96 protein-coding genes and 4 pseudogenes (2 of these 100 cut by a window edge) are annotated in these 115,343 nt (G+C 69.3%); 69 read left to right on the top strand and 31 right to left on the bottom strand.

Translation table 11 applies throughout. The annotated features are described in order from the left end of the window. Together PYR72_RS22705 and PYR72_RS22700 are read right to left on the bottom strand one after the other, a co-directional pair. A protein-coding gene (locus tag PYR72_RS22705; RefSeq protein ID WP_275457013.1) for a TrbC/VirB2 family protein crosses the window boundary here: on the bottom strand, positions 1 to 34 show its start. 242 nt of this gene lie to the left of the window's left edge; 34 of the gene's 276 nt are visible here — the first part of the coding sequence; it begins with the start codon at positions 32 to 34; its stop codon lies off the left edge, out of view. A gap of 52 nt (positions 35 to 86) precedes the next feature. After that, positions 87 to 1,778, bottom strand: a complete 1,692-nt coding sequence (locus PYR72_RS22700) for a conjugal transfer protein (protein WP_275457012.1) — start codon at positions 1,776 to 1,778, stop codon at positions 87 to 89. Positions 1,779 to 2,108: 330 nt separating this feature from the next. Here PYR72_RS22700 and PYR72_RS22695 point away from each other — a divergent pair, with 330 nt between their 5' ends. The 11 genes from PYR72_RS22695 (at position 2,109) to PYR72_RS22645 (ending at position 14,035) form a co-directional block, all read left to right on the top strand. Next, positions 2,109 to 2,639 carry a hypothetical protein gene (locus PYR72_RS22695; RefSeq protein ID WP_275457011.1) on the top strand — a complete coding sequence of 177 codons (531 nt, stop codon included), beginning with the start codon at positions 2,109 to 2,111 and terminating at the stop codon, positions 2,637 to 2,639. Between the two features lie 25 nt (positions 2,640 to 2,664). Further along, on the top strand, positions 2,665 to 3,027 hold the full coding sequence (locus PYR72_RS22690) for a DUF4913 domain-containing protein (protein WP_275457010.1): 363 nt from the start codon (positions 2,665 to 2,667) through the stop codon (positions 3,025 to 3,027). A 151-nt stretch (positions 3,028 to 3,178) separates the two neighbouring features. Continuing rightward, positions 3,179 to 3,850 (top strand): hypothetical protein, encoded by a 672-nt coding sequence (locus tag PYR72_RS22685; protein ID WP_275457009.1) that lies wholly within the window; start codon positions 3,179 to 3,181, stop codon positions 3,848 to 3,850. 7 nt (positions 3,851 to 3,857) lie between these two features. Beyond that, positions 3,858 to 5,960 carry a peptidoglycan DD-metalloendopeptidase family protein gene (locus PYR72_RS22680; RefSeq protein ID WP_275457008.1) on the top strand — a complete coding sequence of 701 codons (2,103 nt, stop codon included), beginning with the start codon at positions 3,858 to 3,860 and terminating at the stop codon, positions 5,958 to 5,960. Between the two features lie 64 nt (positions 5,961 to 6,024). Then, on the top strand, positions 6,025 to 7,425 hold the full coding sequence (locus PYR72_RS22675) for a PQQ-binding-like beta-propeller repeat protein (protein ID WP_275457007.1): 1,401 nt from the start codon (positions 6,025 to 6,027) through the stop codon (positions 7,423 to 7,425). Between the two features lie 49 nt (positions 7,426 to 7,474). Next, entirely contained in the window at positions 7,475 to 9,205 is a 1,731-nt protein-coding gene (locus tag PYR72_RS22670) for a type IV secretory system conjugative DNA transfer family protein (RefSeq protein ID WP_275457006.1), read from the top strand. Between the two features lie 11 nt (positions 9,206 to 9,216). After that, positions 9,217 to 10,011 carry a hypothetical protein gene (locus PYR72_RS22665; RefSeq protein WP_275457005.1) on the top strand — a complete coding sequence of 265 codons (795 nt, stop codon included), beginning with the start codon at positions 9,217 to 9,219 and terminating at the stop codon, positions 10,009 to 10,011. 64 nt (positions 10,012 to 10,075) lie between these two features. Continuing rightward, the gene (locus tag PYR72_RS22660; RefSeq protein WP_275457004.1) at positions 10,076 to 10,579 is read left to right on the top strand and encodes a hypothetical protein; all 504 of its coding nucleotides are present in this window, start codon (positions 10,076 to 10,078) and stop codon (positions 10,577 to 10,579) included. A gap of 153 nt (positions 10,580 to 10,732) precedes the next feature. After that, positions 10,733 to 11,128 (top strand): hypothetical protein, encoded by a 396-nt coding sequence (locus PYR72_RS22655; protein ID WP_275457003.1) that lies wholly within the window; start codon positions 10,733 to 10,735, stop codon positions 11,126 to 11,128. After that, positions 11,125 to 12,369 carry a zeta toxin family protein gene (locus tag PYR72_RS22650; protein ID WP_275457002.1) on the top strand — a complete coding sequence of 415 codons (1,245 nt, stop codon included), beginning with the start codon at positions 11,125 to 11,127 and terminating at the stop codon, positions 12,367 to 12,369. The genes PYR72_RS22655 and PYR72_RS22650 overlap by 4 nt, the downstream gene beginning before the upstream one ends. A 508-nt stretch (positions 12,370 to 12,877) precedes the next feature. After that, on the top strand, positions 12,878 to 14,035 hold the full coding sequence (locus PYR72_RS22645; protein WP_275457001.1) for a substrate-binding domain-containing protein: 1,158 nt from the start codon (positions 12,878 to 12,880) through the stop codon (positions 14,033 to 14,035). 114 nt (positions 14,036 to 14,149) lie between these two features. Here the strand turns inward: PYR72_RS22645 and PYR72_RS22640 are convergent, their stop codons facing one another. The 3 genes from PYR72_RS22640 to PYR72_RS22630 are packed head-to-tail and all read right to left on the bottom strand — an operon-like array spanning position 14,150 to position 17,504. Continuing rightward, positions 14,150 to 15,016, bottom strand: a complete 867-nt coding sequence (locus tag PYR72_RS22640) for a transglutaminase family protein (protein ID WP_275460490.1) — start codon at positions 15,014 to 15,016, stop codon at positions 14,150 to 14,152. Positions 15,017 to 15,021: 5 nt separating this feature from the next. Further along, positions 15,022 to 15,957, bottom strand: coding sequence for an alpha-E domain-containing protein (locus PYR72_RS22635; RefSeq protein WP_275457000.1), 936 nt, complete (start codon positions 15,955 to 15,957; stop codon positions 15,022 to 15,024). Then, positions 15,954 to 17,504 carry a circularly permuted type 2 ATP-grasp protein gene (locus tag PYR72_RS22630; RefSeq protein WP_275456999.1) on the bottom strand — a complete coding sequence of 517 codons (1,551 nt, stop codon included), beginning with the start codon at positions 17,502 to 17,504 and terminating at the stop codon, positions 15,954 to 15,956. The genes PYR72_RS22635 and PYR72_RS22630 overlap by 4 nt, the downstream gene beginning before the upstream one ends. 304 nt (positions 17,505 to 17,808) lie before the next feature. Here PYR72_RS22630 and PYR72_RS22625 point away from each other — a divergent pair, with 304 nt between their 5' ends. After that, entirely contained in the window at positions 17,809 to 18,870 is a 1,062-nt protein-coding gene (locus PYR72_RS22625; protein WP_275456998.1) for a LuxR C-terminal-related transcriptional regulator, read from the top strand. Here the strand turns inward: PYR72_RS22625 and PYR72_RS22620 are convergent. Genes PYR72_RS22620 through PYR72_RS22610 form a run of 3 tightly spaced genes read right to left on the bottom strand, consistent with a single transcriptional unit; the run spans position 18,827 to position 21,839 of the window. Continuing rightward, positions 18,827 to 19,828: a helix-turn-helix transcriptional regulator gene (locus PYR72_RS22620; RefSeq protein WP_275456997.1), complete on the bottom strand. Its 1,002-nt coding sequence runs from the start codon at positions 19,826 to 19,828 to the stop codon at positions 18,827 to 18,829. The two genes, PYR72_RS22625 and PYR72_RS22620, sit on opposite strands and share 44 nt — an antisense overlap. Beyond that, positions 19,825 to 20,820, bottom strand: a complete 996-nt coding sequence (locus tag PYR72_RS22615; protein ID WP_275456996.1) for a LuxR C-terminal-related transcriptional regulator — start codon at positions 20,818 to 20,820, stop codon at positions 19,825 to 19,827. The genes PYR72_RS22620 and PYR72_RS22615 overlap by 4 nt, the downstream gene beginning before the upstream one ends. After that, entirely contained in the window at positions 20,817 to 21,839 is a 1,023-nt protein-coding gene (locus PYR72_RS22610; RefSeq protein ID WP_275456995.1) for a helix-turn-helix transcriptional regulator, read from the bottom strand. Before PYR72_RS22610 ends, PYR72_RS22615 begins: the two co-directional genes overlap by 4 nt. Positions 21,840 to 21,943: 104 nt before the next feature. Between PYR72_RS22610 and PYR72_RS22605 the strand changes: the two genes are divergently transcribed. Together PYR72_RS22605 and PYR72_RS22600 are read left to right on the top strand one after the other, a co-directional pair. Beyond that, a complete protein-coding gene (locus PYR72_RS22605) occupies positions 21,944 to 22,138 on the top strand; it encodes a hypothetical protein (RefSeq protein WP_275456994.1) in 195 nt (64 codons plus the stop codon). 5 nt (positions 22,139 to 22,143) lie between these two features. Next, the gene (locus tag PYR72_RS22600) at positions 22,144 to 22,479 is read left to right on the top strand and encodes a hypothetical protein (RefSeq protein WP_013001918.1); all 336 of its coding nucleotides are present in this window, start codon (positions 22,144 to 22,146) and stop codon (positions 22,477 to 22,479) included. Positions 22,480 to 22,675: 196 nt separating this feature from the next. Here the strand turns inward: PYR72_RS22600 and PYR72_RS22595 are convergent, their stop codons facing one another. Next, entirely contained in the window at positions 22,676 to 23,089 is a 414-nt protein-coding gene (locus tag PYR72_RS22595) for a TIGR03618 family F420-dependent PPOX class oxidoreductase (protein ID WP_037727385.1), read from the bottom strand. Between the two features lie 178 nt (positions 23,090 to 23,267). Here PYR72_RS22595 and clpB point away from each other — a divergent pair, with 178 nt between their 5' ends. Both clpB and PYR72_RS22585 read left to right on the top strand, forming a co-directional pair. Beyond that, complete coding sequence (gene clpB / locus PYR72_RS22590) at positions 23,268 to 25,883, top strand: ATP-dependent chaperone ClpB (protein WP_275456993.1); 2,616 nt, start codon at positions 23,268 to 23,270, stop codon at positions 25,881 to 25,883. Between the two features lie 159 nt (positions 25,884 to 26,042). After that, the gene (locus tag PYR72_RS22585; protein WP_275456992.1) at positions 26,043 to 26,588 is read left to right on the top strand and encodes a YbjN domain-containing protein; all 546 of its coding nucleotides are present in this window, start codon (positions 26,043 to 26,045) and stop codon (positions 26,586 to 26,588) included. 145 nt (positions 26,589 to 26,733) lie between these two features. Here PYR72_RS22585 and PYR72_RS22580 read toward each other — a convergent pair. Further along, positions 26,734 to 27,162, bottom strand: a pseudogene (locus PYR72_RS22580) (aminotransferase class I/II-fold pyridoxal phosphate-dependent enzyme); the annotation flags it as partial. A gap of 181 nt (positions 27,163 to 27,343) precedes the next feature. On the opposite strand from PYR72_RS22580, the gene PYR72_RS22575 reads away from it, so the two are divergent. From PYR72_RS22575 to PYR72_RS22555, 5 genes are all read left to right on the top strand, one after another. Further along, positions 27,344 to 27,898 (top strand): Uma2 family endonuclease, encoded by a 555-nt coding sequence (locus PYR72_RS22575; RefSeq protein WP_275456991.1) that lies wholly within the window; start codon positions 27,344 to 27,346, stop codon positions 27,896 to 27,898. Positions 27,899 to 28,068: 170 nt separating this feature from the next. Then, a complete protein-coding gene (locus tag PYR72_RS22570) occupies positions 28,069 to 29,469 on the top strand; it encodes a hypothetical protein (protein WP_275456990.1) in 1,401 nt (466 codons plus the stop codon). 879 nt (positions 29,470 to 30,348) lie between these two features. Next, positions 30,349 to 31,803 carry a UPF0158 family protein gene (locus PYR72_RS22565; RefSeq protein ID WP_275456989.1) on the top strand — a complete coding sequence of 485 codons (1,455 nt, stop codon included), beginning with the start codon at positions 30,349 to 30,351 and terminating at the stop codon, positions 31,801 to 31,803. Then, on the top strand, positions 31,800 to 33,518 hold the full coding sequence (locus PYR72_RS22560; RefSeq protein WP_275456988.1) for a relaxase/mobilization nuclease domain-containing protein: 1,719 nt from the start codon (positions 31,800 to 31,802) through the stop codon (positions 33,516 to 33,518). The genes PYR72_RS22565 and PYR72_RS22560 overlap by 4 nt, the downstream gene beginning before the upstream one ends. A gap of 67 nt (positions 33,519 to 33,585) precedes the next feature. Next, the gene (locus PYR72_RS22555) at positions 33,586 to 34,587 is read left to right on the top strand and encodes a plasmid replication/partition related protein (protein ID WP_275456987.1); all 1,002 of its coding nucleotides are present in this window, start codon (positions 33,586 to 33,588) and stop codon (positions 34,585 to 34,587) included. 558 nt (positions 34,588 to 35,145) lie between these two features. Here PYR72_RS22555 and PYR72_RS22550 read toward each other — a convergent pair. Together PYR72_RS22550 and PYR72_RS22545 are read right to left on the bottom strand one after the other, a co-directional pair. Further along, positions 35,146 to 35,745, bottom strand: coding sequence for a hypothetical protein (locus PYR72_RS22550; RefSeq protein ID WP_275456986.1), 600 nt, complete (start codon positions 35,743 to 35,745; stop codon positions 35,146 to 35,148). Positions 35,746 to 35,755: 10 nt separating this feature from the next. Continuing rightward, positions 35,756 to 36,298, bottom strand: coding sequence for a sigma-70 family RNA polymerase sigma factor (locus PYR72_RS22545; RefSeq protein ID WP_275456985.1), 543 nt, complete (start codon positions 36,296 to 36,298; stop codon positions 35,756 to 35,758). A 333-nt stretch (positions 36,299 to 36,631) separates the two neighbouring features. On the opposite strand from PYR72_RS22545, the gene PYR72_RS22540 reads away from it, so the two are divergent. Continuing rightward, a complete protein-coding gene (locus tag PYR72_RS22540; RefSeq protein WP_275456984.1) occupies positions 36,632 to 37,258 on the top strand; it encodes a hypothetical protein in 627 nt (208 codons plus the stop codon). A 22-nt stretch (positions 37,259 to 37,280) separates the two neighbouring features. Continuing rightward, on the top strand, positions 37,281 to 38,024 hold the full coding sequence (locus PYR72_RS22535; RefSeq protein WP_275456983.1) for a hypothetical protein: 744 nt from the start codon (positions 37,281 to 37,283) through the stop codon (positions 38,022 to 38,024). A 679-nt stretch (positions 38,025 to 38,703) separates the two neighbouring features. Here PYR72_RS22535 and PYR72_RS22530 read toward each other — a convergent pair. Next, positions 38,704 to 39,386: pseudogene (locus PYR72_RS22530) on the bottom strand (DUF317 domain-containing protein). 426 nt (positions 39,387 to 39,812) lie between these two features. Between PYR72_RS22530 and PYR72_RS22525 the strand changes: the two are divergent. Then, positions 39,813 to 39,950, top strand: coding sequence for a hypothetical protein (locus PYR72_RS22525; RefSeq protein WP_275456982.1), 138 nt, complete (start codon positions 39,813 to 39,815; stop codon positions 39,948 to 39,950). A 16-nt stretch (positions 39,951 to 39,966) separates the two neighbouring features. After that, the gene (locus PYR72_RS22520; RefSeq protein ID WP_275456981.1) at positions 39,967 to 40,212 is read left to right on the top strand and encodes a hypothetical protein; all 246 of its coding nucleotides are present in this window, start codon (positions 39,967 to 39,969) and stop codon (positions 40,210 to 40,212) included. Between the two features lie 375 nt (positions 40,213 to 40,587). Here PYR72_RS22520 and istB read toward each other — a convergent pair whose 3' ends face one another. Further along, positions 40,588 to 41,379, bottom strand: coding sequence for an IS21-like element helper ATPase IstB (gene istB, locus PYR72_RS22515; RefSeq protein ID WP_137311230.1), 792 nt, complete (start codon positions 41,377 to 41,379; stop codon positions 40,588 to 40,590). Continuing rightward, positions 41,379 to 42,917: an IS21 family transposase gene (gene istA / locus PYR72_RS22510; protein ID WP_275454083.1), complete on the bottom strand. Its 1,539-nt coding sequence runs from the start codon at positions 42,915 to 42,917 to the stop codon at positions 41,379 to 41,381. The genes istB and istA overlap by 1 nt, the downstream gene beginning before the upstream one ends. 174 nt (positions 42,918 to 43,091) lie before the next feature. Here istA and PYR72_RS22505 point away from each other — a divergent pair, with 174 nt between their 5' ends. Next, entirely contained in the window at positions 43,092 to 44,045 is a 954-nt protein-coding gene (locus tag PYR72_RS22505; RefSeq protein WP_275456980.1) for a DUF6615 family protein, read from the top strand. 409 nt (positions 44,046 to 44,454) lie between these two features. Here the strand turns inward: PYR72_RS22505 and PYR72_RS22500 are convergent, their stop codons facing one another. After that, a complete protein-coding gene (locus tag PYR72_RS22500) occupies positions 44,455 to 45,678 on the bottom strand; it encodes a hypothetical protein (RefSeq protein ID WP_275456979.1) in 1,224 nt (407 codons plus the stop codon). A gap of 697 nt (positions 45,679 to 46,375) precedes the next feature. Here PYR72_RS22500 and PYR72_RS22495 point away from each other — a divergent pair. Continuing rightward, a complete protein-coding gene (locus PYR72_RS22495; protein ID WP_275456978.1) occupies positions 46,376 to 48,145 on the top strand; it encodes a hypothetical protein in 1,770 nt (589 codons plus the stop codon). A 98-nt stretch (positions 48,146 to 48,243) separates the two neighbouring features. On the opposite strand, the gene fxlM is transcribed toward PYR72_RS22495, so the two are convergent. The 7 genes from fxlM to PYR72_RS22460 form a co-directional block, all read right to left on the bottom strand. Beyond that, entirely contained in the window at positions 48,244 to 49,467 is a 1,224-nt protein-coding gene (gene fxlM / locus PYR72_RS22490; RefSeq protein WP_275456977.1) for a methyltransferase, FxLD system, read from the bottom strand. Positions 49,468 to 49,554: 87 nt separating this feature from the next. Further along, positions 49,555 to 50,730 (bottom strand): lanthionine synthetase C family protein, encoded by a 1,176-nt coding sequence (locus tag PYR72_RS22485; protein WP_275456976.1) that lies wholly within the window; start codon positions 50,728 to 50,730, stop codon positions 49,555 to 49,557. Further along, a complete protein-coding gene (locus tag PYR72_RS22480; protein WP_275456975.1) occupies positions 50,730 to 51,839 on the bottom strand; it encodes a lantibiotic dehydratase in 1,110 nt (369 codons plus the stop codon). Before PYR72_RS22480 ends, PYR72_RS22485 begins: the two co-directional genes overlap by 1 nt. Then, positions 51,794 to 53,698, bottom strand: coding sequence for a lantibiotic dehydratase family protein (locus PYR72_RS22475; protein ID WP_275456974.1), 1,905 nt, complete (start codon positions 53,696 to 53,698; stop codon positions 51,794 to 51,796). Before PYR72_RS22475 ends, PYR72_RS22480 begins: the two co-directional genes overlap by 46 nt. 87 nt (positions 53,699 to 53,785) lie before the next feature. Further along, a complete protein-coding gene (locus PYR72_RS22470) occupies positions 53,786 to 53,989 on the bottom strand; it encodes an FxLD family lanthipeptide (protein ID WP_275456973.1) in 204 nt (67 codons plus the stop codon). Between the two features lie 187 nt (positions 53,990 to 54,176). Then, positions 54,177 to 54,356, bottom strand: coding sequence for a hypothetical protein (locus PYR72_RS22465; RefSeq protein ID WP_275460680.1), 180 nt, complete (start codon positions 54,354 to 54,356; stop codon positions 54,177 to 54,179). Next, complete coding sequence (locus PYR72_RS22460; RefSeq protein ID WP_275456972.1) at positions 54,353 to 54,760, bottom strand: hypothetical protein; 408 nt, start codon at positions 54,758 to 54,760, stop codon at positions 54,353 to 54,355. The genes PYR72_RS22465 and PYR72_RS22460 overlap by 4 nt, the downstream gene beginning before the upstream one ends. Positions 54,761 to 54,971: 211 nt before the next feature. On the opposite strand from PYR72_RS22460, the pseudogene PYR72_RS42975 reads away from it, so the two are divergent. After that, positions 54,972 to 55,331, top strand: a pseudogene (locus tag PYR72_RS42975) (ATP-binding protein); the annotation flags it as partial. Positions 55,332 to 55,412: 81 nt separating this feature from the next. Here PYR72_RS42975 and PYR72_RS22455 read toward each other — a convergent pair. Further along, on the bottom strand, positions 55,413 to 56,117 hold the full coding sequence (locus tag PYR72_RS22455; RefSeq protein ID WP_275456971.1) for a 2'-5' RNA ligase family protein: 705 nt from the start codon (positions 56,115 to 56,117) through the stop codon (positions 55,413 to 55,415). Between the two features lie 55 nt (positions 56,118 to 56,172). Next, positions 56,173 to 57,513, bottom strand: coding sequence for a hypothetical protein (locus PYR72_RS22450; RefSeq protein ID WP_275456970.1), 1,341 nt, complete (start codon positions 57,511 to 57,513; stop codon positions 56,173 to 56,175). Between the two features lie 220 nt (positions 57,514 to 57,733). Here PYR72_RS22450 and PYR72_RS22445 point away from each other — a divergent pair, with 220 nt between their 5' ends. From PYR72_RS22445 to PYR72_RS22430, 4 genes are all read left to right on the top strand, one after another. Beyond that, a complete protein-coding gene (locus PYR72_RS22445) occupies positions 57,734 to 58,615 on the top strand; it encodes a Scr1 family TA system antitoxin-like transcriptional regulator (RefSeq protein WP_275456969.1) in 882 nt (293 codons plus the stop codon). Further along, the gene (locus PYR72_RS22440; RefSeq protein WP_275456968.1) at positions 58,612 to 58,869 is read left to right on the top strand and encodes a DUF397 domain-containing protein; all 258 of its coding nucleotides are present in this window, start codon (positions 58,612 to 58,614) and stop codon (positions 58,867 to 58,869) included. The genes PYR72_RS22445 and PYR72_RS22440 overlap by 4 nt, the downstream gene beginning before the upstream one ends. Positions 58,870 to 58,899: 30 nt before the next feature. Beyond that, entirely contained in the window at positions 58,900 to 59,034 is a 135-nt protein-coding gene (locus PYR72_RS22435) for a hypothetical protein (protein ID WP_275456967.1), read from the top strand. A 288-nt stretch (positions 59,035 to 59,322) separates the two neighbouring features. Continuing rightward, entirely contained in the window at positions 59,323 to 60,831 is a 1,509-nt protein-coding gene (locus PYR72_RS22430) for a DNA phosphorothioation-associated putative methyltransferase (RefSeq protein WP_275456966.1), read from the top strand. Here the strand turns inward: PYR72_RS22430 and dndA are convergent. Then, entirely contained in the window at positions 60,812 to 61,951 is a 1,140-nt protein-coding gene (gene dndA / locus PYR72_RS22425; RefSeq protein ID WP_275456965.1) for a cysteine desulfurase DndA, read from the bottom strand. The two genes, PYR72_RS22430 and dndA, sit on opposite strands and share 20 nt — an antisense overlap. A 58-nt stretch (positions 61,952 to 62,009) precedes the next feature. On the opposite strand from dndA, the gene dndB reads away from it, so the two are divergent. The 14 genes from dndB to PYR72_RS22355 all read left to right on the top strand — a co-directional run bounded on the left by dndB (position 62,010) and on the right by PYR72_RS22355 (position 83,151). Further along, complete coding sequence (gene dndB, locus PYR72_RS22420; RefSeq protein ID WP_275456964.1) at positions 62,010 to 63,140, top strand: DNA sulfur modification protein DndB; 1,131 nt, start codon at positions 62,010 to 62,012, stop codon at positions 63,138 to 63,140. Continuing rightward, positions 63,137 to 64,642, top strand: a complete 1,506-nt coding sequence (gene dndC / locus PYR72_RS22415) for a DNA phosphorothioation system sulfurtransferase DndC (protein ID WP_275456963.1) — start codon at positions 63,137 to 63,139, stop codon at positions 64,640 to 64,642. Before dndB ends, dndC begins: the two co-directional genes overlap by 4 nt. Further along, the gene (gene dndD / locus PYR72_RS22410) at positions 64,629 to 66,620 is read left to right on the top strand and encodes a DNA sulfur modification protein DndD (RefSeq protein ID WP_275456962.1); all 1,992 of its coding nucleotides are present in this window, start codon (positions 64,629 to 64,631) and stop codon (positions 66,618 to 66,620) included. Before dndC ends, dndD begins: the two co-directional genes overlap by 14 nt. Beyond that, positions 66,610 to 66,987: a DNA sulfur modification protein DndE gene (dndE, locus tag PYR72_RS22405; protein WP_190152734.1), complete on the top strand. Its 378-nt coding sequence runs from the start codon at positions 66,610 to 66,612 to the stop codon at positions 66,985 to 66,987. The genes dndD and dndE overlap by 11 nt, the downstream gene beginning before the upstream one ends. Positions 66,988 to 67,481: 494 nt before the next feature. After that, a complete protein-coding gene (locus PYR72_RS22400) occupies positions 67,482 to 68,222 on the top strand; it encodes a hypothetical protein (protein WP_275456961.1) in 741 nt (246 codons plus the stop codon). Between the two features lie 6 nt (positions 68,223 to 68,228). Then, positions 68,229 to 70,460, top strand: coding sequence for a DNA sulfur modification protein DndB (locus PYR72_RS22395; protein ID WP_275456960.1), 2,232 nt, complete (start codon positions 68,229 to 68,231; stop codon positions 70,458 to 70,460). Between the two features lie 83 nt (positions 70,461 to 70,543). Beyond that, a complete protein-coding gene (locus tag PYR72_RS22390) occupies positions 70,544 to 72,529 on the top strand; it encodes a hypothetical protein (RefSeq protein WP_275456959.1) in 1,986 nt (661 codons plus the stop codon). After that, the gene (locus PYR72_RS22385) at positions 72,529 to 74,679 is read left to right on the top strand and encodes a DEAD/DEAH box helicase family protein (protein ID WP_275456958.1); all 2,151 of its coding nucleotides are present in this window, start codon (positions 72,529 to 72,531) and stop codon (positions 74,677 to 74,679) included. Before PYR72_RS22390 ends, PYR72_RS22385 begins: the two co-directional genes overlap by 1 nt. 46 nt (positions 74,680 to 74,725) lie before the next feature. After that, entirely contained in the window at positions 74,726 to 74,890 is a 165-nt protein-coding gene (locus PYR72_RS22380; RefSeq protein WP_190152738.1) for a hypothetical protein, read from the top strand. After that, on the top strand, positions 74,887 to 76,944 hold the full coding sequence (locus PYR72_RS22375; RefSeq protein WP_275456957.1) for an AAA family ATPase: 2,058 nt from the start codon (positions 74,887 to 74,889) through the stop codon (positions 76,942 to 76,944). Before PYR72_RS22380 ends, PYR72_RS22375 begins: the two co-directional genes overlap by 4 nt. Further along, a complete protein-coding gene (locus PYR72_RS22370) occupies positions 76,944 to 77,408 on the top strand; it encodes a DNA phosphorothioation-associated protein 4 (RefSeq protein ID WP_275456956.1) in 465 nt (154 codons plus the stop codon). The genes PYR72_RS22375 and PYR72_RS22370 overlap by 1 nt, the downstream gene beginning before the upstream one ends. Positions 77,409 to 77,571: 163 nt before the next feature. After that, entirely contained in the window at positions 77,572 to 80,229 is a 2,658-nt protein-coding gene (locus PYR72_RS22365; protein WP_275456955.1) for a hypothetical protein, read from the top strand. Between the two features lie 53 nt (positions 80,230 to 80,282). Then, on the top strand, positions 80,283 to 82,679 hold the full coding sequence (locus PYR72_RS22360) for a UvrD-helicase domain-containing protein (protein WP_275456954.1): 2,397 nt from the start codon (positions 80,283 to 80,285) through the stop codon (positions 82,677 to 82,679). Between the two features lie 58 nt (positions 82,680 to 82,737). Further along, positions 82,738 to 83,151, top strand: a complete 414-nt coding sequence (locus PYR72_RS22355) for a hypothetical protein (protein ID WP_275456953.1) — start codon at positions 82,738 to 82,740, stop codon at positions 83,149 to 83,151. A 111-nt stretch (positions 83,152 to 83,262) separates the two neighbouring features. Here the strand turns inward: PYR72_RS22355 and PYR72_RS22350 are convergent, their stop codons facing one another. Then, on the bottom strand, positions 83,263 to 84,429 hold the full coding sequence (locus PYR72_RS22350) for a pyridoxal phosphate-dependent aminotransferase (protein ID WP_275456952.1): 1,167 nt from the start codon (positions 84,427 to 84,429) through the stop codon (positions 83,263 to 83,265). A gap of 110 nt (positions 84,430 to 84,539) precedes the next feature. Then, a pseudogene (locus PYR72_RS22345) lies at positions 84,540 to 85,355 on the bottom strand (aminotransferase class I/II-fold pyridoxal phosphate-dependent enzyme); the annotation flags it as partial. A gap of 267 nt (positions 85,356 to 85,622) precedes the next feature. Here PYR72_RS22345 and PYR72_RS22340 point away from each other — a divergent pair. The 3 genes from PYR72_RS22340 to PYR72_RS22330 all read left to right on the top strand — a co-directional run bounded on the left by PYR72_RS22340 (position 85,623) and on the right by PYR72_RS22330 (position 88,292). Beyond that, positions 85,623 to 85,970 carry a hypothetical protein gene (locus PYR72_RS22340; RefSeq protein ID WP_275456951.1) on the top strand — a complete coding sequence of 116 codons (348 nt, stop codon included), beginning with the start codon at positions 85,623 to 85,625 and terminating at the stop codon, positions 85,968 to 85,970. 145 nt (positions 85,971 to 86,115) lie between these two features. Beyond that, positions 86,116 to 86,808, top strand: coding sequence for a response regulator transcription factor (locus PYR72_RS22335; protein WP_275456950.1), 693 nt, complete (start codon positions 86,116 to 86,118; stop codon positions 86,806 to 86,808). Beyond that, positions 86,805 to 88,292 carry a HAMP domain-containing sensor histidine kinase gene (locus PYR72_RS22330; protein ID WP_275456949.1) on the top strand — a complete coding sequence of 496 codons (1,488 nt, stop codon included), beginning with the start codon at positions 86,805 to 86,807 and terminating at the stop codon, positions 88,290 to 88,292. Before PYR72_RS22335 ends, PYR72_RS22330 begins: the two co-directional genes overlap by 4 nt. A 114-nt stretch (positions 88,293 to 88,406) precedes the next feature. Here PYR72_RS22330 and PYR72_RS22325 read toward each other — a convergent pair whose 3' ends face one another. Beyond that, positions 88,407 to 90,575, bottom strand: coding sequence for an MMPL family transporter (locus PYR72_RS22325; protein WP_275456948.1), 2,169 nt, complete (start codon positions 90,573 to 90,575; stop codon positions 88,407 to 88,409). 406 nt (positions 90,576 to 90,981) lie between these two features. Here PYR72_RS22325 and PYR72_RS22320 point away from each other — a divergent pair, with 406 nt between their 5' ends. From PYR72_RS22320 to PYR72_RS22225, 20 genes are all read left to right on the top strand, one after another. Then, positions 90,982 to 92,139: an amidohydrolase family protein gene (locus PYR72_RS22320; RefSeq protein WP_275456947.1), complete on the top strand. Its 1,158-nt coding sequence runs from the start codon at positions 90,982 to 90,984 to the stop codon at positions 92,137 to 92,139. Positions 92,140 to 92,391: 252 nt separating this feature from the next. Next, a complete protein-coding gene (locus PYR72_RS22315) occupies positions 92,392 to 92,811 on the top strand; it encodes a hypothetical protein (RefSeq protein ID WP_275456946.1) in 420 nt (139 codons plus the stop codon). Positions 92,812 to 93,349: 538 nt separating this feature from the next. Continuing rightward, complete coding sequence (locus PYR72_RS22310; RefSeq protein ID WP_275456945.1) at positions 93,350 to 93,901, top strand: DUF2617 family protein; 552 nt, start codon at positions 93,350 to 93,352, stop codon at positions 93,899 to 93,901. Between the two features lie 253 nt (positions 93,902 to 94,154). Further along, a complete protein-coding gene (locus tag PYR72_RS22305) occupies positions 94,155 to 95,789 on the top strand; it encodes a polyamine aminopropyltransferase (protein WP_275456944.1) in 1,635 nt (544 codons plus the stop codon). Between the two features lie 66 nt (positions 95,790 to 95,855). Continuing rightward, complete coding sequence (locus tag PYR72_RS22300) at positions 95,856 to 96,668, top strand: SRPBCC family protein (RefSeq protein WP_275456943.1); 813 nt, start codon at positions 95,856 to 95,858, stop codon at positions 96,666 to 96,668. A gap of 56 nt (positions 96,669 to 96,724) precedes the next feature. Next, positions 96,725 to 97,519 carry an aldose 1-epimerase gene (locus PYR72_RS22295; RefSeq protein ID WP_275456942.1) on the top strand — a complete coding sequence of 265 codons (795 nt, stop codon included), beginning with the start codon at positions 96,725 to 96,727 and terminating at the stop codon, positions 97,517 to 97,519. Between the two features lie 61 nt (positions 97,520 to 97,580). Continuing rightward, positions 97,581 to 98,135, top strand: a complete 555-nt coding sequence (gene pyrE, locus PYR72_RS22290; protein WP_013001905.1) for an orotate phosphoribosyltransferase — start codon at positions 97,581 to 97,583, stop codon at positions 98,133 to 98,135. 180 nt (positions 98,136 to 98,315) lie between these two features. Next, positions 98,316 to 99,338 carry a class II fructose-bisphosphate aldolase gene (gene fbaA, locus PYR72_RS22285; protein ID WP_275456941.1) on the top strand — a complete coding sequence of 341 codons (1,023 nt, stop codon included), beginning with the start codon at positions 98,316 to 98,318 and terminating at the stop codon, positions 99,336 to 99,338. Between the two features lie 249 nt (positions 99,339 to 99,587). Then, a complete protein-coding gene (locus PYR72_RS22280) occupies positions 99,588 to 101,051 on the top strand; it encodes an MFS transporter (protein ID WP_275456940.1) in 1,464 nt (487 codons plus the stop codon). A gap of 138 nt (positions 101,052 to 101,189) precedes the next feature. Further along, a complete protein-coding gene (locus PYR72_RS22275; RefSeq protein WP_275456939.1) occupies positions 101,190 to 101,603 on the top strand; it encodes a DUF3151 domain-containing protein in 414 nt (137 codons plus the stop codon). 192 nt (positions 101,604 to 101,795) lie between these two features. Further along, complete coding sequence (locus tag PYR72_RS22270; protein WP_275456938.1) at positions 101,796 to 102,641, top strand: tryptophan 2,3-dioxygenase family protein; 846 nt, start codon at positions 101,796 to 101,798, stop codon at positions 102,639 to 102,641. Then, a complete protein-coding gene (gene kynU, locus PYR72_RS22265; protein WP_275456937.1) occupies positions 102,634 to 103,911 on the top strand; it encodes a kynureninase in 1,278 nt (425 codons plus the stop codon). Before PYR72_RS22270 ends, kynU begins: the two co-directional genes overlap by 8 nt. A 343-nt stretch (positions 103,912 to 104,254) precedes the next feature. Next, complete coding sequence (locus PYR72_RS22260; protein WP_275456936.1) at positions 104,255 to 105,154, top strand: alpha/beta hydrolase; 900 nt, start codon at positions 104,255 to 104,257, stop codon at positions 105,152 to 105,154. Positions 105,155 to 105,475: 321 nt separating this feature from the next. Further along, on the top strand, positions 105,476 to 106,405 hold the full coding sequence (locus tag PYR72_RS22255; protein ID WP_275460489.1) for an alpha/beta hydrolase: 930 nt from the start codon (positions 105,476 to 105,478) through the stop codon (positions 106,403 to 106,405). A gap of 163 nt (positions 106,406 to 106,568) precedes the next feature. Then, positions 106,569 to 107,801 carry an acyltransferase gene (locus PYR72_RS22250; protein WP_275460488.1) on the top strand — a complete coding sequence of 411 codons (1,233 nt, stop codon included), beginning with the start codon at positions 106,569 to 106,571 and terminating at the stop codon, positions 107,799 to 107,801. A gap of 10 nt (positions 107,802 to 107,811) precedes the next feature. Further along, entirely contained in the window at positions 107,812 to 109,254 is a 1,443-nt protein-coding gene (locus PYR72_RS22245; RefSeq protein ID WP_275456935.1) for a sensor histidine kinase, read from the top strand. After that, entirely contained in the window at positions 109,251 to 109,925 is a 675-nt protein-coding gene (locus PYR72_RS22240; RefSeq protein WP_275456934.1) for a response regulator transcription factor, read from the top strand. The genes PYR72_RS22245 and PYR72_RS22240 overlap by 4 nt, the downstream gene beginning before the upstream one ends. Before the next feature lie 126 nt (positions 109,926 to 110,051). Then, entirely contained in the window at positions 110,052 to 111,401 is a 1,350-nt protein-coding gene (locus PYR72_RS22235) for a histidine kinase (RefSeq protein ID WP_275456933.1), read from the top strand. Then, positions 111,398 to 112,063, top strand: coding sequence for a response regulator transcription factor (locus tag PYR72_RS22230; RefSeq protein WP_059084140.1), 666 nt, complete (start codon positions 111,398 to 111,400; stop codon positions 112,061 to 112,063). Before PYR72_RS22235 ends, PYR72_RS22230 begins: the two co-directional genes overlap by 4 nt. Positions 112,064 to 112,144: 81 nt before the next feature. Then, positions 112,145 to 113,362 carry a cytochrome P450 gene (locus PYR72_RS22225; RefSeq protein WP_275456932.1) on the top strand — a complete coding sequence of 406 codons (1,218 nt, stop codon included), beginning with the start codon at positions 112,145 to 112,147 and terminating at the stop codon, positions 113,360 to 113,362. A gap of 6 nt (positions 113,363 to 113,368) precedes the next feature. Here the strand turns inward: PYR72_RS22225 and PYR72_RS22220 are convergent, their stop codons facing one another. Both PYR72_RS22220 and PYR72_RS22215 read right to left on the bottom strand, forming a co-directional pair. Beyond that, a complete protein-coding gene (locus PYR72_RS22220) occupies positions 113,369 to 113,737 on the bottom strand; it encodes a hypothetical protein (protein WP_275456931.1) in 369 nt (122 codons plus the stop codon). 275 nt (positions 113,738 to 114,012) lie between these two features. Further along, positions 114,013 to 115,343, bottom strand: the 3' portion of a protein-coding gene (locus PYR72_RS22215) for an ABC transporter permease (RefSeq protein WP_275456930.1). The gene runs 298 nt beyond the window's last position; the window shows 1,331 of its 1,629 coding nt (coding positions 299–1,629); its start codon lies beyond the right edge, outside the window; it ends in the stop codon at positions 114,013 to 114,015.

Genomic DNA, 115,343 nt, shown 5'->3' with positions numbered 1-115,343 from the left:
TGTTGGTTCCGTCGCCGTCGGCGGCCAGGTACATGGTGGTTCCTCTCGGGTGGGAAAGAGTGAGGGGTGAGGGTGGGGCGCGGACGTCAGGGCTTCTTGGGCTTGTCGTCGCCGGACGCCTTGGACGTGGTGGGGGAGGGGGACGCCGAGTCGGAGGGGGACGCCGACGCGCCGTCGGTCCCCTCGGGCACGGTCTCCTCGTCGGAGTCGGCCCGGCCGCCCTCCGCGTCCAGCACACCGCCGCGGATGTCCTTGATGAACCAGCCCTGTGCCGTGTTCACCACCGTCATCCGGTACGAGCGGCTCACGGTCGCTTCCTTGGTCCCGCCCCAGGTGACGCTCACCCGGAGCTGTACGGCCTGGCCGTCGCGGTAGGTGTAGGTGTCGGCGCCCTGACGACTCTTGGGCACGAGCGCGACCACGTCCTCGACCGTCGGGTCCTTCAGCCGGCCGGCCAGGCCGGCGGTCGCCACCTGGGTGGCGCCGGGCGCGGCGAAGCGGGCCATGGCGGTGGCGTCCGACGCGCCCCATGCCTCGAAGTACCCCGGCAGCACCTTCTCCTGGAGCTGTGCCGCGAGGGCGTCGTCGACGACCTCGTCCCGGTCGATCTCGGGCACGTCCGCGCGGGCGGGCAGCGGCATCTGGCCGACGTCGCCGGCGACGCGCATGCCCTCGCCGGTCGCGAGGTCCTTCACGTACACGGGGACGGTGAGCGTGGTCAGGGAGCCGTCGTCGCTGCGGACCTGGATCCCGAGGTAGCGGCCGCGGTCGCCGTACTCGGGAAGCTCCTCCAGGGTGCCGTCCCAGACGGCGGACAGGGCGGTACTGGATCCCTCGCCGCTCCAGCCGCACTCGGAGTCGACACCGGAGGAGGCGTAGCGGGCCAGGTTCTCCCGGCGGTCCGCCTCCGTCTCCGGCGAGTACGTCATGCACAGCAGCGCGTACTGCTCGGCGAAGGTCGCCGCCTGCCGTGTCGGGAAGTCGGTGAGGCGGTACTTGGCCGCGTCGTCGGAGTCGATGCCCGCCGTCGAGGAACCCGAGGACGCGCCGACCACCATCCCCATCACGCCGCACGAGCCCAGCGCGAACACACAGGTGGTGATCAGCAGGGTGGCGCGCAGCGCGACATGGGTGCGACGGCCTCCGGCGGGCGTCCGGCCGCCGGGCCTGGGGACGTCGAAGTCGTGGGCGGGGCGGGCCCCGGAGGCCGTGGGGGCGGGTGCGGTGCCCGTGGCGGCGTCCCGCGAGGGCGTGGGAGCGCCGGCCGGGTGGCCGGGTCGGTTCCCCGGCGTCTGGGTCTGGTTGCCGGCGGGGGACGTCTGGGGCACGGTGGCGGCGGGAGGGGCGGTCGTCGCCGCTGTCGCGACGGGGGCCGTTGCCGAACCACCCCTCTTCCGCTGCTCCTTGGCCGCCTTCTTCTGCTCGTACGCGGCCTTGCGGGCAGCGCGTTCCCGTTCGCGCTTCTCCTTCTTCGACTCGCTCGCGGGGCGCGTCTCACGGGGCGGCAGCGCCGGTACGGCGGCCTGTCCGGCCTGGGGCGTGTTGCGCACCCAGGCGGCGGCGACCTGGGCGCGGGCCGCGTCGGAGGGCAGCTGCTGAGGCTGAGGGTGGGAGGGCTGCGGAGCGGAGGGCTGGGCCTGGTGCGGGGCCGGCGGCTGACCGTGGCCCTGTGCCTGCCACGCCTGCTGTTGCGGCTGCTGGGGAGGACCGAAGGACCCGGGCGGGCCGGAAGACTGGCCTCCGCCGACCGCGCCAGCAGGGCTGTTGTGGTCTGTCATCGAGTCGGTTACTCCAGTACTCCAGCGCGTCGGTTCCCCGTCCGCCTCGGCGGGCACGACCGCACCGCACGACGGGCCCTGGCCCAGCCAGGTGCGCAGGCAGTGTGACAAAGACCTGTCACTGGACCGCCGTCGATTTCCTCGCCGGGAAACGGGAAACTCCCGCGAGGGCGGAGTCCGGGAAAGTGCTCGGGAGAAGTGTCGGGGACAGGCCGGGAAGCCGTTCGGCCGTCCCGCACCGCACGGGGCCCACAATGCGCTGGGCGCGTCCGCCGTACGCATGACGTGCCCGGCACCACCTGGACCCGACGGACCGGCGAAGGACGACAGTTGACCGACCACAACGCGCACCCGCAGCCGCCGCAGCCCGCCCCGCGCCCCTGGGGTGCTCCCCAGCAGAATCCGCCGGTCCAGCAGGCACCCGCCCCCGCTGCAGCCGCCGTACCGGTGCCTCAGGTCTTCCAGGCCGACCGCGCCTGGGTCGACGGCTACGAGCCCGGCAACCCCTGGCAGGCACGGCTGTGCGTCGAGACGCCGTACGGCACCTTCGCCTACCCCCTCACCCCCCACACGATCCCCGAACTCCTCGAGCAGATGGTGCTGGTGGCCCAGGAACAGCAGGGCCTGCCGGTCGGTTTCGACACCGACCCCGAGGCCGAGCCCGCAACGGACCCGGCGAACCTCAAGGACACCGACGACGACGAGCAGGACCAGCCCGGCAACCTCCACAGCGGCCGCGCCGCGCGGCTGACCGGCTGGGCCCTCGTCCACGACCTGTGGGAACGCGAGGATCCGACGGCGCGGATCGTGATGGGCGCGATCGTCGTGGTGCTGTTGCTGCTCGGTATCGTCCTGTCCTGATCGCCCAACCCGCAGGAGTCGAACGATGACCGGTACCGAAGCCGCCGCCGAAGAGCCGGAGTTCTACTTCGCGGACGTCTACGTCTTCGTCTCCGACTACCTCGCCCAGATGGTGCGCCGCCGCGTCAACGGCTCGTCGGCGACCTGGTGCCCGCAGTGGTGGGAGCACCCGGAGGCCGGCGCCCGGCTCTCCGCCCTGTGGCTGGCCTGGGAACATCTGCGCCAGGACCCGGCGCTCGGCATGTCGACGTGGTGGCTGCACCACGCCGACCCTCATCTGCGGGTGCTGATGGACGCCGACTCCGGCCCGTTCGCGGCCTGTTCGCCCAAGGACGGGCACACCGCGTATCCCTTCGACCCGCTGCCGGTGGATCCGCGGCCGGAGTGACGGCCTTCGGCCGCTCCTCCACGCCCGCCCCCGTTTCCCGGCCCTTTCCCCGTCGGGAAAGACGAGGCTCCCCCGCCCCCACGTCCCCCTACCGTGTCCCGGTCAGCGCCCGACCGCCGTACCGGCACAGCACGAGGGAGACGCGGGAACCGTGGAGTTGCCTGCCGAGAACAAGCGCACGGCATTGCTGGCCCTGGCGGTGCTCGGCGCTCTGCTGGCGGTGGCGCTGACGATGTTCATCGCTTTCGACGGGGACGAGGACGGCAGCGGCGGCAACGCGGATGCGACCCCTGCCGCGGACGGCAAAGCGGGATCGGGCGGGGCGGACGAGGACTCCGGCTCGCAGGACGAGCCGCGCGGCGGCGACGCGACCCCCATCGTCGCGCTCACCGAAGTGGCCGACGCCCACCAGGTCATGACGACGTACATGGCCGGCATCAATACCTACGACCACCGCAGCCGTGCGGCCGCCTGGGTCCCTCCGCTGCTCGAACTCACCACCGACGACACCCGGATGAAGCAGCTGACCATCCTGCCCTCCGGCAAGACGTGGGCGGCCTGCGAGGCGGAGAAGTGCGAGTCCAAGGGCACGGCCGTCGTCGTACGGGACGCGGTGATCTCCGACGACCTGGTGCGTGACAGCGGCCGGACGATCTCCAGCCTGGTCAAGGCCACCTCCACGGTCACCTCCGGTGGGAAGTCGACGACGGAGTCCAACGAATGGCTCGTCACGGTGCAGGAGGAGGGCGGCAGGTGGGTCGTCTCCGGGTTCGACATCTTCGGCCTCGGTGACGTCGGCGCCTCCGACGAATCGGGGGAGTGAGCCCGCCATGGTGGCACCTGCCGTACTGGCGGCCGCGGCGAAGGCCGCGAAGGTCGCCAAGACCGCCAAGGCGGCCGGTCAGCTGGCCGCCGGCGCCCGCGGCTCCAAGGGCGGCGGCGGAGGTGGCGGGGGCAAGAAGAAGAGCACCTTCAAGTGGTGGATCTTCCTCGGCGGCGGCGGAGGTCTCGCCGTCGCGGGCGTCTGTCTCGTCCTGCTGCTCATCGGCAGCATGATCGGCGGCGTCGGCAACGGTGCCACGAATGCCGCCTGCGGCGACTACGCCGACAACGCCGAAGCCGGTAACACGGGCGACGCCGCGGCCACCAACCCGGTCATGCCGGCCGGCAAGATGTACATGCCGAGCGAGACCGCGCGCAACGAGATACCGCCGAAGATGATCCTCGCCTCGATGCGTGCCGCCGCCCGCTACGACGGCCTCGACTGGACGCTCATCGCCGGGCAGATGTACCAGGAGACCAAGTACGGCCAGGACCCCTCGGCCGCGCCCGGCGGCGCCAACTCCCTCGGTTACATGGGCATTCTGCAGTTCGGCAAGCCGGCCTGGACGGACTACGGGGACGACGGCAACGGCGACCGCGAGAAGGACCTGTACAACATCGACGACGCGGCCTACGCCGCGGCCAACTTCCTGCACGCGAAGAAGGCGGAGACCCAGCCCTTCAAGGCGCTGCAGATCTACTCGGGTTCGGTCGCCTCCAACACCATCTACCCTCGCGTCGTCCTCACCCAGGCGGCTCGCTACCGGGGCGCGCTCACCGGCGACAAGGACCTCATCAAGCGCTGGTACGTCCATCTCAAGGAAACGATCGAGAAGAACCCCGGCTTCCCCACCCTGGGCAAGCAGTCGGACATCCCGGAACCGGTCGGCAACGACGCCCAGCCCGACAAGGCTCTCAGCATCGCCGCCACCTCGCCCCGGTCCTGGTCGACTCCGCCTCTGAAGGGGGAGAGCGAGGAAGTCGTCTCCGCCATGGCGCCGGTCGCGCACACGGTCATGGGCGGCACGGACATGACGCCGGTCTCCTTCCCCGGCGCCAAGCCGCCCGCCACCACCGGCAAGGACTGGCAGTGGCCCATGAAACGGGGCACCTACCAGGTGGGCACGCCGTACCACAAGAACGGCAACATGTGGAGCCTCGGCTACCACACCGGTCTCGACCTGGTAGCCACCAGCGGCACGCCGATCTACGCCCCCGCCGACGGCAAGGTGGTGGCCGCGGGCCCCGGCGGCTCGTACGGCAACATGACGAAGCTGCGGCACGCCGACGGCGTCATCACGCTCTACGCCCACCAGACCTCGTTCAACGTGTCCGTCGGCGACTCCGTCGAGCGCGGCCAGCAGATCGGCACGGTCGGCGCGACCGGCAACGTCACCGGCCCCCACCTGCACTGGGAGGTCCTCGTCCCCGGCGTCGACAACCCCTTCGTCGGCGGCCAGGACCAGGGCCCCGGCATGGTCGACCCCGCGGAGTGGATGGCGGGCCGGGTCACGGCCAACCCCGACTACGGCACGGTTCCCGGATCCGACTCCGACGACAGGTCCAAGGACGCCGAGTACGCGGACTGCGCGAAGGGCGGCAGCGGCGCCGCCGTGGCACCCGACGGCGCGGGCGCCTCCGGCGTCCTCCCCGACTCCGACGACCCGGTGATCCGCGCGGTCCTCGGCTGGGCGCAGCGCGGCGTCGGTGTCCCGTACGTGTACGGCGCGCCGCGGCTCCAGGGCCAGAACCCGCGCAGCTTCGACTGCTCCAGCTTCACGCAGTGGGCGTACTACATGGCCAGTGACGGGAAGATCGACATCGGTGCCACCACCCACGTGCAGGAGCCCCGCCTGGAGAAGTACGAGGTGTCGCTCTCCGAGGCCCAGCCCGGTGACCTGATCTTCTTCCGGCCCGAGGGCGACGGACTGTCCGGGCACGTCGGCATCGTCTGGGACCCCAAGAGCAAGAAGATCATCCACGCCCCGCGGCCCGGCAAGAACGTCTCCTTCAGCACCTGGGACGTCCAGGACAAGATCACGGGCGTCTACCGCGTGCCGATCCCGGCGGGCACGAACGCGGTCGAGGGCGACGGCAAGGCAGAGGCGTAGAGCCCGGGGCAGCCCGTGGAATCCGCCCCGATTCTCCCCATCACCGTACGGAGCAAGGAAGTTGATGAAGATACGCACCGGTCTCGTCGTCGGAACCGTCCTGTCCCTGGGACTCGTGACCGGCTGCGGCGGCGGGGACGGCGACGGCGAGTCGGGTACGAAGGCCACCGGCCGCCCGAAGGCGTCCGCGTCGGCCTCCGGGGCCGGGCAGCCCGTCTACAAGGGTGAGCCGGTCCCGGGGCTGGCGGCGAAGCCGGCCTGGAGCCTGGCGCGGAAGGGCGGCAAGGCCTACGAATGCGGCGGCGACACCGCCTACGACAGGACCGACCACCTCTTTGGCACGGACCCTGAGCGGATCTGCCAGGTGGGGGACGCCTTCCTCCTGGTCCAGGACCTGACCGCGCCGGAGGACGAGTCCGAGGCGGAGACCCGGACGGCGCACTTCGTCGCCCACCTCTACGACGCGGCGACCGGCAAGGAGCGCAAGACCTTCACCGTGAAGTGCGACTACGACCCGGCCGACGGTGACGGTCCCTCCCTCAGCGGCCACGTGCAGGTCGGGCAGTGGAAGGACGGCTCCCCGGCCTTCCTGGTCCGCACGTGCGCGAACACGAAGGCGAGCGGCCTGAAGGCGGCCACCGTCAAGACCACCTACACCATGTACGACCCCAGCGGCGCCGAGCTGGGCAGCTCGACGTTCACGGGTGAGGACAGCGTCGGTCTGCCGGTGATCCGGGGACATGTGAAGACCGACGACAGGGTCACCTTCGTCCCGGTCGGCGGCGGCAAGGAGTTCGTGCTCGACAAGTACCTGGCCGAGAAGGAGATCTACGGCAGCGGCCAGGGCTACGTCGACGACGACCACGGGCTCTACACCCCCCTGCGGCTGATCGACCGCACCACGGGCAAGCGCGTCTGGAGCACGGGGGACGAGGTCGAGCAGCCCGACGAACTGCGCGACATGGACGGGGAGTACGAGGACGGGCGCAGGACTCTCTTCCCCCTTCGGGGTGACCAGGCGACGCTCGTCTGGTCACCGCGGACCAGCGGCGACGATCTGATCACCACGGTCGACCTGCCGACCGGACGCACCCTGGCGGTGGGGCCGGCCGTCGAGGTCGGCCTGGCCTCGATCGACCTGGCCGAGATCGTCGTGTCTCCCGACGGCGAGACGGCCGTCGCCAACTTCGGCGAGGGCGCCCTGGCCTGGAACACACAGACCGGCGCCGAGCTGTGGCGGCAGGAGGCGGACGACAAGGACATCAAGCCGCTGGTGATCACCCCCGGCGGCGTCCTGTACGCGACGCTCGACGACGGCGAGACCGCGGCCCTGGACGCCGGGACCAAAGAACTGCTCGGCATGGTCCCCGAGGAGGCCGAGGCGCCCGCGGCGTTCACGAGCAACGGCTACACGCTCGTCGACACCTCCGAGGGCCTGTTCGCCTTCGAGGCCGGGAAAGCCTGACCGCCATTCCCGAGCTTCGCCCCCACCCCCAGAAAGGACGGACCCGCGGGTGACCGCAGAACAGCAGAAGAAGCCCCGCGCCGAGGACGACTGGACGATCGAGATCGTCATCGTGGTCGCGATCGTGCTCCTGGGGGTCGTCGGGGCCTGGCTCGCGGCGAAGATCGGTGCCCCCTTCGCGGACGCGCCGGCCCCGGCCTCGAACCCGTTGACGTTCCTCGTCGCCCTGGTCAAGGGCGACTACAGCTGGCCGGGGTCCCCGGCCAGTGCGGTGGCCGCCGCGGAGGCTCTCCTGCTCGGCGTTCTCGGGACCGCCGTGTACCGCGTGGTGCGTCGGTTCAGGAAGAAGCCCAAGGTGGACGGGGCGGCCCAACACCTGGCCAAGGGCGAGGAGTTGGGCAAGCTCACCATGAAGGGCGCGGCGGCCACGGCCGAGCGGCTCGGCGTGCGGGCGCGGACACCGGGCGTGTTCATCGGACGGTCGGTCAAGGGCAGGCAGCCGCTGTTCGGTTCGTACGAGGACATGCACGTCGACATCTGGGGCCCGCGCACCGGAAAGACGACCCGACGGGCGGTTCCGGCGATCCTCGACGGGCCCGGCGCGGTCCTCGTCACCTCCAACAAGCGGGACATCGTGGACTCCACCCGGGGCCCCCGCGCCGCGCGCGGCCCCGTGTGGGTCTTCGACCCGCAGCAGGTCGCCGCCGAGGCGCCCAGCTGGTGGTGGAACCCGCTGTCGTACGTCACCGACGTGGCCAAGGCACGCAAGATGGCGGACCACTTCGCCAGCGGCTCGCGCGACGCCAACGCCTCCACGGACGCCTTCTTCGACCCGGCCGGCCAGGACCTGCTCGCCAACCTCCTCCTCGCCGCCGCCTGCGGCAAGATGCCGATCACGCAGATCTACACCTGGCTGTCCAACCCCAAGGACGACACCCCGGAGCGGATCCTGCGCGGCTCGGGGCACACCATGGCCGCCGACGGGCTGAACGGTGTCCTCACCGCCCCCGACAAGCAGCGCAGCGGCATCTACGGCGTCGCCCAGCAGATGGCGTCCTGCCTGATCAACCCCGAGGTCAACCGCTGGGTGACCCCGCCGGCCGACCCGAACGCCCCCGAGTTCGACCCGCACGCCTTCGTCCGCACCACCGGCACGCTCTACTCCCTGTCCCGCGAGGGCCGGGACTCCGCCGGACCGCTCGTCACCGCGCTCACCGTCGCCGTCGTCGAGGCGGCCGAGGAGTACGCCACCACCCAGCGCGGCGGCCGGCTGGCGCTGCCCCTGGTCGGCGTCCTCGACGAGGCCGCCAACGTCTGCCGCTGGCGCACCCTGCCCGACCTGTACTCCCACTACGGCTCGCGCGGCATCATCCTCATGACCATCCTCCAGTCCTGGGCCCAGGGCATCGAGGTCTGGGGCGAGCGCGGCATGGAGAAGCTGTGGTCCGCCGCGAACATCCGCGTCTACGGCGGCGGCGTCTCCGACACGCGCTTCCTGGGCGACCTGAGCGAGCTGGCCGGCGAGTACGACCAGCGCGAGTACCAGGCGAGCCGTGAGTCGGAGTTCGGCGGCTGGAGCGGCAACCGCACGGTCAGCGAGTCGGTCAGCCGCCAACGCGTCCTCGGTGTCTCCGACCTCGGCGCGATGCCCCCGGGCCGTGCCCTCGTCCTCGCCTCCGGCACCAAGCCGGTCCTCGTCGAGACGATCCCGTGGTGGGAGGGGCCCCACGCCCAGGAGGTCCAGGCGTCCCTGCGGAAGTACGACCCCGGGGCGCGCTGATGGGGGCGGTCATGGGCATCGCGATGGGCGGTGTGCTCGGGCTGACCGTTCCGAACCGGCCCGATCTCATCAGGGACCAGGTCATCACCTGGCTCCAGCGCGCCCGTACGACGCTGGGCCTGCTGGCCACCGTGTGGCTGGTGATGGCCTACCCGCTGCGGAAGGGGCGCGAGGAGTTCGTCCTGGACAAACTGGAGAACCTGGCGGCGGGCTGCGCGATCATGCTCGGCGCCGGGGCCGTCGGGGTCACGCTCTTCATCCTCGCGGCGCGCTCACCGCTGGGGAGCGTGTACACACGGCGCCTCGTCGGACCGTTGACCGTGATAGGGCTCATCGTCCTCGGGATCGGCCTGTGCTGGCTCGCGGTCCTGGGGCTGCGCGGCGACATCGTCTCCGACGCGGACATCGGCCGGTTCGACATCACGTTCGGCTTCTTCGGCGAGACGGCCGGCACGGCGATCACCGGTCTGGTCGTGCTGGCGCTGCTGTTCGTGGGAGCCATCACGTGTGTCGTCGTCCTGCTCGTCTCCGTCGTCACCACGCTGCTGGTCACGTTCATGGCGCTGAACTCCTGCTTCCGCACCGCCGACGTCCACGAGCTGCTCCCCGCCCTTCTCTCCCCGCTCCTGGTCTGGTCCCTCTTCGCCCTCAGCCTCTCCGACACCCCGGACGTGGCCGCCCCGCCCGCCGTGATCCTTTCCTTCCTCCTGGGCGGCCCGCTGACGGTGACGGCCCTGTCCGTATGGGAGGTACGGCGGCTGCGCGTCCGCTACGGAGTGACGTTGCGGACGGCGCTCGGCCGCTGAACCATTCGTCGTGGGGCAACGTCTCACCAGGGGAAACGCAGAAGTCGCCGAAGGGGAGGCACGCATGGCCATGGTCGGGCTGTTCTGGATCGCCGAGGACGGTGGGGTGTACGTCGGGGCGCAGCCGGAGGGGTTCGGGCCCGGGGTGCGGCTCACGCGGGACTGGGTGGAGGGGCTCGGGACCGGGCAGAGCGCGGTGTGGGGCTGGTCGGAGATCCGGTCGATGGCCGTGCGGTACGTACGGGTCCGCTCCAGCGCCCGGCTGCTCGCCACCTCGGCCGTCGACCTCGTCACCAACGCCGTCGTGGGCGGCGGGGACGCCGCGGCCACGTTCGAGGTGCACCTGGAGACCGCCGACCGGACGGTCGAGCTGAACACCCAGTCGGCGGCCGCCCTCGGCGGCTACGTCCAGTCCGAGTACGACCTCTCCGTCACGTTGCTGGAGCGCATCGTGGCCGGTACGGCGGAGGTGGAGACCTTGGCGGACTGGGGCCGCGCCCACGCCGCCGAGGGCACCCCGCGACGCGAGGACCGGGAGGCCCTGCTGCGGGAGTGGAGCGGCGGCTGAGCCGTGGGGGCGGTGCGTCGGACCGCCGGTGGGCGTCCCACCGCCGGCGGGGCGTCACACGGCGGTGGGCGCGGGGAAGTTGCCGGGAACCCGGTCCCGGCCGCCCGCCGTCCCCCATCATGACCACGGGACACCGGGACACCGGAGGGACACATGACCGCACGGGACACACCGCACGACGCTCCACGGGACGACGCCCGCGACACGGCAGACGGCACCACGGACGGCACGGCACGCGGCACGGCACGCGGCCACGGCATCTCCGTGACCCACGACCTGGAGGCGCACGACTGGTCGAACGAGGAGACGGCCGCGTACGAGGCGGCGATCGAGGCCGTCAACGGAGCGGTCGGCGCGTACAGCGCGCAAATTGCGGCGGAGGAGGCCAAGAGCACCCCCGACGCCGCCGTCATCGAGGCCGCGCGCGCCGCGCAGGGGCGGCTGGCGAAGGAGCGCGAGCGGCTGCGCTCGGCGGACCGTGAGCAGATCGCCGAGGCCCGCGCACGCTACGCCCGGCTCGCCCGCGAGGTCCTGGCGAGCCTGGCATGACCGATCCCGCCGAGCGCACGACCCGTCCGGGCGCCGCGGTGCCCGAGCCGCCCACGCGCGCGATCGATCCCGCGGAGGTGGAGCGGTACCGGCTGTCCGACGCCGAGAACCGGCGGATTTTCCGCGAGCGGATCGTCCCCGACCTCCTGGCGGGCCGCGCCGGGCAGGCGACGCCCACCGTGGTGTTCCTGATCGGCCAGCCCGGCGCCGGCAAGAGCCGGGTCACCGAGATGGTGGCCGGCGCCCTGAACCGGCACGGCGGCTTCGCGGACGTCGACAGCGACCTCTACAAGCCGTACCACCCGGCGTACGCCCGGCTGATGGCCGAGGACGACACGCTCATGGCCGCCTACACCCGGGCCGACGGGCGGGCCTGGATGGCCCAGGCGGAGGCGTACGTCCGTGAGCACGGTCTGCACGCGATCATCCAGGAGACCTCGCAGAACGCGGCGGCCGTGGAGGGGAAGATGCGGGCGTACCGGGACTCCGGCGCGCGCGTGGAGGCCCTGTTCATGGGTGTGCCGCAGGCGATGAGCAACCAGGGCATCGTCAACCGGTACTTCGAGCAGCTCGCCGACCGGGGGCAGGGGCGGCTGACCGTGCAGTCCAATGCCGACGAGTCCTACGCCGGCATCCTCGAACTCGCCGACCGTGTCGACCGGGGTGCCCTCGCCGACCTCGCGAGCGTCTACCGCCGGGGCGAGAGCAAGCCCCGCTACGGCAACGCGCTCGACGGCGCCGGCCACTGGACCGGCCCGCCGGAACTGCGCCAGGCGCTCGCCGCGGAACGGGCCCGCCCCTGGACGCCGGCCGAGAGCGACTCGTTCGTCGCCACGCAACTGCGCCTGCGGGAGACCGCCCGGGCACTGGGCCCCGAGTGGCCGGGGCGCCTCACCCGCATCGAGGACCAGGCCCGCCCCCTCCTCACGGCACCGGCCGCGGCACGTCTGCCCGCACCGACGGCACCGCCCGGACCGACGGCCGCGACTTCACCGACGGCGTCTCCCGCCTCGCCCTCGCCGTCTCCCTCGCCCTCTCCCTCGTCCTCGCCGACGGCCGCCGCCGCGCGCTCCCGCAGCACCCCTCGACCCGGCGCCCCCGGCACCCCGCAGCCCCCGAGCCAGGGCCAGGGCGGTCAGGGCCCGCGACCGGCCCCCGGCGTCGGCCCCGGCTCCGCTTCCGGCCGGGCGACGCCACCGCAGGGACCGAGCGGCCCCGACCCCGGCCGACGCGGCAGATAGCAACCCCCGGCCACGACCACACCTGCCCCCACCCTCGCCCGGCGTGAGGTCCGCCACCCCCACCCTCCGCCCCCTCCGCCCCCTCGCCCGGACCGGCCCCCGGCACTCCGCCGGCCGACCCGGCGTACCGGCCCGGCTCCCCGTGCCGGGGCGGTCGGCCGGGACCGTCCCGAACCCGTGGCCCCCCACCCCGCTGACCTGCCACCCCATCCCCGACGCCCCGCGGAACCCCCCGCCCGCCCCCACCGCGTACCCTCTCCGCCCCCAACGCCCGCCCGCACGGAAGCCGTTCATCGAGAGCGACATTTCGCCCCTACCGTGGACCCGCGCCCCGTGAAGGGCGGGCGGCGACAGCGGAAGCCCTTTGCTTTACCCTCTTCACACCGAGACCACACAAGGCTGTTGTCATCTCGTTAAGTGATGGGTCCTTGACGCTGAGGTGGTCACCGCGTTGGCTTTCAGCCACATGGGTCGCAGGTGCTGCACCCACGCCCGGAAGGCCCTTGATGTGAACGCCCGTACCACCCGCAACACCCCCGGCACTCGTATACGTCGTCGCACCACCGCATTGCGCCGCACCGCCACCGCCCTCGCCGCCTCCGCGGCGGCCGTCTCCCTCGCCGCCTGCGGGGTCGTGGACGTCGGGGGCAGCGCGGAGGCCAGCCCCACGAAGGGCGACGACATCACGGTGGGCGTGCTGTTCCCCGACAAGGACACCAAGCGGTACGAGCAGTTCGACTACCCCAACATCAAGAAGAAGATCGCCGAGCTCACCGACAACAAGGGCATCACCAAGTACGCCAACGCGGAGAAGGACCCGGAGACCCAGACCGGGCAGATGAAGCAGATGGTCGAGGACAAGGTCGACATCATCATCGTCGACGCCGTGGACTCCAAGGCCATCGCTCCCGCCGTGCAGTCCGCCCACGACGCCGGCATCCCCGTCATCGCCTACGACCGCCTGGCGCAGGGCCCGATCGACGGTTACGTCTCCTTCGACAACGAGCTGGTCGGGCAGGTGCAGGGCCGCTCGCTGGTGGAGGACCTGGGCGACAGCGCCGCCAACAAGATCGTCATGATGAACGGGTCGCCCACCGACCCCAACGCCGCCATGTTCAAGGAGGGCGCGCTCTCCGAGCTGCAGGACAAGGTGACGATCTCCGAGACGTTCGACACCAAGGACTGGGACCCGGTCGTCGCGAAGGCGAACATGGAGAAGGCCGTCGCCAAGCTGGGCGCCGACAACATCGACGCCGTCTACGCCGCGAACGACGGCATCGCCGGCGCCGTCATCGACGTCCTGAAGACCGCCGGTGTCGCCAAGGTGCCGCCGGTCACCGGACAGGACGCCGACCTGGACGCCGTGCAGCGGATCCTCACGGGCGACCAGTACATGACCGTGTACAAGTCGTTCCCGACGCAGGCCGCGGCCGCCGCCGAGATGGCCGTCGCCAAGGTCCAGGGCCGCTCCATCGAGTTCGACGCCCTCGCCAAGGACAGCATCGACTCCCCGACCACCAAGAAGATCCCGGCCCAGCTGGTGCCCCCGGTGGCGCTGACCAAGGCGAACATCAAGGACACGGTCGTCGCCGACGGCATCTACACGGTCAAGCAGATCTGCACCTCGGCCTTCAAGGCCAGGTGCCAAGCGGCCGGCCTGGAGTAACCCCCGACGGGCCGGGGCCCGACGGACCGGAAGCCCGACGAGCCGGGGGCCCTGCCCCCGGCCACCGGAACCCCGTACAGGTCCCTCCCTGCCCTCCCTGCCCTCCTTGCCCTCTCAGGCCACCCGCGTGAACTCGATCGTCACCTCCGGCGGCCCCCCGGCCACCCCCCGGTAGACGCCCTTGTGCGGGGTCACGTCGTCGTAGTCGCGGCCCCGGCCGACGACGACGTGGGACTCGTCGGCGGGGACGCGGTTGGTGGGGTCGTAACCGGTCCAGTCGCCCGCCCAGTACTCGATCCAGGCGTGGCTCTGCCCCGCGACGGGCCGGTGCAGCTCGGCCTCGCGTTCGGGGTGGAGGTAGCCGGAGACATAGCGGGCGGGCAGGCCGAGGGCGCGGAGCATGCCGAGGGTGAGGTGGGCGATGTCCTGGCAGACACCGGCCCCCTGCTCCCACGCCTGGGCCGCGCTGGTGTGCACCCCGGTCGCGCCGGGCACATAGGCCACCTGGTCGGCGACCATCGCCGACACCGCCGTCGCCGTCCCGTGCACGTCGAGGCCGGCGGACACCTCCCGGGCTTGGTCCAGCAGCGCGGCCGGCAGGGTCGTACGGCCGGTCGCGGCCAGGTACTCCAGCAGACGGGAGTCCGCGCTCGCCCGGTGGACCTCCGCCCACCCGGGCGCGTCCGGCAGCGGCTCCGGCGGGGCCGTCTCCACCAGGCTGGTCGCGGTGATCGTCAGGTCGGAGTGGGGCTCGATGAGGTCGAAGCCGGTGACCTGGGTGCCCCAGTAGTCCCAGTACGACCAGGTCGGCGTCGAGGGGTTCACCAGCACCCGGGCGTCCAGGGTGGTCTGGCCCGGCAGGGTCAGCGGGGTCATGCGGACCTCGTTGTGGGAGGAGGCCGCGGGCTGCGCGTACGCGACGCGGGTGATGTGCCGGATGCGCAGGCGCCGGGTGGCGTGCGTCGCGGGGGGCGGGGTCATCGTGCTCACGCGCCTTCCTGGGCCCATTCGACGGGCCCCTGGTACGGGAAGAACTTCTCGGCCACCGCCTCCGCCGAGGCCATGCACGCCTGCTGCAGATCCCGCAGCAGCGTCGGCAGGCCCGCCTCCAGGGACTCGGAGTCGAGGTATTCGAGGTGGGTGCGCAGGGCGCCGATCGGACGGCGGGCCGGGTCCTGGCGGGGGCGGCCGAGCGCGGCCAGGCACTCCTCCGCCGTGGTCAGCGCGTGCAGCGCCGAGCGCGGGAAGTCCCGGTCGAGGAGCAGGAACTCGGCGACCTTGGGGCTGTCGCCGAAACCGCCGTGCACCCGCGCGTACGCCTCGTCGGCGCCGCTCGCGCTCAGCAGGGTCGGCCAGTCGGGCGCGTGCGCCGCGTCCAGCACCCGTACCGACAGCAGCCGTACCGTCATGTCCACCCGCTCCAGGCTGCGGCCCAGCACCACGAACCGCCAGCTGTCGTCGCGGCTCATCGTGGAGTCCGCGAGCCCGAAGAAGAGGGCCGCGCGACGCCGTACCAGCTCCAGATAGGCGTACGGGCCGCCCGTGCGGCGCGCGGCGGTGCGCTGGTCGGCGAGGGCGTGCCAGGTGGAGTTCAGGCACTCCCACATCTCCGACGACACCGCCTCGCGGGCGCTGCGCGCGTTCAGCCGGGCCGCCCCGAGCGCGCCCTCGATGGAGCCGGTCGAGCGGGCGTCGAAGGCCAGCCGGTCCAGGACCTGCTGCATGTCGCAGGGCCGGCGGGGCGCGTCCACGCCGAGGATCGCGTACAGCGAGCGGCACGCCGCGTCCTCGTCGCGCCAGGGGTCTTCCAGGAGGCGGTGGAGGTAGGCGTCGAGGATGCGGCCCGTCGCGTCGGCCCGTTCCACGTACCGTCCCGTCCAGGTCAGGGCCTCGGCTATCCGGGAGAGGATCACGTCGTTCACTGCTGCTGCGCCCCTTCCTGTACGACCGTACGCGTGCCGTCGGGGCCGAGCTGGCGCGGCGCCTTCTCCGGCAGCGGGCCCGGTCCGCCGGTCTCCTCGGCGTGCCGCTCGGCGGGGCCCTCGGCGAGCACCCAGGTGTCCTTGGAGCCGCCGCCCTGGCTGGAGTTGACGATGAGGTTGCCCTCCTGGAGGGCCACCCGGGTCAGTCCGCCGGGCAGCACCCACACGTCGCTGCCGTCGTTCACGGCGAAGGGCCGCAGGTCGATGTGGCGGGGGGCCATGCGTTCGCCGGCGAGGGTGGGGGAGGTGGACAGCGCCACCGGCCGTTGCGCGATCCAGCCGCGCGGATCGGCCCGTACGGCCTCCCGGGTGCGCTCCAGGGTCTCCCGGTCCGCCTTCGGCCCGATGACGATGCCCTGCCCGCCCGCGCCGTCGACCGGCTTGATCACCAGCTGGTCGATCTGGTCCAGGACGGCCTCCAGCTGCCCGGGTTCGTCCGGCCGGAAGGACTCCACGTTCGGGAGGACGGGCTCCTCCCGGAGGTAGTAGCGGATGAGGTCGGGGACGTAGGTGTAGAGGAGCTTGTCGTCCGCGATGCCGTTGCCCACCGCGTTCGCGAGGGTGACGTTCCCCGCCATCGCCGCGCTCATGATCCCCGGGCAGCCGATCACCGAGTCCGGCCGGAAGTGGAGGGGATCGAGGAAGTCGTCGTCGAGCCGCCGGTATACGACATGGACGGGCATCTCCCCGCGAGTCGTCCGCATCCACACGCGGTTGCCCCGGCAGACGAGGTCGTGCCCCTCCACCAACTGCACGCCCATCAGCCGGGCCAGCAGGGCGTGTTCGAAGTAGGCGGCGTTGTTGGGGCCGGGGGTGAGGACGACCACGCGCGGGTCGCCGACACCGCCGGGCGCGGCGGCCCGCAGCGCGGCGAGCAGCCGCTGCGCGTAGCCGTCGACGGGCACCACGTGCTGCTCGGCGAAGAGGGACGGGAACACCCGGGTCATCGCGCGCCGGTTCTCGATGACGTACGACACCCCGGACGGCACCCGGACGTTGTCCTCCAGCACCCGGAAGTCGCCCGCCTCGTCGCGTACGAGGTCGATGCCGGCGACATGGATACGGACCCCGCCCGGCGGTTCCACCCCGTGCGCGGCCCGGTGGAAGTGCGGGGAGTTGAGGAGCAGCCGCCAGGGCACGACACCGTCCTCGAAGGCCCGGCACGGCCCGTAGGCGTCCGCGAGGTACGCCTCCAACGCCCGTACGCGCTGCGCCACTCCGCGCTGGACGAGGTCCCATTCCAGGGCGTCCAGGATCCTCGGCACCAGGTCCAGCGGCCAGGGCCGCTCCTCGCCCGCGAAGGCGTACGTCACGCCCCGGTCGGTGAACGCACGGGCCATCTGGTCGGCCCTGAACCGCAGTTCGCCCGGCTCGATGGGCCGGAGCGCCGCCAGCACCGGCTCATAGGCGGTCCTGACCTCACCCGGCCGCTCAAACATCTCGTCCCACGCGTCGGCCAACGCGTAGGCGTCAAATATGTCCGCCATGGCCCGACGGTAAGCGCGCTCCGTAACACCCCGGTCACCGACACGTTTCCGCCACCTTGCGGCGGCGATCGCGACCTGCGGAAACGGAGGGTTTGACGTACGGCCGGGCGGGGGAAGCGCGGGTTCCGTGCGCCCCGCCCGCGCGAACTTCAGCTTATTGCAGCGCGCACTACCTGAGGGGTGGAGAGAGCGGTACGTATCGTCCGTCATCCGGACGTAAACAGGGTGGTGCTGTGTTGCGGTGTCGGTGCGGGCCGCGCATAGTTGCGCTGCGAACAGGTCGGAACCGGGGGTGGAGTGGGTGATGGCCGGGCACGCGACCGAGGAGCATCCGCACGGGGCCGACCGGCTCTGCGCGGCCGGGGACCGCGTGTACTCCCGGGCCGTACGCCGGGGCCGGGTCCCGCGCGAGGACGCCGACGCCGTGCCCTGTCTCCTCGAACTCGCCCTGCTGCACCCCGACCCCGACGACATGGGCTGGCTGGTGCCCACCTCCCCGCAGGAGGTCATGACCCGGCTGCTGCGCGGTGTGCACGCCGAGGTCAGCGCCAGCCAGGCACGGATGGGCGCGGCGGTCGACGCCGTCGAGTGGTACGCGGGACTGGGCAGTTCGCGGATGCGGACGCCGGCGGAGAGTTCGGCGATCCGGGTGCTCGACGGGCTGGCCCGGATCCGGGCGGCGATCGACGAGGCCACCGACCGCTGCACCGCGGAGGTGCTGACCGTGCAGCCGGGCGGCATCCGCCGCGAGGACGAGCTGCGCGAGGGGCTGCACCGGGCGCTGGCGATGTGCCGCCGCGGGGTGCGGATGCGGGACCTGTACACGCATGTGGCCCGGCACGGGCAGGGCCTGCACAACTACATGGAGCTGATGGGGGAGTCGGCGGAGGCCCGCACCCTGGACGAGGTCGTGGAGCGCCTCATCGTCTTCGACCGGACGGTGGCCTTCATCCCCGCCAACACCGACCGCACGATGGCCCTGGAGATCCGTCACCCGGCGCTGGTGGAGTACCTGGTCACCGTCTTCGAACGGCTCTGGCGCCTCGGTGTCCCGCTCGCCGCGTCCCTGCCGTCGGCCGGCGTCGCGGGCATCACGCACCGGGAGCGGTCCATCGCGGCGCTGCTGGCGGAGGGCCACCAGGACGCGGTGGTCGCCGAGCGGCTGGGCATCAGCGTCCGCACCTGCCGGGCCCACATCGCCCGCCTCTCCGAGCGCCTGGGCGCGGCCAGCCGCACCCAACTGGGCGTCCGTATCGCCGAGGCGGGCCTCGACGGGCCGCCCCGCATCACCCCACCGGACGACCTCCCTGCCCTCCCCTCGTCTACGCTCCTGGCTCCTGCTCCAGAATCCCCGACCGCCCGATGAGGAACCCGAGCTGAGCCCTGCTCTCGCTCCCGAGCAGCGCGGCGAGCTTGGCAATGTGGACGCGGGCGGTACGGACGTTGAGTCCGAGTCGGCTGGCGATGACCGCGTCGGTGTGACCTTCGACGAGGAGCCGGGCGATCGCGTGCTGGCGCCGAGTGATGCCGTTGACCACGGGGAGCTGGACGGCCTTGGGGTACATGGGCGTTGCCAGTTGCCAGAAGCGATCGAAGACGGTGACCAGATACTCCACCAGCGTCGGGTGTCGGATTTCCAGAGCCAAGGTCCGCTCGGTGTCCGCCGGGATGAAGGCCACCGTGGCGTCGACGAGGATGAGGCGGTCGGTGACCTCGTCCAGAGTGCGCGCCTCGGCATTGCCGCGTAGTTGTTCGTAGCGGGCAACGATGAGAGGGGAGTGCCGGAGGGTGTGCGGGTAGAGCGTACGGATGCGGGCCCCTCGGGTCAGCATGGCTTGATCGCGGCCGAGGGAGCCGACCTGCCCCTCCTGGCCACGCCGACCGTGTTGGTGGGTGTGCGGCTGGATGCAGAGCATTTCCCGGGTCGCCTCAGCCATGGCCTTGGTGATGGCGGCGTTGATCTGCTCGACGCCGCTGAGCAGGGTGATCGCCCGGGATCCGGTGTCGGCCGGTGCCGTCCGATGCTCCGCGATCCGCAGCAGCGGCTCGAATGCTGTTGCCAGTCGTTCCTCACGGCGTCTTTCCTCGGCGACCCGGTCCTCGATGTTGCGCAGCAGTCGGTACAGGGCGTTCTCCGGGGCGGCTGGCGCTAACCAGGACGGGTCCCCGATCACGGGGTGCAGTAGTCCGGCATCGATCAGACAGGGCACGGCCTTGGCATCGTCGTCGCGTATCCGTCCCTCACGCAGGGCGCGTGCGTACAGCTCAGTGCCGGCCTCGCATATGTCGTCCGTCGTGTGGACCTGGTGTCCTCCCGTGCTCACTGGTCCGTGTCCTCCTGCTTGAGAATGCCGGACCTGGCGATGAGGTAGCCGAGTTGGGCGCGACTTTCGCTGCCGAGGGTGGCGGCGAGTTTGGCGATGTGGACGCGGGCGGTGCGGACGTTCATGCCGAGGCGGTCGGCGATGGCGGTGTCGGTGTGGCCTTCGATGAGGAGGGCGGCGATGGCGCGTTGGCGGGGGGTGATGCCGTGGATCGTTGAGGGCTGGACCGCATCGGGATACATCGGGGTGGCCAGCCGCCAGAGGCGGTCGAAGAACGTGGCGAAGTATCCGACCAGGGCTGGCTGGCGGACCGCCAGAGCGGTGGAGCCGTCCTTGTCACCGGAGATGAAGGCGACTTCGCCGTCGACGACGATGAGCCGGTCGGTTATCTGGTCGAGCGTGCGTGCCTCGGTGTCGCCCTTCAGTTGCTCGTAGCGCGCGAGGACCATGGGAGCGTAGCGGAGGGTGTGCTGGTAGAGGGTGCGGATACGGCAGCCGCGGTCCAACAAGGCCTGGTCACGGTCCAGTGCGACGGTGTGAGCGGCCTTGGTGGCTTCAGGGCGGCCGTGGTATCCGGTGTGGGGCTGGATGGAGAGGAGTTCCTGGGACGCGTCGGCCATGGCCTCGGTGATGTCCCGGTTGATTTGCTCCCTACCGCTGAGGATTTTGATCGTCGGGATGTCCGCCGCTGCCGTAGAGCCGATTCGCATCAGCGGCTCGAACGTTGCGATCAGCCGTTCCTCGCGGCGCCGCTCGTCGGCGATGTGCTCCGCGGTGCTTCGCAGAAGGCGGTGGAGGGTGGTCGCCGGGGCCATGGGTACCAGCCAGTCCGTGTCCTCGACGTTCGGGTGAAGCAGACCGAAGTCGATCAGGCACGGAGTCCCGAACACGTCCTCGGCGTGAACACGTCCTTCACGTAGGGCTCGGGCGTATAATTCCGCACCGGGCTCGCACAGTTCCTCGAAACGGTGGGACAGGTGTGCAGGACTCACTCTTGCGATCCCTCCTGCTTGAGCATCCCCGACTGGGCTATGAGATAGCCGAGTTGGGCCCTGCTGCCACTCCCCAGCGCCGTCGCCAGCTTGGCTATGTGGGCCCGGCAAGTACGGACGTTCATGCCGAGGCGGCGTGCTATGGCCTCGTCGACGTGGCCCTCCACGAGCAGTTTGGCTATGGAGTGTTGGATATCCGTGATGCCGTCAGGGGCTGTCTCATAGGGGGCGCCGGCGTTCAGCGGGACCGAGCGGCCCCACATGAACTCGAAGACCTTGATCAGGTAGCGGACGAGGCCAGGGTGGCGCAACTCCAGGGCCACCTGCCGGTCGTCCCGGACAGGGATGAAGGCCACAGTCTCGTCGCAGATGATGAGCCGCTCGACGAGCTCGTCGATGGTGCGTATCTCCACCTTGCCGTCGCCGATCTGATCGACGTATGCCAGCCGCTCGGGGCTGTATCGGGCTGTGTGTTGGTAGAGGGTGCGCAGCCGCACACCGCGTTCGATCAGTGGCCGGTCGCGCTCAAGACCCTCGATGAGCCGCTGTTCGGGTCGGCGGCGACCGCTCGGCTGGACTGTCAGCATCTCCGTCCGACACTCGGCGGTGGCGAGATCAAGGGCCGTGTTGATGCGGTCCAGGCCCTCCAGGACCGTGATCGAGTGGGTGGGCGACGAGCCTTGGGCGGTGAGCGCCATGAAGGGTTCGAAGGCCTCGGAGAGTTCGATCGACAGCCGTCGGCGCTCGCTGATCTCGCGTTCGAGGGGGTTGAGCCGCTGCGCCAGGGCCACCAGCGGGGCAACTGGGCGCAACCAGCCGATGTCGTCCGGGTCGGGGTGGAGGAGGGCGAACTCCATCAGACAGGGCGCGGATTCCACATCCGCGCGGGCGATACGTCCCAGCCGCAGGGCGTTCGAGTAGAGGCGTCCGCCTTCCTCGCACAGCTCGGTCACTGGATGGAGATGCGTCGCTTTAGTTCGATCTGTCATCAAATCTCCACCCCCCAGGGTCCTGAACATGCAGGAACATGATGCATCGATTATGTGGCCATGACGTGCCCGAATGAGTCATCGTCGTACCCGACGGGGGAAGAGGGGACCTTCAAGTGAGGACGAAGCCGACTATGCGTACCAGAATGCTTCGCTCGGTGCTTGTCGCCGCCTTCTCCACGGTTGTGGCTTTCGAAGCGCTGAGCGGCTTTTCCGGCGTGGAGAGTGGTGATCGCCTGGCGAACGGTGACGAGGTGTCGACTGCCGTGGTGGCAGTGCAACCCGGCGGCACCGCAGATACTGGCGAACAAGACAGCGTCTGGGACTGACTGACATGACCACTCCTCCCGACGACCGTTCCTTCCGCCGCGAGATGGCCACCGCCTATCGCTCCGGTTGGCACTTCATCGACCTGGCCACCGCCATCCCCCACAGCGGTGACTCGTTGATGGTGACCGTGTTCGGCGAACCGGTGGTGGTGACCCGGGACGAGGACGAGGACATCCGGGCGTACCGGTGTCTGCGGCGACCGCGCGGCGCGCCGCAGCCAGTGCGGTGTGCCGTTCGGTACGGGATGGTCTTCGTCAATCTCGACCAGCGCGACCACCGGCTCGCCGAGCCGGAGACCCCGGCCTCCACGGCCGTTACAGCCACCCCCCGCAGTGCCTGAAGCGATTCCCCCGTCGTTTCAAATCGCTCAGGCGCTTCCCCCCAGCAGCGGCGTCACCGTGACCTGAACACGGTGACGCCGCTGCAGGCTTACGGGGACATTTCTGGATGTCGGCCGGTATCGGTACGGGCCCGCCCGCTCGTCCATCTGTCCGAAAAAAGGTCAACCGGCAGCGGGCCGTGACGGTCGGCGATCGTCAGCCGCGCCCCAGCGCTCCGGTCAGTTCGATCTCGATGACGACCCGCAGCGGGTTCGGCCGGGGCTGCCTGCCGTAGCGCTCCGCGTACCGCCGTTCCGCCTCCGCGACCCGCTCCCGGTCCTCGTACACCCGGCCGAGCCCCTCCAGCGTGGCCCAGCGCGCCCCCTCCAGCTGGCACACCGCCACCCGCGCGCCCCCGTCGCCCGCCGCGCGCACGTGCCGTGCCTTCGCGCTTCCCGAACGGGTGATCACCCGAGCGATCCGGGCCTCGGGGTCGTATGTGACCCCGACGGGCACCACATGGGGGCTGCCGTCGGCGCGGAGGGTGGTCAGGGTGCACAGATGGCGCTCCCGCCAGAAGGCGAGGTAGGCGGCATCGGGGTCGCCGGGGTCCACTCGATAAGTACTCACGGCCTGGAATCTAGCGGGGAAACGGGTTACCCGGCCTCCGGGTCTCCGGGAGCGTCCTCGGGAACGTCTTAGGGAACCTCCGGAACCCTCCCCAGCCCCACCTTGAGTGGAATAGACTCAACTTTGTGTACGTTACTTGAGTCACCCAAGCCGACGACGCCAGGAGGGAAACGCGAACGTGGACGCCGAGCTGACCAACAGGAGCCGGGACGCGATCAACGCGGCCAGCAACCGGGCCGTGTCCGAGGGACACGCCGACTTCACCCCCGCCCACCTGCTGCTGGCTCTGCTCCAGGGCCAGGAGAACGAGAACATCACCGACCTGCTCGCCGCCGTCGACGCCGACCAGGCGGCCGTGCGCGCGGGCGCGGAGAAGATCCTGGCCGGTCTGCCCAGCGTGACCGGCGCCACCGTGTCGCCGCCCCAGCCCAACCGTGAGCTGCTGAGCGTGGTCGCCGAGGCCCAGGCCAAGGCGAAGGAGCTGAGCGACGAGTACGTCTCCACCGAGCACCTCCTGATCGGGATCGCGGAGAAGGGCGGCCAGGCCGGGGACGTACTCTCCCGGCAGGGGGCGAACGCCAGGAAGTTGCAGGAGGCGTTCCAGAAGGCAAGGGGAGGACGCCGGGTGACCACCGCCGATCCGGAGGGCCAGTACAAGGCCCTGGAGAAGTTCGGGACCGACTTCACGGCCGCCGCGCGGGAGGGGAAGCTCGACCCCGTCATCGGCCGGGACCAGGAGATCCGGCGCGTCGTGCAGGTGCTGTCCCGCCGGACCAAGAACAACCCCGTCCTCATCGGTGAGCCCGGCGTCGGCAAGACCGCCGTCGTCGAGGGGCTCGCCCAGCGGATCGTCAAGGGCGACGTGCCCGAGTCGCTGAAGAACAAGCGGCTGGTCTCGCTCGACCTCGGCGCCATGGTCGCCGGGGCCAAGTACCGGGGCGAGTTCGAGGAGCGGCTGAAGACGGTCCTCGCCGAGATCAAGGACTCCGACGGCCAGATCATCACCTTCATCGACGAGCTGCACACCGTCGTCGGCGCGGGCGCCGGCGGCGACTCCGCCATGGACGCCGGCAACATGCTGAAGCCGATGCTGGCCCGCGGCGAGCTGCGCATGGTCGGCGCGACGACCCTCGACGAGTACCGCGAGCGCATCGAGAAGGACCCGGCGCTGGAGCGCCGCTTCCAGCAGGTGCTGGTCGCCGAGCCGACCGTCGAGGACACCATCGCGATCCTGCGCGGCCTCAAGGGCCGGTACGAGGCCCACCACAAGGTGGTGATCGCGGACGCGGCCCTGGTCGCCGCCGCCACCCTCTCCGACCGGTACATCACCTCCCGCTTCCTGCCCGACAAGGCCATCGACCTCGTCGACGAGTCCGCCTCCCGGCTCCGGATGGAGATCGACTCCTCGCCCGTCGAGATCGACGAGCTGCAGCGGTCCGTGGACCGGCTCCGCATGGAGGAGATGGCCCTCGACAAGGAGACCGACGCCGCCTCCCGCGAGCGCCTGGAGCGGCTGCGCCGCGACCTCGCCAACAAGGAGGAGGACCTGCGGGGCCTCACCGCCCGCTGGGAGAAGGAGAAGCAGTCCCTCAACGCGGTCGGTGAACTCAAGGAGAAGCTCGACGAGTTGCGCGGGCAGGCCGAACGCGCCCAGCGCGACGGCGACTTCGACACCGCCTCCAAGCTGCTCTACGGCGAGATCCCCACCCTGGAGCGGGCGTTGGAGGAGGCGTCCGAGGCCGAGGAGGAGGCCGCCGCGTCCAAGAACACCATGGTCAAGGACGAGGTCGGCTCCGACGACATCGCCGACGTCGTCGCCTCCTGGACCGGCATCCCGGCCGGCCGTCTGCTGGAGGGCGAGACCCAGAAGCTGCTGCGCATGGAGGAGGAGCTGGGCCGCCGCCTGATCGGCCAGACCGAGGCCGTACGCGCGGTGTCGGACGCCGTACGCCGCTCCCGCGCGGGCATCGCCGACCCGGACCGCCCCACCGGCTCCTTCCTCTTCCTCGGCCCGACGGGCGTCGGCAAGACGGAGCTGGCGAAGGCGCTCGCCGACTTCCTCTTCGACGACGAGCGGGCCATGATCCGCATCGACATGTCGGAGTACAGCGAGAAGCACAGCGTCGCCCGGCTCGTCGGCGCGCCCCCCGGGTACATCGGCTACGAGGAGGGCGGCCAGCTCACCGAGGCCGTCCGCCGCCGCCCGTACTCCGTCGTGCTGCTGGACGAGGTGGAGAAGGCGCACCCCGAGGTCTTCGACATCCTGCTCCAGGTGCTGGACGACGGCCGGCTCACCGACGGACAGGGCCGTACGGTCGATTTCCGCAACACGATCCTGATCCTCACCTCGAACCTGGGCAGCCAGTACCTGGTCGACCCGGTCACCACCGAGGCCGAGAAGAAACAGCAGGTCATGGACGTGGTGCGGGCCTCCTTCAAGCCGGAGTTCCTCAACCGCCTCGACGACCTCGTCGTCTTCTCCGCCCTGGACAAGGCGGAGCTGGAGCGCATCGCCAAGCTGCAGATCGACCGCCTGTCCAAGCGTCTCGCCGAACGCCGTCTCACCCTGGAGATCACCCCCGAGGCCCTGGCCTGGCTCGCGGACGAGGGCAACGATCCGGCCTACGGCGCCCGCCCCCTGCGCCGCCTCGTCCAGACCGCCATCGGCGACCGCCTCGCCAAGGAGATCCTCTCCGGCGAGGTCAAGGACGGCGACACGGTCCGGGTGGACGCGTTCGGCGAGGGTGAGGGGCTGATCGTGGGCCCGGTCCCGTCGCTGGAGAAGAAGCCGTGACGAGGGCCGATCGGGGGTACCCGAAAGGTTCCCCGCCACGCTCGTAGCTGAATCCCCCGGCGGATCCGGCCAAGGGCGACGAACCGCGCGGGGCAGGGGTTGCCACCCCCCGCCCCGCATGGGAGAGGATGGCGGAATCCGTACGAAGGGAAAATCACGGTGAGCATCGACCCGTCCTCGATTCCGAACTTCGGGGGCCAGCCCGAGCCGCAGCCCCAAGGGCCGGCGGGCCCCGTCGTCCCGGATCAGGACCTCGTGAAGCAGCTCCTGGACCAGATGGAGCTGAAGTACGTCGTCGACGACGAGGGTGACCTCGCGGCGCCGTGGGAGGAATTCCGTACGTACTTCATGTTCCGTGGCGAGGGTGACCAGCAGGTCTTCTCGGTGCGCACGTTCTACGACCGCCCGCACCAGATCGACGAGAAGCCGGCTCTGCTGGAGACCATCGACGACTGGAACCGCCGCACCCTGTGGCCCAAGGTCTACAGCCACACGCACGACGACGGCACCGTCCGTCTCATCGGCGAGGCCCAGCTGCTCATCGGCACCGGCGTCAGCCTGGAGCACTTCGTCTCGTCGACGGTCAGCTGGGTGCGGGCCGCCATCGAGTTCGACAAGTGGCTCGTCGAGCAGCTCGGCCTGGCCGAGGACGTCGACGAGGCCGACAAGCCCAAGGACGGCGAGGGCGACGACGACGCGGAGTAGTCGCCGTCGAACGCCCCGCAGACCTCCGAGAGCCCGGCCAGGGCGCCCGCCGCACGGCGGCGCGCCAGGACCGGGCTCTCGCCGTCCCCCGCGGGCCCGCCCTCTCGCCGTCCCCCGTCGGCCCGCTCTCTCGGCGTCTCGGCGGTCAGAACGCCGACTTCAGCCGTTTGGCCGCCTCCTCCAGCACCTCCGTGCGCTTGCAGAACGCGAAGCGCACGAACGGGGCGCCGGCCTCGTGGTGGTCGTAGAAGACCGCGTTGGGGATGGCGACCACGCCCGCGCGTTCGGGCAGGGAGCGGCAGAAGGCGAAGCCGTCGCTCTCGCCGAGAGGGCGGATGTCGGTGGTGACGAAGTACGTGCCCGCCGTGCGGAACACCCCGAACCCGGCGTCCGCGAGTCCCGCCGACAGCAGGTCGCGTTTGGCCAGCATGTCCGTCCGGAACGCCTCGAAGTAGCTGTCCGGCAGCGCGAGGGCCTCGGCGACGGCGTACTGGAACGGCCCGGACGCCACATAGGTGAGGTACTGCTTCGCCGACCGCACCGCCGTCACCAGCTCGGGCGCAGCCGTCACCCAGGTGACTCCTCGTTGGCCCACCTCTTCCTGTGTGGTGCGACCAAGGCCCCGCTGCGGACCTCCGGCACCGGCGGTGAGCGGGCGGCACAACCTGTCCGGACCCGTCTCCGGGCCCTACTGCAGAGCCCGGTGACGCGGCACTGCCCGTCGTATCCTGACCACACACGGGAAGGAGCCGTCCATGAGCGTCGACGCGATCGTGCACACCGAGTTCCCCAGGGGATACACGGTCCTGTTCGGAGCTGACGGAAAGGTGATCATGACTCCGCAGAGCTTCGAGCACTCCAGCACGATCAAGTCGATGCAGTACGACACGATCGTGTCCCTCGGACGCCATGCGAAGACCGCCTCCGACGTCTACATCGACTTCCCCGCCGACGAGAACTCCGCCCCGGATCTCGTGATCCTTCGCGAGGACGCCCGCCGGGAAGGCAAGCGCTACGGCTTCGAGGACGTCCTGCTGATCTCCGAGGTCGTCTCGACCTCCTCCGCGCGCAAGGACTACGACGACTGCACGGCCAAGTACGGTCGCTACGGCATCCCGATCTACCTGGTCGTCGACCCGTACGCCCAGGAAGTCGTCCTCCACACCCAGCCGACCGCCACCGGTTACATCGCGGCACACACCCACAAGTACGGGACGGGCAAACTCCCCATCCCCCTGGCCGACGGCCGCACCTTCACCCTCGACCTCGACGAGCTCCCGCGTCCGGAGCCCGAGGCAGACGCCCGCTGACGAAGCTCCCGGCGCGGCCAGTCCCCTGCCGTGCGGCCGTACGGCGAAGTCTGGTTCCCCGCAAGGAGGTTCGAAGCCGCGGTGGCTGTGGGTGACAACCACCGTGTCCGGCCCCTGAGGCCGATAGCGTGGAGCGGCAAGGACTGCCGCTGACAGGGTGGACGAATTTCATGCGGATGCGGTTCGAACCCGAGGCCGAGGAAGAGTTCGAGGCGGCGTGCGGGCTGCTGGTGGACCGCCTCGTCCGGTGGGCCGGGGAGCAGGGGCTGCCGGTGGACGGGTTCACGGCTGAGACGGCACTGGACTACCGGCACCAGGCGACTGCCGACGGCCGACTGGGGTTGTGGGAGTCGCGCCATGTGGAGGAGTTCCTTCTCTCCTGGCTTCCCCAGCAGGTCACCGAGCTTCCCGGGGAGGAACGCGCCGACGCCCCGGGCACATTGGGCACGCTGCTGCGCTTTCTGCACGCCGCGCAGTTGGCGGACCCGCGCGGCCCCTCACTCCAGGATTCCCTTGGTACGGTCGACAGGGTCGCGGACCGCCATCCGGCGGCGATGACGGACCGCACTCGCTGGGGACTGGCGAAGTTCTGGGCGATGACGGCCGCGGAGCAGGGCGTGGACGTCCAGGACGGGGCGGCGTTTCAGCGCTTCGCGGACCGGGTGCAGCGCGGGGCGGTCGCCCACGATCAGCAGGCTCTCGCCGCGATCATGGAACGGCGGCTGACCGGCCGCGCGCTGTCCGGCGTGGCCCGAGCCGAGCCGCAACTGCCCGTGACGCTTCCCCCGGACGACGAACTGCGCCGACGGGCCGAAGCGTCGACGACCGTGGCGCGGTTGCGCGGACTCACCGAATGGGCGGGGCAGGGCGGCCGACCGGTGACGGCGACGGGACGGCTGCGGATGGCGGAGGCCCCTGAGCTGGTGGACGTACTCGGCACCGGCGACAAGATCGAGGGGGCGCGATCTTCGGCCGACCTGCCGCGAATGGGACTGCTGGTGGAGTGGGCGAAGAAGGCGCGCCTGGTCCGGGTGGTCAAGGGGCGGTTGTACGCGGTGGCCAAGGCCCGGCCGGTGCTGGCCGACCCGCTCCAACTGTGGCTGCGCGCCTTCGACGCGTGCTTCGAACTGCGGCAGGCTCTGATCGGGACGCACAGCGGCCGGCACGTCGAGTCGATGCTCTTCGACGTCTACGAGGACGTCCTGGACGACGTGCTGAACACGCTCTACAGCCTGCCGTACCCGATGCCCTGGCCGCGGCTGCGCGACACGGTACACCTGGCCTATCGGACTCCTTCCAGCTCGACGCCGGGTCGGACCCTCAGCACCGGATGTGGTTCGAGCACGCCGACCGGGACCTGCGCGCGGTGCTCGACCTGCTGGACGACCTGGGCGCGATCGAGCGTGACCGTGGGATGGCCGATCCGGTGTTCCTCGACATCGATCTCTCCGATGCCGGCCCCGAGCTGGCCGCGGACGTGCCGCCGGAACTCGCGGAGCTGCTGGGCGGCGCGGGGGCGGCAACGGACCCGGCGGCGCGGGAGCGTGCCGATACCCGGCGAGAGGAGCTGACCGCCGGGCCGGTCGAGCTCATCCGTCTCACCGAACTCGGTACCCGGGCCGTACGACAGCGGTTGCTGGCGGCCGGCAGGGACGCACCGGTGGTCGGTGAACTGGCCCAGGCGTCGGCGGCCGGCCTGCTGGGGGTGCTGGCCGAGGACTACGACCCGGACGCCGCCCGCACGGAGCCGGCCGACTGGATCACGGCCCGTGGCGAGCGGGAAGGTGCCCTGCGGCAACTGACCTACGCCGTAAGGACCATGACCTTCCGCACGCGTGCGCAGGCGATGCTGGACGTGTTGTCGGTGGCGTTGGACGGTGAGGGAGAGGAGCTGCTGCGCACGCTGCGGCGAGACACACAGCTGGCGCCGCTGGCGCTGAACGCGCTGGCGCACCGTGAGTTGCTGTCCCCCGAGGACATGACCGACGCCGAGCAGCTGCTGGTGCTCGCCGAGAGCCTGCTTCAGCTCGTGGAGTTGGCGGGCGGCGGGGACGGCGCCGAGGAGATGCTGCGTGCCCAGGGTCCCCAGGCCACGGACGCGGTTGCCGCCGCGTTGGACTCCGCCCACCCGGACCGGGCCGGACTCGACGAGCTCCGGCAGCTGGCGGCCCGAGCACTGGGTACCCACGGCGCCCGCGTCGGCCGCGCCCCGAAGGCTCGGCGCTCCTCAGGCAAGAGCGGCCGCAGGCGGCGCCGCTGACCGGGTGACACCGCCTGCCCCGGGCGCCGGGCAGAGGGAAACCGACGGTTCCGGCGTGATACGTCCTTGGTGACGCGTTACCGTCGGGGCCGTGGCTGAGGGATGGGTCGAGGACGGGCTGCGGGCCCTGCGTGGTGCGCTCCACGCGCAGGACGGGGTGACGCTGCTTGCGGCGTTGCGTCGTGGACCCGTGCGTGAGGTGCTGCAGCTGGCCGGCGAGGGTGTGGCCGGGACCGCGGCACAGGGCCTGCCGGGGGCTGCGGAGATGGCGGCCCTGTTTCTCGGCGCGCTCCAGGAGCGCGGCTTCCGGGGCGATGAGGAATGGGCGGAGCGGTTGCGTGCGGCCGCGGGAGACGCGACGGTCCCTTTCCTGCGCCCGCTCGCGGTCGATCTGGAGATGCTCGCCATGCTGCTGGAGGGCGACCCGGCCGAGTCCGGTGGCCGGGTCGATCTGTCCACCGGGGAGTGCCGGCCTGCGTTCACCGATGAGCTGGAGCCTGGGCCGGAGGCTGAGGAGGACGACGATCCCGAGCGATGGCTGTATGTTCCGGCTCTGGGGTCCCGGGCCGGTTACCAGGACATGGAGCTGTTCATCGAAGGGGTCGGGGACACCGCCCTTGCCGACCGGCTGCGGATCGCCATCGGCGGGCGGGGTGCCTTCCGGTGCTTCAAGGACGTCCTCGCCGGTGACGAGAACTCCTGGCGCCGGTACCACCGGTTCCGCGATGAGCGACAGCGCGGCAGGGCCCGCGCCTGGCTGGCCGAGGAGGGCTACTGCCCGCTTTCCGGCTCGTGGCAACCAGGCCGTGCGGCCGGGATGCCGTCAGCACCGTCGACCCGCGCATCGACGGCGTCCTGGCCTCCGCGGCTCGCCTCCCGGAGCGGCGCCTGGTGGATCTGCTCGACCTCGCGGCCGAGCAGTTCGCCGAGCTCAACACGCAACCGCGCGCCGCCTGAACCCACCACCACCGCATCCCCGACTCAAGGACATCGCGTCGTGCGCGACCACTACCCCGAACTCCACATCTCCCAAGAGCAGATGGTCACCACTCCCGTCACACGCGCAGCAAGCAATGGCGATGGACCGTCCATAGGCCGGTCCATCGCGAACTCCTCCGCCTCGGGGGTGGCGGAGGAGCAGCTCCGGCACGAGGGCGTGCCGGAGCAGGAGGAAGTGGGCGCCGGCAATCAGCCGACCGCTCTCGTCTTGGGGGTCAAGCCGCGTACGCCGTACCGCCGTGCGAACCTCGACGCGCAGCGCTCCGAGCACGTCACCGCGCGCTTCGCGCCGCACGAGAAGCACGACATCCAGTCGGTGGCGAAAGCCGAGCACGTGACCATGGCGCGATACATCGCCGACGCCACCATGTCCCGCGTCCGCGGTGAGATCACCGTCGCCGCCCCTCGCACCGTCTACGACGATGCGGTCGACGAGCTCGCCGCGATGAGGGCGCAGATCGCCCGGATCGGCAACAACGTTAACCAGATCGCCCGCCGCCTCAACTCGGGCGGCGATCCACACCCTGTGGACGCCGCGATCCTTCAGCGGGCCGAGCGCCTGCTCGCCACCGCCCACGACACGGTCCGGGCGATCGACGACGCAGCCTTCCGGGCAGCCGGGCAGAAGGCGGGCGGCCTGAGTTGATCGCGAACATCGTCAAGCCGGGCAACAACACCTACGGCGTCCTGGCTTACCTCTTCGACAGGGGCCGCGCCAACGAACACACCGACCAGCACATCGTCGCTTCCTGGGATGGCTTCGTTCCTGACCCCGGTCCGTATGACAGCCCCGGGCACAAGCAGCGGCTCGGCCAGCTCACCAAGGCCCTGGATCTGCGGGTCGAGCAGGCCGGCGACAAGGCACCCGAGGGGCACGTGTGGCACTGCTCGGTGCGCGCCGCGCCGGAGGACCGCATCCTGACCGATGACGAGTGGGCGACGATCGCCAAGCGCATGGTCCATGCGACCGGCATCGCGCCGGAGGACGATCCGGACGGCTGCCGGTGGGTGGCCGTGCGCCACGCGGACGACCACATCCACATCGTCGCCACCAAAGTCCGCGGCGATCTGCGGCCGCCGCGGAACTGGAACGACTACCACCGGGCCATGGCCGAAATCGCCAGGATCGAGAAGGACTTCGGCCTCACCCGGGTTCCGCGCGGCCCCGAAGCCGCCTCCGGCACTCCGGCGGCGAAGCGCCCCACCCGCGCCGAGCAGGAGAAGGCCAAACGGCTGGGCCACGACAAGACGGCTCGCGAGCAGCTTCGGCACACCGCGCGCACAGCGCTCTCCCACGCGAAGGACCTGGACGAGTTCTTCAACCTGCTCGCCGACGCCGGCCTTCAGGTTGAAACGCGCACTCTGCCCTCCGGCGACCTCGGCGGCTACAAGGTCGCCCTGCCTGACGACGGCACACCCATCTGGCACTCCGGCTCCAGCCTCGCCACCGACCTGTCCCTCCCCCAGATCCAGCAGCGTCTGGCCGCAGCCGAAGCGCACACCGCAAGTGCAGCCTCACCAGCCGACCACCGCCGCAGCCCTTGGCACCAGGCCACCGCGGCCGCAGAACGTATCCCCCACCACCTTGATCACGCCGACGACAGCGCCGCACAAGCCCACCTGACCGTCTTCAGTGAAGTCCTCTACGCCTTGCCCGCCCACGCCCCCGTCCATCTCAAGGCCGAACTACACCGCGCCGCCGTCGCCTTCGAGCACGCCGCCCACACCCGTGCCCGCGCCGACCACCGGCACGCCCGCGCCCTGCGTGGCGCTCTGAAAGACATGCGCTACCAGCCCGCGGACCACACCGGCCTGGCCATGCTCCTGGACGTCGCCGTTCTCGTCGTCCTCGCAGCCCAGCGCCGCAGCGCGCTGCAACACCACGACTGGCAGGTGGTCGCCGCCCGCCAAACGCTCATCCATCTCCAGGCCGCCTACAACCAGCTCGCCCCCACCAGCCTCGCCGTACTCGCCGGGCGTCGTCCTTCCGAGAGCACAGTCCACCGGTACGCCCGCACGCTGCACGAGGTCCTGCCCTCCCATTCCGGACAGATCCTCACCGAGGCTGCCTGGCCCGCACTCACCGCTGCCCTCGCCACCGCCGAAGCCGCAGGCCACAACCCCGTAACCGCCCTCCGACAGGCAGCCCAGCAACGCCCCTTGAGCGACGCCAAATCGGCATCCGAAGTTCTCGTCTGGCGCATCCAACGCCTCGGCGACCGTCACGCCCCCGGCCTAGGTGCACGAGTCGCCCAAGCCCGGAGCCCCCGACTCCCCCACGTCCTGTCCACAGCGCGGGCCACCGCCGCGACACCCCCCACATCCGCGCCACCGCCATCCCGCACTCACCGGTCGCGGTGAGCACCAGCCCCCTCACGCAGCGGCCGCGCACACCTCGCACCCGCTACCGAGAACCACCGAAGCCACGATGACGAACGATCAACGGCAACAGCCCCGTCCCCGGCCTTACGCCGCCGCAGGACATCTGCGGCGCGCCACCTGCACCCGACCCGACAAGGAGCACATCATCCAGCCCCACCCCACCGCGAGCGTGTTCCCGATGTTCAGCGCCGACGAGCTGCACGACCTGGCCGAGTCCATCAAGACCGAGGGCCAGCACGAGGCCATCGTCCTGAGCGCCGACGGCGTACTCCTCGACGGACGTAACCGTCTGGCCGCCTGCGAGATCGCCGGCGTCGAGCCGCGTTTCACGACGTACACCGGCAGCGACCCCAAGGGGCTGATCCTCGCCCGCAACCTGCGCCGCCGGCACATCAGCAAGGGCCAGCAGGCGATGATCGTTGCGATGGCCCGTTCCTTTTCGGAACACTCGCTGCGCCACCAGGCCAAGGTCCACAGCATCAGCCTGACCCGCCTCTCCAACGCGGTCACGGTCCTCAAACACAACCCCCACCTCGCCGAGCAGGTCCGCAGCGGCAAGCTCAGCCTCGATGCCGCCTACAGCACCGTCTGCGAACACCAGGCCCGCGCCGCCGAGGTCCAGGCCCAGCACGGCCGCCTGCGCGAGCATGCCCCCGACCTTGCCGAACAGGTCAGCGAGGGCCTCCGCACCCTCGACGATGCCATAACTGCGCTCGACCAACGGCAACACGAAGAACAGCTCCGGCAGTCCGTGCAGCACACGGATGCTCTCCGCCTCTCCGACGGTGATCCCGCCCCGCCCCTGGCCCAGTTCGTCGAGCGGGGAGACATCACCTGGGAGCAGGCCCACGAGCGCGCTGAAGAGTTCCTCGTCCACCGGCGGAATGCCGTCCAGCAAGCGCAGCAGGCTCTCCGGGTGGTCGCCGAGAACTGGGCTACGGTCCAAGACCTCGCTGCCCGACCCAACACCCCCTACAGGCGGGACATCCTTGACGGCCTCACGCCCGAAGTCCGCTCCCTCGCGCAGAACTTGACCGAACTGGCCTGACACGGCGGCCCCCCTGGCAGCTGGCCTTGTTGGCTCCGGCCTCCAGGGGCGAGGGCGGTTAAGCTCGCCCATGCCCCGGGGCTTACACAGTGGGGAACGTCAGGCATCTCCGAGACCAGGGCGGGGATCTGGCGTTCTAGGAGCGGGCCTTGGCCCTGGGAGATGCGGCGCCGTCCGTGCCTGCCGATCCCGCCTCATCACCCCGTGAGCCACCGCTGTGACCTTGGCGACCGCCTTGCGCACTTGGGCATCAACAAGGCCGGGGCACCGGAGACCACGACGACCACCGTCCCGGTGCGGACGGCCGTCTGCTTGACGATGCTGCTGCGCCCGTCGGCGGTGAAGGTCAGCAGCTAACTCCACTGAGCGACTCTGTCGGAAAGGACGGCAGTTAACCGAGACCAAGCAGGAGGAGTGGAAGGACGAGGAAGAGCTGGCCGGCGAGCCGGAGATGATGCGGCTGCGGGCCGCCTGCAGGCTTGCCGGATTCGCCGAGGCGCAGGTCTTCCCGTCCCGCGGCGTGGCTCGCCGGGCGCAATTCCGCTGCCTCCGAAGCCATCAACGGCCCTGTGGTTCCTGCCAGTACGGCGGGCATCCGGCCTCCGGGGCCTTGGGTAGTGCGCGCTCGATCCGATCGCGGTACTCGCCCAGTTGGGCACCCTCGAACGTATCGGTCGGCAAGTCATGGCGTTCGGGTACCACGATCAGAGCATGCGTGCCCACTCTCCAGGACGGGTGGACGCGTGCCTCCGTGGGGTCGACGAGGTCGAGGTCGACGTGCTTGGCGCCCTGTGCGGGTTTGATCCAGTCGTCCACCTCGAAGGTGACGATGACCCTGCCGGGCTTCTCGCTGTCGCGTACCGCAGCTACGTCGCCCTCGGCGATCACCCGGGCGCAGGCGATCCATTCGTCGAGCGTCTGGCCCTGTCCGCTCTGGTTGGCACCGGAGGGTCCGGCGGGCTTGTCGTCGTCGAGCGCCAGCACCAGGACGCCGGCACAGAGCGCCGCCGCAGTGACCAGCCCCCCGGTGACCGTCCCCCAGTGCCGCCACCAAGGGGTGGTTCGGGCGCGTGGCTCCGGGACCACCTCGTCCCGGCCCGCCTCCTCACCGATCATGGCGAGGGCGCGCCGCAGCTTCTCCTCTTCGGTCTTGGTCACATGCGTCACCTCAGATCACCTCCATCTCATTGAGCCGCGTTCGCATGGCGGAGATGGCCGCGTGCAGCCGGCTCTTGACCGTGCCCTCCGGGATGTCCAGTTGCAGCGCGATGTCCCGGACAGTCAGGTCGGCGTAAAAGCGCAGGGCGAGCACCTGTCGCTGCGCCGTGGGCAGACCCTCCAGGCCCTCCGCCACCGTCAGGGCGAGGAGCCGGTCCTCCTCGGGGTGATCCGTCGGCGGACGCCGCAACCACCGCGCGGCCAGCCGATCGCGGAGGCCCACGTCCTTCTTCCGGGCCCGGTGCCAGTCTGCGGCGACGCGGGAGGCGACCACGGCAACCCATGCCGACTGATTACGGATCTCTGCGGCGGCAGGGTTGGCCTGCTCTTCGAGCAGCTTCAGCCTGACCTGCTGTATCCCGTCGTCCAGTGCGTCCAGGGGCACCCCGCCCAGGGCGAGCACCGCCCGTATCCGGCCGGTGTCCACCGCCACGTCGGCCGACGAGCCGACGCTGTCGCTGTCCACTCGCTTCGCTCCGCGCCTTCCTGTCATGCGCAGCCCTTCCTCGTTTCACCTACGACGGAGTAGGCCCGGGAAACGTTCGCGGTGGCACGGAACCGTTCGCGACGTGCCTGGGGCGAGCGCGCGCAAGCGGCATGAGGTGTGCTCATAAAGCTCCACAATCCGTTGACAGGTGCTCGAATGTACGTTCATATTATGCGACTGTCGGAGGAGTCGGGCATATCTCGAAGCGTTTGGCACCTGCGGACGCCCGCGCATCCGGTGGTCGGGCTTTGAGCTTCAGCAATGCCCAACCCGTGAGACGCGCAAGGGGAGACTGTGCAACAACCCGGATCGAAACCCACCTGGCGCCGGGCCAGGAACGTGCTCACCATCGCCCTGGCCGGGGTGCTGCTCGGCGCCGGAGTCGCGTGGGCCGCCGTCACCGACAACCTCGTCCCGTCGGGCAATTACTCCCCGAGTTGCAGCGAGCCCGGCATCTTCAGCGGCCCGGTTGTCTGCCAGACAGACAACGGATCCGTGTACTACTACATGGACAGCAGCGGCGAGTACGAACTCGAAGCGGGCGACAAGGATGTCGTCAGAGACATGCTGGCTTCCGAGTATTCGCCGACCGATCTCGCCATTTACTACGACTCAAATCCGACGTTCTCCGGGGATGCGGAGACGGACATTATCTACCAGGAGGGCAGCACCGGTATTCCGGATGATGCTGATGGGTTGACCTGGTGCAACGACGACAGCCCCGCAGCTGAGTACGAATGCGACCAACAGTACGTTCGCATCAGGGGAGCCGGCTCCTACACTCCGGGCCTCAGTTGCCATGAGACCGGGCACGCGGTCGGCCTCCTGCACGGAGACGACGCTTCGCCTCAGTTGCTGAAAACCAACAATGCCCTCGGCTGCATGCAGACGCCCGTCGACTACTACGAGCCACTTGGCGACAACCAAGAGGACAACATCAACGCCCACTACACCAAGCCCAACTGACAAAAGCCGAGAGGACAATCAAGTGAAAGGCGCCATGCGCATTGCTGCTCTCGGTGCAGTCGCCGCAGCAACCATCACCACTGCCGCCACCTTCATCGCGCAGAACTCGGCGGCGGAGGAACCGATCATGCTGGCTCACGGCAGCGACCATTTGCCCAACCAGACAGCGTCGGAGTGGGTGACCTACGCCGATCACGTAGTGGCCGTCACCGTTACGGCGGAGAAGGAGAACGACCCCGGCCGGGCGGCGGCCGAGCGCGGCGAGGGACTGATCCCGCGGGATGTGACGCTCACAGTCGACAAGGTCCTCTGGTCCCGCGCTGAAGGCGACAAGCCGGCCCCGCAGTCGTTCTCGTACTCGGCCTTCGGCTGGCACTTCACCGACGCGGACATGTCGAACAAGGTGAAGATGGCCGGCCACGACGCCCCCCGCCTTGAGGTGAGCCACAGATACATCATGGCCATCGTGTGGGAGGAGGCTCGCTGCAGCCCCGGCGACGCACCGGTTCCCGCGAAGTGGCGCGGCCTCGGCGTGGACTCCACCATTCCCTTCGACAACAAGGTGATCGGGGAAGGCGAGTTGGAAGGCAGGTCGCGCTCCGCTTCGGAGGCGCGCGAGGAAGCCCACCGTGACAGCCCCAACTTCAGTCTGGAAGACAAGATGACCGGCCAGACTAGCGAAGCCTTGATCGCGGAGCTGAAAGCCGCGAAACCGGGCGAGAAGAAGCAGTTCGGCCCCCCGCCGTCGGCCACGGCCTGCAGCTGAGCAGAGGTCTGCTGCCTGCGAGGGGTCCCGCACCACGTCGCCATGCGTGGCTGCGGGCCCCTCGACGCGGACACCGGTTAACGGAAGCGCTTCAGGCCGGGGGCGATGGAGGTGAATGGCCGAGGTGGCGCAGGCCCTCTTCGCGAGTGGGGTGGAACCGGCCGACGGGACCGGGTGGCGGTTGAACCAGGCCGCATCCAGGCCGGGCTCCTTCGTCTCGTGGCCCGCCCGACAACGCAGCCACACCGAGTCGTCGCGCAGGCAGAAGACGATCCAGTCCCGGTACGCGCCGCACCCGGGGCACGTGCGGACCTCGCCGTCGACGACGAGCGGCTGCAGCCAGCGCATCATCACCCCGGCCACCTCATGGCGCGACGGCACCCGCAACGTCGGCGGCAGGAGGTCGGGCACCGCCACTTCCTCTGCGGCAGGGGCCGTTGGAGTCGGCTCGAGGCAGCCGGGCCACGGCTGGGCGGTCTGCAGCCGCCGGAGCAGCTCGTAGCCCGCACGCTGGGCTTCACGGAACGCACGGTCCTCGCGTACGCGTCGAAAGAACACGACTTTCTCCTTCTCTGTCATCGGGCAGGCGCGTGGAACACGCCTCATACGTCTGACCTGCTGCCACTCGGGAGATCGGCGACGAGCCGCACAACAGCGGATCCTCTGGGGGCAGGGGCTGTCAGTCGCGGCGGATGACAGTGAGCCGCTCCTCAGCGCTCTCGGGCACAGTGTGGCGAGGCACCGGGACCGGGGAGGCGAGTGAGGACGCGAACGCGGCGACCAGGTCATGGGGGACGCTGGCGCTGAAGCTGGCACACCACAGGTACGGGGCGCCCGGAACGGGGTCTGCCCACGCCTGCCAGCCCACCAGGTCAGGACGCGGGTCGGCGTCCTCGATGAGCGGCGGCAGCATCTCCAGAGAGAGGCAGGCGGAGAACCCGGGGTCTGTCGCATTGGTGCGGGGGCGATCCACATCGCGGATCCAACCCCGGGCACTCAGCGCGTCGAGGACCGTCTCGGGCCCCTCGAAGCCGACGTCGGGTCCCTCACGGGCGTCGATCGCCACGAGGAGATCGGCAAGCGCCTCGTGGGAGACGCCCGTGGTGAAGTACGCGTTCCACTGCGGCATCGCGGAGGCGGCATGGCCGCGGGCGCTCAGTTGCCAGGCAACGGGCAGACCGCCCAGCTCGAACGGATAGGCCGCGAGGATCCACTCGGCCCCACACAGCCCATCCGGGCTTAGAGAAGGGTGTGACGGGATGTGGGCCACATACGCCAGCCGAGGTCGGACAGGGTGTCGCCGATCCGCTCGGCGAGCACACCGTCGTCACCGGCCAGATGACGCGGGGTGACCCAGTACACCGGGTCCGGCAGGTTTGGTCGGGAGCGGTCGTTGGAGTGGTGCGGGAGCAGGGGCGCCTCCATGGGCTCGTAGGGCGGAACACTGGCTCCAGGATCACTGGCATCACCTCGTTGACCAGGCCCTCCGGCAAGGTGTTGCAGGTTGACATAGCTGCGCAGCTGCTGACCAGTCGTTTCGGGATCTTCCCTGTCTGCCTGTGGCGAACTGTGTCTTTCATCATCCAATCAAGGCGTTTGCCAGCGAACTCGGTCGTTCCGGCTTCTCTGACAGTGAATCCAGTAGCGAGGAACGAGCACGCTCTACGCGGTCCGTATGTCGGCCGCGTCCACCGAACCGGGCGAGCACCTGCGCCCGTTGTCAGTGCACCATGCTGCCCTCAGCCTCACCCTCGCGCAGCCGGCGCGCCTGTTGAGATGGAGGACGACATGAGTGACGGCACACGGACTGCCGCACATTCGCCGGAGGACGCGCTGCGTGCCGTCGGCACCCTTCTCGGCCGTACCGGGACCGCCTCCTGGCTCCCGGCGAGAACCGACCCCGCATCCACGTCCACGACCAACTGACCGTAGGAGCCACGCCATGCCCGACGGAGAGGTCGCCCTTGAACTGGCTGCGCTCCGCCGCGCCCTCGAAGTCGGGCCGGCGCGCATCAGCGGCCAACTTGCCCTGATCGCACAGCGATCCGACCAGATCGACAAGACCGTCGAGGAACTCGGCGACAGGGTCACTGCCCTGGAACGCACCCGCTGGCCCCTGCCGGCCGTCGGAGTACTGGCCAGCCTCGCAGCTCTCGGACACGCCGCATGGTCGGCGCTCGGCCACTGATCGCACCGGACGACAGAGACACTCGCCCTGGGTACGTGGCCTTCGTGGTCACCTGGTCGGCGTTCGCAGTGTGGTTCCTGGGACATAACGTGACGTAGCGTCGAGTGTCCGCGAGTTGGCCGCCTTCCGACTCGTCAACTCGTCGATGTGAAACAGGTCGTGACCGTACGGTAGGTGCGCAGGGTCAGTACAGCGCCGAGCGAGCGTCCAGAGATCAAGGCGGAGCCGCAACAGGGAGATTCATTGACGTCGCCGCCACTTCCTGTCAACGGCCATTTCGTTCTCCCCGTAGGCGGCCAGAAGTTCGCCCCGCTGGCGGCCATCGAGATGTCCCCGGTGGCGGCCAGATAATTCCCCGCCCTCGGGTCGGTCGGGTCAGCTGAAGGGCTTCACCCCCTGTCCGCTGGTGGCCTGGGTGAGCCGGTAACTGTCACCCTGAGTGACGACGATGTGAGCGTGGTGCATGAGCCGGTCGACCGTCGCGGTGGCCAGGGTCTTGGGCATGATCTCGTCGAATCCGGAGGGGTGAAGGTTGCTGCTGACGGCGACCGACCGGCGTTCGTAGGCGGCATCGACCAGGCGGTAGAAGCCTTCGGCAGCGTCCGGCGAGACCGGCAGGAGGCCGATGTCGTCGACGATGATCAGGTCCGAGCGGATGATCTTCGCGAGGGCTCGGGCGATCGAGTCGTCCGCGCGGTGCCGACGGACCAGGGCTCCGAGGTCCTCGATGGTGAACCAGGAGACGGTCAGCCCGGCCTCGATGGCGGTCTGGCCGAGGGCCTCGGTGAAGTGGCTCTTGCCGGTGCCGGAGGGCCCGCAGATGCAGAAGTTCTCCCGCCGGCCGATCCATTCCAGGGACTTGAGGGCGTCCTGGGTGGGGCGGGGGATGGCGGACTTGGTCTCGTCCCAGTCGCCGAAGGTCTTGCCGGTGGGGAAGCCGGCCCGCTTGCGGCGGGTGTGGAGGTTGGCCCGGTCGCGGCCGGCGGCCTCCTCGGCCAGCAGGACGCGGACGACCTCGGCCGGGTCCCAGCGTTGGGCCTTGGCGGTGGGGATCAGGTCGGCCAATACCCGACGCAGGTGCGGGAGTTTGAGCCGCCGGGTCAGCTCGATGGCCTCGGCGAGCGGGTCGCCGTTGGTGCCGGGAACGGTGCGAAGTGGGGTGGCCATCAGGCGGGATCGCTTTCGTCGTGCTCGGAGACGTCGGAGGCGGGCTGGGCGGGCAGGCCGAAAGAGGACCAGGCGGAGGTGCCAGGCTGCAGGGAGTGTTCCTCGCTGCGGCGGACGGGTTCGGTGTGCTCGCGGGTGGCCTGGTAGTCGACGATGGACAGCAGGTCCTTGTCCGCGAACCGGCCGGTGACCGCGGCGGTGCCCAGGGCTCGGTCGACCTCGGCCACCGAGTAGAGCTTGGACAGGGCGACGGCCTCGGCCATCTTCGCCTTGATGCGGCGGACCCCGCTGGCCCCGGCTTCAACCAGCCAGGACGCGGCCCCGGGACCGAGCTGGAGGAAGGCAGCCTCCTCAGCCGAAGTGGCCTTCGGGGTGCGGTCGTTGTCCTTGTTCTCCCGCGGCGGGTAGTGGGCGTCGTCCAGGACCGGGGTGCCCGGCTGCCCGCGGCGGTGGCGGGCGGCCTCGAGGGCCGAGCCGTCCTCGCCGACCGCGGTGACGATCAGCTCGTCGCCGTGGAACCGGGCCCAGACCCGGTTGTCGATCAGTTCGTGCGGAACCGAGTAGCGGACCCCTTCGACCGAGATAGTGGACTCCCAGTTCACCCGCCGGGTGGTGCCGAACGCGGCGGTGAACGGCCTCCTCGGCAGTGGGTGCAGCCGCTGTCGTTCCTCGGCGAGCCGCTCGATGGGCTTGCGCCGAGTCGCCCGGTGGGTGCGGGAGTTGACCTCGTCGCAGAACGCGCGGCAGGCCGCCTCCAGCTCGCCGAAGGTCTTGTAGTGGTCGCGCAGGTTGACGTCCTTCGGCACCAGGTCGGCCTTCGCGATCCGGACCGTCGCCTCGGAACCGCCCTTCGTCTCTGGGTCCGCGGGCAGGCAGGTGCGTATGGTCGTGCCGTAGTGCCGGGCGACCTCGACGATCTCCGGGTTGCGGACGGCGATCCCGGCAACGTGGTCGGTGGTGACCGTCTTCTCGTTGTCCGTCAGGACGTAGGCCGGCACCCCGCCGATCCGGCGGAACGTCGCGTCCAGACACGAGGTGACCGTCGGCAGCGTCTTGTCCCAGATCGGGATCACGATGCGGAAGCGGGACCAGGCCAGCCAGGCGCACCACAAAATGGTCTTGCGGCCGGCGATGGTCGGTCCGTCGCCGAAGTCGTACTGAATCCACAGCCCCGGCTCGGTCACCCACGGTCGATAGACCCGCCGCCGACCAGCCCTGAACTGGGCTTTCGCCTCGGCAACGGTGCGGCGGGTGGTGCGTTCCCCGCCGGTGAAGCCCATCGCGACGATCCTCTTGTGCACCACGTCCGCGCGGATCTTGCCGTGCGAGCGGACCACCAGTTCCTCGATCTTCGGCAGATAGTCGTCGATCGCGCGGGCCCGGTGACGGCGCTGGTCCGGGTGCTGGCCGGCGGCCCGCATCTTCACATAGCGGGCCACCGTGTGGTGGTCGACGCCGGTCAGTTCGGCCGCAGCGCGGTAACTGCCCGTGAGGTCGTACGCCTCAAGGATCTCCATGATCTCCCTGCTGTTCTTCACCCGCCCGAGCCTCGCTGAGCGGGATGCGTCCAATGCGAGCGGGGAGATATCTGGCCGTACGTGGGGAATCCCGTGGCCATCAGTGGGGCGGTAAATGACCGCCTATGGGGAGCTTGTCATGGCCGCCGTCAACTTCCCCCCATTTCTCCACCACCGGGATCCCGCACAGGTTCCGTGAAGCACATCCACCACGTGATCGAGAACTTGATGGCTGGGCGGCCGGAGGCGTGCCACCTGGCGAAGGCCCTGGCCAAACAGGCTCGTGCCACGCACCGCCGCATGGCGAGAGCACGTGCCGTTGGGTTCGAGGCGTACGAGACGACCCTCACCGACCTGCTTCTGACGGAGCTTGCACATGTGGACCCGCGTTTCTGGCGGGTGGTTAGGTTCAAGCCGCACGAGGAGCGAGGAAACGGCGCCGACTGGGAGTGGTGGATCCAGCGGAGCGACTCGTCGTGGGTGCGCCTCTGGATTCAGGCCAAGCGCCTCTACCACCCCGGCGAACGCTACGAGGAACTCAAGCGCAAGATCCGGAGAGGATCAGACGGCAGGATTCGGCAGAGTCGGTTGCTGGTCGAGGCCGCGCGACGGGAAGGCCGGAACGGTAACGTCCTGCCGGTCCCGCTGTACGCCTTCTACAACTGCCTGCAGGGTAAACGGGCTGAGCCATGGCCGTGTAAGAGACTTGAGCCGTGTCAGCAGCAGCCCCTGCTCGGCATCACGATCGCCCCTGCCCAGCAGATCGACGAGCTGATTGTGAAGGGTAAGAACGGCTACCGCGACGTACTGGCCGAAAGTAAGCCGCTGTCGTGCCTGGTGCACTGCCCGACAGTGTGGTCGGGGCATCCTCAGGACTCGTACGCCTCGACGCTGCTGATGGGCATGGAGTGGCTGCACACCAATGACGACCTCCCTTCGGCTCCGTCTCTGCCTGGCCGCATCGAAGAAGCGCTTGAGACGGACGACGAGGTGGTCGCCGAGGAGTCGGGCCCTCGGATCGCTCTCATCACGGGTCACACGGCGCTCCCCGGTGCCCGCATGGATGAAGTGCCACCAGGGCTGGCCGACCTGCGGAAGCGGTTCGACCTGCGGGCACTGGAGCGGCAGGGGTGGCGGGAAACGACGTGACAGCGCCCCGGGCAGAGTACGAGTCAGATCCCGGGGCGCTTTTCCACATCGGAAGGAGGCGGAGAGCCTATGACCCGCGCTCAACTTGACCAAGCACGAGGCATGTCCCACCTGGTATGGGTTCCGTGTTGCCATAGGCCCGTATTGCGTAGCAGCACTGTCACCACCGTTCGGGTCGCCGTGTCGATGACGCAGGTGCAATCTCGACGCTGGTGGACGCGCCGGGCACCTGGGTACTTCGGGTCGCCTCCGTAGGTTTGCTCGGGAGACATGACGCACCGCAGCACTTCACTCTCATCGAAACCGAGCTCCTTCGCCCGGGACAGGGCGTGCCGGCTCAGCGTGACGCCTGCATGCGTGAGAAGTCGGGTCAGCGCGCGCTCTCGACGAGCATCACGTCGGGCGTTCGTCATGAGGCGACATCACCGGACACTAGATCCATGACAGCGCTTCTGCCCCAGTCGCCGCTGCGCTTCCGCGTGGGAATCGCTTCCAGCGCGAGGTGACGAGCGATCTCCTCATACGAGTACCCCGCCTGGCTCCGCAGGCGCTTCGCGACGGCCCTCGCGTGATCGATGGACCGGGTGGTCTCGATCACGGTGTGGCTGTCGTGCATCCGAAGGGCAGCGAACGTTTTGATCACCTCCCGCAGAACTCGCTCTTGTCCGGAACCTTCAACGGTCGACTTCACCGACTTGCCCGCCTCCAGAACCTGGACGCCGAAGTGTTCGACCCACCTGTACGCGACCAGCCGGTCCAATTCGCTGGGAAAGAGGGAAGAGTCGGCTACGTAGAGGGTGCGGACAGGCACGGGTGTGGTCACGAGGTGGACAAGGTCTGTGAGCCCGAAGTCCGGAGTGCTCGGGGTGAAGGAGAAGGCGAAGAGGTGGTCGTGCGCCGTCGCGATGTTCTGGACGTCCCTCGATCGCGTGAGGTGATCTCGTTCGTCGTCTGGTCCGTAGACGGCCATCACCTCGAACTCCTGGAGAACTTGATGTGACCTCCCACTGGTACGGATCCGCTCGCCATCGACCGTCCGGGGGGCATCGTCGTCCCAGCACGCGTCTTGGAGGAGCCGGTGAACGACCTGCTTGTTGAAGTCCCGCTCACCCTGCACGCCATCCCACATGTAGCCCGCTTGGTTGAGGAGGTCCGCAGTCTGTGCCAGCGTCAGTTGAAACCCGACGTGCAACTTGTGTGCGAGCCGCACCACTTCGTTCTTGCTCAGGCCGCGGCCGATGTCCAACTGGCCCTGCTTGCCTCGTTGGCGAGGAAGAAGTGCCCGAAGTGCAGCGCAGGTAGCCTGAACCTGGTTGCGAACACCTCGCTCGGTGTTCCGCAGAGGGTGATCGGGTTCGATGACATCACCGGCCACGGTCAGTGTCGCTCGGTGATACCGGATCTCGTCGCGAACCATCTCCCGGGTGATCGGATCGCCCAGGTCATCCCACCTGGACACGCGGATGCTATCCACGAGATCGGCACGCAGGCAGAACAGAACCTCCTGGAGTGCTGGACGATCGCCCGCCGCTACCCTGCTGCGTGACTTCGCTTCGGTACGCCATAGCGTCCCGTCTTTCGGCGCCTTGTCTCCATGACGCACCACGCGATACCCGATTTCGGACGTCGACATGCTTCCCTCCAAGGCTCTGGCCAGTAACGGAGCGCCACTCTGTCAGCTCCCTGGGTCCCTGCAAGCGATCAATTAGTCCGGCGATTTCGACGATGCGGACGTTCAGAACGTCGAGGTCCCGGTCGCTGATCTGGGAGCGCAGCATTCGCGCGGACTCCGTGGCCCACTCCAGATACGTCCACAGCCCCTCGAAGGCGGTGAGATACGGCCGCTGCAGGTTCATCGCGGTGCTGTGGACGCCGCTGAGGACCTGCCGGATGTGCTTCCGTTCTGCGCCGGGGCGAGGGTTGATAAGCATGTGCCGATCCTGTCAGCGCGGCCCCCAGGTGCAGGTTTCTCATCCGGCCCGCGCGACGGTGAGGGACGGTCCCGAGGGCGTGCGGGCTGACATTCGACTGACGCGTGCTTCGGCGGTTCTGATCACCCCCGGGCGGCCGCCCGCGCAGCTTACAAAGCTCATCAATCTGCCGCCAATGAGCGAGTGAAGAAGCTTCGGCTGCTGGTAGCCCTGCTTGGGCGACCGACAAGCGCCGCCGGGGGCGGTCTTGCGACGTCGGGTGCACCTATGCCCGGCACCATCCGGTCCGGAATCAGTCCGTCGGATTCGGGCTGAATCGTGGGGCGTTGAGCCGTAGACTTCGGCAGCCAACGCCGACGAGGTCCGGCCGTTGCGCGCGTCTGCGGGGGAGGAGAACGCATGCAGGACCCTTCGGACTCGATGGAGATCGCCGAGCCTGAGGAGAACGGCCGGGGCGATACCGTCGATTCACCTGTTGTGGACGATCCGACGTCCGACTCGGACATCGATTCGACGACGGTGTCGACGGTCCTAGTGGAGGTGCTCCCAGGAGTGGCTGTCGTCGCCGGTGAGGTCCCACCGGAGCTGAAGCCCGATCTGATCGACTTCGGCATCGTGCCGGCTGCCGACCGCAAGCAGATCTCAGCGATCCTCGCCTCGATCGGGAACGCCGCGACCGTGCTCGGCAATCTCGGAAACGCGTTCGCCAGTGTTCAGGGGCTCTACAGGATCGACGCCACGACACAGGCCCTCCTGAACAGCGGCGCGACGCTCGCCGTCAAGGACGGCGGGAACCTCGGAACGGTGATGATTCCTGGCCGCTTCCTGCGTCAGGCCCGCTTCTACTCCGTGAATGCGGTGAGCAAGGCGCAGACCGCGGCCTCGATCGGGCCTGCGCTGGCCATGGTCGGCCTTCAGATGATGTTGAGTGAGGTCTCGGGCCTCGTCAGGACCAACCTCGCGGTGACCAGTCAGGTCCTCACCGCCATCCGCAAAGAACAGTGGGCTGAACTGACGGGGCTCGTCGCCGCCATCGATCGCGCGGTCGACCAAGCGCGAGAGATCGAATCGGTACCGACGTCCTTGTGGGAAGACGTCGCGGGCAGCGGAGCGCTGCTGCACAAGCAGCTTGAGCTCTACCAGGAGAACGTCCGCGACCACGTCAGGCAGATCGGTCGGGCCGACGCACGCAGCCACCGTGAATATCTGCAGACGAACGCCGAGGCGATCGCCTTCGATGCCTACGCCCTCTTGTCCTCCCTCAAGGCATGGACCGGGTATCACGCGCTCCGCGCCGCAAGAGCGAGAGCCGCTGGACGCGAAGACGCCGCCGAGGCGCAGTACGCCGAGGTCATCGCGCGTGACACCCGCGCGGGGTTCGACTCCGCTCTCGCCGAATCGACGAGCCTCGTCGACGCGCTGACGCGGGAGCTGCGGATCACCGCCGAACTCCCCGGACCCGACACGTGGCCGCTGCCGGGGAAGCGGAAGGACGTGAAGGCAGCCCGAGAGACCTCCGCTCGTCTCCTGGAGGCGATCGAGCCTCTTGCCGACGCTCTCCATCCGCCGGCTCCCCCGCTTGAGGCTCCGGGCGTCGTCTGCGCACCTGAATCGCTGGATGGCGAGCCGTACCTTCGCATCCTGCGATGGCTCCTTGAGGACGGTGAGACCCTGCGTGTCCTTGGCTTCCCCGATCAGCTGGATGCCCTCGGTCCCGTTTCTGCGATCGTCGGTGGAGCGAAGGACAAATTGGCGGCAGCAAGGGACAAGACTGCGGCAAAGACACTGGTCGCCGTCACGGATCGCCGCATCATCACGGCCAAGACGAACGCGTTCCTTGAGCAAGCCGAGATCCGGCAAGACATCCCTGCTGACCAAGTGCGATACGTCCGAGCAACGACCACACAGGACAAGAGCGCGCGCTTGGCGATCGACCTCATCACGCGCGACGAGAACATCCGGTGGCTCTTCCACGCTGACATGGACAACACGCAAGTGGGCGCGCTCGCGGCCGTGCTTGCCGAGTCGATGACGATCCCCGACGTTGAACGGGAGGAGCTGCAACGGCGACGCTACGCCTCCATCGAGGCGGGCAAGAAGAGCGAGAGTGCTGGTACGAGGTCTACCGTACCGACTGGACCCGAGGCCACGATCCGCGACGCCGAGTAGGCCCCGAGCCGATTGACCAGTTCGTGGCTGGGGTCGATAGGGGAGCGGCCACCGCGCCTTGCGGAAGCTGGTGCCCGCCGTGGCCGCCCCCACTGACGTCAGTAGGTGATGACGAGCCGTACGGAAGGCCGGTCGATCACGGCTCCGTCAGCGAGGTCGCTGTCCGGTGTGTCCGCGGGGTAGGCCGTGACCGCAGGTTCCACGGTCCTGGCCGGGCTCCAGGCGCGGATCTGCGCGCAGATCCGCTCGGCGAGATCGGCGCCGGCCGGGCCGTAGCCGACGGCTCCCAGCCGGAACCGGGGTTCGGTGCCCGGGTCTTCGGCGGTGCGCTCCAGGGTGAAGTACGCGATGGAGTCACCCTCGACGAGAGCGGGGCTCAGGGCGGGCGAGGCGGGGCGGTGAAGGCCGGCCTCCATCGCTGCGGGATTCGCGGTGATACGGCAGGTCGCTCGCTCGGTGGCACTCAGGCGCAGCCAGACGCCGTCGAAGGACTCGACGGGGCCGACCGTCGCGTCGGTCCAGACGACCGTCTTCGGTCGGGTGAGGGCGTCACGCAGGAGTTCCGGGACGATGGGCTGGTCCTCGTCCCAGTAGAGCCTGACGAACCGGTCGTCGTCGATGTAGTCGTTCCGCTCTCCGTCCTGGCCGATCACCGGGAGGAAACCGCACATCTTCACGGAGTCGGACGTCATCCGGTCCTTCTCGCGTCGGAACGCCACGGACCGCGACAGCCCGCGCCATCGCAGCGGGACGACGAGGCGTCCGCCGACGGCGAGCTGGTCCCACCAGGTTCCGGGGAGGTCCCACATGCCGACGGCGGCGATCATGCGGTCGTAGGGGCCGAACTCCTCGGCACCGAGGGCGCCGTCCCTGGTGACCACGCGGACGTCGCCGTATCCGTTCGTGTCCAGCATGCGGCGGGTGTAGGCGGTCACGTCGGGGTCGATGTCGCACGTGGTGACGTGTCCCGACGGTCCGGCGAGGTGTTTGAGCAGGGCGGCGTTGTAGCCGGAGCCGGCCCCGATCTCGAAGACGTTGTCGCCTTCGCGAACCGCGAGTTGGACGAGCATGAAGTGCACGACGTCGGGCTGGGAGGCGCAGCTCAGCGGGAGTGCGTCCTCGTCGGGGTTCTCCTTGATCGTGACGCTCTTGTTGGCATACGCCTCCTGGAGGGGCGCGTCGGGGAGGAAGCCGTGGCGGGGTACGGTCCGCATGGCGGTCTCGACGCGTGCGTCGCGGAGGCCGGAGGGGTCCTGCTTCAGGATGGCGTCGACCAGGCGGTTGCGCAGGTCCTCGGGGGAGGCGCCGGTGTCCGTGTTCATCGCGTCCTTTCGGAAGGTGCCCGGCCGTGCGTACGGCGAGGGCAGATCGTACTCATGTGCTCTGGTGGGCGGGTGCGGTTCGCGACGTCATCCCGCGAGGAGCATGCAGCGGTCCCAGGGAACGGTGAGCGCCGTGTTGACGGGGCTGGTGAGACGGACCAGGTGGATGCCTGCCGTGCCGTCCATGAGACCGGCTCCGTGCGGTAGTCCGCCCTGGTCTAGGTGCTCGTCGAGCCGGGCGTGCAGGTGGGGCAGACTCGCCGCGAGTTCGTCGTCGATGGCATCGGCGGAGGCGCGGGAGACGGTCTGTATGAGCCCCGCCCAGCCGTGGCAGAGGGATGCGTCGGTGAGCTGGGCGAGCTGCCGGTCGTCGGCCAGGCATCCGGCGAGGGCCTGTTCGGCCTGGCGTTGCCGGTCCCGGTTGCCGAGGGCGATGCCGGCGAGTTGTTGGGCGCGGGCGATGCCGGGGGCGCCGTAGCACCAGGACGGGCGTGTCGGTCCTGGGCTCTGGAGCTTGCCGCGTCGGTGTTCGTCTCGGGTGATCAGGCCCGGCCACCAGGTGTGCGAGCCGGTGCCGGTACGCCAGTGGTCGAGCCAGTCGCAGATCCGGGTGATGGCTTGCGTCTGTCCTGGCACCGTGTGGCCGTGGCGCAGGGCCGTGGCCAGCAGCGCGAGCGGTCCGGCGATGCCGTGGGCGAGGCCGAGGTTGCCGTGTCCGCCGGGCCAGCGTGGCGATGGGCGCAGATCGGGGCTGTCGCTGGTCCACCAGCCGGGCAGGGGTTGCGCGTCGATGGTGATCGGTTCGGTCAGTCGCACCAGGTAGGCGAGGGTGTCTCGCAGTTCCGTCTTGTGGCCGCGGTGCAGGTGGTACGCGCCCAACCCGGTCAGTCCGTTGATGAGGTCGTACTCGCCCAGGGTGGGCAGCGCGCCGCGGTCGATGCGGGCGTGTGCCTGCCCGAGGCGGTGGCGCGTGACGTCTGCGACGTGTCTGTCCAGGATCGCCAGGGCGCGTGCGGCGGTGCTCGTGTGCGAGAAGCTGAGGACGTAGGCGACGGCAGCGGCGCCCTCGTACAGTCCGCATGCTTCGGAGGCGGCCTGGATCGGGCCCTTGACCATGGCGGCGGCCCACGGCCGGAGCGCGTCCGGGTCTTCTTCGCCGCTGCGGGCCCTGACGGCATGCAGCAGGGCGACTCCCGCCGCGCCGGAGTACAGCGACTGTCCCCAGCCGGGCCTGGTGGGTGTCGGCAGTGCGTCGTTGTTCATCAGCGGTTCTCCCCCGGCCAGGCGGCCCACGCGACGGCGGACTGACGCGCCAGGTGCCGGCAGATCCTCTCGTCCTTCCGGTCCAGGCCGCGCAGGCGGTTGTGGTGCAAGTGCAGGAGAGATTCCAGGACGGAGTCGAGGTCCATGCTCTCGGCGATTCGCTCGCGATACAGCGCCAGGGCCACGGCGCGGCTGTGCCACGCCTGGGCGAGCGCGTCGCCCCAGCCGCGGGCTCGGGGTGTCGCGCGGCGAACGAGGCTGATGGCCTGGTCACTGACGCCTCGCTCGACATGAGCGGGAGGCACAGGACGGTTCGTCAGCCATCGCATGCCCTCGTCGGGACCGAGCAGGGCGCAGACGATGTCCACCATGCCGACCGCGGCCAGCGCGCGTCCGTCGACGGGGTCGGCTCTCAGGCCCTGCAGGGTGGCGAGGGCGTAGGCCGAGTCGGCCGTGAACACCGCCTCGGCAGTGCGCAGAGCCGCGCCTGGGCCGTAGCGGCCGATCTCCGGGGTGTACGTGTCGAACACCAGCCTGCTGCTGAGCCCCTCGTGGCGTAGTCCGGTGGCCCATCGGGCGACCAGCTCGGTGCAGGCGGCGTACTGCCCCGGGCTGCTGGTGCGGATGCGCAGGCGCAGGTGGTCGAGGTCGTGCGGGGTGCGGTAGCGGACGAACCACCATTCGAGTGCGTCCGGGAGCTGGGCCACGAGCCGTGCGAGGTGGGTGCCGATCAGCTCCTCGAACTGGTCGGGGTGGGTGTAGATCTTGGCGTTCAGCCAGGGTGCCCGCACCTCCCCCGGTACGGGTCCGAGGGCGTGGACGTGGCCGCCGATCCAGCCGTAGCTCTCCTCGGGCGGCGCCTCGGTGAGCACGGCCTGGCCTTCCCGGTCCAGGTGGGCGCGCAGGACGGCAGTGTGGGCCGGCACATCGAGCTGCAGCCGTCGTGTCCGGTCGTCCTCCCGCAGCTCGACGGCGCCGTGGCAGTGCCACCGCTTCCGCCACCGGCCGAGGGCGTCCGTCCACTCCCGCATGTCCGCGCCACGGCCTGGAAGGGCTTCGGCGGTCAGGTGCCAGCGGCTGGGAGAGAGGATCGCGCGCCCGTAGCGCACGCGCGGCAGGAACGGCAGCCGTGCGCCCTGGGCCCCCAGTCGAAGCCGGTCCAGGCGGGGCCGAAGGCGCGGGTCAGGTGGGCTAGGAATCGGGCCATGGGCGGGGGTTGCTTGTCCAGGGCCATGGCGTGGAAGACCTGCGGGTCCACCACACGGCGGCGGGAGATGCTGACCAGGTAGAGGCGGTTGTGCGTGGCCGTGACCGCGAGGTCGTCGACGTCGATGAGTGTTGGCGCGACGTCGTCGGGGCCGCGGTGCTCGCCCAACGGAATCACGTGCGGGAGATACGCGGGGACCCGGGCGACGTTCTCTGTGTGCGGGTACAGCGGCGGGAAGGACAGCTGCGCGGTCAGCGCGTTCTCGACGCCCGCGGGGACTTGGCTGTAGATCTCGTCCAGTTCCGTGCCGGTGGCGACCGGAGTGAAACGGGAGGTGAGCGTTCCCGCGGAGCGTGCCGGTGTCACCGTAAGCGTGAAGTTCCCGCGTTCCAGGGCGCACAGGCTGTCGGCGTGCAGGCGCGCGCACATCTCCACGTGGGGCGGTGCCCCCTGCCCGGTCGGCTCCTCGTCGGCCAGGTGGTCGATCAGGTCGTCGGTGAGGACGATCTCTCTACTGCCGTCGGCCAGTGCCTGCCAGGCCAGTGCCAGCAGCCGCTCGTCACGCTCGGAGAGCGCCGGAGGCGGCGCGGTCATGCGGCTGCCGGGGTACTCGGCCGGGTAGCCTAGCCCGGCCGCTGGGTCGACGACCTCCTTCACCGGCACCAGCGTGCCAGTCCCGTACCGCTCCCAGAACGCGACCTGGTACTCCTTCCACACACCCTGGCCTGTCGGCCGACGCGTCAACCGCAGCAGCACATCGGCCGCGCTCTCCATTTCCCGCGCGACACTTTCGGGAATCCGCGCCTCCGCGTCCAGCAGCAGGTCGACAGCCAGGGGACGGCGGCCCGCGTCGGAAAGCCGACGCAACCGCGCTGCCAGCGCCTGCCGTTGCGGCCCTTGGCGGTTCGCCGGAAGTCGGTTGTGCTCGTGTACGGCGCGTTGCACCGCTTCGAGCTCGTGCAGAACCTGTGCGACTTCGGGGACCGCGCCCGCGTCGGCGCCGTGCAGCCGCTCGATCAGGTGGGAGAGCGGATCGGTGTCGGTCATCGGCGCGCGCAGGCTGGTGATCAGGAACTTCTCGCGTACCAACGCGCCGAGCAGTGCGTCGATGGCCTTCGGCTCGGTTCGGGGGAAGGAGGCAGCCAATTGCTCGGCGAGGGCGGTGAAGCGGACCGGCTGACGCGCGAGGTCCTCGATCACATGGACCGCGCTGGTGCGTCGGACGGTGGCCCCCATCGGTCCGCCGTGCGGGACGTGCAGGCGTCCGCCGCGACGCACCGCCAGGTCGTTCAGGACCACGTCCACGCGCTCCAGCAAGTCGGGGCGTGCTTCCAGACGGACGATGACGTCGTCCAGCCACTCGGTGTCGACCCGCGCCACGGCCCGATTCGCGTCTCCCCATCTCACGTACGGCGTGGAGCCCACGCTGACCGGTGCGACGCCCGCGAAAAGGCCGAACGGGGTAGGTCGCCCGGTGGCGCGCAGCACGTAGCGGACGGTGGCCATGGCAGCGCGCCGGACCTGCTTGGGTCGTGCCGACTGTCCGGCGCAGATCGCGTCGACGCGAGTGGCGAGATCGCCACTCGCCTGCCGGACCGCGTCGGCGAACCGCACGTCGGCCCACACCTGCTTCAGCCACCTGCCGCACGCCTCCGTGTCGGACGGATCGGGCCACCATCCCGGAAGATTCGTCAGCGGCATCGCGGCGGCCCGGAGCAGGGCCACGCCCGTGTGCTGGTAGAGCTTTCCGTCGCTTCCCATTTCCAGTGCCTCCGCCATCAGTCATCAGTGCTGTGAACGGGCGAGGTCGGGAGCGGCAGCGCCCCCGACCCCGTGCACGAGTTGTCGTCAGACGGCGCTCGTGCAGGACGAGGCACAGGACGGATTGCACCCGTCACCGGTGCCGCACGCCTTGGGAAGCAGGTCGGCGTCGACCTCCGTGACGATGGTCAGGTCGATGTCGAACGGGTCGGCGGGCACCTCGGTGGTGGTCGTCGCGGTGGACACCTCGGTGGTGGTCGTCGTGATCGGGCTGAGCGTGGTTACGGTCATGGCACTTCCTCTTCTGTCGGAAGGATCCGAACGGTTCGTCGTGCTGCCCGGCCGGCGCATGGCATCGCCGCGCGGCCAGTTCCTGCGTTCGCACCCTGCGGTGCGACCCCTCTCCGGACTGACCGGATTCCGTGGGGGAAATGGATTCGGAGCATCCGGAGAGGGGAGCCGAGGACACGGGCCGGAGCTATCGGAGCGGGCCCGTGTAGAGCATGGTCAAAGTGGTGCCGGTCGCCAGGGCGGGCAGGAACAGCACCTGAAGGGCGCCGAAGCCGAACCGGCCGACGTACTTCGCCGGATGCCGCAGCACCCATCCGGCCTGGCCCAGCAGCTGCCGGAGAAACCCCTGCCGCACGGTGGCCATCACGCCGCCAACCGCCGGAGGTCCATGGAGACGGCGGCGTCGACGACCGCCCACGGCGTCGTGATCAGCGCCCCGGTCCGGGCCTGCCAGGCGGCGAGGTTCGCCCTGTCCCCCTCCAGATGGCCCAGCATCACGAGCAGAGGGGTGACGACCCCGGCCGCCTTCCCCTGCTCGACCGCGGCCAAAGCGTTGTGCCAGCCCTCGCACAGGGCGCGGCTCTCGAACGGTGCCGCCCGGTCGACGTACGTCTCGACCGCCTCCCACCCGGCATCGGCCATGTACCGCCGGGCGCTGGCCACGCTGTGGTCGGCGGCCTCACCGAGTGACGCGGGCAGACAGGCGTACAACACCAAGCGTGTGCCCGGGGGCACCTCGTGTGATGCGGTCTGCCTCGCACTGCCGTTCATTCTGCGTTACCTCCAGCCAGGCGAGCCGAGACGCCAAGGACCGGCGCCTCGACGAAGAGCCTCGTCGAGGGCAGTCGGCGGCGGTACGCCGTCAGCACGCCGTTCGTCCGCCGTCCGGCGGCGCGCGAAGAGGCGGAGGCACGGCGTACCGCCGCGGCTCAGGTGTGGCGAGGCTGATCGGTCCAGTGCCAAGTGGAAACGAGAGGCGGCGATGGACGCGGTGGACGAAGAGCGCCTCTGCAGGCGGACGCCAGTACGGCGTCATTGGGTGAAGCTGGCCGATTGCACCGAGCCTTCGGGCCTCGCGCGCAGACACGTACGAGAGTTCCTCAAGGGGCGTGCCGCGCCGGAGCGGGTCGACGACGCCGTTCTGATCGCCTCGGAGCTCGTGGGCAACGCGCTCAGGCACACAGTCGGCAGACCGGACTGCATGTGTGTGGAGGTCTACCGGGACGCGGCGGTACTGCGCGTCCATGACGCGGGGCGGGATGTCGCCAGGGTCCGGGCACGCTCTGCGGGGGAGTCGGTGGATGAGTTGACGGGTAGTGGTCTCGGACTGCTGCTCGTCGGGGAGTTGGCCTCTACGTGGTCCGTCCGGCCGACCGCGACCGGCAAGGAAGTGGTCGTGGTTCTCGCCATGGACGCCAGCGGGCTACCCGAGCGCGACGTTCGTCCGCACATCCCAGCGGTACGTCCGCCCCTCACGGCGGAGCTCCACCAACTGAACGGCGGCAACAGAGAGTTCGACGGCCGGGAGAGCACGGAGGCTCGAGACCGCCTCCACGACGGGGGCGGCGGGGCGGCGACGGTTGTTGTACGCGAGGCTCAGGTGCGGCCGGAATGCGGACGTCGGCTTCTTCGGGGCCAGACCGACACTGCTCCCCGCCTTGGCCAGCGCGTGGTGCAGCCGGAGCAGGGGTTCCCAGGGCCCGAGTGACAACCGGACGGCGCCGCGGGAGCCGGCCAGCGGCATGGCGCGTACGGAGAACGCGGAGGGCAGCAGCGCCTCGACGTCCCGCGCCAGGCTGTCCAACTGGCCCGGGGTGACGAGGCCCGGCGTTCCGACGCGGGCGAGGGTGATGTGCAATCCGTCCGTAGGCACCGGGTCAAGACCGAGGGGCGCCAGCTCCTCCTGGCATCGCCCGGCGAGAGCCGCGAGCCGCTGATCATCCGGAAAGGTCAGCATCCAGTAGTACGCCCGGCTGCCGTCCGCCCAGCCCAGGCGCGCCCAATGGTCGGTCATCTCGTCGAGTGCGCTGAACGCCGCCCAGTCGTGGGCCGCGGTGACCGCCGGATCATGCGTGTCGGCGGGAGGCTCGGCAGGGAACGCGGCGGGATCGGCGCTGAGCAGGGACACCCGACGTACTCCTTCGGCTTCACACTGCCCCGGAGTACGACGACACCCTCGGCGCCTACGACGCGGATGACGCCATGGCCAGGGCCGCTGGCTGCGAGCTCCAGGTCCGGAACTCGTCGCCATAATCGCGTACCGACGAATGATCACGCCACGGCCCGGCCTGCTCATGCAGGTCACGGGAGCGTTGGTAGACGGAGCTGATCGGTGATTCCCCGCACAACCGCAGGGCCGCACGGCCCAGGGCCATCGCGTGTTCGATGTCGGGCGTGCGCTGCTGTAGCAGCGCGGTGGCGACGTCGAGGCGTACGAGTGAACGGCTCCAGGAGGAGGCCGAGTGCTCCACCAGATCGTCGATGTGCTCGGCGTCGCGCAGTACCTGCGCCGTGTTGCGCAGCGCCACGTGTGACGTGACGGCGTTGGACAGCGTTCGGGCCCGTCCGTACGGCTCGAAGGAGATGCAGGAGGTCAGCCCGACGGGTACCTCGTGGAGGTCGGAGAGACGGAGTGCCTGTCCGATGGCCTGCTCGACGGCACGCCGGTCGCCGGTCTTGCCGAGGGCCCGGGCCCGGCCGTTGGCCAGCAGGCGGATGGACTGGGCGTGACGCGGGGCTCGCTCGACAGCTGCGGCCGCGCAAGCGTCCGCCTCGTCGTACCGGCCGGCGTAGTAGAGGCTGAAGGAGAGCGTGCCGCACGCCCAGAGGTCGGTGTCCAGGTCACCGATCTCACGGCTGAGATCCCGGGCTTCGGTGCAGTACGCCTCCGAGAGCGCGAAGTCGCCCGTGTTCACCGCCATGTAGCCGAGTAGACCGGAGGCGCGGGCAGCGAGGCGGAAGAGCTCCCGGCGCGTGCGTGGGGGCTGGCGGCCGTCGAGGAGGGTGTGGGCGAGCTGCCGCACCTGGCGGGCCTGGGGACGGAGGACGTACGGCCCATCCTGTTCGTACCGGCTGGCGATGCCCTCCAGCGAGGAGTCGAGGAAGGCGAGCGTCGCGTCGTCGGTGTTGCTGGCCGTGAGCTGCCGGGTCCGGGCGACAATGTCCAGTGGGTTCTCGTCGCCCTCGCGCGACGGAGGAGCACTCGTCGCCTGCTGGCCCGTGCTCGAATCCTCGTCGCGGTCGTGCGCGGAGTCGCCGGCGTACGCCGTGGAGAACAGCTCGGACACGGGTCTGCCCAGCCTGTGCTCCAGAACCCGGCAAGCGTCAGGACGGGGCAGAGTCAGCAACTCCCCGCCGTACCAGCGGTCGAACTGACGCGGAGAGACCTGGAGGGACGCCAGGCGGGGGTCTCGGTCGAGCTCTGCCAGCCGGGCGGCGGCCCGCTCGTACTGGGCGGCGAAAGCCTCGTGCGTCGTCAGGTGCCGTTGCTGGAGCAGCTGCCGAAGCAGCGTTGTCCGTGGCATGGCCCACCCTCCTGGTGCGGCGTAAGGACCGACGCGAAGGCGCGTGCCGGTAGCGAGGTCGTGGCCAGCTCGCCCATCGGTCGGCTGCGGCGCACGCCCGTACCAACGCGTGGCGCGACTCCTGACAGCATGCCGACGCAACCACCAACTAGGCAATATGTCTGGTAAAGTTGACCCGTATGGGTTGTAGAGGTGTCGCCGGTACGGAGAGACTTCCGGCATGGCCTTGAAGAGAAGCCTGGTCCCGCAGTCGGTGTACCGGCGACAACTCGCAGCACGGCTGAAGGAACTGCGTGACGCGACCGGGCTCACCCTCACCGAGGTCGCCGACCAACTGGAGGTCAACCAGGGGTCGCTGAGCCGGATCGAGAACGGTGAACGTGGTACGACGCCGGTCCTCGTCCGGGCACTGCTGGACCTGTACGGCGTCGACGACGAGCATCGGCGCGCCGACGTGCTCGACCTCGTACGGGCGGACAAGGAGCAGCAGAAGCCCTGGTGGCGGAAGTACTCGACGGTGCTCACCCCGACGCGCTACGACGGGTACCTCGCGCTGGAGGCCGGCGCGACGCACCTCGCCAGCTATCAGCCGATGCTCGTGCCGGGGCTGCTGCAGACCGAGGACTACGCGCGTGCCGTGATCTCCCAGATGAGGAAGGACCTGTCCCTGCCGCAGGTCGAGTCCCTGGTCAGGGTCCGCATGGAGCGGCAGAACAGCCGCCTGGGCGGTGAGACCCCCGCCAGACTCTGGGCGATCCTCGACGAAGCCGTGCTGCGCAGGACGGTCGGCTCCGTTGAGGTGATGCGCGACCAGATGCGCAAGCTGGTGGAGGCGAGTGAGCGGCCGAACGTCACCGTGCAGCTGCTGCCGTTCTCGCTCGGCGCGCATCCCGGGCTGTACGGCCCGTTCGTCATCCTGACGTTCCCGCACCCCACGCCGGACCTGGTGTGGCTGGAGAATCCCAAGAACTCCGTGTATCTCGAGTCCCCACAGGATGTGGAGAACTACACGGACATCTTCGACCAGTTGAGGAGCACCGCCCTCGACCCGTCGGAGACCCGCACCCGCATCGCACGCGTCAGCAAGGAGCTCGAAGAGTGAGCACGCCCCGCATGGCCGCCCGGCACGATGTCACGACAGCTCCGTACGACGTCGATCTCGTGCACGCGCGGTGGCAGAAGAGCTCGTACAGCGGGGGTGCGAACGACTGCGTGGAAGTCGCGGAACTGAGCGAACACGCCGCAGTGCGCGACTCCAAGGACATCGGCCGCCGGCCGCTGCTGTTCTCGAAGGCGGCGATGCGCGCGCTGGTCACCGGGATCGCCAGCGGGGCAATCGGTGAGCATCGGAGCTGAGCAGAGAGCTTGGGGCGTGAGGAGAAAGTCGTGACGGTCGTCGTCGTGGGCGCAGGAGTCTTGGGTTTCACGACCGGCGTGGCGCTGTTAGAAGCCGGGTTCTCCGCGCGGCTGGTGGCCGAGGAGATTCCCGTGCGCACGTCGCTCGCGGTCGGCGTGATGTGAGGGCGAGCCCTGGGCGAAGGTCCGGGAGTGGAGCGTTGCGTCGCTTGGCCTCTTCCGGAGGGTCACCGAGAACGACGCGATCGGTGTCCACCTGGTGAGCGGGATGGAGGCCGCCTCCTGTTGAAACACCGCCGTGGAGCGAGCTGCTTCCCGATTTCCGGCATGCCGACTCGTCCGAGCTTCTCAACAGTTTCGGGGCCGCCTCCTCCGCGCCGCGCTTGTCGCCCATCTCCCGTTGCTCGGGAATATTCTCTGAAAGAAGCCAGGATCCGTGTGTGGCGAGGTGAGATGCGCGAGGTATGGAACAGTGATCGTCGTCTGACGGCAATCACTCGCTCGGCTCTCTCGATGCCTGCCCGGCAGGCCGTCATCGACCAGCAGATCAGGCCCGGGGTGAGCGTTCTGGACTTTGGCTGCGGCCGTGGAGACGACGTGCGCAGCCTGCATCACATGCAGCTCGACGCTACTGGCTGGGATCCACATTTCTTCCCGGACGGCGAGCAGAAACCTTCGGAGGTGGTGCTGCTCACCTACGTGTTGAACGTCATCGAGAACCCGGCCGAACGGCGCGAAACCCTGCTGCGCGCCTGGACCCTGAGTCGCCGGGTCCTGGTGGTCTCGGCCCGCCTGGTGTGGGAACGAAACAAGGTGAACGGCGATCAGCTTGCCGATGGGGTCCTGACCGAACGTGGAACCTTCCAGCACCTGTTTGGCGCGAGCGAGTTGCGCGACTTCGTACAGGAGACCACCGGCGTCCGCTGCGTCTCCGCAGCGCCCGGAGTCGTCTACGCGTTCCGGGACGATCCTGCACGCATCGCCTACCTCGCCCGCCGGATCGTGCCCGATGCCGAGTGGCTAGCCTCCGAGGACACCGCCTCCGCTATCGCTGCGGTGGTCGACTTCACCGAGCGGCGGGGCCGATTGCCCCGGTTGGAGGAAATGTCAGTTCCTCTATCAGAACTGTTGAGTCACCTCCAAGGTACCGAACTCCAGCGCTTGGTCCGACGCTCTGCCGACCCGGAGAAGATGGCTGCGGGTGGCAAGCGCACCACGCTGAACACGTTGCTGTTCCTTGCAGTGGAGCTGTTCAACGGACGCGGCCCGTTCGGCACCCTGCCGCTGCCCATCCAACTCGACATCCGGTCCTGTTTCTCCTCCTACCTGGAGGCATGTAAACGCGCCGACCGGCTCCTGCTCAAGCTGCGCGACGACACCTACGTACGCGGCGCGATGCGGGCCTCGGAAGCCGGCAAGCTCACGCCGACCGCGCTCTATGTGCACCGCCGCGCCATCGACAGGCTGCCCACCGTGTTGCGACTGTATGAGCACTGCGCCGCCATTGCCGCCGGCCGCCCGCCGCAGTGGTCCGTGGTGAAGCTCAAGCATCAGGGACGAGCCGTCAGTTGGCTCGATTACCCCGACTTCGACACCGACCCGCACCCCAGACTGCACTCCTCCTACTCGATCGAGATGCGCAGCCTGGACACGACCCACCTGTCCTACGACAACTCGGCCAACCGGCCACTGCTGCACCGCAAGCATGAGTTCCTGGCGCCGGACGACCCGGACGTGCCCAAGTACCGGCGGCTGACGGAGGCCGAAGTGCGGGCCGGACTGTACGACCAGCCGCACTTGATCGGAACCGAGCAGGGCTGGGAAGCCGAGCTGGAGCGCTGCTCGCGCGCTCTTCGCGGGCACCGACTGGTGCGCCGGCCTGCGAGCCCCAGAGGGATCCCGCCTCCGCAGGGCTTGGGAGAGGATGCAGAGCTGGAGCCCCCTACGGCTGGAGCTGGTTGACCGCAGCGGCCAGGTCGCCGACCTCGAACCCATAAACCTGGGAAGGGAGCCAGGACAGGCGCAGCCCGTTGGACACGATCTCATCAGGCAGGCCCATGGCTGTCAGCACGTGACTCGGAGTGTAGGAGGCGCTGGTGCATGCCGAGCCGGTGGCCACGGCCGCGACGCCCTTGAGGCCGATGATCAGGGCTTCGGCGTCCACGCCCTCGAAGGAGAGGTTGAGGATGTGCGGCACGGAGTGTTCGGGGTCGCCGTTCACGTGGTAGCGAGTGCCAGCGAGCCCGGCGAGGAGCTGCTCGCGGAACTTCTGCGCTCCGGCCAGCCACTGCTGGTGCTCCTTGCGGAAGATCTCCTCCGCCTTCGCCAGTCCCATGATCAGCGGGACGGGCAGGGTACCCGGGCGGAGCTTGCGCTCCTGGCCGCCGCCGAACATCAGAGGCTGTAGCGGGAGCCGGTCCCAGCCGCGTCGACGGACCAGCAGCGCGCCGATGCCCTTCGGGGCGCCGATCTTGTGGCCGCTGATGCTGATCAGATCGATGGGCGCGATGAGGTCTTCCGGGAGCTTGGCGAAACCTTGGGCGGCGTCGACGTGGAAGTACGTGGACGTCTCGCGGAGGATTCGGCCGAGTTCGCTGACGGGCTGGATGACACCCGTCTCGTTGTTGACGTGCATGAGCGACACGAGCAAGGTGTCCGGACGCAGGCGCTCGCGGACAGCTTCGACGCTGACCCTGCCGTGCTGGTCGGGCTTGAGGAAGTCGACCTCGAAACCGCAGCTTTGCAGGTGCTCGAGTGGTTCGAGGACCGCTTTGTGCTCGATGGCCGAGGTGATGATGTGCCGGCGCCCGGTCTGCTCGCCGTGCGGCGCGATCCCGAGCAACGCGATGTTGTTGCTCTCAGTCGCTCCGCTTGTGAAGATCAACTCTTCGGCTGGCGCGCCGAGTTGTGCAGCGAGCTGCGTACGCGCCTGCTGTACCGCCTTCTTGGCGCGCGTACCGTACTCGTGAGTACGGCTGCCAGCGTTACCAAAGTCTTCGGTCATCCAGTGGAGCACGACATCAGCGACGCGTGGATCGACGCGCGTGGTCGCGGCAGCATCAAGGTACGTTACCGACATCATTACTCACTTCTACGAGAATCCCGTCCAGTACGTCACTGAGATCACGTACGATACCGCCGTGATCGATCAACGAGGAGCTCAGGCGGCAGGGGGGGCGACGTTTGTCGGCTTCGAGTACATTTTTCCTGCCATCAGGGGAGTTCAGGCGGGGCGAGAGTTCTTCGTTTCGATGTGTCCGCTCCGGCTGATCCCCAAAATCTTCGTCTTCGATGACGATGAGATCGCCCCGGAGGTCCGCGCGCAGCGCGTTCTCAACAAGGGCAGACTGCCAGCGCTCACTCGGTACATTCTGGACAATCCAGACGATTATGTTTTTAGTGCGCTCACTGCCTCGATCGATGGCGAGATCGCCTTTGAGGGCATTGCGAGCGAGGGCGCTGGGATGCGCGCCGGGCAGATCCGCGTGCCGATGGCGGCGCGCTTCTTGATCAACGATGGGCAGCACCGCCGCGCTGCCATCGAGCTCGCACTCAAAGAGAACCCCGACCTGGGTGACGAGACGATCGCCGTCGTTTTCTTCCACGACGCGGGTCTGGGGCGTTCCCAGCAGATGTTCGCCGACCTGAACCGGCACGCCGTGCGCCCGTCGCGCTCGATCGGCGTGCTCTACGACCAGCGTGACGATCTTGCCAGTCTGACCCGGCTGCTGGCCCTGAAGTCCTCGGTGTTCAAGCAACACGTCGAGATGGAGAGCAGCACGCTGTCGGCACGTTCGCGCAAGCTATTCACGCTCAGCGCCCTGCACTCGGGTAATCAGTCCCTGCTCCAGGGGCTGGAGCTGAAACGTGACGAGGCAGCCGTGCTGACCCAGGCGTTCTGGGAATACGTTGACACGCTCATCCCCGAGTGGGCGATGGTCCGCGATCGCCGCATGACCGCTCCCGACGTGCGTCAGAACTACATCCACAGCCACGGCATCGCCTTGCACGCCCTGGGACGTGTCGGCAACAGCTTGTTGCGTGAATCCGTCGACGACACCGTATGGCAACCGCGCCTGAAGAAGCTTGCCGCGGTCGACTGGTCCCGTACCAATACCGACTGGGAGGGCCGCGCGATCATCGGCGGCCGGGTCTCCAAGAGCCACGCCCAGGTCACTTTGACCGTGACCTATCTTCGCCGCATGCTGAAGCTCAGGCTCAGCCCTGAAGAGCAACGCGCCGAAGATGCTTATCAGCGAGGAGAGTCATGAGTACCGCGACCCGACGAGCTGTGCCCTTCGAGGGCAGCAGCCTCGCGCAGGTGACCGCCGACCTCAAGGAGGAGATCCGCGAGCTCTATACCGCGGACGAGGTTCCCTGGGTGATTGGCTACAGCGGGGGCAAAGACTCCACTGCCACTCTGCAACTGGTGTGGCTGGCTATCCAGGAACTGCCGGCCGAACAGCGCACGAAGACCGTCTACGTCATCAGCACAGACACCTTGGTGGAGAACCCGGTTGTTGCCTCGTGGGTGAGTCAGTCCCTGGAGACCATGCGGCAGGCCGCAGTCGAGCAGCAGCTGCCGATCGAGCCGAACCGCCTCACCCCCAAGGTTCAGGACACTTTCTGGGTGAACTTGATCGGGCGCGGCTACCCGGCGCCTCGCCCGAAGTTCCGCTGGTGCACCGAGCGCATGAAGATCCGGCCGTCGAACACCTTTATCCGCAAGGTGGTCCGTAGGCACGGCGAGGCCATCCTGGTGCTCGGCATCCGCAAGCAGGAGAGCCAGGCTCGGGCCCGGGCCATGGCCAAGCACGAGAAGCGCCGGGTACAGGAGCGACTGTCTCCCAACGGCAACCTGCCCAACTCGCTCGTCTACAGCCCGATCGAGGACTGGTCCAACGATGAGGTATGGACCTTCCTCATGCAGCAGCCCAACCCTTGGGGGCACCCCAACAAGGATCTGCTGACCATGTACCAGAGCGCCACAGAGGACCAAGAGTGCCCCCTGGTAGTGGACGACTCAACGCCTTCCTGCGGCGACAGCCGCTTCGGCTGCTGGACCTGCACGCTTGTGGACCAGGACAAGTCCATGGCTGCCATGGTCAATAGCGGCGAGGAGATGGTGTGGATGGCACCGCTCCTGAAGTTGCGCGACAAGCTGGATGTCAGCGGTGAAGAGGAGCACAAGCTCCGGGACTTCCGCAAGATGAACGGCAGTATCCAGCTGTTCGGCGAGCGCATCGTTCATGGCCCCTACACCCAGAAGGCTCGTGAGGACTGGCTGCGGCAGCTCCTCGAAGCCCAGTCTCGCGTACGAGCAGACGCCCCCGAGTACGTCCGCGGGATTGAGCTGATCACTACGGAGGAGCTTCACGAGATTCGCCGCCTGTGGGTCTTCGAGAAGCATGAGGTCGAGGACTCGCTTCCGCGCATCTACAAGGAAGAGACCGGCGAGGACTTCCCTGGCCGCCCGCTGGACGAGCACCTTGCCCTGGGCGCCGGCGAGATCGACCTGCTGCGCGAGGTATGTGATGGTGACGACCTGCTGTTCACCACCGCCCGTGAACTACTTGAGGTAGAGCGCAAGTTCCGCACCATGACGCGCCGCTCGGGTCTGTTCGAAGCCCTGGAGAAGACGGTCAAGCGTGGATTCTTCGAAGACAAGGCCGACGCGCATGCCTATGCGCTCAAAAAGAAGCAGCTGAACGAAGAGATCGCTGACCGCCTGCCCCTGATCGAGGACGAAGACTCCGCCGATGCTCCTGCGTAACATCACCCTGCACGACTTTGGGGCCTACCGGGGCGAGCAGTCTCTCGACCTCACCACGACCCCCGGCCGGCCGATCGTACTGATCGGCGGCATGAACGGCTGCGGCAAGACCACCCTGTTGGATGCCCTGCAGTTGGTTCTGTACGGACCCCGCGCCCGCTGCAGCGGGCGCGGCAACCGTCCGTACGAGGCTTATTTGCGAGAGTGCATCAACCGCCAGGCCGACCCCGCCACCGGCGCCGAGATCGAGCTTGAGTTCGCCATCACGGTCGAAGGCGAGGAGCGCGTCTACAAGGTGTGCCGCAAGTGGGCCACCAGCGGTAAGACTTTGCACGAGTACGTCAATGTGCTCGTCGACGGCAACTTCAGCAAGGCCATCAGCGAGAACTGGGCCGACCACGTGGAAGACCTGCTTCCCCTGGAGATCGGTTCCCTCTTCTTCTTCGACGGGGAGAAGATTGAATCCCTCGCCGACCCGGACCGCGCCTCTGCCGTCATTGAGTCCGCTGTGCACTCCCTGCTTGGCGTGAACACCGTCCAGCAGTTGCGCACCGATCTGCTTGCGCTGCAGCGCCGCCAGAAACTCACCGGCGAGGAACAAGAGACGGTCGCCCATATCCGCGCCCTGGAAGCCCGGCACGACACCATCCAAGAGGAGGTCGACGCCACCAACGCAAGGGTTGCCGAGCTGCGGTCCCGCCTTGACGCGGCCAAGGTGGTCCTGGACAACGCCGAGTATTCCTTCCAACAGGATGGCGGAGAGCTCTACGAACGCCGCCGGGAACTGGAGAACCGCCGTAAGGATGTCGCCAAGGCACTCGCGGCCACCGAGGCAGCCCTGGTTGACCTCGCCGCTGGTCCCCTGCCACTGTTGCTCGTGGGCGACCATCTCAATGCTGCCCACAAGCAGGCGATCGCCGAACAACAGGCCGATGAATCGGCCCAGATTCTTGGCGTCCTTGCTGACCGCGACGGCGACATCCTTGACCGGCTAAATGGGCTCCTGTCCACCGATGATCTGCAGGTCTTCCGCGCCCACTTGGAGCGGGACCGCAGTGAGCGTGAGCTCGCCGGAAGTGCCGAGCGCATTCTCGAGCTCACGCCTGACGGGTATGCCCAGCTAGCAGGCATCGACCAGGTCCTGGCTCATGAGCTTCGACGTGGCAGGGAGTTGCGCTCTCAAGCCGCAGAGCAGTCAGCTACGGCCGAGGCGCTGGACCGGCAGCTGGCCGGCGTCCCGGATGAGAAGCAAATTGCCACCCGGATTGCCGAGCGGGAACAGGCACTGCATCGGGTTCACCAGCTGGAGGCAGACCTGGCCAGTGCCCTCGCGGCGCACAGCACCAATAAGGGCCGTCGCGAGGCGCTGACTGCCGAGCTGCAACGAGCCCACGAAGCGCGGGTCAAGACCTTGGTCAAGGCCGAGGAAGTGGCACGCGTCATCGCCTACTGCGACCGACAGCGCGCTGTTCTCGACAAGTTCGGTGCCGCTCTGCTGAACCGGCACATCAACAGGCTCGAAGTCGCGGTCCTGGACAGTTTTTCCAAGCTGATGCGTAAGCGAGGTCTTGTCAGCGACCTGCGCATTGACACGGACCGTTACCGGCTGACCCTGATCGATACCGATGGCGAGCCTCTCGACCCCGGACGCCTCAGCGCCGGCGAGCGCCAACTACTGGCGGTTTCCCTGGTGTGGGGCCTCGCCCGTGTCGCCGGCAACTGGCTTCCCAGCGTCATTGACACCCCCCTTGGACGACTCGACAGTCGGCATCGCGAGCACCTGGTGGACCGCTACTTCCCGCATGCCAGCCACCAGGTCCTGCTGCTGTCCACTGATGAGGAGATCGACGAGCGGCTTCTAGGCCGCCTCAAGTCCTCGCTCGCTCACACCTACACCCTCGTTCACGACGACACCACGTTCACCACATCCGTGCAGCCGGGCTACTGGTGGACCTCCGGAGCAGCGCATGTCGCTTGAGACCATCCGCCTGTCCCAGCCAGCACGTGATCAGCTGGTCTGGCTCAAGCGCACCACCGGGATCAAGAACTGGAACGTCCTCTGCCGCTGGGCGCTGGCCATGTCCCTGCGTGAGCCCTCTGCCCCCTTGGTCAAGGAGATCATCACGGACTCGAACGTCGAGATGTCCTGGAAAACCTTCGCGGGCACGTACGGGGACATCTACCTCGCACTGCTACGGCAGCGCTGCGCGGTCGACGGCGAACCGCTGACGGACGAGTCCCTGAGCCGAACGCTGACGATCCACCTGCACCGCGGCATCGGCTACCTCGCCGGTAATCAGGAGATCCGCACCATCCGCGAGCTCGTCGGCTCGGCCTGCGAGTAGACCCCACTTGCGGGCACATGACCGGCCCAGGGCAGAAGGCGGCACCACCGCCTTCTGCCCTGGGCCGATCGCATGTGAGTAAGCGATGCTCTCCTGGCGCTGCTGGGCCCGGGCTGGTCTCGCGCCCGCCCACCGCGCTGTAAATCCCGCGAGTGCCGTACAGAGAGGGGAACCATCCGATGGGTCCCCGCGTGTCAGTGGTGTCGCTTACGATAATTTTTCACAAAAGGCCGTAGGTGCAAGCCGCGGGGACGCCTTCGCGTCGGGGGAGGACTGATCACGAGTGCGCACAGGCTGCAAGATCTTTTGCTGCGCTCCGCGTGGTAGCCGACCGGTTACTGAGCGGAGCGCCGTCAACCTGTCCCGGGCTCATGCGCAGCACCCTTTGACGTCGTCTACCTCACCAACTCGACCTGCACATTTGACCACCGGCTCGTAGCCTGCACTCCAGCCCGGTGGCGCTCAGCCCGGGTGAGCGGGTCCAGAAGCGCGGTATGAGCAAGGGAATTCCGGCTTTGACCAATGCTCTTTCGCATAGTCACTACTCCATGCTGGACGTCGACCAGGCACCTGAGACCCCTGGGCTGTACGCCTGGTATGTGAGCTTTCGAGCTAGTCCGCATGACTGGAAGATGAAGCCCAGCCCGGAGGGTGATCAGGCGATCGAGGGCTTCCTGCGGTTGCTCAGAAAGTACGCCGGCTACTACGAGCCGTTGCCCATCGCTCTGCGCGGGCGCGGTTCGTACGGCGTCGCATGGGAGGGCGAGCTCGAACTCGACACTCCCCTGCGTGATCCGGACGAGGGAAGCCACGCTGCCTCTGCGGAGGAGGACAAGCGTCTCGCGATACTAATGAACTCCTTGGCCAGCGAGGAAAGACGGCGGGTGATGGCCACCATTTTGGAGATGGCGTCCCCGGTGTTTTCCTCGCCCCTGTACATCGGTGTCGCTGAAAATCTGCGCGAGCGCCTACGCACCCACCGCCGTGACTTCACCAAGGCGTACGACTGGCTGCGTGAACACCCTGAGGACGCGGAGACCGTCCGGACGAAGGGAAAGACCTTCGGCGCGCGGGCAGCCGCTCGCAATATGGCCATGGGCCACCTCGAAGCCTGGGTCATCGACCTAGGCGACCAAGCGGACAACGCTGTGACCATCAAGCATCTGCGAAACACCGCAGAGTCAGCCGAATGGCTGCTCCACCGGCTGTACGCGCCGATTCTCGGAAGGCAGTAGGACACGATGTTCGGCTCAGGAACCAAGCTCACCTTCCACAACTACGTCCAGGGGACGTGGGGCACCTTCGCCACGCCGGCCGGCCGCGTGGACTACATCATGACCAAGGCCCGGCTTGGCGAGGAGACCAACGAACCCGAGCGGCGGCTCACCAAGAGCCTCGCGCCGGTCCGTGAGGTCATGGAAGCAGGTGACCTGGACTTCAACCAGCTCCTGCAACGCGATCTGGACGACCACCGGGTCGCGGTAAACCTCATCCCCTACCTGTTGGATCTCAAGCCCACTGGGCCAGCGTTCTTCCCACCGATCGTCGCGGTCCTGCTGCCCTTCCGCAGCAAGCGCCCTTCGTTCTTCGAGTCTCTCGGCCAGCAGTCCGTGGTCGAGGACGACGGTGCCCGCTGGCAGCAGGAGCAGGCGGGCGCGTCTTTCCGTGTCCAGCGTCTGGTCGGTGCCGACGACCGCCTCCACTCGGCGAACCTCGGCAAGCTGTGGTGGGACGATTCCAAGGCGCAGCTCGTGGTCCTTGACGGCCAGCACCGTGCCATGGCCCTGCTGGCAGTGGAGCGCACCATGACCAAGAGCTGGCAGAACTCCGGGGTAGGCGGACGCTTCCGTTCCTTCTACGAGAATCAGGTCATCCAGGCCCTCCGCGACTTCGGCGATGTAGACCTCAGCCGCATTGAGGTTCCAGTGACAGTGTGCTGGTTCCCTGAAGAGACGGGCGAGCAGGCAAAGCCCCATGAGGCAGCCCGTAAGCTCTTTGTCGACGTAAACAAGGAAGCGCGTCCGCCCTCCGAATCGCGGATCATCTTGCTGTCCGATGCCGAACTGAGCAACGTGCTGACGCGCCGCATGCTCAGCGAGCTACGCAACGACACCAGTGATTCTCTGCTGCCCATCTACGCCGTCGAGTACGACAACCCGGAGGTGAACTCCACCCGACCGGCCCGGTGGTCGGTGCTGACCAACATCCACCTCCTCAAATTTGCCGTGGACCGTTGCGTCTTCGGGCCCCCGAAGTACCTGAACAACGTCGCGCAGAAGATCGGAGGCCGGCTCAGCCAGACGGATCTAGACACCTTCATGCAGGAACAGCTGGACGTCCTCAGTCTTTTCCCTGATCAGTTCGAGGATGGCGGCTTCACTTACCAACGGGACAAGATCGGTAACACTGAGTTTCCCCTGGGGCAGCTGGACGTCATCAGCGACCGGTTCGCGGCTACTTGGGGGCGGGCCATCCTCACCCTCCTCTCGAAGACCGCCCCCTACGCTGCCCACGCCAAGGCGCTGACGCAGTCGAAGGATGAGTGGCACGTCGATGACACGGGTCTGTCTCTCGCCCACGACGCCCTGTTCGGCGGGGTGGGCGTGTTCTGGACGCTGCGAGACAGCTACGAGCACTACCTGGAGAAGAAGGCCGCAGGTGCGAAGGCGACTAAGTCCGACGTGATCCGCGCCTGGGAAGCGTTGAAGGGTCGCGAAGAGGCTTTCGAGACCTACCGGGCTCAGGCTTATCTGGACTCCGGACGCACTGGTGCGCTCAAGAAGTCGAAGGCCGCGTACGCTGTGTTCAATACGCATGCCTGCCAGCTGGGCATGATGATGACCCTCGGGTCGCTGTGGGAGCTGCGCAAGAAGCAGTCTGGCGGTGCCGATCTCAACGATCTACCGCAGTTCGCTGATGCGCTTGTGGCAGCGTGGAACGCCTACTTCGCTCTGGAATCAGGTAAGGCCAAGGACCGTCGGCTCGCATTCAATAAGACCGAGGTCAGCCACCCCCTGAACCAGATCGCCAATATGGACACCCCGCAGGCGGTCTACTTCCGGTACTTCTGGCTCCAGGTGCTGGACACGCCTGAGGCGTGGGCTCACATGGCTCCATGGGTCGTGAATCGGGCGGTGTTTGAGGACGTGCTCAGCACAGCACGCGGCCTCTACCTGGGTCTGTGCCAGGACCAGCAGTTCAAGGCGCTCAAGACCGGCAGTCCCGAGGCCAACGACACGAAGCTGCGGCCAGAGGCAGAGAAGACGGCTCGCGCTGCGCTCGGACGTGCGCTCAAGGAGTGGTTCTACGGCACCGACGAGCCGTACAAGAGCTGGCTGGCTCAGTTCGCCCAGGAAGGCGTGCCCACGCAGCAGCCGGACGACGCTGCCGGCGATGCCGAGGACCTTGCGGGAAGCGCAGAGGGAGCCGAGGATGAGCCGGTGACCAGTGTGGACGACCTGCTTGGTGAGTGAGCCGCGGTTCGGCGGCGGGGGCCGTTTCAGTCTTCTCCGCCGACTCCGGTAGATGTTCCACTGGCACGTAAAAGGTAGGAAAGATGTCGCCCTCGTTCTCGTCGCCCACGCCGACGTGGCAGGTCGTGCTGCCGTGGCTGGATCAGCTGGCGCCCGAGGAGTTGCTCGCACTCCAGAGGCTGGGAGGGCCAGCGCAGTGGTGGCTGCGTGAGACGCCGGAAGAGACAAGCTTGCGGCGTCCGTACATGGACGACGTCTTCGATTTGTTCGCGTCTTTCCTCTGCTGGGGCAGTGGTTCAGTGCTGCTGGACGAGAAGCAGTTGCTCCTCCTGCTTCCCTTTCTGCCTAAGGACATGCCGACGGCGGAGTTGGCGTTGGACGCGAGGGCACTGGAAGTGCTGGAAGCGGCGGGCGGCAGGACGCTGGGCGAAGTGGGGCAACTGGCCGCGATGGACATCCTCAACCTGCCGAAGGTCCGCATCGAGATAAAGCGCGAAGTCCTCGCCGCTCTCGTGCGCGCGGGTGTCACGTTCCCGCAGCGGGACCGAACCGAGGAGTCCCCGGTGCCGGCAGCAGCAGGATCAAGTTCGAGCGCAGAGCCGGACACCGCGATCTGTGAGTGGTTCGTCGGTCTGGACGCTCGACAGCAAGATCTAATCACCCTGTATCTGTGTGCAGTGTCCCCGTTGCCGGTCGATGAGCTTGCCGCGCGCTACCGCACCATGCGGCCGTGGATGACGCGGTTGCTTGACGAACTGCCCGAGCGGCTGGAGACCGCGGCTTCGGACTCCACGGGGATCCGTTCCGCCTTGACGCTGTTCAGCACTGCGACGGTGGCCCCCGTCACACGCAGCGACCTGCTTGAGCAACATCCCTGGCTCGCAGTCAAGTTGCCGGGCAGCAATGTGATGGTGCTTGAGCTCTTGGTCGCTCTTCACTGGTCCGGGAGCATAGATGGAGAGTGGCTGTTCAGCGGCTCGCTCGACGAAATGCGCAAGCTCACCCGAGACGCACTTGATCTAGAAGCGGGAGAGTGCTTGTCCTGGGCCGCAACCAGACGGCTAATCGAAGGCACTAGCGAGTCCCTCAAGGCCACAGAGGAGTGGCTCCGCTACTGCGGGTTGCGGTTGATAGACGGCCGCCAGGTCGAACTCGACGGAACCTCCCAGCCCGTCACCGATCACACGGGCGCCTCAGCGATGGAGGGCGACTACGTACTAGCTCCGCCACGGACCGCCACCGAAGCAGCGTCCGTGGAAGAGACTCTGAGTGGGTTGCCCGCCCAGAGGCACGGGGACTCTCTCCCGACTCCCGCGCAGTCTGGCGATGCGACGACGTCGGAGTTGAATGACGTACTCGAGCAGCTCCGCGAGTTCGCCTGCGAGCATCGGCCTGGCGAGCAGCTGGCCGATCTACTGCGCGACAGCGACGAGTTTCCCGAGCCATTGCGGACGCTGATGGCACGCATCCTCGCCGCAGTCGCGCGAGCCGACGGCTGGGAGCTGCCTGACGATGCCCTTTCTAGCGATGCTTCTGCGGCACCTGCCCGCACGCTTGATGCTGATTCCGCCGCCGGGAGCGGTTCGCGTCGCGAGACACTCAACGACCGAGCTTGGAACGTGCTCAACGAGCTCGGCCATCCACTGGACTCGAAACTGCTAGTCGATCGCATGGGCTCCGACGTGAACATCCGCTCGCTGAAAGCGCAGCTGCCCAGGGATTCCCGATTCGTACGGAGCGACGTGGACTCCTGGGCGCTCACTGAGTGGGGCCTGCGCCCATACACCACGATCAAGGAACTCGTCACGGAGGAGGTGGACCTGGCTAACGGTTCGATTCCGACAGACGAGCTGGTCGCCATCCTGACCCGCGAGTTCACCATCAACGAATCCAGCGTGCGTCAGGTCGCCTCTTCCCCTCCCTTCACTGCGCGTGGCGGCGTGGTACGTCGTCTCAGCGACATCCGGCGTGAAGAGAACGACGAGCGGGCCTCAGCCGACAGCAGTGCTGAGAGCCCTGACGATGATGGACCGTCACCGGACGACCTGATCGATCTCATGGGGCTGTGATGAACAGACAGGATTCCGTGCTCCGTGCGGCCGATCTGCTCGCTGACTATCGCAGCGACCGCTGCGACATCGCCCGCGACTTCTACGTCCCCGCCCTGGCCGCTGCTACCTCCTACGACCGGGCGGTCGGATACTTCAGCGCTTCGGTGCTGGCCGTGCTCGGCCGGGGACTAGATGACTTCGCGGCTCGCGGCGGGACAATGCGCATCGTCGCTTCCCCACAGCTCAACGCAGAGGACGTGAAGCAGATACAAGCCGGATACGAGTTGCGTGCCGTGCTGGAGCAGGCGGCTCTGCGCGACATCGAGCAGGCAACTCAGGACCCGCGGGCAGCCCGGGGGCTTGGCAAGCTCGGCCTGCTCGTGGCGGACGGCCGACTCGACATCAAGCTCGCATACATCAGCTCGGGCGACAGGATCGGTATCTACCACGAGAAGATCGGGATTTTCCGCGACGGACACGACCTGGTGGCCTTCAAAGGTAGCGCCAACGAGACCATGCCAGGACTGGTCGGCAATTTCGAGTCCATTGAGGTGTTCCGCACCTGGGAGCCTGGAGACAGCACACGCGCCGTACGGATCAGCCAGGACTTCGAAGATCTCTGGGACGATCGAACCCCGCTGCTACGGGTGATCGACTTCACCGCGGCGGTAAAAGGAGTCATCGAGGAGTGCGCGAACCGCACCGCATCTCAGACTGAGCCCGAGCTGCCGACCATGGACGGTGCTGTCATCACCCTGCCCCGCCCGGAGGCATCCGGACGGCTCGTCATCCCCGGCGAGCTGACCGTGCGGGGCTACCAGAAACAGGCCGTCGAGCGGTGGTTCGCCAAAGGTGGTCGCGGCATCCTGCGCATGGCCACCGGCACGGGCAAGACGCTGACTGCGCTGTCCGCCGCAGCACAGTTGACCCGCATGCTGCGCAGCCGCGACGAACCGCTGCTGACCCTCGTCATCGCCCCCTATCAGCACTTGGTCGACCAGTGGTCAAGGGACATTGCGTGGTTCGGCATGCAGCCGGTCCGCGCCTACGAGTCCACCACTAGCTGGTACGGGAGAGCCTCGTCACTCCTCGATGCCCTCGCGCTGGGGACGGCGAAGGGCGGCGTCATCGTCACCACCAACACCACCTTCGCTGCAGACCCGTTGCAGGGAATCCTGGCCCGCTACCGCGGTCGCCTGCTCGTCATCGCGGACGAGTGTCACAATCTTGGCGCCAAACGCCTGCGAGAGAAGCTTCCCGCCTCAGCCGGCTACCGGCTCGGGCTGTCGGCCACGCCGGAGCGTTGGTTCGACGACCAAGGCACTGCCGCGCTGACGGACTACTTTGGCGATGTCGTTTTCGAAATGGGCATCGGCGACGCCATCCGCGCGGGCGCGCTCTGCCGCTACACCTACACTCCGGTCCTGGTCGAGCTGGACGACGAGGAGGCATTTCTCTATGCGGAGGTGACCGAGAAGATCGCCAGGATCATCGCGGCCCCAGGCTTCTCAGACGATACGGACGACGACAGCCCGCTCGGCAAGCTCCTGCGCAAGCGCTCGAACATCCTGGGGCACGCACGCGCCAAGCTGCCTGCCCTGCGCCGTGAGATCACTGCACGCCGCGACGACTGGTACCAGCTGCTGTACTGCGCCGAGGGTCGGCATCCCCTGGCCTACGAGACCGACGACATCGATGAGCCGACCCAACTTCAGCAGGCGCTGTCCTTGGTCGGCAAGGACTTGCGTATGCCCGCAGCTCCGTACACCGCCGAAACTAGGCGCGGTGAGCGACAGAATCTGCTGCGCCGATTCGCCGCTGGCAGAGAACTTCAGGTCCTGCTGTCGATGAAATGCCTCGACGAGGGCGTCGACGTGCCGGCGGCACGCACTGCCTACCTGCTCGCCAGCTCCTCCAACCCGCGGCAGTTCATCCAGCGCCGAGGTCGCGTCCTGCGCAAGGCCCCTGGGAAGGAACGTGCTGACATCGTCGACTTCATCGTCGTCCCACCGGACGGAGCAAGCGATCTGCAGCACGAGACCGAACGCCGAATGGTCGCCCGTGAGCTGACACGGGTCACTGAGTTCGCTCGGCTCGCCGACAACGAGGCACGCACCCTGGACATCCTGCGCCCGCTACGCCTGCGCTACGGGCTCTTGGACACCTGAAGCAATGTGAGCAACGCCAGTACAGCCCGAAGTGTGGAGAGAGGTCATGGGAACGACGGAGAGCTTGAAGGACATCATGGACGGCCTGTCGCCAGAGGCCAGGAAGCTTGTGGCGAAGGTGTGGCAACTCGAACGTGAGCACCTGCATGTCAAGAACCCAACCCTGCTCACCGATGAGATCGTCCGTGCCGCCAAGGAGCTGGCCAAATGAAACTGCTCAAGCTCACGTTGGAAAACTTCCGTGTCTTCCACGGCATTCAGAAGCTCGATCTCGAGGTTTCAGAGGACAAGCCCGCTGTCCTTATCTTCGGCATGAACGGTGCGGGCAAGACAACCCTGCTCAATGCTTTCACGTGGGCCTTGTACGGCACATTCTCCGATGACGTGGAGCGCCAAGAGCGTGTGATCAACGACCACGCGTGGGCGCAGACCCCCTTCGGCGGACTGGTCAGCGCTTCGGTGAAACTTGAGTTCGAGCACGAGGGGCTGAACTTCACCGTGCACCGCGCGGTCACCACAACCAAGAACGCTGACGAGCAGAGCGCACTGACCCCGAAGCTCACTGTCACCCAATCCGAGCATGGAGCCAGCACAACGGTCCAGAACGGTCAGGACCGTATCCAGAAGATCCTCCCCGAGGGCCTGCGCCAGTTCTTCTTCTTCAACGGTGAACGCATGGAGCGAATGTTCACCGGCGACCGTACAGATGAGGTCCAGCAGGCGATCAAGACCCTGATGGGTCTGGAAGAGATCGAACGTGCGATCGGTACCCACCTGCCGGCCGCCTCCCGCAAGCTGAGCCGTCAGGTGGGTAGCAACGGCGACGGGCGGCTGCAGGCGCTGACCGCCGAGCAGGACCGGCTGGAGCAGCAGAAGATCGACGTGCACAAGGAACTGCTCCAGCTCTCGGAAAACGCTGCCGGCTATGAGCGCGAAGTCGAGGCGGCAAACCGAGCACTTCTGGCCAACGGTAAGGCCGCTCCGCTGCAGCGCCAGCGGGCCAAACTCAAGTTCCGACTCGATGAACTGGTGGCCAAGCGCATCGAGCGCCAGGAGCGAAAGCGGGACCTCCTGGCCAAGAACAGCTTCCTGGCGTTCACTGGCGGCATCGACAGCACGGTGCTGGACCTGGCCGAAGGTATGCGCAAGCGCCGAGAACTGCCCGCAGGCATCCAGCGTGACTACATCGACGGCCTGCTCGAGGACGGGCAGTGCATGTGCGGGCGTGACCTGCCCGAGGGCTCTGAAGCACGCATAGCGTTGGAAGAACGCCGCTACAACGCAGGACTCGCTGATGTCGAGAGCCGCTGGATGTACCTGCGCGGCAAGACCGCCGATCTCACCCTGGCCCGTGCTGATCTGCTCGCGAAACTGCGTGAGTGCGTCGCCGACATCGAGGACATCGAAGCGTCGATCAAGCAGATCGACGCTGAGATGAGCGACATCGCCCGCGAGCTCGAGGGTGTCGACGTGATGGACGTGCAGCGCCTGGAGGAGCGGCGCAAGGAGTTCGACCGAAAGCGCCTGGACGCGCTGCAACAGCACCGGGAAGCCCAGTCACAGCTAACGGAGCTGGACGAGCAGATCGAAAAGGTGCGGCGGCAGTTCCACTCGGCGCGTGTGCAGGACGAGGAGTCCAAGCGAATCCAGCGTCAGGTCCTGCTGGTCGACGAAGTCCTCGACGCATTCCAGAGGATCTTGGCAGTGAAGACCGAGGAGGTCCGCCAGCAGCTCGATGCCAAGGTCAAGAGCGTCTTCGGACGAATTTGCATCAGGCCCTTCACGCCCAGCCTGACCACCTCCTTCGCCCTTGAACTCGTCAATCACTCGGCGGGTGTCGCGGCGGCCCGCAGTACCGGTGAGAACCAGATCCTGGGCCTGTCGTTCGTTGGCGCCGTCTCCGAATTGACGAAGGAGACATACGACCGCAAGCAGAAGGCCACAGACGCTGTCCTGGGGGGTGGCGGAGTGTATCCCGTCGTCATGGACGCTCCGTTCGGGAACCTCGATGTGGCATACCAGAACGACATCGCCGAGTCGCTGCCGAAGCTGACGTCCCAGATCATCACCCTACTGTCGAAGTCCCAGTCCCGCGGCATGGTGCTGGAACACCTCGGGCAGGCCGCATCGCGCATGTATGTGCTGCGTTCATACACCACGAACTCGGACGCCGACGAGGACAGCATCACCATCCACGGCCGTGAGTTCCCCTACGTCTCACACGGCGAGTTCAACCACACCGTCCTTGAAGAGGTGACTGCCTGATGGCCGTTGAGATCCGGTTCCGGCGCCCTGCCGAACACGAGCAGTTGCTGACCCTCCTCACTGGCAAGGACGGTCCCTTCCGAGCCAACTACGAGGCGCTGTTGTTCGCCGCTGCTCTCGGCCGCAGGAAGGAACGGCGTGTCGAGTTCGAGAAGTCGGGTGAACCGATCCGCTACGCCCTCATTGAGAACCGGCCCTACGGCGATGTGCTCATCGACCTGATCGCCGCTGCCGAGTTCCCCGACGATGCGAAGATCCTGGGTGACGACCGGCTTGCCGACCGATTGAAGATCTTCGAGGACTACGCCAACGGTGGGCTGCACTACCTCCAGGGAGAGATCAACGCTCGGGGCAGCCGGGACCTTGTCGCGATCGTCAGTTCGCTCGTGCTGGACGCGCTCACACCGGCGGCTGACCAGGACGACGACCCCGTCAAGGACATGCTGGACGCCCTGGAGTGGTAGCAGAACGCCGCTGCGGGCGGCCCGTCGGGCGCCCGCAGCGCGCCTACTGGTGTTGAGCTGCAGGTCTTCGCAGCTCACAGAGCCACGGTCCGCCCTCCGGCCCCAGCTGGTTGGCAACCGTTGACCTGAAACACGCCCGAACGCACGAGATGTGGATCCTCACGTGACTGGCCCGATCGAATCTAAGTCCCCCCGCTGTATAGCGCTCGTCGACCTGCTGCCAGCCCTGCGCTGGGGTGATCCACGGCAACTGGGCCCGTTGCTGGAAGACTCCCGCCTGCCTGGCATGTGGTGGAACGAAACGTCGCTCACCGACGTAACGGCCACCATCAGCGTGGAGGAAGTGGCCCACCGCGCTGCACAGGCCCTGTGCGCCTACTGGCCGCACCTGCCACTCGGCGTGGCGCTCCCCAACCTGTGCTTCTGCCCGGAGGGCCAGGAAACCGACTTGCAGGTGACGATCGAGCAAGCGGCGTCGGACGCAGGCGCCGAGGAAGGTGTTGAGGCAATCGCGGGGCTCGTCCGACCGCTCCTTCGCCCATTCGTCAGCGGTGGGCGGAACCTGATGGAACCCATCGCCGCCGCTTCCCGCGACGAATCGGCCGCAGAGCCAGACCTGGACGTCCGCGCTCTCACAAACATGCTGGTACGCCTGCTCCCAGCCGACGCCCCGCCCGCTATCCGCGCCGCCGTTGACACCCTGCGAGCTTGGGCCCAGGAACACCCAGAAGAGGAGAGCAGCGCCTCCGCCCGGGACGCAGATGAGCAGAGCGAAGCGACGCCTGGTGCGAAAGCCGGTCCCGCAGCCGAGTCGACACTGTTGGAGGAGCCGCTCGACGCGCTCGAGAGCCTCATCAACGACTGGGGCGAACGTCAGCTGTCCGTCGCGGCAGGACGTACCTTCGGCCAGAACCGGATCTCCTTGGAGACCCTTGGCGAGCAGTTCGGGGTGAGCCGGGAGCGAGCCCGGCAGATCCAGGTCGAGCTGGAGAAGAAGCTCCAGCTGTGGCTCCACTCAGGCGCCGGCCAGCCGTTCCTCGGCCACCTCCTCGCTGTCCAGGAACTTCTTGGACCGGTGGCCACCGAGACCGAACTACGCGAACTCCACCCGGTCCACGAACTTGCCGTCCCCGCTCTCGGCCTTCCTCTCTGGCAGCTCATTGCCTCCCTGCTTCCCGACCGCACCTGGACGAGCGGCTGGCTGGTGGAGGGCGATCTCGACGAGCGCATCGAACAGACGCGGGCAGAGCTGACACGTCGCTGCAGTGAGTCGGCCCCGGTCTGGGCCGAGGTTGTGGAGCTGCTAGGGCAACTCGGCATTCGCGAGGCAGCCGCGGAAGAGTGGCTACTGGCGGTCAAGGGCTTCCGCGTCACCGAAGGACACCTGCTGCCCTGGGGCCGCTCTGTCAACGACCGGGCCGAAGCGGTTCTCATGCTCGTCGGGTGCCCTCTCGCGATGGAGGACCTGCTGGCACGCCTGGACGACGGAACGGCGCTCGCCAGCCTGCGCAACCAGATTCAGACCGACGACCGCTTCATGCGGCGCGACCGGGATCTGTACGGCCTGCGGCGTTGGGGCGGTGTCGAGTACCTCGGCATCCGAGAGATGATCATCCGGGAACTCGAATCCGTCGGTGGCGAAGCCAAGTCCGAGGACATCGTCACCTCGCTCTGCTCGCAGTTCGACGTTTCTGACAAGTCCGTGCGCGCCTACCTCGCCGCTCCGGAATTCGAGCGTTTCAAGCGAGGCTGGATCCGCGTAGCGGCCTCCACCGAGACCGGCGCGGCCGATTACCAGCCGCGACGCGACGTCGCACAGACCCGGCGCTGTTTCCAAACCGGCCAAGGCACCTGGTGGTACCGACTCGACGTGAACGGCGAACACCTGCGCGGATCTGGGTTCACCATCCCGGCCGGCTTCGCCGCGCACCTGGGCCTCGCTCCCGGCGGTCGATTGGAACTGTCCCACGACGTCGGTGACATCCAACTCGTCTGGCGCAACCAGCCCAGCTGCGGTTCAATCCGCCCCCTGCTCGAACGCATGGATGCGGTCGAGGGGGACCACGTCTTCGTGGCGGCAAAGGACGGTCGCCTCAAGGCACTGCGCCTGGCCGACGAACCGGAACTCAACCTCACGGACACGCAGCGAGCCCTACGACTCATGGCCCTGTCCGGCCAGGTCACGGAGAAGGACATGCCCGCCGTTCTGGGCCGACGCATTGGTCTCGCAGACGCGACGACCATGGATGACGTGCTCGCGCACCTTCGAATTCGAGGCGACAAGGACATCCTGGAACTATTGAGCGAGCAGTACGAGCCCGGGCTCAGCGGTACAGCCGCACTGGATGAAGAGTTGAGCGTCCCGGAAACGCCCACAGGAGAGCTCAGCAGCGCGCCGACTCCCCAGCACAGTGCGCCCGATCCGCAGCCAACAGTCAACACTGAGAATGCGGCCAAGCAGCCCGCCAAGGCTGAGTTTCGGGACCCAGCGTGGGACGAAGAGGTCATCCCACTGCTCGACGAGGACAGCGAAGCCGACCTGATTCGCCTCGCCCAGGCAGTCGCCAACCGGGGCAAGATAGCCCCAGTCTTCGGTTTCGAGCTCGGCGAAGGCGGCTGGCAAGCCGACTTCGCCTGGGATCAGGACACCGCCAAGGTCGCCGTCGTCCCCGCAGCGCAACACGGCCGCACCGACCCAGAAGCCGAGCGCCGGGACGCCGCCTACCGGGCCGCAGGCTGGACCATCCGCAGCGCCGTCGACTGGCTCGCCCAGTTCGACGAGCTGCTCGTTCTGCTCCCGGACGCGGTTGCCGGCAGCTGAAGAGGCGCCAGCACGCCATGTAATCCCATCGACGACCTGGAAGGCGCCACCTGATGACTGCCCGGCTCAGCCTGTACCAGAAAGCCGAGCAAGAGCTCTACAAGCTCGACCGCTCGGTGAAGGCCAAGTTCTACGATTTCTCCCACCGCTTCCGGGAGAACCCGCACAGCAACGGCCTGCAGCTGAAGGCGCTCAAGGGCGACTCACAAATCTTCTCCGCTCGGATTGACGACTCCTACCGCGCCTTGCTCACCCGCACCGGGACGGACGAGACGGGGGATGAGAGTTGGCTGGTCATCGCGGTCCGACACCGGCGAGACGTCTACGAGCAACTATCCGTCGCCATCAACCGCGTCTCCGGAGAGATCGAGTTCGTCGACCTCTCCGTCGTCGGCGAAAGCGCCCTGCGCCGCGCCGGCATCCAACTCGTCCCGGCCGAACCTGACGCGACCACCGCCGCAGAGGCCGAAGCCGCCCCCGCCTCCGGACCGGATGCACAGCCCGACGCCGAGCCGACTGCCCCGGCAACTCCGCTGCTTGCCGGGCATTCCCATCAGCTGCTCCGCGAACTTGGCGTCGCTGAACCCCTCATCGACCTCGCGCTCACCCTCACCGACACTGCCGACCTCGACCGCCTGGTAGCGGGGGCACCGCTGCTGTCCCAGGACGTCCTGTACGGCCTGGCCGCCGGAATGAGCCCGGACGAAGTACGTGCCGAGATCACTGCTGCGGTTGCCTCAACCGACCAGATCGACCTCGGAGACTTCGGCGCCGCCCTCGCCCGCACCACCGTCACCACCATCGATGACGCCCTGCAGAAAGTCCTGGAAGACGGCGATTTCCAGGCATGGAAGGTGTTCCTCCACCCCACCCAGGCTCGACTGGTCGACCGCGACTACAACGGCCCCGCCCGCGTCTCCGGCGGCCCTGGCACCGGCAAGACCATCGTCGCCCTGCATCGGATCCACCACCTCGTACAGCAGTTGAAGCCGGGCCGGGACAAGCCCATCCTGCTGACAACTTTCACCAAGAACCTCACGGCTGACCTGCGGGCTCGCCTCACCGATCTCATCGGGGACCCTGATCTCCTCGCCCGCGTGGAGATCGCCCACATCGACGAACTCGCCTACAAGGTCGTCAGCGAGAACTCGCTCTCGGGCCGCGTCAAGCGCCGCGTCGATGACCGCACGGCCCTCGCCGAGCTGCGCACTGTGCTCGCCGAACTCGGTCAGCAGGGATCCTGGGAACCCGAGTTCCTCATCGAGGAGTGGGAGCAGGTCATCCTCGGCCAGTCCGTGGCCACGCGCACCGCCTATTTCCAGACGCGCCGAGCCGGTCGTGGACGCGCGCTCACTCGCCCCGAACGAGCCGCCGTCTGGAAGATCCTCGACGAGTTCACTGCCCGCCTCGACAAGAAGGACATCGAGACCTGGGGCCAAGCCGCCGAACGCGCCGCCCGCTACGAGATGGAGCGCGCCGCGCGTATCCAGGCCCGTCAGGCGTACAAGGATCAGGTCGGCGGTCGCGACCTGATCCACCGCGACGCCGAGGCATCACTGAGCGACCTGAAGTACCGCTACAAGCACATCGTCGTCGACGAGGCACAGGACCTGCGCGCGGCACACTGGAAGATGCTGCGAGCCATGGTCGCCCCCGGCGACAACGACATGTTCATCGCCGGCGACACGCACCAACGGGTCTACGACAACCATGTCTCCCTCGGCTCTCTCGGAATCAACGTCAGAGGCCGCTCCGCCCGACTGTCCCTGAGCTACCGCACCACGAAGGAGATCCTCGCCCGTGCCCTGACGGTCATGTCCGGCGAGACATATGACGACCTCGACGACGGAACCGACACACTGTCGGGCTACCGCTCCGTTCTGCACGGGCCTGCCCCCGAGCTTTTCGGCTACACCACCTGGGAAGAGGAACTCGACGGCCTCGCTTCCACTTTGCGTGCCTGGCGCGACGAGCTTGCCACCGATGAAAGCGGTGCGGCACGCGACTTCCGCGGTCTGATCGCCGTAGCGGTCCCCGACCGACACAAGGTGAGCCAAGTGATCTATCACCTCGCCACGAAAGCGGGCCTCGGCTACGCCCAGCTGACCTCGGACGGCCCTCGCGGTGACGGCGAGATCCACGTGGGAACCATGCCCCGCTTCAAGGGGTTGGAGTACCAGCGCCTTGTCATCGTGGGCGCCAGCGACAGGCTCGTTCCGCGCTTGGATTCGATCGATCGGTACCGCACCGAGGATCCGACACGCTACCGCCGGGAGTTGCGCAAGGCCCGCTCGATGCTGTTCGTTGCCGCCACGCGCGCCCGTGACGCCCTCACCATCACCTGGCACGGTGATCCCAGCCCGTTTCTTGCGGAGCCAGAGACTGAACGGAAGAGCCAACGATCGACCGGTCGGCGCTACCCTCTGGACGAATCAAATCCGCAAAGATAATCTGGAGTTAGAATTTTTCTTTGACTTCAAGTTTGGGGGGATCCTTATGGCTACACCTGTGTTCGACCTCACCGCAGTCGACGCTGGCAGCCAGGTCGAGAGCTGGGAGGAGCTGCGGCATGCCGTCGAAGAGTCAGGCGGCGTTCTTCGCGTCGTCATGTGGCTTCTGCGTGACCTAGAGCAAGCTGGCCGCCTCGGCGTTCATGTCCGTGCCAGCATCAGTCGACGCCTCGACGGTCTCGGACTCGCCCACCTGCCTGCCGATATTCCCGGTGAGCAGTACGCCGTCATTACGCTCTACAAGCGCGGCACTCCGGCTGCCGCAGTCGTCGACGCCGTGTTTCGCGACGGCAGCAGCAAGGCGGCCGAGGTCGCACTCCGCCGCATGAACACCTCGCGGGACGCTGAGAAGCTCCAGGTCATTACCGAGAAGGTGGAAGAACTCGCGAACATCCTCCTCGACGAGGAGTAGGAGTGCCGCCAGCAGTTCGGTCTTACGTTACTCAACGCGAGACCGAGCTCTCGGCGACAGGGAATGCGCGACACCGCAACATGCGAACCCACCAGTCAGCCGATGCCGGAATCAAGGCTCGAGGCGTTGCAGCCGACTGGCAGCCTTGTCGAGGACGTCGTCCCTCTTGCAGAAGGTGAAGCGCACCTGGCTGCGGCCGGCGTCGGGGTCGTCGTAGAAGACAGAGTTGGGGATGGCGACGACGCCGCAGCGTTCGGGGAGGGCGCGGCAGAAGGCGTAGGCGTCCTTCTCCCCGAAGGGAGTGATGTCGGTGGTGATGAAGTACGTGCCCTGGGGCTGGTAGACCTCGAACCCGGCCGCGCGCAAGCCGTCGCCGAGCAGGTCGCGCTTGCGGCGGAGGTCGGCGCGGAAGCCGTCGAAGTACGCGTCCGGCAGGCGCAGCGCCTCGGCGATCGCGTACTGGAACGGGCCCGCGCTGACGTACGTCAGGTACTGCTTTGCGGTTCGGACGGCGGAGACGAGCGCTCCGTTCGCCGTCACCCAGCCAACCTTCCATCCAGTGAAGGAGAAGGTCTTGCCGGCCGAGCCGATAGTGACCGTGCGTTCGCGCATGCCGGGCAGGGCCGCGACGGGGCGGTGGGTGCCCTCGAAGACCAAGTGCTCGTACACCTCGTCGGTGACGACGAGCAGATCGTGCTCGATGGCGAGTGCGGCGATGGCGCTCTGTTCGTCGGCGGTGAGGACCATCCCGGTCGGGTTGTGCGGGGTGTTGAGGAGAAGGACGCGGGTCCTGGGTGTGATCTTGGCGCGCAGCTCGTCCAGGTCCGGGCGGAATGACGGTGCACGCAGGGTGAGTGGCACGCGCTTCGCGCCGGCCATCGCGATGCAGGCGGCGTAGGAGTCGTAGAAGGGCTCGAAGGCGATGACCTCGTCGTCCGGCTCCAGCAGCGCCAGCATGGTGGCGGCGATGGCCTCGGTGGCGCCGGCCGTGACCAGGACCTCTGTGTCGGGGTCGAAGGAGAGGTCGTAGAAGCGCTGTTGGTGGTCGGAGATCGCGGCGCGCAGTTCCGGGATGCCAGGGCCGGGTGGGTACTGGTTGCCCTTCCCCTCCCGCAGGGCGCGGACGGCGGCCTCGCGGATCTCCTCGGGCCCGTCGGTGTCCGGGAAGCCCTGGCCCAGGTTGATCGAGCCCGTCGCGGTCGCCAGTGCCGACATCTCCGCGAAGATCGTCGTTCCGAGTCCGTCCAGCCTGCGGTTCAGCAGCGGCCTGCCGCTCATGTCTCCACCATCCTCACCTCGGGTACCCGCCGATCCTTCGGGACCATCCTTGCCGATGTCCGACCAGACGTTCACGCGGCCAGCATCCAATAGGTAGGCGAAAAAGCCTTGACCCAGCCCACCTTCCACCCGGTGAACGAGAACGTCTTGCCCGCCGAGCCGATGGTGACCGTCCGTTCCCGCATTCCCGGGAACGACGCCAACGGCAGGTGCTCGGCGTCGTCGAAGACCAGGTGCTCGTAGACCTCGTCCGTCACCACCAGCAGGTCCCGCTCCACCGCCAGCTCGGCGATCGCGGTCAGCTCCGCACGGGTGAGGACGGTGCCGGTCGGGTTGTGCGGCGTGTTGATCAGCAGCAGCCGGGTCCGGTCGGTGACGGCGGCCCGCAGCTCGTCGAGATCGAGCCGGAAGCGCCGCTCCTCGCCCGTGTCGCCCGTGTCGGCGGATCCCCCGGACGGCCGTAGCGTCACCGGTACGCGCGTTCCGCCCGCCATCGCGATGCAGGCCGCGTACGAGTCGTAGTACGGCTCCAGGGCGACCACCTCGTCGCCCGGCTCCAGCAGCCCCAGCAGGGCGGCCGCGATGGCCTCCGTGGCGCCCGCCGTGACCAGGACCTCCGTGTCCGGGTCGAACTCCAGCCCGTACCGTCGCCGCTGGTGGTCGGTGATCGCGGTCCGCAGCTCGGGGACGCCCGGCCCCGGCGGGTACTGGTTGCCCCGGCCGTCGCGCAGCGCCCGTACGGCGGCTTCGCGGATCTCCTCGGGGCCGTCGGTGTCCGGGAAACCCTGGCCCAGGTTGATGGACCCGGTCCGCAGGGCGAGCGCCGACATCTCGGCGAAGATCGTCGTTCCGAACTCGGCGAGCCGCCGGTTCTGCGCCGGACGAGGCGTGCGGGCGGAGCTTGCGCTGGAGGTCATGGCCGTCATCCTGCGCCGAACCTCTGGAGTTCCTCAACTTCGCTTTGACCGGTGAGACGGGCGGGCATCCCCCCGTCACGCAGGACTCATGGGGGGCCTGCAGGGGGAGTGAAAGGCAGGTCCGGAGATGGACGTCGTCTTCTTCGTCATCGTGGGCGCGGTTGTTCTGATCAGCGTTGTTTCGAGTGCGGGCCGCGGTTCGCGGACGGGCCGTCGGCGCTCGCACAGCTGGTGGGCGGACGGCCGCTCGTCGCACCACCGCAGCGGGGGATCGTCGTGCGGCAGTGGGTCCTCGTGCGGTGGCGGGTCCTCCTGCGGCGGTGGGTCCTCCTGCGGTGGTGGTGGCGGTGGCTGCGGCGGCGGCAGCTGACCGCGGCGCCGCGACGTACGGGGGGTGTGGTCGTGGACGAGAACATGAGGCTGCTGGTCGCCGTCTGGGCCGTGTACGCCGTGGTCATGACGGTGATCGTCGTGGTGGCCCGCAGGCGCGGCCGACGGCGCAGCTGGTGGGCGGACGGCGGGAGATCGCCGGACGGTTCGTCGAAGGGCTCGTCGGGTGGCTCGTCGTGCGGGGGTGGGGGCGGGGGCTCCTGCGGCGGTGGCTGCGGGGGCGGAGGGGACTGAGCGCCGGGTGCGATGAGGTGTCCGTGAGAGCGCGGTCCGCAGCGACGCTCTCATCCTGGCCTCCGGTTGGGCGCTCTAATCCTGGCCTCAGGTTGGCCGGGGACAATGAGCGGCAAAAACATCGACCGTAAGGGGGCGGGCCGACGTGCGGATCATGATCGCGGATGATGAGGCGGCCATCCGTGAGTCGCTGGAGCGGGTGCTCCAGGTCGAGGGGTACGACACCAGCACCGTGGCCAACGGTTTCGCCGTGCTCGACGGGGTCGTCGGGGCCGGCGGCGACACGCTGGATCTGCTGATCCTCGACGTGATGATGCCCCGCCTCGGCGGGCTGGAGACCTGCCGGCGGTTGCGGGCAGCGGGCCGGGATCTGCCGGTGCTGATGCTGACCGCCCGTGACCAGGTCTCCGACCGGGTCACGGGGCTGGACGCGGGCGCCGACGACTACCTGCCCAAGCCCTTCGCCACCGAGGAGTTACTGGCCCGGGTGCGGGCCCTGCTGCGCCGGCGCACGCCGGCCGACGAGGAGTCGCAGATCCTGTCGTTCGCCGACGTCCGGCTCGATCCCGACCGGTTCGAGGCGTGGCGTGGCGGGCGGCCGTTGCGTCTGACCCGGACCGAGTTCTCCCTCCTGCAGGTGCTCATGAGCAACGCGACCCGGGTCCTGACCCGCGACGCGCTGTTCGAGGCGATCTGGGGCTTCGACATGAGCGCCACCGCCAACAACCTCCAGGTGTACGTGAGCTACCTGCGCCGCAAGACGGAGGCCGAGGGTGAGCCGCGCCTGATCTACACGCTGCGCGGCCTGGGCTATGTGTTGCGGGAGACCCCTCCGTGAGCGGGCCCGCCGGCCGGGAACCGCGCCGGCTGACCCGATGGTGGCGCCGGCGGTCCCTGCGGAGCAGGCTGACGGTGATCGCGGCGACGGCCATCGCGGTCAGTGTGTTCGTGGCCTTCCAGGTGGCCAGCGAACTGATGGACCGGGAACTGCGGGACACCGCGGAGAAGCAGCTGCGCGCCGACTCCCGCGTCGTGGCGACGAACGCGGAGCGCGCCGGTCTGGCGCAGGTCCGGCTACCGCCGTATCCCGGGTCCGGTCGGCTGGTGCGGGTCATCCTGCCCGACGGCTCGACCCGGACGCCGGCCGGCCAACCCGCGCTGCCCCCGGTCGGTGAGCACGCCGGGCGCGTGGCGCGAGGCGCGTCGGCCGACCTGATGGAGTCGCACGACGGCGACGAGGACGGGTACCTCATCTACACGCTGCGGGTGGGCGACGGCGCGGTCCAGGTGGCCCAGGTCGCCGACGACGGCCCGGTCAACCAGTTCGGGTTCGGCATGCTGCTGATCGGGCTGCTCTGCGTGGCCGGCGGCGCGCTGGTCGGGCGGACCGTGGCACGGGCCGGGCTGGCACCGATCGACCGGCTGACCGCCGCCGCGGTACGTGTCGCGCACACCCGGGATCTCGACGCCGGCATCCCGGACGAGGGTGGTGGGGAGATCCGGCGGCTGATCCGGTCGATCAACGACATGCTCGCCGCGCTCCGGGACTCCCGGCGGGCCCAGCGGCTGCTCGCCGAGGACGCCGCCCACGAGCTCAAGACCCCGCTCACCAGCCTGCGCCTCAACGTCGAGCTGCTGATCCGGCTCGACCGGCGCGGCACCCTGGACAGCGCACTGCCGGCGGAGAGCCGGACCCGGCTGCTCAACGATCTCGGCGCCCAGGTGGCCGAGTTGAGCACCCTTGTCGCCGAGCTGACCGACCTGGCGCGCGGTGACGTCAGCGACGAGAACACCGAGTTGCTCGACCTCGCCGACGTGGTGGTGGCCGCCGTGACCCGGGCACGTTCCCGTACGCCCGACGTCGAGGTCGTGCTCGACGTGACCTCCGTGTGGGTGAGCGGGCGTCCCGCCGCGCTTGAGCGGGCGGTGCTCAATCTCATCGACAACGCCGGCAAGTGGTCCCCCATGGACCAGCCGGTCCAGGTCCGGCTCCGTGCCGAGGACGCGTCGGTGGTGCTCGAGGTCGACGACGCCGGGCCGGGCATCGACGCCGCCGACGTACCGCGGGTGTTCGACCGGTTCTACCGTGCCGACAGCGCCCGGGCGTTGCCGGGATCCGGTCTGGGGCTGTCGATCGTGCAGCGGGTCGTCGACGCCCACGGCGGCCGGGCCGGCGTCGCCCGCTCCGCACGCGGTGGCGCGCTGCTCCGGGTCGACCTTCCGGCCGCGGCCCCGCCCGCCCAGCCCGACCCGATCGCCCCGCCCGCCCCGCCTGCCCAGCCCGCGCGGCTCACCGCCGGGGAGGACACCGCGGTGCGCTGACCCACCTCGGCGGCGCGGCGCAGGGCCAGAGGGCGGCGACCCTCGGGCCGACGAAAAAACCCGGGACGGGCCTGGGTCCCAGGCCCGTCCCGGATCTCGTCCGTGCCGCCGCGCTCACCGTTGCAGCGCGGGCTCCTCGTCCTCGGCGGGCGACTGCCGACGGACCGGTGGCTCCGCCGCCGGCCGGGACAGCCGGCTCGGCCACCACATCCGCCGGCCGATCAGCAGGGTGAGGGCGGGCACCAGGACCGACCGCACCAGCAGGGCGTCGAGCAGCACGCCGAAGGCGACCAGGAACCCGACCTCGATCAGCATCACCAGCGGAAGAGTGGCGAGGACCGCGAACGTGGCCGCCAGGACCAGGCCCGCCGAGGTGATGACGCCACCGGTGGCCGAGAGGGCTTTGAGCAGGCCCTCCCTGGTGCCGAGACGCACGGCCTCCTCCCGGGCCCGGCTGGCCAGGAAGATGTTGTAGTCGACGCCGAGCGCCACCAGGAACAGGAATGCCAGCAGCGGCACCGAATAGTCGATGCCCTTGAACCCGAGGATGGTGTCGAAGACGAACACGCTGCCGCCGAAGGCCGCGGCGAACGAGACGATCACGGTGGCCATCAGGACCAGCGGGGCCAGGATCGCGCGCAGCAGCAGCCCGAGGACGATCAGGACCACGACGAGCACCAGCGGGATCACCAGCTTCTCGTCGCGCCCCGTGGTCACCTCGGTGTCGAGGTTCTCCGCACTCGGGCCGCCGACGATCGCCTCCGCCCCGCGCACGGCGTGCACGGCGGTACGCACCCGCACAATCGTGTCGTACTCCGCGGCGGTGTCCGGCGCGTCCTTCGGGAACACGGAGATGTTGGCCCAGCCACCGCTGGTCTGCTCCGGGACGGCCAGAGCCACCCCACGGGTGTCCTTGACGATGTCGAGCACCCGCTCCCGGTGCTCCGGCCGCGTGAAGACCGTCATCGGCTGGCCGCCCAGCTCCGGGAAGTGCTGGCGGAGAACGGTGAAGCCGGTGACCGACTCCGGCGCGGACAGGAACTGGTCCTGCTCCCGCAGGGCGCCGGTGTTGCCCGCCAGCCCGAGGGCGAGCACGCCGAGGACTCCGAGCGAGCCGAGCGTCGCCACCCACCGGCGGCGGCCGATGGCGGTGCCGAGCCGCCCCCACAGCCCCGGCTTCTCCTCCACGGCCGTGCTGAACCGTGGGACGGCCGGCCAGAAGATCCGCCTGCCGAGCACCACGAGCACCGCCGGGAACAGCGTCAGCATGGCCACCAGCGCGCACAGGATGCCGGCCGCACCGATCGGGCCCAACCCGCTGGTGCTGTTCAGGTCCGCGACGAGCAGGCAGAGCAGGCCGGCGACCACGGTGGCCGCGGACGCGACGATGGCCGGCGCCGCGCCGCGCAGCGCGTGGACCATGGCGACCCGGACGTTCTCATGGTGGTGCAGCGCCTCCCGGTATCGAGCGATGAGCAACAGCGCGTAGTCCGTGCCGACGCCGAACACCAGGATCGTCAGCAGCGCCGAGTTCTGGTCGTTGACCACGATGCCGAAGCCCTTGACGAGCAGGTAGACGGTCCCCATCGCGGTCAGCGCGGCAGCGCCGACGGCCAGCAGCGGGATGATCCACAACACCGGGCTGCGGTAGGTGAGGATGAGCAGGAGCGTGACGACGACGATGGTGGTGAGCAGGACCTGCACGTCGATGCCGTCGAAGACGGCATCCATGTCGCCGTCGATCGCGCCCGGGCCGGTCACATCCAGCTCCAGGCCGGAGGGGCGGTCCTTCGCGGCGTCACGCAACGGGCCGACGATGTCCTCCGGTGCGCCGTAGGCCGTGCTCACCTCAAGGGTGAACATCATCGCCTTGCGGTCGGTGGAGGGACTCGGTGATGAGCCCTCGTCGCCCTCGTCGCCCTCGTCGCCCTCGCCGGCCGCAGCCGTCGCCTTCGGCGGGTACCGCTTGGCAAGGGTGTCGTAATGGCGCTCGACCGTCGCGCGGTCGGCGCCGGTCATGCCGCCGGCCCGGTGGTAGACGAAGACGAACGTGTTGCTGTCACCACCGGGGAGACGGTCGTCCAGCACCGCCGCCTTGGTGGACTCGGCGCCGGCCGGCAGGGTGTCCACGGCGCTGTCGGTGGTGACCGAACTCAGCTTTCCGCTCAGCGGCACCATGCCGGCCGCCAGCACCAGCCACAGGCCGATCACCAACCAGGGCACCCACCGGCCCGCCAACCGACCGGCCGGGGACTCCCCGGACCGCGCTGCGTCGACTGCCATCACTAGCCTCCTGCATACGGGTTGCATCGCTTGTCTGGATGCCGACTTCCTACGGAGCGAACCTGAGACGACCGTTAATGCGGTGCTCAGGCCGGTCGGCCGAACCATGTGTCCAGCGCCCGCACCGGCGTGGTGGCGTAGAGGTCCCCCCCCCGCAGCCCCATATGCGCACCGATCACCGGAGACCGGGCGAGGTCGAACCGCGACGGTTCGAGGACGGGCTCTAACGCTCGTCTCAGGTTCGCTCGGTAGGAATTCGGCATCCGGACTAGCGATGCGGCGGGACCGGCGTGGTCGGTGTCGAGGTCGAAAACGACGAACGGTCGATCCGAGGTATCTCGCAGACGGATGCCGCACGGATGCCGCACGGATGCCGCATCACACAAACACCTGAAAAGAGACTGACATGAAGCCCATGGGACGCCGCGGCTTTCTCACCGCCGCCACGGCACTTGGCGTCGGTGCCGGCTTGTCCACGCATGTCATTGTCTCGGCAGCGAACGACAACGAGACTTCGGGCAAGAACTCGGGCAAGAACTCGGACAAAGCTTCGGACAAAGCTTCGGACATTTCACTGCGGGACCAGGACCTGCCCTTCATCGGCACGGAAGAAACCTTTTCCACCCGTGAGTTGATGGTGCTGAACGACAGGCTGTTCCTCGAGGACACCGGTCTTGCCGAGCTCGGCCCGCGCCGCATCGGTGCCATGGACGAGGCGGGGATCAACATCCAGATCCTCTCCGCGCATACGCCTGGTGTGCAGAATGTCAAAGGTCGGAAGGGCATCGACTTCGCGTATCGTCTCAACAAGATGCTCGTCGATGGACCGATGGCCACCTATCCGGGGCGCTTCCAGGCATTTGCCACCTTACCTCTGCAGGATCCGGAGGCCTCGGCGGACGAACTGGAACGCACGGTGCGGGAAGACGGCTTCCTGGGATGCCTGACCAATGGAGTCATCGGGAAGAAATTTCTCGACCATCCCGACTTCGAGCCCCTGCTGGCCCGCGCCGAAACCCTTGATGTGCCGATATACATCCACCCGGGCCTGCCGCCCGACGAGGTTTTCGACATCTATTACAGCAATATGCGGCCGGAATATCAGAAGGAGTTCCAGGACCAGGTCCTCAGCATCTCGGCGTATGGATGGCACCAGGAAGTCGTTACCCAGTGCCTCCGGATGATCACCTCGGGAGTGTTCGACAGGCATCCCAAGCTCCAGATCATCATCGGCCATATGGGGGAGGGTCTTCCGTTCTTCTACGAACGCATCGTGGAGAAAATGAGTGAGGTGACCAAGAAGAGCCTGGACAAGCCGTTCGAGCAGTACTTCCACGACAATTTCTGGTTCACCACCAGCGCATTCCCCCAGACTGAGCTGCTCGATCTCCTGCTGAAGCACATAAGTGTGGATCGAGTGATGTTCGCAACCGACTACCCGTTTGCGAACATGAAAACTCAAACCGACTGGTTCCGGGGAGTCGATCTGCCGCGCGAGGCCAAGGAGAAAATCGCGTTCCGAAATGCGGAAAAACTGCTCGGAATAAAAGTTCCCGTGAAGTGACGCACCTCGCTGGTGGTCACCGGCAACCGTCCTCGTGCGGCGGTTGCGGTGGCGGTGGCTCGCCCGGTGGGGGAGGCTCGTCCTCCTCCTGTGGTGGCAGCGGCGACCGACCCCGCGAGAGACAACCTCTGGACTTGCTCAACTCGGCTTTGAGCGGTCCGCGGCGCGGGAATCCCCGCCACACGCAAGTGAGCGAGGCGCCCACGGGGGGCCGCTTCGGGGGACTCGAAAGAGAGAGGGGAGGGTGACGCCATGAACGCGATCGTGGTGATCGGCTTCATCCTGGTGGTGGTCTGTGGACTGCTGGCGCTCATCGTGGCCGAGAGCCGCCGCAGGGCGCGCGCGGCCCGGGCGGGGGCCCGGGGCGGCAGGTCGTCCGGCCGCGGCGGCAGTGCCCACCGCAGCGCCCACCGCAACAGCGACAGCGGCTCGTCGAGCAGCGACAACAGCTGGTGGGTGCTGGGCGCGGCCGGCGTCGGGGACAGTGGCTCGTCCCACTCCTCCTCGCACGACGACCGGGGTTCGTCGCACGGAGGTTCGTCGCACGGTGGCTCGTCGTGCGGGAGCAGCGGTTCGTCCTGCAGCAGCAGCTCGTCCTGCAGTAGCAGCAGCTCGTCATGCGGTGGGGGGTCCTCCTGCGGTGGCGGAGGCGGATGCGGTGGAGGCAGCTGACACGGGGCAGCTGAGCTCCACGACGCGAGCGCCCGCCGGAGGACATCCCGGCGGGCGCTCGTGTGTGTGGAGCCGCGCGGACGGGGCAGGCGGTCCGGTGCGTGCCACGCTGCTCGCGGCCCGGCGCGCGGGTAGCACCTCTGTTCACGCCTGGGTACGCCGGGTGGGCCCGGCCGTCCGACGGGCGCCGCCCCCGTGTGCGTGCGCCTGGCTCGGTGGGCGCATGGGGAGTGTGTCGACCGACGGGGCGTACGCCTGGTTGAACAGTTGAGCTGGCCTGCCCTCGGGGGGATGGAAAGCACGCCAACTTGGGTAAAAACGCTGTGGTTGCACCACAGTTCATGATTCCCTATAAATCGCCAACGCAGCCCCCGGACGTCCCTCCCGGCAGGCCTGACACGGCTGACCGGACCGACTGGGACGTCGTCCTCACCCGACGTCCTCACCCGACCTGGCTGACCGGGCCACGATTCCCGGCGTCGACCGGGGTGCGCCGGACCCACTCCTCTTCATCGTTGCGTCGCTGCGGAGCCGACCCATGCTCACGACCCTGAACACCGCCTACACCGACACGCGCGCGGCAGACCTCGCCTGGGCCCTGGGCCGCGAGCCGCTGCCCGCGCTCGCCACGCTCGATCTCGAACTCGGCGGCGCGAAGCTGCAGTTGCGGCTGCTCGGCGCGTCCCACCAGGTGCTTCTGGAGGAGGAGCGGGGCAGTCACTGCTCGGAGACGGTCGCGTGCATTCCGGGGTCCAGCACGCCCCTTCCGCTCGGCGTGGCCAAACGTGCGGACGACTGGGAGTACGAGTTCGCCGCCCGCGTCGAGGTGCTGTCACCGGGCTCCTTCGCCGGCCGCGCCCAGGAACTGCTGGCCCTCGTCGCCGACCACCCGCACGGTCTGGCCGGGGTCTTCCCCGGCAGCCCGCACGCCTTCACGGCGATGCTCGCGCAGTGGCACGAGGGACAGGTGCACTGGCGTACGTGGCACGCGTATCCCCAGGACGGGCAACTGGTGGCCACGAGAACGAGGGTGGGGGTGAGGGTGCCGGTACCCGCGCCTGCGCCGGTGCCGGTGCCTGTGGCGCTGTGAGGGGTGCCGCATGGCTCGGGGGTGCGGATGCGGTTCGGGTGCGGCTCCGCTGGGGGCTGGTCGCGCAGCTCCCCGAGCCCCTGGCAGCTCAGCCCCTGCTTTTCAGGGGCGCGGGGAACTGCGCGAGAAGCCCCACGCACCCGCAGCCGCCCAACTACCCGAACCCCAGAGCTAATAGGCGCCCGGCCAAGCGTCGCAGACCACCCGTGTGGGTGACCCGGCGGAGCGCGACCGTGACGGTAGCGTGCCAGGAGTGATCGAGCCGCACGCCCCCGCACCCCCTGGCGCCCCTCCCCCCTGGCGCGGCGACGGAGGCCCGGGCGCCCAGGCGTGGTTACCGGTCCGCCCGGGAGTCGGCCGCTTCCTCGTCCTCGCCGGCGTCTTCGTCTGCGCCGCCTGCGGACTGGTGTACGAACTGGAACTCGTCGCCCTCGCCTCGTACTTGATCGGGGACTCGGTCACCCAGGCCTCCGTGGTCCTGTCCGTCATGGTCTTCGCCATGGGCATCGGCTCCCTCGCCGCCAAACGCCTCTGCCCCCGCGCCGCCCTCGGCTTCGGCGCCATCGAGGCCGCCCTCGCCCTGGTCGGCGGCTGCAGTGCCCTCGTGCTCTACGCGGCGTTCGCCTGGACCGGCGACTGGGGCGGCATGTGGGCGAGTGGCTCCCGCTACCTCCTCGTCGCGTTCTCCCTGGCCATCGGCCTGCTCATCGGCGCCGAGGTCCCGCTGCTGATGGAGCTGATCCAGCGCATCCGCCGCCAGGACGCCGTCGGCACGGTCGCCGACCTCTTCGCGGCCGACTACGTGGGCGCGCTGGTCGGCGGTCTCGCCTTTCCCTTCCTCCTGCTGCCCTGGCTCGGCCAGCTGACCGGCGCCCTGCTCACCGGCACGGTGAACGCCCTGGTCGGCGGCGCCCTCGTGCTCGGACTGTTCCGCCACGACCTGAGCCGCCGGGACCGACGCCTGCTGCTGGCCGCCAATCTCGCCGTCCTCGGCCTCCTGGCCACCGCCGCCGCCCACGTCGACGACTTCGAGCGCGCGGCCCGGCGCGCCGTGTACGGCAAGGACGTCCGGGTCGCGCTGCAGACCGAGGTCCAGGAGGTCGTCCTCACCGGCGGCAGGGACGGTCGTCCGCTCGCCCTCTTCCTCGACGGTCGCCTGCGCATCAGCGGCCGCGACGAGCAGCGCTACCACCGGGCGCTGGTCCGCCCGGCCATGGAGGCCGGACCCCGGGCCCGCGTCCTCGTCCTCGGCGGCGGCGACGGCCTCGCCGCCCGCGAGGTGCTCCGCCACCGGGACGTGCGCCGGGTGGACATCGTCGAACTCGACCCGGGCGTGGTGCGTCTGGCCCGCACGGACCCCGCGCTCTCCGCCCTGAACGGCCACGCCTACGCCGACGGCCGCGTCCGTGTCGTCACGGAGGACTCCTTCGCCTGGCTGCGCGGCGCCCGCCCGGCCCGGCCGTACGACGTCGTGATCTCGGACCTCCCTGATCCCGGCATCACCGCGAGCACGAAGCTCTACTCCCGGGAGTTCTACGGCCTGGCCCGTGAGGTGCTGGCCCCCGACGGCCGCATGGTGGTGCACGCGGGCCCGGTCTCGTCCCGGCGGCGGGTCTTCTGGACGGTCGACGCGACCGTGCGCGCCGCCGGCCTGCGCACCACGCCCTACCGGGTCACCGCCGGCGCCCCGGGCTTCGTCACCGGCCCCGACCGCACGGCCCACACCTCCCGTGCCCCCCACGACTGGGGTTTCGTCCTGGCGACCCGGCCCGGCGCGCCCCGGCCCCCGTCACCGGACCTCGGCAGCGGGGCCGTCCGGCTCGACGCCGCCGACCGGATGCCGGGCCTGTCGGCGTCGACGCTGGTGCACCCGAGGTACACCGGTTGAGCCGGGACGAGCAAGAACGCGGATGTACGGGTGCGGTGCCGTGCCACGTGGGTAGGCTCGGATTCCATGGAGCATGAGGTGTTCGTTCCGGTTCCCGTCGGCCGCCTCCGGGAGGCGCTGTCCGACCCCGAGCGGGTGGCCCGGGCGGTCCCCGGGCTCCAGCAGGACGCGGGCACCCCACCCGTCGCCGGCCGGATGAAGGTACGCGTCGCCGGCCACACCATCACCTATCGCGGCACCCTCAGCGTCACCGCCCGGGACGACGGCTCCTACGTCGTGGAGGGCGACGCCGCCGAGGTCCGGGGCACCGGCACCGTGCGGCTCACCCTCACCCTCCGCCTCGCCCCGGCTCCCGAGGGCACCACCCTGACCTGCGTGGGCACGGCCACCGCCGACGGCCGTATCACCGAACTCCCGGCCGACGCGGTGTCCTCGGCGGCGACCCGGCTGCTGGGGAGGTTCGCGGAGAACCTGGCGACGACGGCCGAGACCGAACCGAAGCCCCCGGCTGACGGCGACGCCGGCGCCGACACCACGGCCGAAGCAGCCCCGGAACCCGCGGACACCCCCGCAAGCGCCGACGAACCCCCCGCCTCCGTCTTCGAGACCGACGTCCCGCCCTCCGCCCTGGACCCCTTCGACGAGGAGGACTTCGTCGCCGGGGGCGAGCCGCCGGCGGAGGCCGCGCACGCCCGCCGGACGATGATCGGCCGGAGCGCGGAGGAGGTGGATCACGCGCCGCCCCGCGGCCGCTACGCCCCGGTCCCGGCCCCCGAGCCCGTCTCCGCGAGCGCCACCCTGCGCTGGGCCGCGCCCGCGGCGGCCCTCGCCGTGGCCTCCGCCATCGTCGTGACCCGCGCCCTGCGCAGGCGCCGCTGACGACACCGGCCCCGGGCGGCCAACTCCACGGCGGGGTCGGCCAGTAGGGTCGAGGGGTGAGTAGCGAAGAGATCACGTTGGCCGCGGGTGACGCGGAGGTGGTGCTCGCACCGGCGAACGGTGGCCGGGTGGCGGGCCTGCGGGTCGGTGGCGCCGAACTGCTGCGGCAGGGCGAGCGGTTCGGGAGCTTCCCGATGGTGCCGTGGTGCGGACGCATCCGCGAGGGACGGTTCCGCGACGGCGGCACCGTGCGGCAGATGCCCCTCAACGCCCCGCCGCACGCCATCCACGGCACGACCCGCGAGGATGCCTGGCGCGTCGCGAGTCACAGCGGCACCGAGGCCGTCCTCACCTACGACCTCGTCGAGCCCTGGCCCTACCCCGGCCGTGTCACCCAGGTGGTGACCCTCACGCCGGACGCCCTCACCCTCACCATGTCCGTGGAGGCGTACGACTCCTCCTTCCCGGCCCAGATCGGCTGGCACCCCTGGTTCAACCGGAGCCTGGACGGCGACGGCGAGGACGTCACGGTCGACTTCACGGCCGCCTGGCAGGAGGAGCGCGGCGCGGACCACCTGCCCACCGGCAACCGTGTCGACCCCCGGCCCGGCCCCTGGGACGACTGCTTCGGCATGCCCGGCGGCGTGGACGTGACCCTCACCTGGCCGCGGCGGCTGGAACTGAAGGTCACCTCCCGCGAGGAGTGGGTGGTGGTCTACGACGAGCAGGCGGAAGCCGTGTGCGTCGAACCCCAGACCGGGCCGCCCAACGGCCTCAACACCCACCCCCGGCTGGTCACCCCCATCGACCCCCTCGAAGCCACGACGACCTGGACCTGGCGGCGCCTGTGAGCCGACCGCGGGCGCGCGGGGGCGTACGGCGGGCGGACAGGCCCCCTCTAAGCTGACTGCCATGACTGACGTGGACGTACGTGGATCTTTGCTGCAGCAGATCAAGGACAAGGCCGTGGTGCACGGCAGGGTGACCCTGTCGTCGGGTCTGGAGGCGGACTACTACGTCGACCTGCGCCGCGTCACCCTCGACGGCGAGGCCGCCCCGCTCGTCGGTCAGGTACTGCTCGACCTCACCGCCGACCTGGACTTCGACGCGGTCGGCGGGCTCACGATGGGCGCCGACCCCGTCGCCGGCGCGATGCTGCACGCGGCCGCCGCGCGGGGCCGCCGGCTGGACGCGTTCGTCGTCCGCAAGGCGGCCAAGGCGCACGGGCTGCAGCGGCGCGTGGAGGGTCCGGAGATCAGCGGCCGTCGCGTCCTGGTCGTCGAGGACACCTCCACCACCGGCGGCTCCCCGCTGGCCGCCGTCGAGGCCGTGCGCGAGGCAGGGGCCGAGGTCGTCGCCGTCGCCACCATCGTCGACCGGGCCACCGGCGCCGCCGAGAAGATCGAGAAGGGCGCCGGGGTCCCGTACCTCTTCGCGTTCTCGAAGGACGAGCTGGGCTTGGACTGACCGGCCGCCGGACGGCCCCAGACGACGGCGGGAACCCCGAGGTCAGGGGTTACCGAAGAGTTCTGGACGCGCTGACCGGAGCATCGGGTCCCGTCTGGAAGGATGGGGCCGACGATGATGTCGCAACCCTAGGTCAGGGACCGTAAGCACAACGCCACCCGCACATACAAGGAGCGGACCATGCCCATCGCAACCCCCGAGGTCTACAACGAGATGCTCGACCGGGCGAAGGCAGCCAAGTTCGCCTACCCGGCCATCAACGTGACCTCGACCCAGACGCTGCACGCCGCGCTGCGGGGCTTCGCGGAGGCGGAGAGCGACGGCATCGTCCAGATCTCGACCGGCGGCGCCGAGTTCCTGGGCGGCCAGTACAGCAAGGACATGGTGACGGGCTCCGTCGCCCTGGCCGAGTTCGCGCACATCGTGGCCGAGAAGTACCCCGTCACGGTCGCGCTGCACACGGACCACTGCCCGAAGGACAAGCTGGACGGCTACGTACGTCCGCTGCTCGCGGTGTCGGAGGAGCGGGTCAAGGCCGGCGGCAACCCGCTGTTCCAGTCGCACATGTGGGACGGCTCGGCCGAGACCCTCGCCGACAACCTCTCCATCGCGCAGGAGCTGCTCGCCCGCGCCGCCGCCGCGAAGATCATCCTTGAGGTCGAGATCACCCCGACCGGCGGCGAGGAGGACGGCGTCTCGCACGAGATCAACGACTCTCTCTACACGACGGTCGACGACGCGATCCGTACGGCCGAGGCGCTGGGCCTGGGCGAGAAGGGCCGCTACCTGCTGGCCGCGTCCTTCGGCAACGTCCACGGCGTCTACAAGCCGGGCAACGTCGTCCTGCGCCCCGACCTCCTCAAGGAGCTGAACGAGGGCGTGGCCTCCCGCTTCGGCAAGGAGTCCCCGTTCGACTTCGTCTTCCACGGCGGCTCGGGCTCCACGGAGGAGGAGATCCGCACCGCCCTGGAGAACGGCGTCGTCAAGATGAACATCGACACCGACACCCAGTACGCCTTCACGCGTCCGGTCGCCGCCCACATGTTCCAGAACTACGACGGCGTCCTGAAGGTCGACGGCGAGGTCGGCAACAAGAAGACGTACGACCCCCGCACCTGGGGCAAGCTCGCGGAGGCGTCGATGGCGGCCCGCGTCGTCGAGGCGTGCGGCAACCTGCGCTCCGCCGGCACGAAGATCAAGTAGCCCGACCGGGACCGGGCCGACCCGGGCCCCGGCCGCGTACCACCGCCCCTGCCCGCAGTCGCGCACGCGACTGCGGGCAGGGGCGTGTCCGTGCCGTGCCCGCGATCGGCCGCGGGCCTCGGCCCTCGGCCCCTGCCTACCTCTCCGGCGCCGACTCTGGTCCCGTGCCGCTCCCGTGTCGCTCAGGTGCCGCTCCCGGACCGCTCCCGCACCTGGCCCGGACGCCCCGGGCGCGGCATGATGCGGACCATGGCCGATGTACGCCTTGCCTCCCCCCAGGGCAAGTGGATCCTGCTGACCACGGTGCTCGGCTCCAGCATGGCCATGCTGGACTCGACGGTCGTCAACGTGGCGCTCCCGCGCATCGGCCTCGACCTGGACGCCGACCTCGCGGCTCTGCAGTGGACCGTCAACGCGTACATGCTGACCCTCGCCGGGCTGATCCTTCTCGGCGGCGCGCTCGGCGACCGTTTCGGCCGGCGCAAGGTGTTCGTCGTGGGCGTGGTGTGGTTCGCCGCGGCCTCGCTGCTGTGCGGCATCGCCCCGAACGGCGGGGTGCTGATCGCCGCCCGGGCGCTCCAGGGCGTCGGCGGCGCCCTGCTCACCCCCGGGTCGCTCGCGCTCATCCAGGCGTCGTTCCACCATGACGACCGGGCGAAGGCGGTCGGCCTGTGGTCCGGTTTCGGCGGCATCGGCGCGGCCGTCGGCCCGTTCCTGGGCGGCTGGCTGGTCGACGGCCCCGGCTGGCGCTGGGTCTTCCTCCTGAACGTCCCCCTGGCCCTCCTCTGCGTCCCCGTTGCCGTACGCCACGTACCGGAGTCGTCGGACAGCCGCAGCCACGAGCGGGGCTTCGACATCCTGGGGGCGGTGCTCGGCGCCGCCTCCCTCGCGTTCCTCACCTACGCGCTGATCGAGGCCCGGGCGGGCACGCTCGCGGTCTCGGTCACCGCGCTCGCCGGCGTGGCGACGGCCGTGGCCTTCGTCCGCGTCGAACGCCGCCGCCCCGACCCCATGATGCCGCCGGAGATGTTCGCGTCCCGCCAGTTCACGGCGGTCAACATCGTCACCCTGTTCGTGTACGCGGCCTTCGGCGGCTTCTTCTTCCTCGCCGCCCTGCAGCTCCAGGTGGTCTCCGGGTACTCCGCCCTGGGCGCCGGCACCGCCCTGCTCCCCATCACCGTCCTGATGCTGCTGCTCTCCGCCCGCGCGGGTGCCCTCGGCGAGCGGATCGGCCCCCGCATCCCGCTCACCGTCGGCCCCCTGCTGTGCACGGCGGGTGTGCTGCTGATGCTGCGTGTGGGCCCCGACGCCGGGTACGCCACCGACGTGCTCCCCGCCCTGCTGGTCATGGGCCTCGGCATGGTCACCCTCGTGGCCCCGCTGACCGCCACCGTCCTCGCCTCGGTCTCCACCGACCACGCCGGTGTCGCCAGCGGCATCAACAACGCCGCCGCCCGGGCCGCGGGCCTGCTGGCCGTGGCGGCGCTGCCGCTGATCGCCGGGATGGGTCCGGAGGCCTACCGCTCACCCACCCAGTTCGACAGCGCGTTCGACAAGGCCATGCTCGCCTGCGCCCTGGCCCTCCTGGCCGCCTCGGCCCTCTCCTTCGCCACGGTCCGCCGCCCCGCCCCCGACTGCCACCACCCCGAATGCCGCACCCACGGCTGCGTGACGGCTCCGCCGCTGGAGGGGGAACAGCCGCGGGGTGCGTAGTCGGGTGCGTAGTCGGGTGCGGGCCCGGTGGGGGCTTCTCGCGGGGTTCCCCGCGCCCCTGGGAAGGCGAGGGCTGCGCCCCTCGCCCTACCCGCCCACCTACCGCCGTGTCCCCGCCCATGCGCCAGACTGGAACCCATGACGATTCACGAAAACCTTCTCGGCGGCCCGCCCCCGACCCACCTCCCCGACTCCCCGGAACCCCGCGAACTCCTCGCGGGCGGCACACCCCCGGCCGAGGTCGCCGCCAAGTACCCCACCTCCTCCCTCGCCTGGGCCCAGCTCGCCGACGAGGCGTACGAGCGGGGCAGCGTCGTGGAGTCGTACGCCTACGCCCGTACGGGCTACCACCGGGGCCTGGACGCCCTGCGCCGCAGCGGCTGGAAGGGCCACGGGCCCGTCCCCTGGGAGCACGAGCCGAACCGCGGCTTCCTGCGCGCCCTGCACGCCCTGGCCCGCGCCGCGGGTGACATCGGCGAGCAGGAGGAGTACGAGCGCTGCTCTCAGTTCCTGAAGGACTCCTCCCCGACGGCGGCGCAGACGCTGGGCTGACGCGCGGCGCTGACGCGCGGCGCTGACGCACCGCGCTGATCGAGGGATTGTTCGGACAGGTCCGCCTGGTGTGACCAGGCGGACCTTGCGGTACCGGGAGGTATCCCCGAACATTCGTGTGGGGACCGGGGCCCCCGTGTCGGAATTCGGCAGGGGCGGACCGCTACCCGGAGCACACATCAGGAGACAGCGATGTCCCTCACGGCTCAGCCCCACGAGGCTTCGGAGCCCGAGACCCCGCATCTCGACTTCCAGGGCACGACCCCGTACGAGGACTACGTCCAGGCGGACGTCCTCACCCACCTCCAGCACCCCCTCTCCGACGACCCCGGCGAGATGGTCTTCCTGGTCACCACCCAGGTCATGGAGCTGTGGTTCACCGTCATCGTCCACGAGTGGGAGACCGCGGCCGCCGCGATCCGGGACGACGACGTGGCCAGGGCGAAGGACGCGCTGAAGCGTTCCGTCCGCGAGCTGGAGGCCCTGACCGCCTCCTGGAAGCCCCTCGGCCAGCTCACCCCGGCCCAGTTCAACTCCTACCGGGCCGCCCTCGGCGAGGGCTCCGGGTTCCAGTCGGCGATGTACCGCCGGATGGAGTTCCTGCTCGGCGAGAAGTCCGCCTCCATGCTCGTCCCGCACCGGGGTGCCCCCCGCGTGCACGCCGAGCTGGAGAAGGCGCTGCACGAGCCGAGCCTCTACGACGAGGTCCTGCGGCTGCTGGCGCGCCGCGGCCACGCGATCCCCGAGTCCGTCGTACGCCGTGACGTCTCCCAGCGCTACGAGCCCTCCCCCGAGGTCGAGGAGGTGTGGACCGCGCTGTACTCCGGCGACCCGGACCACGAACTCGCCCGCCTCGGCGAGGCGTTGACCGATGTCGCCGAACTCGTCTGGCGCTGGCGCAACGACCACCTCGTCGCCACCCGCCGCGCGATGGGCTCCAAGGCCGGCACGGGCGGCTCCGCCGGTGTGGCCTGGCTGGAGAAGCGTGCCCGGAAGAACGTCTTCCCCGAGCTGTGGACGGCGCGCTCCCATGTCTGACATCACCGCTTCCCGTACTGAACTGGCCTCGCTGGCGAAGGAGTCGGACGCGGCCGACGTGCTGTCCGGCCTGCGTTCCCGCTTCGTCCTCGACGACGCCGTGTACCTCGACGGCAACTCGCTCGGCGCGCTGCCGGCCTCGGTCCCCGGACGGCTCACGGACGTCGTCCACCGCGAGTGGGGCGAGATGCGCATCCGCTCCTGGGACGAGAGCGGCTGGTGGACCGCTCCCGAGCGGATCGGTGACCGCATAGCCCCGCTGGTCGGCGCGGCGCCGGGCCAGATCGTGGTCGGCGACTCCACGAGCGTCAACGTCTTCAAGGCGGTCGTGGCGGCGGTACGGATGGCGGAGGAGGACTCCGCCTCCGCCTCCGCTTCGGCCTCCGGCCGTCGCGACGAGATCCTGGTCGACGCGACGACGTTCCCGACGGACGGCTACATAGCCGAGTCGGCGGCCCGGATGACCGGCCGTACCCTGCGCCCGGTGACCCCGGCGGAGGTCCCGGCCGCCCTGAGCGACCGTACGGCCGCCGTCCTGCTCAACCACGTCGACTACCGCACCGGCCGCCTCCACGACCTCCCCGCCCTGACGGCGGCGGTCCACGAGGCCGGCGCCTACGCCGTCTGGGACCTCTGCCACAGCGCGGGCGCCCTGCCCGTGGACCTGGACGAGCACGGGGTCGACCTCGCGATCGGCTGCACCTACAAGTACCTGAACGGCGGCCCCGGCTCCCCGGCCTACCTGTACGTCCGCCGTGACCTGCAGCCCCGCTTCGACTCGCCCCTCCCCGGCTGGACCTCGCATGCCGCCCCCTTCGCCATGCGCCCGGCCTACGAGGCCGCGGCGGGGGCACCCCGGGGCCGGGTCGGCACGCCCGACATCCTGTCGATGCTGGCCCTGGAGGCGGCGCTCGACGTCTGGTACGAGGGCGGCGACGGAGGTGCCGCCGGGGCCGGCGCGACGATCGCCGCGGTCCGCGCCAAGTCCCTCGCCCTGACGGACTTCTTCCTGCGCTGTGTGGCGGCGTACGTCCCCGAGGGCCGGGTCGAGTCGCTCACCCCGGTCGCCCACGCGGAGCGCGGCAGCCAGGTCGCCCTGCGCTGCGACGACGCCGGTGACGTCATGAAACGCCTCATCCACCGGGGTGTCGTCGGCGACTTCCGCCACCCCGACGTCCTCCGCTTCGGCTTCACCCCGCTCTACGTCACCTTCGCGGACGTGGAACGGGCGGCGCGCGTGCTGGCGGAGACGCTGGAGGAGGCGGGGTAGCGGGACGGTCCTGCTGTTCGGGTCCGGGTCCGAGGTGGGGTCCGGGCCCATGTCCGGGTCCGAGGTGGGGTCCGGGCCCGGGTCCGAGGGTGGTTCGGTCGTTCCGGCGGCGGGGGATCCGCTGCCGGGGCGGCGGGAAGGGGGGCTCGGCGGCGGCGGTGGGCGAAACCCCTCGGCCCACGGTCCTCGGCCGGCCCGTACCGGGGCTCCTGACCCGGCGTCACATCCCGGTGTCGACGCACGTCACGGGCCTGATACCGTCCCCGCCAACGGCAGGCGCCCCTTTCCCAGGAACGCGCCCGCCCAAACCCTTCCAAATCCGTTTCACCCGAGAGGTTGGCGCATGCCGGACGACGACGCCGCAGCCCGCGATGCCGCCGAAGAGGCATCCGCCTTCTCGCACCCGCCGGTCGCCCCGGACGCCACGGCCGCCTACGGAGACCACCCCGACCAGGTGATCGACTTCTACGCCCCCCGCACCTCCGCCGCGGGCGCGGACGCCGGGGCCCCCGTGGTCGCGGTCCTGCACGGCGGCGCCTGGCGAGCCCCGTACGACCGGCACCACATCACCCCCTTCGCGGACTTCCTCGCCCGCCACGGCTTCGCGGTGGCCAACATCGAGTACCGGCGCGGCAGTTCGATCCCCGCCCAGAGCGGCCTCAACGGCACCCCGGCCCCCACCGCGGGCCGCTGGCCGGAGACGTTCGACGACATCGCCGCCGCCTTCGACGCCCTGCCGGACCTCGTCCGCGCGGCCCTGCCGCAGGCGGACCCCCGCCGTACGGTCGTCACCGGCCACTCCGCCGGCGGCCACCTCGCCCTGTGGGCGGCCGCCCGCCACGTGCTCCCGTCCGACACGCCCTGGCGCGCCTCCCGCCCCGCCCCCTTCCGCGGTGTCGTCGCCCTGGCCCCCATCGCCGACTTCGCCGTGGCCGAGAAGCTGGACGTCTGCGGCGGCGCGGCCGGTCAACTCCTGGGAGGCCAGGGCAAGTTCGCGGAGCGTCGCCCCTACGCCGACCCCGCGCTCCTCCTCCCGACCGGCATCGCCACCACCCTCGTGCAGGGCCGCTCCGACATCGTCGTCCCGCAGGCCGTCGCCGAGGCGTACGCCGACGCCGCGGCCCGGGCGGGCGAGGTCGTGGGCCTGACGCTGCTGGAGGACGTGGGCCACTTCCCGCTCATCGACCCGGCGGCGGACGCGTGCGCGGTGGTGGTGGAGGAGATCGCCCAACTGGCCTGGTGAACGGTGCTCTGACATGGCCGCCGCCCCCGTCCTCGCGCCTCCCCGCTGATACCCGTAGTACCTGAGAGCTACATCCCAGGTGAGCTCCCCGGCGTGACGCCGACGGCGCCCCCGAATCCGTAACTTCCTTCCCAGAGCGGCCTGATGGACGGGCGGCCCGAACGGGAAGGGGCGGCCGGCATGGGGGTCGCGACATGGCCGGGGACAGACCTCCGACCACCCACGGAAGCACGCCCTACGGCACAGTCACCCCAACCGTCCCCCACCCCGGCCGACCCCCGGGACGGCGATCTCCGGCGCCCCGCCTCCAGGCCGGCCAGGCTGCGCCGAGCGTTGTCGGCCCTCCTGGTGGCGACGGCCGTGATCGCCCCGGTCTCCGCTGCGGCCCGGCCGCGGATCCCGGCCCCGCCCCCGGCGTCCATCGCCCCGCCGACCCCGACGACCCTCCGGGCGACGTACGAGGCCAACCGCGAGAACGCCGCGGAGGCGGCCCGCATGGCCGACGCCCACGGCGATCGAAGCCGAGCCTCGACCGATCGGTGGATGGCGGCACCCGACCGGCAACTCCTGACGTTCGACGGCCGAGGCACCGGCCGGGCCGTGGAAGTCCTGGGCGACCTGCTGAAGGCCGACCACATAGCGGTCCTGGTCCCGGGCTCGGACACGGGCCTGGACACGTACGGCCGCTTCCACAGAGCCGCACAGGCCCTGCACGACCGCACGGGCCCGGACACAGCGGTCATCGCCTGGCTCGGCTACGCAACGCCCGGAACCATCAGCACGACGGTCCTCACTCCCACCCGAGCAGAACAGGCGGCGCCCCGCCTCCGCGCGTTCATCCGCGAACTGCGAGGTCTGGTGGGCGACTCCACCGGCGTCGCCCTCCTCTGCCACTCCTACGGCTCGGTCGTCTGCGCCCGCGCCGTCACCGATCTCGACGACATCGACGACATGGCACTGATCGGAAGTCCCGGCACCGGCGTGGACAGCGTGGCCGCCCTGCACACCTCGGCACGCGTCTGGGCGGCCCGGGGCACGGACGACTGGATCGGCATGGTCCCCCACACCCGATCCGACTTCTTCGGCACCACCCTCGGCTTCGGCCCCGACCCCACGGCCTCCTCCTTCGGCGCCCACGTCTTCACCGCAGGCCCCGCCGGTCACAGCGACTACTTCACCCCCAACTCCACCTCCCTGAAAAACCTCGCCCACATCACCCAAGGCGCCCTCCCGGAGGAACCCCGTGCGTAACCTCATGAGCACGCCCGCGGCTACCCCCGTTGCGGGGGCGGGAGTTGCAGCCGACGACGATTCCCACGCGGGCGCTGTGGATGAGAACCCCCATCCGGCCGAAGGCCTGTTGCACCGCACCGCACCCGCACGACCCACCCACACCAGCCGCCCCCGATCTCTCCTGGCCGCCGCCTGCCGAGCCGCCCACCACATCGACTCCACCACTCCACCTCACCGGGACCGCGCAGTGGACGCCCTCCGGGCCCTCGCCATACTCGGCATCATCCTGGGCCACTGGCTGGTCTCCGCCCTCGTCGCGGACGGCAACACCCTCCACACCACCAGCCCCCTCTCGCACATGCCCCGACTGGCCCCCATCTCCTGGCTCTTCCAGACCCTCGCCGTCTTCTTCCTGGTCGGCGGCCACGTAGCCACGAAGAGCTACACCTCGGCCCGTGCCCACGGCACCACGTACACCCAATGGCTCCGCACCCGCCTGACCCGCCTGTTCCTCCCGGTCGCCGCCCTCCTGACCCTCTGGACGGCGATCTCGATCACCCTCCTGGCCACAGGCACCCGCATCGACACGGTCCACACCCTCGCGAAACTGGCCGTGTCCCCGCTGTGGTTCCTCCTGGTCTTCGCCGCCCTGACGGCAGCGACACCGCTACTGACCCACCTCAACCCGCTCTGGCCCCTGGCCGTCGTCCTCCACGTGGACCTCGTACGCTTCGGCCTCGGCGGCCCCCAGGCCCTCGGCTGGATCAACCTGGCCGCGGGCTGGCTGGTCCCGTACACCCTGGGCTCGGCCTGGACCCGAGGAGAACTGGAGCGCCCCCGCGCAGGCCGGACCCTGCTGGTGTCCGGCACGGCGGCGACGGCGGCCCTGATCATCTGGGCCGGCTACCCGGCGTCGATGGTCGGCGTCCCGGGCGCGGGGATCTCCAACCTGAACCCACCCACCCTGGCCGCCGTCACCTTCGGCCTGGCCCAGTGCGGTCTGGCTCTCCTGCTGCGCGGCCCCCTCCGCCGCACCCTGCGACGGCGACCGATGACCTGGGCGGCGGTGGCAGCCGTCAACCTCTCGGCGATGACCCTGTTCCTCTGGCACCAGACGGCGATGATGGCGACGACCGCCACAGGCCTGGCGGCAGGCCGTCTGCCCGGCCTGCACACCCTCCCCGACAGCATGACCTGGGTGGCGGCCCGCCTCGCCTGGCTCCCGGCCTTCGCCCTCGCCCTCCTGCTCTGCTGGTCCGCGTTTCACGGCTACGAGAACCGCCGCCCGAAGAAGATGTCACGACCGAGGACGTCACGGCCGGGGATGTCACGACCGAGGACGTCACGACGGGCACGGCCCCGAATCGATGCCCAACCGTCGAACAGGCCGACCTCATCGGTGCGCCATGCCTAGGCTGATGCGAATGAGCGCGGTGGCGGAGCGGTTGACCAGAGGGCTACGGCTGCTGCGCGAGGACCTGTGGAGCGCCCAGCCTCACCCGCTGCCGCCCTCCGCCCGGCTGCGCCGACTCCCGCACGGCCTGGTCGTCCTCGTCGCGCTCCTCACCATGCTCGGCAGCATCGACGAATCGGGTGAGAGCTACCGACTGGGCGCGCAGTACACGTTGTTGTGCTCGCTGACACAGGCGGCAGCGGTGGTGCTCGCGCTCTGGTGGCCCGTACCGGCGTGGTGGGCCTCCATGGCGGTCACCACCGTGGTGGCACTCGGCGTCCGAGGCCAGTTGTTCACCCAGCGGACCGACCCCGATCCCCGCTTGCAGCGCGTCGACGTCAGCGATGTCACCGACGGCCTCAGCACCCCTCTTCCCCATGGCATGACCGACAACGACGTGCCCTGGCCATGGAGCCCCATGGGGCTGATCGCGCACACGGTCATCCTCTTCCTCCTCGCCCTGCGCCTGCCCAACCGCGTGGTGATCGAGGCGTTGGTGCTGACCGCGCTGGGCACCTTCGCCCTGCAGGGCCTCGCCGGTTCCCATCCGTACGCGCCGACGACCCCGCTGGCCCTCGTCTTCTTCGTCGGCGCTGTCCTCCTCGGCAGCGCCATGCGCGGCCGCCGCGAGGCCCGCACCCAGCTCGTCGCACAGACGAGCATCACCGCCGAGGAGCGCGCCCGCCGCACCGTCCTGGAGGAGCGCAGCCGTATCGCGCGCGAACTGCACGACGTGGTCGCCCACCACATGTCGGTGATCTCCATCCAGGCCCAGGTCGCTCCGCACCTGACGGAGAACCCGTCCGAGGAACTGAAGGAGAACCTCCACGGCATCCGGCAGAACGCGCTGGAGGCCCTCACCGAACTCCGCCGCGTCCTCGGGGTGCTGCGCTCCGAGGACCCACCGGACGGCGGCTCCGACGGTCCCCGGGTGACGGCGGGCGTCACCGAAGGCACCGCCCCGCACGCCCCGCAGCCCACCCTGGACCGCCTCGACACGCTCGTCGACAACACCCGCGCGGCCGGTCTCGCGGTCGTCACCGAGATCCACGGGGAGGTGCGCCCCCTGCCGCCCGGCGTGGAACTGTCGGCGTACCGCATCGTGCAGGAGGCGCTCAGCAACGCCCTGCGGCACGCGCCGGGTTCGACGGTCCGCGTGGAACTCACCCATTTCCCGCGCGGACTGCAGGTACGGGTCATCAACTCCCGTCCCTCCCGCGAGGCACCCCCGTCCCCCGGCGCCGGCCACGGGCTGCTCGGCATGCGCGAGCGCGCCGCGATGCTCGGCGGCACCCTCATGGCGACCGAGACCTCCCACGGCGGCTTCGCCGTCGTGGCCTTCCTCCCCCGCGACGGCGACCCCGGCGGCGAGCCCCGGCTCGCACCGGACACGACAGGAGAAACGAGTCCATGACGAGCAGCACCATCCGTGTACTGATCGCGGACGACCAGCAGATGGTCCGGCAGGGCTTCTCGGTGCTGCTCGACATCCAGCCCGACATCGATGTGGTCGGCCAGGCGGTGCACGGCCTCGACGCGATCGACAAGGTCGCCGAACTGGCCCCGGACGTCGTCCTGATGGACATCCGCATGCCCGAGCTGGGCGGCATCGAGGCGACCCGGCGCATCACCACCGAGCGTCCGCACATCAGAGTCCTCGTCCTCACCACCTTCGACCTCGACGAGTACGTGTACGAGGCGCTGCGCGCCGGTGCGTCCGGCTTCCTCCTCAAGGACGCCTCCGCCGACCAGCTCGCCGAGGCGGTACGGGTCGTAGCGGCGGGCGACGCCCTGCTCGCGCCCGGTGTCACCCGCCGCCTCATCGCCGAGTTCTCCCGCCTCGGCTCCGCTCCCCGCGCTCCGCTCAAGGAACGGGTCGGCGACCTGACCGAGCGGGAGACCGAGGTGCTCTCCCTGATCGCGCAGGGCCTGTCCAACGCCGAGATCGCCCAGAGCCTCGTCGTCGCCGAGCAGACGGTGAAGACCCATGTGGGCCGCATCCTGGTCAAACTGGGGCTGCGCGACCGCACCCAGGCAGCGGTCTTCGCCTACGAATCGGGCCTGGTCCGTCCCAAGGGCTACTGAGCGGACGCCACCACCGGGGGACCCGAGACGCCGGCCGGGCGGTACCCGTAGTACCTGAGACGGACCTGGACGGACCCTCCTCACTGGTGACGACGCCCGACCCTCTCTCCGCCTACCGTTTTCGATGTGACGGAGACGACCCAGACCCAGACGATGCCCTTGCGAGGCGGGGCCAAGCCGAGCAGCCCGGAGTTCCGGCTGGCCATGGACGCGTGGCACAGGCTGCGCCAGGACCTGTTCCACGACGGGTTCGCCTATCGGCCGATGCCCCCGATGAAGATGGACGGCCCGTTCACCGGCCGGCTCTCCGGCCGCCTCCGTGTGTACGTGGCCTGGGCCCCGCACGCGGCCGTGGTGGCGGCCGCCCTGCTCTCGATGACCATCGCCGCCTCCGCCGGAGACGGCAGCGGACTCTCCACCCTCCTGGCCACCGGGTTCGCCCTGTGCACGGTCCTGGCCACCATGATCAGGCCCGTGGCGGCCTTCTGGGCGTCCATGATCACGGCCCCCATGACCGCGGTGGGTGCCGGTCTGTGGGACGACTGGCCGTGGACGGCCGGCAGTTTCGCGACCCACCTCGTGGTGATGACGGTCGTGGCCCTGCGCACCCGGCCGCGCACAGCCGCCTGGATGTGGATCCTGACCGCCGCGTACGGGGCGTTCATGGAAGGCACCCTCGGCGGCGGTCACTACGCGACGAACAACACGGTCCCGCTGCTCTTCGTCTCCGCCTTGACCCTGCTGGCAGCCTCCGCCCTGACCATACGTCGCACCGCCCAGCGCGAGGTGACCGCCCAGCAGACGGTGACCGAGCACGAGCGCTCCCGGCGCACCCTCCTGGAGGAGCGCACCACCATCGCCCGGGAGCTGCACGACGTGGTGGCCCACCACATGTCGGTGGTCGCCATCCAGGCCGAGGCCGCGCCCTACCGGGTGGAGAACCCGCCGCCGGAGCTGGAGCAGGCCTTCGCCACCATCCGGGAGAACGCGGTGGCCGCCCTCACCGAGCTGCGCCGTGTCCTCGGTGTGGTCCGCGCCGAGGACTACGAGGCCCCGGACGCCCCGCAGCCCACCCTCGCCGACCTCGACGGCCTGCTGGCCAATGTCAGGGAGGCAGGGCTCACGGTCGACAAGGCGGTCACCGGAGCGGTCCGTGAGCTGCCGCAGGGCGTGGAGCTGTCGGCGTACCGCATCGTGCAGGAGGCGCTCAGCAACACCCTGCGGCACGCGCCGGGCGCCTCGGCCCGGGTGGAGATCGGTTACGTCCTCGGCGGGCTCGGCCTGCGGATCGTCAACGGACCGTCCCAGGAGGTGGTCCTGGTGAAGTCCACCCATGGCACGGGTCACGGCCTCACCGGCATGCGCGAGCGCGTGGCGATGCTGAACGGCGAGATGACCACGGGCGAGACGGACGACGGGGGCTACGAGGTGACGGTGTTCCTGCCCGTGTCCAGTGTGAGCGAGGCCGACGCATGACGATCCGCGTGCTGATCGCCGACGACCAGATGATGGTCCGCGAGGGCTTCTCCGTGCTGCTCAACGCGATGCCGGACATCGAGGTGGTCGGCGAGGCGGTGAACGGCCGGGAGGCGGTCCGACAGGTCCGGGAGCTGTCGCCGGACGTGGTCCTGATGGACATCCGGATGCCCGAGCTGAACGGCATCGAGGCCACCCGGGAGATCGTGGCGTCGGACGGCGGGGCGAAGGTGCTGGTCCTGACCACGTTCGACCTCGACGAGTACGTCTACCAGGCATTGCGGGCGGGAGCCTCCGGCTTCCTCCTCAAGGACGCCTCGGCCCGCCAACTGGCCGACGGGGTGCGGGTGGTCGCCGCCGGAGAGGCGCTGCTCGCCCCGTCCGTCACCAAGCGGCTGATCACCGAGTTCTCCAAACTGGTCCAGGCCCCCCGCCCCTCGGCGGCCACCCAGCTGGCGTACGGCGAACTCACCGACCGGGAGACCGAGGTCCTGGTTCTCATAGCCCAGGGTCTGTCCAATTCGGAGATCGCCGAGCGCCTGGTGGTCGCCGAGTCCACGATCAAGACACATGTGAGCCGGGTCCTGGTGAAGCTGGGTCTGCGGGACCGCACCCAGGCGGCGGTGTTCGCCTACGAGGCGCGGCTGGTCACCCCCGGCTGACGGGGCCGGGGAGCGCCCGCCGGGCGGTGTCGTGCCGGTTCCCCCTGGTCATGGGGCCGGTTCGCGGGTTAGCGTCCGGTCATGGCAGCTGCTTCCGACCTCGCTTTCGACCCGTGGGACCCCGACTTCGTGGCCGACCCGTACCCGGCGTACGCGGAGCTGCGGGCCCGGGGCAGGGTGCGGTACTTCGAGCCGACGAACCAGTGGCTCGTCCCGCACCACGCGGATGTCTCGGCCCTGCTGCGGGATCGCAGGCTCGGGCGGACGTACCAGCACCGGTTCACGCATGAGGACTTCGGCCGGGTCGCGCCGCCGGCGGAGCACGAGCCGTTCCACACGCTCAACGACCACGGCATGCTCGACCTGGAGCCCCCGGACCACACCCGGATCCGGCGGCTGGTGTCGAAGGCGTTCACACCGCGCACGGTGGAGCGGCTGAAGCCGTATGTGGAGTCGCTGGCCGGTGAGCTGGTGGCCGGGCTGGTCGAGGCCGGCGGGGGAGACCTGCTGACGGATGTCGCGGAGCCGCTGCCGGTGGCGGTGATCGCCGAGATGCTCGGCATCCCCAAGTCCGACCGGGCCCAGTTGCGGCCCTGGTCGGCGGACATCTGCGGGATGTACGAGCTGAGCCCGTCGGAGGAGACGGCGAAGCGGGCGGTGCGGGCGTCGGTGGAGTTCTCGGAGTTCCTGCGGGAGCTGATCGCGCACCGCAGGCAGGAGCCGGGCGAGGACCTGATCTCGGGCCTGATCGCCGCCCACGACGAGGGCGACCGTCTCACCGAGCAGGAGATGATCTCCACCTGTGTGCTGCTGCTGAACGCGGGCCACGAGGCGACCGTGAACGCCACCGTGAACGGCTGGTGGGCGCTGTTCCGCAACCCTGAGCAGCTGGCGGCCCTGCGCGCGGATCACTCGCTGGTGCCCGGGGCGGTGGAGGAGCTGATGCGGTACGACACCCCGCTGCAGCTGTTCGAGCGGTGGGTGCTGGACGACATCGAGATCGACGGGACGACGGTTCCGCGCGGCGCGGAGATCGCGATGCTGTTCGGCTCGGCCAACCACGACCCGTCCGTGTTCGCCGCCCCCGAGAAGCTGGACCTCACCCGCACGGAGAACCCGCACATCTCCTTCAGCGCGGGCATCCACTACTGCATCGGCGCCCCCCTCGCCCGGATCGAACTGGCCGCCTCGATGACGGCCCTCCTGACGAAGGCCCCGACACTGGCACTCGCCACCGAGCCGACCCGGAAGCCGAACTTCGTGATCCGGGGCCTGGACGGCCTGGCCGTCGAGGTCTGAGCCCCTTCAACCGCCGGACCCCGGCCCCGGCTCCGGCTCCGGCCTCGGCCCCGGCTCCGGCCTCGGCCCCGGCCCCGGCCTCGGCCCCGCCCCCGGCTCCGGCCTCGGCTCCGGCTCCGGCCTCGGCCCCGGCTCCGGCCTCGGCTCCGGCTCTGACCTCGGCCCCGCCCCCGCTCCTCCGGTCCCCGGGCGCCGCCGCCGGGCGAGCAGGGTCGCGATCAGCAGGCAGACGGCGGCCGGGACGGCGGCTCCGGCCAGGGCGACGAAGGGGAGTTCGGTGGCGAGGACGGTGTAGTCCATGCCCTCGCCCTCGAAGCCGCCCCGGAGGTGGCGCCGGGTGCGGTCGGAGGTGCTCCAGGCGAGCGTCGCGGCCACCGTGCCCGCCGCCGACACCGCACACCCGCCACACCCCGAAAGGCTCTCCCGGTCCACTCCGCGACTCCCCGCCCGTCCGCCCCAGTCCGGCTCGCAAACCCCGTGCTGCTCTGGGGCGGGTCGGCCGGTCGGTCCACGACGGGAGGGACGCGCGCTCCGCTGCCGTGGTTCTCCCCGGCCGGGGCAGGCGCCACGGCCCGGGAGGCACGAGACCGCACCGGCCACCGGACCCCGTCACGCCGCCCCAGCCGGCGAACCGCTCCGCAACGCACCCCTCAGCCGCTGCTGAGGTCCCGCTGTCGCAGCCCGGCGAGGCCGCCCGCCACCAGCAGCACCGCGATCCCGGTCAGGACCAGTACCGGCGTCCACTCCATCTCCCCGCCCGGCAGCTTCGGCAGGTGGCCGAAGGGGGAGAGGTCGAGGACGGCCCGGGGGGCGTCGAGCGCGGGGCCGATCCAGCCGATGAGCAGGACGGCACCGGCGAGACCCCAGGCCGCCGGCGCCGCGCGGGGGGTGAGCCCGTACAGCAGGACCGCGCTGCCGCCGATGACCCACACCCCTGCGACCTGGACGAGGCACCCGGCCAGGATGGGGCCGGCCTCCCTGCCGTAGCCGAGGGTGAAGCCGAGACCGGCCAGGAGCATGATCCACACGGCTCCGCCGAAGGCGACGGCCAGATGTCCGGCGGCCCAGCGGACGCGGCCCACCGCGTTGGCCAGGAGCGGTTCGGCGCGGCCGGAGGTCTCCTCGCCGTGCAGGCGCAGCACGGTGGCGACGACGTACAGCGCGGCGATCAGACCGAGCATGCCGATCATCGAGGCGAGGAACGCGTCGGTCAGGCCGGACCGGCCGCCCATCCGCTCGAAGATCTCGCGGGCACGTTCGTTGTCACCGACGAACTCGGCCGTGCCCTCGGTCAGCCCGCCGTAGACGAGCCCGGCGAGGAAGAAGCCGATGCTCCAGCCGAGGACGCTGCCGCGCTGCAACCGCCAGGCGAGCGCACCGGCCGTGCCCAGCCGGCCGGTCGCGGGTCCGGGACGGGTCGGCAGGAAGCTCATGCCGACGTCGCGGCGCCCGGCCAGCTGGTACGCCACCGCGCCCTGGAGCAGCGTCGCGGCCACGAACAGGGACAGCACCCACCACCGCTCGTCCGCGAACGAACGCTCGTTTTCCAGCCACCCCAGTGGCGACACCCACGTCAAAAAAGACGAACCTTCGTTCGCGGAAGCGTCCCCCGCAGCCCGCAGCACGAACGCCAGACCCAGCACCCCCGCCGTCAGCCCCCGTGCCAGCCGGGCGCTCTCCGTCAGCTGTGCCACGACCGCCGCCATCGTCGCGAACACCATCCCGACGCCCGCGATGCCCAGCCCGAAGGCCGCCGCGCCCGCCGCCCCCTGCCCGGCCAGCCCGAGCGTGACGAGCGCCGCCAGGCCGCCGTTCGCGACGGCCGCCGTGAGCAGGGCTGCCGTCAGCGGCGCCCGGCGGCCGACCGTGCCCGACGCGATCAGCTCCTGGCGACCGCTCTCCTCCTCGTCGCGCGTGTGGCGGACGACGACGAGGAGGCTCATGATCGCGGCGAGCAGACCGGCGTAGACGCCGACGCGCC

The sequence above is a fragment of the Streptomyces sp. VNUA24 genome, from assembly GCF_029167005.1.
Taxonomy (GTDB): Bacteria; Actinomycetota; Actinomycetes; order Streptomycetales; family Streptomycetaceae; genus Streptomyces; species Streptomyces scabiei.
Note: the sequence above shows the minus strand (reverse complement) of the source record. Positions and strands in the feature narration are given on the sequence as shown.

What these genes read in the sequence shown, in the direction of transcription:
- PYR72_RS22470 (WP_275456973.1), bottom strand. Translation starts at nt 53,989, where the DNA reads ATGACCGTAACCACGCTCAGCCCGATCACGACGACCACCACCGAGGTG.
- PYR72_RS22370 (WP_275456956.1), top strand. Translation starts at nt 76,944, where the DNA reads ATGGCCGTTGAGATCCGGTTCCGGCGCCCTGCCGAACACGAGCAGTTG.
- PYR72_RS22280 (WP_275456940.1), top strand. Translation starts at nt 99,588, where the DNA reads ATGGCCGATGTACGCCTTGCCTCCCCCCAGGGCAAGTGGATCCTGCTG.
- PYR72_RS22700 (WP_275457012.1), bottom strand. Translation starts at nt 1,778, where the DNA reads ATGACAGACCACAACAGCCCTGCTGGCGCGGTCGGCGGAGGCCAGTCT.
- PYR72_RS22575 (WP_275456991.1), top strand. Translation starts at nt 27,344, where the DNA reads ATGAGCGTCGACGCGATCGTGCACACCGAGTTCCCCAGGGGATACACG.
- dndE (WP_190152734.1), top strand. Translation starts at nt 66,610, where the DNA reads ATGTCGCTTGAGACCATCCGCCTGTCCCAGCCAGCACGTGATCAGCTG.
- PYR72_RS22360 (WP_275456954.1), top strand. Translation starts at nt 80,283, where the DNA reads ATGACTGCCCGGCTCAGCCTGTACCAGAAAGCCGAGCAAGAGCTCTAC.
- PYR72_RS22460 (WP_275456972.1), bottom strand. Translation starts at nt 54,760, where the DNA reads ATGAACGGCAGTGCGAGGCAGACCGCATCACACGAGGTGCCCCCGGGC.
- PYR72_RS22225 (WP_275456932.1), top strand. Translation starts at nt 112,145, where the DNA reads ATGGCAGCTGCTTCCGACCTCGCTTTCGACCCGTGGGACCCCGACTTC.
- istB (WP_137311230.1), bottom strand. Translation starts at nt 41,379, where the DNA reads ATGGCCACCCCACTTCGCACCGTTCCCGGCACCAACGGCGACCCGCTC.
- PYR72_RS22445 (WP_275456969.1), top strand. Translation starts at nt 57,734, where the DNA reads ATGGCCTTGAAGAGAAGCCTGGTCCCGCAGTCGGTGTACCGGCGACAA.
- PYR72_RS22600 (WP_013001918.1), top strand. Translation starts at nt 22,144, where the DNA reads ATGACCACTCCTCCCGACGACCGTTCCTTCCGCCGCGAGATGGCCACC.
- PYR72_RS22430 (WP_275456966.1), top strand. Translation starts at nt 59,323, where the DNA reads ATGCGCGAGGTATGGAACAGTGATCGTCGTCTGACGGCAATCACTCGC.
- PYR72_RS22380 (WP_190152738.1), top strand. Translation starts at nt 74,726, where the DNA reads ATGGGAACGACGGAGAGCTTGAAGGACATCATGGACGGCCTGTCGCCA.
- kynU (WP_275456937.1), top strand. Translation starts at nt 102,634, where the DNA reads ATGTCTGACATCACCGCTTCCCGTACTGAACTGGCCTCGCTGGCGAAG.
- PYR72_RS22655 (WP_275457003.1), top strand. Translation starts at nt 10,733, where the DNA reads ATGACCGCACGGGACACACCGCACGACGCTCCACGGGACGACGCCCGC.
- dndD (WP_275456962.1), top strand. Translation starts at nt 64,629, where the DNA reads ATGCTCCTGCGTAACATCACCCTGCACGACTTTGGGGCCTACCGGGGC.
- PYR72_RS22375 (WP_275456957.1), top strand. Translation starts at nt 74,887, where the DNA reads ATGAAACTGCTCAAGCTCACGTTGGAAAACTTCCGTGTCTTCCACGGC.
- PYR72_RS22675 (WP_275457007.1), top strand. Translation starts at nt 6,025, where the DNA reads ATGAAGATACGCACCGGTCTCGTCGTCGGAACCGTCCTGTCCCTGGGA.
- PYR72_RS22610 (WP_275456995.1), bottom strand. Translation starts at nt 21,839, where the DNA reads ATGTTCAGGACCCTGGGGGGTGGAGATTTGATGACAGATCGAACTAAA.
- fxlM (WP_275456977.1), bottom strand. Translation starts at nt 49,467, where the DNA reads ATGAACACGGACACCGGCGCCTCCCCCGAGGACCTGCGCAACCGCCTG.
- PYR72_RS22390 (WP_275456959.1), top strand. Translation starts at nt 70,544, where the DNA reads ATGTCGCCCTCGTTCTCGTCGCCCACGCCGACGTGGCAGGTCGTGCTG.
- PYR72_RS22605 (WP_275456994.1), top strand. Translation starts at nt 21,944, where the DNA reads ATGCGTACCAGAATGCTTCGCTCGGTGCTTGTCGCCGCCTTCTCCACG.
- PYR72_RS22450 (WP_275456970.1), bottom strand. Translation starts at nt 57,513, where the DNA reads ATGCCACGGACAACGCTGCTTCGGCAGCTGCTCCAGCAACGGCACCTG.
- dndC (WP_275456963.1), top strand. Translation starts at nt 63,137, where the DNA reads ATGAGTACCGCGACCCGACGAGCTGTGCCCTTCGAGGGCAGCAGCCTC.
- PYR72_RS22640 (WP_275460490.1), bottom strand. Translation starts at nt 15,016, where the DNA reads ATGACCCCGCCCCCCGCGACGCACGCCACCCGGCGCCTGCGCATCCGG.
- PYR72_RS22690 (WP_275457010.1), top strand. Translation starts at nt 2,665, where the DNA reads ATGACCGGTACCGAAGCCGCCGCCGAAGAGCCGGAGTTCTACTTCGCG.
- PYR72_RS22665 (WP_275457005.1), top strand. Translation starts at nt 9,217, where the DNA reads ATGGGCATCGCGATGGGCGGTGTGCTCGGGCTGACCGTTCCGAACCGG.
- PYR72_RS22310 (WP_275456945.1), top strand. Translation starts at nt 93,350, where the DNA reads ATGCTCACGACCCTGAACACCGCCTACACCGACACGCGCGCGGCAGAC.
- PYR72_RS22485 (WP_275456976.1), bottom strand. Translation starts at nt 50,730, where the DNA reads ATGAACAACGACGCACTGCCGACACCCACCAGGCCCGGCTGGGGACAG.
- PYR72_RS22400 (WP_275456961.1), top strand. Translation starts at nt 67,482, where the DNA reads ATGAGCAAGGGAATTCCGGCTTTGACCAATGCTCTTTCGCATAGTCAC.
- PYR72_RS22275 (WP_275456939.1), top strand. Translation starts at nt 101,190, where the DNA reads ATGACGATTCACGAAAACCTTCTCGGCGGCCCGCCCCCGACCCACCTC.
- dndA (WP_275456965.1), bottom strand. Translation starts at nt 61,951, where the DNA reads ATGATGTCGGTAACGTACCTTGATGCTGCCGCGACCACGCGCGTCGAT.
- PYR72_RS22520 (WP_275456981.1), top strand. Translation starts at nt 39,967, where the DNA reads ATGCCCGACGGAGAGGTCGCCCTTGAACTGGCTGCGCTCCGCCGCGCC.
- PYR72_RS22230 (WP_059084140.1), top strand. Translation starts at nt 111,398, where the DNA reads ATGACGATCCGCGTGCTGATCGCCGACGACCAGATGATGGTCCGCGAG.
- fbaA (WP_275456941.1), top strand. Translation starts at nt 98,316, where the DNA reads ATGCCCATCGCAACCCCCGAGGTCTACAACGAGATGCTCGACCGGGCG.
- PYR72_RS22350 (WP_275456952.1), bottom strand. Translation starts at nt 84,429, where the DNA reads ATGAGCGGCAGGCCGCTGCTGAACCGCAGGCTGGACGGACTCGGAACG.
- PYR72_RS22555 (WP_275456987.1), top strand. Translation starts at nt 33,586, where the DNA reads ATGACGAACGATCAACGGCAACAGCCCCGTCCCCGGCCTTACGCCGCC.
- PYR72_RS22315 (WP_275456946.1), top strand. Translation starts at nt 92,392, where the DNA reads ATGAACGCGATCGTGGTGATCGGCTTCATCCTGGTGGTGGTCTGTGGA.
- PYR72_RS22525 (WP_275456982.1), top strand. Translation starts at nt 39,813, where the DNA reads ATGAGTGACGGCACACGGACTGCCGCACATTCGCCGGAGGACGCGCTG.
- PYR72_RS22300 (WP_275456943.1), top strand. Translation starts at nt 95,856, where the DNA reads ATGGAGCATGAGGTGTTCGTTCCGGTTCCCGTCGGCCGCCTCCGGGAG.
- PYR72_RS22625 (WP_275456998.1), top strand. Translation starts at nt 17,809, where the DNA reads ATGGCCGGGCACGCGACCGAGGAGCATCCGCACGGGGCCGACCGGCTC.
- PYR72_RS22240 (WP_275456934.1), top strand. Translation starts at nt 109,251, where the DNA reads ATGACGAGCAGCACCATCCGTGTACTGATCGCGGACGACCAGCAGATG.
- PYR72_RS22260 (WP_275456936.1), top strand. Translation starts at nt 104,255, where the DNA reads ATGCCGGACGACGACGCCGCAGCCCGCGATGCCGCCGAAGAGGCATCC.
- PYR72_RS22245 (WP_275456935.1), top strand. Translation starts at nt 107,812, where the DNA reads ATGAGCGCGGTGGCGGAGCGGTTGACCAGAGGGCTACGGCTGCTGCGC.
- PYR72_RS22495 (WP_275456978.1), top strand. Translation starts at nt 46,376, where the DNA reads ATGCAGGACCCTTCGGACTCGATGGAGATCGCCGAGCCTGAGGAGAAC.
- PYR72_RS22325 (WP_275456948.1), bottom strand. Translation starts at nt 90,575, where the DNA reads ATGGCAGTCGACGCAGCGCGGTCCGGGGAGTCCCCGGCCGGTCGGTTG.
- PYR72_RS22545 (WP_275456985.1), bottom strand. Translation starts at nt 36,298, where the DNA reads ATGACAGGAAGGCGCGGAGCGAAGCGAGTGGACAGCGACAGCGTCGGC.
- PYR72_RS22270 (WP_275456938.1), top strand. Translation starts at nt 101,796, where the DNA reads ATGTCCCTCACGGCTCAGCCCCACGAGGCTTCGGAGCCCGAGACCCCG.
- pyrE (WP_013001905.1), top strand. Translation starts at nt 97,581, where the DNA reads ATGACTGACGTGGACGTACGTGGATCTTTGCTGCAGCAGATCAAGGAC.
- PYR72_RS22660 (WP_275457004.1), top strand. Translation starts at nt 10,076, where the DNA reads ATGGCCATGGTCGGGCTGTTCTGGATCGCCGAGGACGGTGGGGTGTAC.
- PYR72_RS22320 (WP_275456947.1), top strand. Translation starts at nt 90,982, where the DNA reads ATGAAGCCCATGGGACGCCGCGGCTTTCTCACCGCCGCCACGGCACTT.
- PYR72_RS22475 (WP_275456974.1), bottom strand. Translation starts at nt 53,698, where the DNA reads ATGGGAAGCGACGGAAAGCTCTACCAGCACACGGGCGTGGCCCTGCTC.
- PYR72_RS22630 (WP_275456999.1), bottom strand. Translation starts at nt 17,504, where the DNA reads ATGGCGGACATATTTGACGCCTACGCGTTGGCCGACGCGTGGGACGAG.
- PYR72_RS22500 (WP_275456979.1), bottom strand. Translation starts at nt 45,678, where the DNA reads ATGTCGACGTCCGAAATCGGGTATCGCGTGGTGCGTCATGGAGACAAG.
- PYR72_RS22395 (WP_275456960.1), top strand. Translation starts at nt 68,229, where the DNA reads ATGTTCGGCTCAGGAACCAAGCTCACCTTCCACAACTACGTCCAGGGG.
- PYR72_RS22650 (WP_275457002.1), top strand. Translation starts at nt 11,125, where the DNA reads ATGACCGATCCCGCCGAGCGCACGACCCGTCCGGGCGCCGCGGTGCCC.
- PYR72_RS22385 (WP_275456958.1), top strand. Translation starts at nt 72,529, where the DNA reads ATGAACAGACAGGATTCCGTGCTCCGTGCGGCCGATCTGCTCGCTGAC.
- PYR72_RS22680 (WP_275457008.1), top strand. Translation starts at nt 3,858, where the DNA reads ATGGTGGCACCTGCCGTACTGGCGGCCGCGGCGAAGGCCGCGAAGGTC.
- PYR72_RS22570 (WP_275456990.1), top strand. Translation starts at nt 28,069, where the DNA reads ATGCGGATGCGGTTCGAACCCGAGGCCGAGGAAGAGTTCGAGGCGGCG.